General features: G+C 68.0%; 108 protein-coding genes, 1 tRNA gene and 1 pseudogene (2 of these 110 running past the window's edge). 46 read left to right on the plus strand and 64 right to left on the minus strand.

Annotated elements, in window-relative coordinates:
• The 5 genes from JC881_RS07190 to JC881_RS07210 form a co-directional block, all read right to left on the minus strand.
• A protein-coding gene (locus tag JC881_RS07190; RefSeq protein ID WP_198785011.1) for an ABC transporter permease crosses the window boundary here: on the minus strand, window positions 1-835 show its 5' portion. The gene continues 122 nt to the left of window position 1, outside the view; 835 of the gene's 957 nt are visible here — the first part of the coding sequence; its start codon is at window positions 833-835; the stop codon falls past the left edge of the window.
• A 34-nt stretch (window positions 836-869) separates the two neighbouring features.
• Window positions 870-2492 (minus strand): ABC transporter substrate-binding protein, encoded by a 1623-nt coding sequence (locus JC881_RS07195; RefSeq protein WP_198785012.1) that lies wholly within the window; start codon window positions 2490-2492, stop codon window positions 870-872.
• Between the two features lie 67 nt (window positions 2493-2559).
• Window positions 2560-3852 carry an NAD(P)/FAD-dependent oxidoreductase gene (locus tag JC881_RS07200; protein ID WP_198785013.1) on the minus strand — a complete coding sequence of 431 codons (1293 nt, stop codon included), beginning with the start codon at window positions 3850-3852 and terminating at the stop codon, window positions 2560-2562.
• A gap of 31 nt (window positions 3853-3883) precedes the next feature.
• Complete coding sequence (locus JC881_RS07205) at window positions 3884-4549, minus strand: haloacid dehalogenase type II (RefSeq protein WP_198785014.1); 666 nt, start codon at window positions 4547-4549, stop codon at window positions 3884-3886.
• A gap of 16 nt (window positions 4550-4565) precedes the next feature.
• Window positions 4566-4826, minus strand: a complete 261-nt coding sequence (locus JC881_RS07210; protein ID WP_198785015.1) for a hypothetical protein — start codon at window positions 4824-4826, stop codon at window positions 4566-4568.
• Window positions 4827-5071: 245 nt separating this feature from the next.
• Between JC881_RS07210 and JC881_RS07215 the strand changes: the two genes are divergently transcribed.
• The 4 genes from JC881_RS07215 (at window position 5072) to JC881_RS07230 (ending at window position 9065) form a co-directional block, all read left to right on the plus strand.
• Window positions 5072-5950 carry a GNAT family N-acetyltransferase gene (locus JC881_RS07215; RefSeq protein WP_198785016.1) on the plus strand — a complete coding sequence of 293 codons (879 nt, stop codon included), beginning with the start codon at window positions 5072-5074 and terminating at the stop codon, window positions 5948-5950.
• Between the two features lie 11 nt (window positions 5951-5961).
• Complete coding sequence (locus tag JC881_RS07220) at window positions 5962-6915, plus strand: 2-hydroxyacid dehydrogenase (RefSeq protein WP_198785017.1); 954 nt, start codon at window positions 5962-5964, stop codon at window positions 6913-6915.
• 173 nt (window positions 6916-7088) lie between these two features.
• Window positions 7089-8492, plus strand: a complete 1404-nt coding sequence (locus JC881_RS07225; protein WP_198785018.1) for an aspartate aminotransferase family protein — start codon at window positions 7089-7091, stop codon at window positions 8490-8492.
• 78 nt (window positions 8493-8570) lie between these two features.
• Window positions 8571-9065, plus strand: a complete 495-nt coding sequence (locus JC881_RS07230; protein ID WP_013539071.1) for an Lrp/AsnC family transcriptional regulator — start codon at window positions 8571-8573, stop codon at window positions 9063-9065.
• Between the two features lie 33 nt (window positions 9066-9098).
• Here JC881_RS07230 and JC881_RS07235 read toward each other — a convergent pair whose 3' ends face one another.
• Together JC881_RS07235 and JC881_RS07240 are read right to left on the minus strand one after the other, a co-directional pair.
• Window positions 9099-10652 (minus strand): amidase, encoded by a 1554-nt coding sequence (locus JC881_RS07235; RefSeq protein WP_198785019.1) that lies wholly within the window; start codon window positions 10650-10652, stop codon window positions 9099-9101.
• A complete protein-coding gene (locus tag JC881_RS07240) occupies window positions 10652-11626 on the minus strand; it encodes a Bug family tripartite tricarboxylate transporter substrate binding protein (RefSeq protein WP_198785300.1) in 975 nt (324 codons plus the stop codon). Before JC881_RS07240 ends, JC881_RS07235 begins: the two co-directional genes overlap by 1 nt.
• 193 nt (window positions 11627-11819) lie before the next feature.
• Between JC881_RS07240 and JC881_RS07245 the strand changes: the two genes are divergently transcribed.
• The gene (locus tag JC881_RS07245; protein ID WP_198785020.1) at window positions 11820-12731 is read left to right on the plus strand and encodes a LysR family transcriptional regulator; all 912 of its coding nucleotides are present in this window, start codon (window positions 11820-11822) and stop codon (window positions 12729-12731) included.
• A 189-nt stretch (window positions 12732-12920) separates the two neighbouring features.
• Here the strand turns inward: JC881_RS07245 and JC881_RS07250 are convergent, their stop codons facing one another.
• Window positions 12921-13943 (minus strand): AraC family transcriptional regulator, encoded by a 1023-nt coding sequence (locus tag JC881_RS07250; RefSeq protein ID WP_198785021.1) that lies wholly within the window; start codon window positions 13941-13943, stop codon window positions 12921-12923.
• Window positions 13944-14139: 196 nt separating this feature from the next.
• On the opposite strand from JC881_RS07250, the gene JC881_RS07255 reads away from it, so the two are divergent.
• From JC881_RS07255 to JC881_RS07270, 5 genes and pseudogenes are all read left to right on the plus strand, one after another.
• Window positions 14140-14931 carry an SDR family oxidoreductase gene (locus tag JC881_RS07255; protein ID WP_198785022.1) on the plus strand — a complete coding sequence of 264 codons (792 nt, stop codon included), beginning with the start codon at window positions 14140-14142 and terminating at the stop codon, window positions 14929-14931.
• A 35-nt stretch (window positions 14932-14966) separates the two neighbouring features.
• On the plus strand, window positions 14967-16205 hold the full coding sequence (locus tag JC881_RS07260; protein ID WP_198785023.1) for a styrene monooxygenase/indole monooxygenase family protein: 1239 nt from the start codon (window positions 14967-14969) through the stop codon (window positions 16203-16205).
• 14 nt (window positions 16206-16219) lie between these two features.
• Window positions 16220-17458 (plus strand): annotated as a pseudogene (locus tag JC881_RS07265) (styrene monooxygenase/indole monooxygenase family protein); the annotation flags it as partial.
• On the plus strand, window positions 17459-17956 hold the full coding sequence (locus tag JC881_RS32680; protein WP_332875207.1) for a flavin reductase family protein: 498 nt from the start codon (window positions 17459-17461) through the stop codon (window positions 17954-17956).
• 50 nt (window positions 17957-18006) lie between these two features.
• Entirely contained in the window at window positions 18007-19227 is a 1221-nt protein-coding gene (locus JC881_RS07270; RefSeq protein ID WP_198785025.1) for a dienelactone hydrolase family protein, read from the plus strand.
• 31 nt (window positions 19228-19258) lie between these two features.
• Here JC881_RS07270 and JC881_RS07275 read toward each other — a convergent pair whose 3' ends face one another.
• Complete coding sequence (locus JC881_RS07275; RefSeq protein WP_198785027.1) at window positions 19259-20113, minus strand: LysR family transcriptional regulator; 855 nt, start codon at window positions 20111-20113, stop codon at window positions 19259-19261.
• A 96-nt stretch (window positions 20114-20209) separates the two neighbouring features.
• Here JC881_RS07275 and JC881_RS07280 point away from each other — a divergent pair, with 96 nt between their 5' ends.
• A complete protein-coding gene (locus tag JC881_RS07280) occupies window positions 20210-21523 on the plus strand; it encodes an aspartate aminotransferase family protein (protein ID WP_198785028.1) in 1314 nt (437 codons plus the stop codon).
• Between the two features lie 61 nt (window positions 21524-21584).
• Here the strand turns inward: JC881_RS07280 and JC881_RS07285 are convergent, their stop codons facing one another.
• The 3 genes from JC881_RS07285 to JC881_RS07295 all read right to left on the minus strand — a co-directional run bounded on the left by JC881_RS07285 (window position 21585) and on the right by JC881_RS07295 (window position 25024).
• Window positions 21585-23042 carry a catalase gene (locus JC881_RS07285; protein WP_198785029.1) on the minus strand — a complete coding sequence of 486 codons (1458 nt, stop codon included), beginning with the start codon at window positions 23040-23042 and terminating at the stop codon, window positions 21585-21587.
• A 150-nt stretch (window positions 23043-23192) separates the two neighbouring features.
• Window positions 23193-23903, minus strand: a complete 711-nt coding sequence (locus tag JC881_RS07290) for a nitroreductase (RefSeq protein WP_198785030.1) — start codon at window positions 23901-23903, stop codon at window positions 23193-23195.
• An 89-nt stretch (window positions 23904-23992) separates the two neighbouring features.
• Window positions 23993-25024: a LysR substrate-binding domain-containing protein gene (locus JC881_RS07295; protein ID WP_233101636.1), complete on the minus strand. Its 1032-nt coding sequence runs from the start codon at window positions 25022-25024 to the stop codon at window positions 23993-23995.
• A gap of 119 nt (window positions 25025-25143) precedes the next feature.
• Between JC881_RS07295 and JC881_RS07300 the strand changes: the two genes are divergently transcribed.
• A complete protein-coding gene (locus JC881_RS07300) occupies window positions 25144-26139 on the plus strand; it encodes a tripartite tricarboxylate transporter substrate-binding protein (protein WP_198785031.1) in 996 nt (331 codons plus the stop codon).
• A 48-nt stretch (window positions 26140-26187) separates the two neighbouring features.
• Complete coding sequence (locus JC881_RS07305; RefSeq protein WP_198785032.1) at window positions 26188-26727, plus strand: 4-hydroxylaminobenzoate lyase; 540 nt, start codon at window positions 26188-26190, stop codon at window positions 26725-26727.
• 23 nt (window positions 26728-26750) lie between these two features.
• Here JC881_RS07305 and gcvA read toward each other — a convergent pair whose 3' ends face one another.
• Entirely contained in the window at window positions 26751-27650 is a 900-nt protein-coding gene (gene gcvA, locus JC881_RS07310) for a transcriptional regulator GcvA (protein WP_198785033.1), read from the minus strand.
• 100 nt (window positions 27651-27750) lie between these two features.
• Here gcvA and JC881_RS07315 point away from each other — a divergent pair, with 100 nt between their 5' ends.
• The 4 genes from JC881_RS07315 to leuB are packed head-to-tail and all read left to right on the plus strand — an operon-like array spanning window position 27751 to window position 31927.
• Window positions 27751-28749 (plus strand): Bug family tripartite tricarboxylate transporter substrate binding protein, encoded by a 999-nt coding sequence (locus JC881_RS07315; RefSeq protein ID WP_198785034.1) that lies wholly within the window; start codon window positions 27751-27753, stop codon window positions 28747-28749.
• Between the two features lie 26 nt (window positions 28750-28775).
• The gene (leuC, locus tag JC881_RS07320) at window positions 28776-30194 is read left to right on the plus strand and encodes a 3-isopropylmalate dehydratase large subunit (RefSeq protein WP_198785035.1); all 1419 of its coding nucleotides are present in this window, start codon (window positions 28776-28778) and stop codon (window positions 30192-30194) included.
• Between the two features lie 24 nt (window positions 30195-30218).
• The gene (gene leuD, locus JC881_RS07325; RefSeq protein WP_198785036.1) at window positions 30219-30824 is read left to right on the plus strand and encodes a 3-isopropylmalate dehydratase small subunit; all 606 of its coding nucleotides are present in this window, start codon (window positions 30219-30221) and stop codon (window positions 30822-30824) included.
• A gap of 23 nt (window positions 30825-30847) precedes the next feature.
• Entirely contained in the window at window positions 30848-31927 is a 1080-nt protein-coding gene (gene leuB, locus JC881_RS07330) for a 3-isopropylmalate dehydrogenase (protein WP_198785037.1), read from the plus strand.
• Between the two features lie 67 nt (window positions 31928-31994).
• On the opposite strand, the gene JC881_RS07335 is transcribed toward leuB, so the two are convergent.
• Window positions 31995-32540 (minus strand): MarR family winged helix-turn-helix transcriptional regulator, encoded by a 546-nt coding sequence (locus tag JC881_RS07335; protein WP_198785038.1) that lies wholly within the window; start codon window positions 32538-32540, stop codon window positions 31995-31997.
• Window positions 32541-32663: 123 nt separating this feature from the next.
• On the opposite strand from JC881_RS07335, the gene JC881_RS07340 reads away from it, so the two are divergent.
• Window positions 32664-33644, plus strand: coding sequence for a tripartite tricarboxylate transporter substrate-binding protein (locus tag JC881_RS07340; protein ID WP_198785039.1), 981 nt, complete (start codon window positions 32664-32666; stop codon window positions 33642-33644).
• Here JC881_RS07340 and JC881_RS07345 read toward each other — a convergent pair whose 3' ends face one another.
• Window positions 33645-34862, minus strand: coding sequence for an ABA4-like family protein (locus tag JC881_RS07345; RefSeq protein WP_198785040.1), 1218 nt, complete (start codon window positions 34860-34862; stop codon window positions 33645-33647).
• A gap of 137 nt (window positions 34863-34999) precedes the next feature.
• Between JC881_RS07345 and JC881_RS07350 the strand changes: the two genes are divergently transcribed.
• Complete coding sequence (locus JC881_RS07350; RefSeq protein WP_198785042.1) at window positions 35000-35608, plus strand: TetR/AcrR family transcriptional regulator; 609 nt, start codon at window positions 35000-35002, stop codon at window positions 35606-35608.
• Complete coding sequence (locus JC881_RS07355; RefSeq protein WP_233101638.1) at window positions 35562-36368, plus strand: DMT family transporter; 807 nt, start codon at window positions 35562-35564, stop codon at window positions 36366-36368. The genes JC881_RS07350 and JC881_RS07355 overlap by 47 nt, the downstream gene beginning before the upstream one ends.
• Window positions 36369-36372: 4 nt before the next feature.
• Here the strand turns inward: JC881_RS07355 and JC881_RS07360 are convergent, their stop codons facing one another.
• From JC881_RS07360 to JC881_RS07390, 7 genes are all read right to left on the minus strand, one after another.
• Window positions 36373-36723: a hypothetical protein gene (locus JC881_RS07360; RefSeq protein WP_198785044.1), complete on the minus strand. Its 351-nt coding sequence runs from the start codon at window positions 36721-36723 to the stop codon at window positions 36373-36375.
• Window positions 36724-36887: 164 nt separating this feature from the next.
• Window positions 36888-37433 carry an Rrf2 family transcriptional regulator gene (locus JC881_RS07365; protein WP_198785045.1) on the minus strand — a complete coding sequence of 182 codons (546 nt, stop codon included), beginning with the start codon at window positions 37431-37433 and terminating at the stop codon, window positions 36888-36890.
• Between the two features lie 29 nt (window positions 37434-37462).
• A complete protein-coding gene (locus JC881_RS07370) occupies window positions 37463-38161 on the minus strand; it encodes a Bax inhibitor-1/YccA family protein (RefSeq protein ID WP_198785046.1) in 699 nt (232 codons plus the stop codon).
• A 154-nt stretch (window positions 38162-38315) separates the two neighbouring features.
• Window positions 38316-38645: a hypothetical protein gene (locus tag JC881_RS07375; RefSeq protein ID WP_198785302.1), complete on the minus strand. Its 330-nt coding sequence runs from the start codon at window positions 38643-38645 to the stop codon at window positions 38316-38318.
• A 112-nt stretch (window positions 38646-38757) separates the two neighbouring features.
• A complete protein-coding gene (gene yccS, locus JC881_RS07380) occupies window positions 38758-40968 on the minus strand; it encodes a YccS family putative transporter (RefSeq protein ID WP_198785047.1) in 2211 nt (736 codons plus the stop codon).
• Window positions 40969-41022: 54 nt separating this feature from the next.
• Window positions 41023-41730 carry a response regulator gene (locus JC881_RS07385; protein WP_198785049.1) on the minus strand — a complete coding sequence of 236 codons (708 nt, stop codon included), beginning with the start codon at window positions 41728-41730 and terminating at the stop codon, window positions 41023-41025.
• On the minus strand, window positions 41727-43319 hold the full coding sequence (locus tag JC881_RS07390; RefSeq protein ID WP_198785050.1) for an ATP-binding protein: 1593 nt from the start codon (window positions 43317-43319) through the stop codon (window positions 41727-41729). Before JC881_RS07390 ends, JC881_RS07385 begins: the two co-directional genes overlap by 4 nt.
• 151 nt (window positions 43320-43470) lie before the next feature.
• Between JC881_RS07390 and JC881_RS07395 the strand changes: the two genes are divergently transcribed.
• A complete protein-coding gene (locus JC881_RS07395) occupies window positions 43471-43746 on the plus strand; it encodes a hypothetical protein (RefSeq protein WP_198785051.1) in 276 nt (91 codons plus the stop codon).
• A gap of 44 nt (window positions 43747-43790) precedes the next feature.
• Window positions 43791-44075, plus strand: a complete 285-nt coding sequence (locus JC881_RS07400; RefSeq protein WP_198785053.1) for a hypothetical protein — start codon at window positions 43791-43793, stop codon at window positions 44073-44075.
• On the opposite strand, the gene JC881_RS07405 is transcribed toward JC881_RS07400, so the two are convergent.
• From JC881_RS07405 to JC881_RS07415, 3 genes are all read right to left on the minus strand, one after another.
• A complete protein-coding gene (locus JC881_RS07405) occupies window positions 44036-44719 on the minus strand; it encodes a response regulator (protein WP_198785055.1) in 684 nt (227 codons plus the stop codon). The genes JC881_RS07400 and JC881_RS07405 overlap by 40 nt on opposite strands.
• A 25-nt stretch (window positions 44720-44744) precedes the next feature.
• Complete coding sequence (gene bamA / locus JC881_RS07410) at window positions 44745-47147, minus strand: outer membrane protein assembly factor BamA (RefSeq protein WP_198785057.1); 2403 nt, start codon at window positions 47145-47147, stop codon at window positions 44745-44747.
• 66 nt (window positions 47148-47213) lie between these two features.
• A complete protein-coding gene (locus JC881_RS07415; RefSeq protein ID WP_198785059.1) occupies window positions 47214-47870 on the minus strand; it encodes a nuclease-related domain-containing protein in 657 nt (218 codons plus the stop codon).
• Window positions 47871-48094: 224 nt separating this feature from the next.
• Here JC881_RS07415 and JC881_RS07420 point away from each other — a divergent pair, with 224 nt between their 5' ends.
• The 3 genes from JC881_RS07420 to JC881_RS07430 all read left to right on the plus strand — a co-directional run bounded on the left by JC881_RS07420 (window position 48095) and on the right by JC881_RS07430 (window position 50836).
• Window positions 48095-49252, plus strand: coding sequence for a porin (locus JC881_RS07420; RefSeq protein WP_198785061.1), 1158 nt, complete (start codon window positions 48095-48097; stop codon window positions 49250-49252).
• A 395-nt stretch (window positions 49253-49647) separates the two neighbouring features.
• The gene (locus JC881_RS07425; protein ID WP_198785063.1) at window positions 49648-50241 is read left to right on the plus strand and encodes an ATP-binding protein; all 594 of its coding nucleotides are present in this window, start codon (window positions 49648-49650) and stop codon (window positions 50239-50241) included.
• Between the two features lie 73 nt (window positions 50242-50314).
• Window positions 50315-50836, plus strand: a complete 522-nt coding sequence (locus JC881_RS07430; RefSeq protein WP_198785065.1) for a hypothetical protein — start codon at window positions 50315-50317, stop codon at window positions 50834-50836.
• A gap of 10 nt (window positions 50837-50846) precedes the next feature.
• Here the strand turns inward: JC881_RS07430 and ureG are convergent, their stop codons facing one another.
• Genes ureG through ureE form a run of 3 tightly spaced genes read right to left on the minus strand, consistent with a single transcriptional unit; the run spans window position 50847 to window position 52813 of the window.
• The gene (gene ureG / locus JC881_RS07435; RefSeq protein ID WP_198785066.1) at window positions 50847-51497 is read right to left on the minus strand and encodes an urease accessory protein UreG; all 651 of its coding nucleotides are present in this window, start codon (window positions 51495-51497) and stop codon (window positions 50847-50849) included.
• Between the two features lie 18 nt (window positions 51498-51515).
• Window positions 51516-52196, minus strand: a complete 681-nt coding sequence (locus JC881_RS07440) for an urease accessory protein UreF (RefSeq protein ID WP_198785068.1) — start codon at window positions 52194-52196, stop codon at window positions 51516-51518.
• Between the two features lie 26 nt (window positions 52197-52222).
• Entirely contained in the window at window positions 52223-52813 is a 591-nt protein-coding gene (gene ureE, locus JC881_RS07445; protein WP_198785070.1) for an urease accessory protein UreE, read from the minus strand.
• Window positions 52814-52876: 63 nt separating this feature from the next.
• Between ureE and JC881_RS07450 the strand changes: the two genes are divergently transcribed.
• Window positions 52877-53101 (plus strand): AbrB/MazE/SpoVT family DNA-binding domain-containing protein, encoded by a 225-nt coding sequence (locus tag JC881_RS07450; protein WP_198785072.1) that lies wholly within the window; start codon window positions 52877-52879, stop codon window positions 53099-53101.
• Window positions 53098-53490 carry a type II toxin-antitoxin system death-on-curing family toxin gene (locus JC881_RS07455; RefSeq protein WP_198785075.1) on the plus strand — a complete coding sequence of 131 codons (393 nt, stop codon included), beginning with the start codon at window positions 53098-53100 and terminating at the stop codon, window positions 53488-53490. The genes JC881_RS07450 and JC881_RS07455 overlap by 4 nt, the downstream gene beginning before the upstream one ends.
• Window positions 53491-53498: 8 nt before the next feature.
• Here JC881_RS07455 and ureC read toward each other — a convergent pair whose 3' ends face one another.
• The 4 genes from ureC to JC881_RS07475 are packed head-to-tail and all read right to left on the minus strand — an operon-like array spanning window position 53499 to window position 56483.
• Complete coding sequence (ureC, locus tag JC881_RS07460) at window positions 53499-55241, minus strand: urease subunit alpha (RefSeq protein WP_198785078.1); 1743 nt, start codon at window positions 55239-55241, stop codon at window positions 53499-53501.
• A 3-nt stretch (window positions 55242-55244) separates the two neighbouring features.
• Window positions 55245-55550, minus strand: coding sequence for an urease subunit beta (locus JC881_RS07465; RefSeq protein ID WP_198785080.1), 306 nt, complete (start codon window positions 55548-55550; stop codon window positions 55245-55247).
• A 5-nt stretch (window positions 55551-55555) separates the two neighbouring features.
• Window positions 55556-56155, minus strand: a complete 600-nt coding sequence (locus tag JC881_RS07470; protein ID WP_198785083.1) for a HupE/UreJ family protein — start codon at window positions 56153-56155, stop codon at window positions 55556-55558.
• 25 nt (window positions 56156-56180) lie between these two features.
• Window positions 56181-56483 (minus strand): urease subunit gamma, encoded by a 303-nt coding sequence (locus JC881_RS07475; protein ID WP_018906796.1) that lies wholly within the window; start codon window positions 56481-56483, stop codon window positions 56181-56183.
• Window positions 56484-56590: 107 nt separating this feature from the next.
• On the opposite strand from JC881_RS07475, the gene JC881_RS07480 reads away from it, so the two are divergent.
• The 3 genes from JC881_RS07480 (at window position 56591) to JC881_RS07490 (ending at window position 62065) form a co-directional block, all read left to right on the plus strand.
• The gene (locus JC881_RS07480; RefSeq protein ID WP_198785085.1) at window positions 56591-60205 is read left to right on the plus strand and encodes a hybrid sensor histidine kinase/response regulator; all 3615 of its coding nucleotides are present in this window, start codon (window positions 56591-56593) and stop codon (window positions 60203-60205) included.
• A gap of 38 nt (window positions 60206-60243) precedes the next feature.
• Window positions 60244-61248 carry a response regulator gene (locus JC881_RS07485; RefSeq protein WP_198785088.1) on the plus strand — a complete coding sequence of 335 codons (1005 nt, stop codon included), beginning with the start codon at window positions 60244-60246 and terminating at the stop codon, window positions 61246-61248.
• 94 nt (window positions 61249-61342) lie between these two features.
• Window positions 61343-62065 carry a hypothetical protein gene (locus JC881_RS07490; RefSeq protein ID WP_233101639.1) on the plus strand — a complete coding sequence of 241 codons (723 nt, stop codon included), beginning with the start codon at window positions 61343-61345 and terminating at the stop codon, window positions 62063-62065.
• 34 nt (window positions 62066-62099) lie between these two features.
• Here the strand turns inward: JC881_RS07490 and JC881_RS07495 are convergent, their stop codons facing one another.
• Window positions 62100-63020, minus strand: coding sequence for a LysR substrate-binding domain-containing protein (locus tag JC881_RS07495; RefSeq protein ID WP_198785090.1), 921 nt, complete (start codon window positions 63018-63020; stop codon window positions 62100-62102).
• A gap of 102 nt (window positions 63021-63122) precedes the next feature.
• Here JC881_RS07495 and JC881_RS07500 point away from each other — a divergent pair, with 102 nt between their 5' ends.
• Together JC881_RS07500 and JC881_RS07505 are read left to right on the plus strand one after the other, a co-directional pair.
• Window positions 63123-64361 (plus strand): threonine synthase, encoded by a 1239-nt coding sequence (locus JC881_RS07500; protein ID WP_332875203.1) that lies wholly within the window; start codon window positions 63123-63125, stop codon window positions 64359-64361.
• Between the two features lie 18 nt (window positions 64362-64379).
• Window positions 64380-65360, plus strand: coding sequence for a Bug family tripartite tricarboxylate transporter substrate binding protein (locus tag JC881_RS07505; RefSeq protein ID WP_198785095.1), 981 nt, complete (start codon window positions 64380-64382; stop codon window positions 65358-65360).
• 11 nt (window positions 65361-65371) lie between these two features.
• On the opposite strand, the gene JC881_RS07510 is transcribed toward JC881_RS07505, so the two are convergent.
• A complete protein-coding gene (locus JC881_RS07510) occupies window positions 65372-65998 on the minus strand; it encodes a helix-turn-helix transcriptional regulator (RefSeq protein WP_198785098.1) in 627 nt (208 codons plus the stop codon).
• A gap of 102 nt (window positions 65999-66100) precedes the next feature.
• Here JC881_RS07510 and JC881_RS07515 point away from each other — a divergent pair, with 102 nt between their 5' ends.
• Entirely contained in the window at window positions 66101-67249 is a 1149-nt protein-coding gene (locus tag JC881_RS07515; protein WP_198785100.1) for a threonine synthase, read from the plus strand.
• Between the two features lie 9 nt (window positions 67250-67258).
• On the opposite strand, the gene JC881_RS07520 is transcribed toward JC881_RS07515, so the two are convergent.
• Both JC881_RS07520 and JC881_RS07525 read right to left on the minus strand, forming a co-directional pair.
• The gene (locus JC881_RS07520) at window positions 67259-68245 is read right to left on the minus strand and encodes an ornithine cyclodeaminase family protein (protein ID WP_198785102.1); all 987 of its coding nucleotides are present in this window, start codon (window positions 68243-68245) and stop codon (window positions 67259-67261) included.
• Between the two features lie 56 nt (window positions 68246-68301).
• A complete protein-coding gene (locus JC881_RS07525) occupies window positions 68302-68610 on the minus strand; it encodes a DciA family protein (protein ID WP_198785103.1) in 309 nt (102 codons plus the stop codon).
• Window positions 68611-68792: 182 nt separating this feature from the next.
• Here JC881_RS07525 and secA point away from each other — a divergent pair, with 182 nt between their 5' ends.
• From secA to JC881_RS07550, 5 genes are read left to right on the plus strand one after another with little or no spacing between them, the layout of a single operon-like run.
• A complete protein-coding gene (gene secA, locus JC881_RS07530) occupies window positions 68793-71579 on the plus strand; it encodes a preprotein translocase subunit SecA (RefSeq protein WP_198785104.1) in 2787 nt (928 codons plus the stop codon).
• 29 nt (window positions 71580-71608) lie between these two features.
• Window positions 71609-72838 (plus strand): bifunctional glutamate N-acetyltransferase/amino-acid acetyltransferase ArgJ, encoded by a 1230-nt coding sequence (gene argJ / locus JC881_RS07535; protein ID WP_198785105.1) that lies wholly within the window; start codon window positions 71609-71611, stop codon window positions 72836-72838.
• Entirely contained in the window at window positions 72835-73710 is an 876-nt protein-coding gene (locus JC881_RS07540; RefSeq protein WP_093438874.1) for an ATP-binding protein, read from the plus strand. The genes argJ and JC881_RS07540 overlap by 4 nt, the downstream gene beginning before the upstream one ends.
• Window positions 73707-74165: a (deoxy)nucleoside triphosphate pyrophosphohydrolase gene (locus JC881_RS07545; protein WP_198785106.1), complete on the plus strand. Its 459-nt coding sequence runs from the start codon at window positions 73707-73709 to the stop codon at window positions 74163-74165. The genes JC881_RS07540 and JC881_RS07545 overlap by 4 nt, the downstream gene beginning before the upstream one ends.
• A gap of 55 nt (window positions 74166-74220) precedes the next feature.
• Window positions 74221-76167, plus strand: a complete 1947-nt coding sequence (locus JC881_RS07550) for an acyltransferase family protein (protein WP_198785304.1) — start codon at window positions 74221-74223, stop codon at window positions 76165-76167.
• A gap of 14 nt (window positions 76168-76181) precedes the next feature.
• On the opposite strand, the gene JC881_RS07555 is transcribed toward JC881_RS07550, so the two are convergent.
• The 10 genes from JC881_RS07555 to JC881_RS07600 form a co-directional block, all read right to left on the minus strand.
• Entirely contained in the window at window positions 76182-76394 is a 213-nt protein-coding gene (locus JC881_RS07555; protein WP_198785108.1) for a DNA gyrase inhibitor YacG, read from the minus strand.
• Window positions 76391-77146 carry a cell division protein ZapD gene (gene zapD / locus JC881_RS07560; RefSeq protein WP_198785111.1) on the minus strand — a complete coding sequence of 252 codons (756 nt, stop codon included), beginning with the start codon at window positions 77144-77146 and terminating at the stop codon, window positions 76391-76393. The genes JC881_RS07555 and zapD overlap by 4 nt, the downstream gene beginning before the upstream one ends.
• Before the next feature lie 36 nt (window positions 77147-77182).
• Window positions 77183-78196, minus strand: coding sequence for a hypothetical protein (locus JC881_RS07565; protein WP_233101640.1), 1014 nt, complete (start codon window positions 78194-78196; stop codon window positions 77183-77185).
• A 12-nt stretch (window positions 78197-78208) separates the two neighbouring features.
• Window positions 78209-79702 (minus strand): MBOAT family O-acyltransferase, encoded by a 1494-nt coding sequence (locus tag JC881_RS07570; RefSeq protein WP_198785116.1) that lies wholly within the window; start codon window positions 79700-79702, stop codon window positions 78209-78211.
• Between the two features lie 73 nt (window positions 79703-79775).
• Window positions 79776-80384, minus strand: coding sequence for a dephospho-CoA kinase (gene coaE, locus JC881_RS07575; RefSeq protein WP_198785118.1), 609 nt, complete (start codon window positions 80382-80384; stop codon window positions 79776-79778).
• Window positions 80385-80394: 10 nt separating this feature from the next.
• Window positions 80395-81360, minus strand: coding sequence for a prepilin peptidase (locus tag JC881_RS07580; protein WP_198785119.1), 966 nt, complete (start codon window positions 81358-81360; stop codon window positions 80395-80397).
• Window positions 81360-82592 carry a type II secretion system F family protein gene (locus tag JC881_RS07585; RefSeq protein WP_198785121.1) on the minus strand — a complete coding sequence of 411 codons (1233 nt, stop codon included), beginning with the start codon at window positions 82590-82592 and terminating at the stop codon, window positions 81360-81362. The genes JC881_RS07580 and JC881_RS07585 overlap by 1 nt, the downstream gene beginning before the upstream one ends.
• 24 nt (window positions 82593-82616) lie before the next feature.
• Complete coding sequence (gene pilB, locus JC881_RS07590; RefSeq protein ID WP_198785123.1) at window positions 82617-84350, minus strand: type IV-A pilus assembly ATPase PilB; 1734 nt, start codon at window positions 84348-84350, stop codon at window positions 82617-82619.
• 112 nt (window positions 84351-84462) lie between these two features.
• Window positions 84463-84539, minus strand: a tRNA-Pro gene (locus tag JC881_RS07595).
• A 53-nt stretch (window positions 84540-84592) separates the two neighbouring features.
• Entirely contained in the window at window positions 84593-85585 is a 993-nt protein-coding gene (locus JC881_RS07600) for a polyprenyl synthetase family protein (protein WP_198785125.1), read from the minus strand.
• A 183-nt stretch (window positions 85586-85768) separates the two neighbouring features.
• On the opposite strand from JC881_RS07600, the gene rplU reads away from it, so the two are divergent.
• The 4 genes from rplU to proB all read left to right on the plus strand — a co-directional run bounded on the left by rplU (window position 85769) and on the right by proB (window position 88726).
• The gene (gene rplU, locus JC881_RS07605) at window positions 85769-86080 is read left to right on the plus strand and encodes a 50S ribosomal protein L21 (RefSeq protein WP_013543199.1); all 312 of its coding nucleotides are present in this window, start codon (window positions 85769-85771) and stop codon (window positions 86078-86080) included.
• A 21-nt stretch (window positions 86081-86101) separates the two neighbouring features.
• Entirely contained in the window at window positions 86102-86362 is a 261-nt protein-coding gene (gene rpmA, locus JC881_RS07610) for a 50S ribosomal protein L27 (RefSeq protein WP_013543198.1), read from the plus strand.
• Window positions 86363-86433: 71 nt separating this feature from the next.
• A complete protein-coding gene (gene cgtA, locus JC881_RS07615) occupies window positions 86434-87510 on the plus strand; it encodes an Obg family GTPase CgtA (protein WP_198785126.1) in 1077 nt (358 codons plus the stop codon).
• A gap of 76 nt (window positions 87511-87586) precedes the next feature.
• Window positions 87587-88726, plus strand: coding sequence for a glutamate 5-kinase (proB, locus tag JC881_RS07620; RefSeq protein ID WP_198785127.1), 1140 nt, complete (start codon window positions 87587-87589; stop codon window positions 88724-88726).
• 64 nt (window positions 88727-88790) lie between these two features.
• On the opposite strand, the gene JC881_RS07625 is transcribed toward proB, so the two are convergent.
• Together JC881_RS07625 and JC881_RS07630 are read right to left on the minus strand one after the other, a co-directional pair.
• Window positions 88791-89327 (minus strand): CNP1-like family protein, encoded by a 537-nt coding sequence (locus JC881_RS07625; RefSeq protein ID WP_332875204.1) that lies wholly within the window; start codon window positions 89325-89327, stop codon window positions 88791-88793.
• A gap of 4 nt (window positions 89328-89331) precedes the next feature.
• Window positions 89332-90000, minus strand: a complete 669-nt coding sequence (locus JC881_RS07630; protein ID WP_198785305.1) for an RNA pyrophosphohydrolase — start codon at window positions 89998-90000, stop codon at window positions 89332-89334.
• Window positions 90001-90145: 145 nt separating this feature from the next.
• Here JC881_RS07630 and JC881_RS07635 point away from each other — a divergent pair, with 145 nt between their 5' ends.
• Window positions 90146-91891 (plus strand): proline--tRNA ligase, encoded by a 1746-nt coding sequence (locus JC881_RS07635; protein ID WP_198785129.1) that lies wholly within the window; start codon window positions 90146-90148, stop codon window positions 91889-91891.
• 53 nt (window positions 91892-91944) lie between these two features.
• The gene (locus JC881_RS07640; RefSeq protein ID WP_198785306.1) at window positions 91945-92625 is read left to right on the plus strand and encodes a lytic transglycosylase domain-containing protein; all 681 of its coding nucleotides are present in this window, start codon (window positions 91945-91947) and stop codon (window positions 92623-92625) included.
• Between the two features lie 61 nt (window positions 92626-92686).
• Here the strand turns inward: JC881_RS07640 and JC881_RS07645 are convergent, their stop codons facing one another.
• The 6 genes from JC881_RS07645 to hemA all read right to left on the minus strand — a co-directional run bounded on the left by JC881_RS07645 (window position 92687) and on the right by hemA (window position 98229).
• Complete coding sequence (locus tag JC881_RS07645; RefSeq protein WP_198785130.1) at window positions 92687-93970, minus strand: hemolysin family protein; 1284 nt, start codon at window positions 93968-93970, stop codon at window positions 92687-92689.
• Window positions 93971-94022: 52 nt separating this feature from the next.
• Window positions 94023-94547 (minus strand): cupin domain-containing protein, encoded by a 525-nt coding sequence (locus tag JC881_RS07650; RefSeq protein ID WP_198785131.1) that lies wholly within the window; start codon window positions 94545-94547, stop codon window positions 94023-94025.
• Window positions 94548-94563: 16 nt separating this feature from the next.
• Window positions 94564-94890 (minus strand): Grx4 family monothiol glutaredoxin, encoded by a 327-nt coding sequence (grxD, locus tag JC881_RS07655; RefSeq protein WP_093438925.1) that lies wholly within the window; start codon window positions 94888-94890, stop codon window positions 94564-94566.
• Between the two features lie 32 nt (window positions 94891-94922).
• Window positions 94923-95771, minus strand: coding sequence for a peptide chain release factor N(5)-glutamine methyltransferase (gene prmC, locus JC881_RS07660; protein WP_198785132.1), 849 nt, complete (start codon window positions 95769-95771; stop codon window positions 94923-94925).
• Window positions 95771-96859 carry a peptide chain release factor 1 gene (prfA, locus tag JC881_RS07665; protein ID WP_198785133.1) on the minus strand — a complete coding sequence of 363 codons (1089 nt, stop codon included), beginning with the start codon at window positions 96857-96859 and terminating at the stop codon, window positions 95771-95773. The genes prmC and prfA overlap by 1 nt, the downstream gene beginning before the upstream one ends.
• A 98-nt stretch (window positions 96860-96957) precedes the next feature.
• On the minus strand, window positions 96958-98229 hold the full coding sequence (gene hemA / locus JC881_RS07670; RefSeq protein ID WP_198785134.1) for a glutamyl-tRNA reductase: 1272 nt from the start codon (window positions 98227-98229) through the stop codon (window positions 96958-96960).
• Between the two features lie 124 nt (window positions 98230-98353).
• Between hemA and JC881_RS07675 the strand changes: the two genes are divergently transcribed.
• Entirely contained in the window at window positions 98354-98632 is a 279-nt protein-coding gene (locus tag JC881_RS07675; protein ID WP_198785135.1) for a hypothetical protein, read from the plus strand.
• A gap of 7 nt (window positions 98633-98639) precedes the next feature.
• On the opposite strand, the gene JC881_RS07680 is transcribed toward JC881_RS07675, so the two are convergent.
• From JC881_RS07680 to JC881_RS07695, 4 genes are read right to left on the minus strand one after another with little or no spacing between them, the layout of a single operon-like run.
• Window positions 98640-99161: a GNAT family N-acetyltransferase gene (locus tag JC881_RS07680; RefSeq protein WP_198785136.1), complete on the minus strand. Its 522-nt coding sequence runs from the start codon at window positions 99159-99161 to the stop codon at window positions 98640-98642.
• Window positions 99161-99955: an ABC transporter ATP-binding protein gene (locus tag JC881_RS07685; protein WP_198785137.1), complete on the minus strand. Its 795-nt coding sequence runs from the start codon at window positions 99953-99955 to the stop codon at window positions 99161-99163. Before JC881_RS07685 ends, JC881_RS07680 begins: the two co-directional genes overlap by 1 nt.
• Window positions 99955-100851, minus strand: a complete 897-nt coding sequence (locus tag JC881_RS07690) for an ABC transporter permease (RefSeq protein ID WP_198785138.1) — start codon at window positions 100849-100851, stop codon at window positions 99955-99957. The genes JC881_RS07685 and JC881_RS07690 overlap by 1 nt, the downstream gene beginning before the upstream one ends.
• 15 nt (window positions 100852-100866) lie before the next feature.
• Window positions 100867-101793, minus strand: coding sequence for an ABC transporter substrate-binding protein (locus tag JC881_RS07695; protein ID WP_233101655.1), 927 nt, complete (start codon window positions 101791-101793; stop codon window positions 100867-100869).
• A gap of 275 nt (window positions 101794-102068) precedes the next feature.
• Here JC881_RS07695 and JC881_RS07700 point away from each other — a divergent pair, with 275 nt between their 5' ends.
• Window positions 102069-102539: an Lrp/AsnC family transcriptional regulator gene (locus JC881_RS07700; RefSeq protein WP_144299149.1), complete on the plus strand. Its 471-nt coding sequence runs from the start codon at window positions 102069-102071 to the stop codon at window positions 102537-102539.
• Window positions 102540-102542: 3 nt separating this feature from the next.
• Here the strand turns inward: JC881_RS07700 and JC881_RS07705 are convergent, their stop codons facing one another.
• The 6 genes from JC881_RS07705 to ugpB form a co-directional block, all read right to left on the minus strand.
• Window positions 102543-105053 carry a DUF3772 domain-containing protein gene (locus JC881_RS07705; RefSeq protein WP_198785140.1) on the minus strand — a complete coding sequence of 837 codons (2511 nt, stop codon included), beginning with the start codon at window positions 105051-105053 and terminating at the stop codon, window positions 102543-102545.
• A 63-nt stretch (window positions 105054-105116) separates the two neighbouring features.
• The gene (gene ugpQ, locus JC881_RS07710; protein ID WP_198785141.1) at window positions 105117-105863 is read right to left on the minus strand and encodes a glycerophosphodiester phosphodiesterase; all 747 of its coding nucleotides are present in this window, start codon (window positions 105861-105863) and stop codon (window positions 105117-105119) included.
• 3 nt (window positions 105864-105866) lie between these two features.
• Complete coding sequence (ugpC, locus tag JC881_RS07715) at window positions 105867-106874, minus strand: sn-glycerol-3-phosphate ABC transporter ATP-binding protein UgpC (RefSeq protein WP_198785142.1); 1008 nt, start codon at window positions 106872-106874, stop codon at window positions 105867-105869.
• 141 nt (window positions 106875-107015) lie between these two features.
• Entirely contained in the window at window positions 107016-107867 is an 852-nt protein-coding gene (gene ugpE / locus JC881_RS07720; RefSeq protein WP_093438956.1) for a sn-glycerol-3-phosphate ABC transporter permease UgpE, read from the minus strand.
• A gap of 39 nt (window positions 107868-107906) precedes the next feature.
• On the minus strand, window positions 107907-108788 hold the full coding sequence (gene ugpA / locus JC881_RS07725) for a sn-glycerol-3-phosphate ABC transporter permease UgpA (protein ID WP_198785143.1): 882 nt from the start codon (window positions 108786-108788) through the stop codon (window positions 107907-107909).
• A gap of 98 nt (window positions 108789-108886) precedes the next feature.
• Window positions 108887-110140: the 3' portion of a sn-glycerol-3-phosphate ABC transporter substrate-binding protein UgpB gene (ugpB, locus tag JC881_RS07730; RefSeq protein WP_198785144.1), read on the minus strand. 57 nt of this gene lie beyond the right edge of the window; the window shows 1254 of its 1311 coding nt (coding positions 58-1311); the start codon falls outside the window, past its right edge; its stop codon occupies window positions 108887-108889.

Genomic DNA, 110140 nt, shown 5'->3' on the forward strand with positions numbered 1-110140 from the left:
AGACGCCGTCGACCATGAGCTTGGCGATGCCCGGATAGTTGAAGATCGTCTCCACGATGATCACGCCGCCCAGCAGGTACGACAGGCTCAGCGCCACCGCATTGGCGATCGGCCCCACCGCATTGGGCAACGCATGCGCGAGCACCATGCGCATCGGCGAGGCGCCCTTCAGGCGCACCATCTCGATGTAGGGCGCCTCCAGCTGGTCGATCACCGCGGCGCGCGTCATGCGCATCATCTGCGCGACGATCACGCAGCACAGCACCAGCACCGGCATCGCGAAGGCGCGCAGCAGCTGGCCCAGCGACTCGATGTCGTTGACGAACGAAAGCGCCGGCAGCCAGCGCAGCTTGACCGCGAACACCAGCACCGCCAGCGTCGCGACCAGGAACTCCGGCACCGACACCACCGCCACCGCGCTGGTGGAGGCGGCGCGGTCGAACCACGAGCCGCGCCACACCGCCGAGGCGATGCCCAGCGCCAGCGCGATCGGCACCGAGAACAGCGCCGTGACCGCCGCCAGCAGCAGCGAGTTGGGCAGGCGGCTCGCGATCAGCTCGGCCACCGGCATCTGCGTGGTGGCCGAGAGACCGGGGTCGCCCTTGAGCATGCCCAGGAGCCACTTCGCGTAGCGCCGGGGCGCCGGCACGTCCAGGCCCATCTGGGCCCGCAGCGCGGCCACCGCCTCGGGCGTGGCGTCCTGGCCCAGCTGCTCCTGCGCCGCATCGCCGGGCAGCACCGCGGTGATCGCGAACACGATCACCGACACCGCCAGCAGCGACACGAGCGCGAGCGCGATGCGCTGGCCCAGGAGCTTGAGGATCACGCGGTTCATGGCGAACATCCGATCGAGCGACGGCCCGCGCGGCTCATGCCTCGAGCCACACGTTCTCGGCGAAGTTGTAGCCCATGAGCCCGCCCAGCGGAATGGGCGCGAGGCCCTTGAGCTTGGCGCTGTGGCCGTCGATGCTCGCCAGGAACAGCGGGATGCCGATGCCCGCGTCCTGGTGGATCATGGTCTGCATGTCGGCATACATCTGCTTGCGCTTGGCCAGGTCGGTCTCGGCGCGCGAGGCCAGCAGCAGCTGGTCGAACTTCTCGCTCTTCCAGCGCGACTCGTTCCATGCCGCGCCCGACTGGAAGAACTGCGTGAGCAGCACGTCGGCGCTCGGGCGCGGGTTCACGTTGCCGAAGCCGACGTGGCTGTTGAGCCAGTGGTTGGACCAGTAGCCGTCGGCCGGCATGCGCTTGATGTCGAGCTCCAGGCCCGCGCGCTGCGCCGTCTGCTGCAGCAACAGGGACATCTCCACCGAGTACAGCGCCGCCGGCGATGCCACCATCGGCACCTTGCCGGTGATGCCGGCCTTCTGCAGGTGGAACTTGGCCTTGTCCAGGTCGAAGGGGCGCTGCGGCAGGCCGGCGAAGTGGAAGCGGTTGGTCGGGTCGATGGGCTGGTCGTTGCCGATCACCGCGTAGTCCAGCGCGATGGTCTTTTTCATCTGCTCGCGGTCGAACAGGTGCTTCATGCCGAGCACGAAATCAGGGTTGGCGCCCGGGCCCACGTCCTTGCGCATCACCAGGTCGGAGTACTGGCCCGACTGGGTGACGAAGATGCCGAAGCCGGGCGTTCCCTTCACGCGGTCCACCGAGCGCGGGTTGACCGAGCCCACCAGGTCCATGCCGCCGGAGAGCAAGGCGTTCACGCGCGCGCTCTCGTCGCCGATGCCCACGAATTCGATCTCGTCCAGGTAGGGCCTGCCCGGTTTCCAGTAGGCGTCGTTGCGCACCACCAGCGAGCGGATGCCGGGCTTGAATTCCTTGAGCTTGTAGGGGCCGGTGCCGATGCCCGCGTTGAAGTCGGTGGTGCCCTCCTTGACGATCTGGAAGTGCGAGGTGCCCAGGATCACCGGCAGGTCGGCGTTCGGTGCGCTGAGCACGAAGGTCACCTCGTTCGCGCCCGTGGCCTTGGCGCTCTCGATCTGGTCGGCCAGCACCTTGGCCTTGGACGCGGTGGCCGGGTCCTTGTGGCGCATCACCGAGAACACCACGTCGGCCGGCGAGAGCGCCTTGCCGTCGTGAAAGGTAACGCCCTTGCGCAGGGTGAAGACCCAGGTCTTGGCGTCCTTGGTGCTGAACGATTCGGCCAGCGCGGGCTGCGGCGTGAGGCTGCCGTCCAGCGAGGTCAGGCCGTTGTAGACCATGTTGCAGCGCGAGTAGTCGGTCTGGTTCGACTGCTTGGCCGGATCGAGCGTGTCGGTGGCCGCGGCCGTGGCGCCCGCCACCCGGATGCGCCCGCCGCGCCGCGGCGTCTGCGCATGGGCCGACACCGCCATGCCCGCCAGGCTGCCGGCCAGCGTGGCCTGCATGCCGCCGGCCACGAGCATCGCCAGGATGTCGCGCCGCGAGGCGCCGCGCTGCAGCGACCCCATCATGCGAAGGCTTTCGCCGGGGCCGACGAGTTGTTCGAGGCTCTTGTTCTTGCTGTCGCTCATGGTGGGTACTCCTGGGAGGCCGTGGGGTGGAAGAAATCGAGGGGGAACGCAGATCGGGCGGCGGCGCTCAGGCCAGCCTGTCCTTGAGCCGGTAGTACATGCCCACCGCCGGCAGGAACCAGGGCGGGCCGAAGTGACCGGGAATGGCGGGCCAGTCGCGGCCCTGCCAGGGGTTCGCGCGCGCATCGCCGCCCATCGCCGCGGCCATGCGCGCGCCCATGTGGACCGACATTTGCGTGCCGTGGCCGCTGTAGCCCATGGCGTAGTAGAGGCCGTCGCGCTCGCCGGCGTGGGGTAGGCGGTCCTGCGTCATGTCCACGAGGCCGCCCCAGCAGTAGTCCAGCCGCACGGCGCCCAGCTGCGGAAAGGTCTGGGCCAGCCCCGCGCGCAGGACCTCGCCGCTCGCCGCATCCGACTGCGGGCTGGAGACGGCGAAGCGCGCCCGCCCGCCGAACACCAGCCGGTGATCGGCCGTGAGGCGGAAGTAGTGATGGATGTTCGCCACCGTCGTGTAGGTGCGCCGCGCCGCCAGCAGCGCCTGCGCGCGCTCGGCGCCCAGCGGCTCGGTCACCACGATGAAGCTGCCGATCGGCACGATGCGCCGGCGCAGCCAGCCGAAGCTGCCGTAGCCGCCATGGCGCGTGGCGCCGGTGGCCAGCAGCACCTGCTGCGCGGTGACGGTGCCGCGCGCGGTGTGCAGCCGGTGCGCATGGCCCTGGCCGATGCGCTCGATGCGTTCCACGGCGGTGGCGGTGTGGATCTGCGCGCCGTGGCGCTGCGCGGCGGTGGCCAGGCCGTGGGCGAAGCGGCCCATGTGCATCTGGCCGCTGCGCTTGTAGAGCAGCCCGCCGTGGAAACGCTCGCTCTGCACCTCGGCGCGCACCTGTGCCGCGTCCAGCACTTCGACATCGGTGTCCACGCCGTCGTCGGCCAGGCGCTGCGCGCTGCGTTCGAGCGCGGCCATCTGGTTGGCCCGCGTGGCGAGCTTGAGCTTGCCGTGGCGCAGGAAGTCGCAGTCGATCTCCTCCTCGCGCACCAGCCGCGCCACGCTGTCCACCGCGGCGTCGTAGGCGTGGTACCAGGCGCGGGCTTTCTCGATGCCGACCTTGGCCGCCACATCGGCGTAGTCCATGGCCAGCCCGTTGTTCACGTGCCCGCCGTTGCGGCCCGATGCTTCGGCCGCCACCCGCGCGCCGGCCTCCAGCACCGCCACGCGGGCGCCGCGCCGTGCGAATGCCAGCGCCGCCGACAGGCCCGTGAAGCCGCCGCCCACGATCGCGACGTCGACCTGCCCCGGCAGCGCGTGCGCCGCGGGCGAGAAGGCCGGTGCCGAATCGGTCCAGTAGGAATCGAGCTTCATGGCATGAAGAGAAGAGCGGACCGCTGGCGGATCAGAGGCCCACGACGCCGGGAAGTCCGCCGATGTCCTTGATCTCCGTGTAGCGGTAGGCCGGGTTGCCCGGGCCGTGGCCGCGGTTCACGAACACCTTGTTGACGATGCCCATGTCGTCCGCCGACATGAGGTCGTAGCGCAGGCTGGACGACACGTGCAGCACGTCTTCCGGGTTGCAGCCGAGCGAATCGAGCATGTACTCGAAGGCCTGCAGCCGCGGCTTGTACGCCTGCGCCTGCTGCGCGGTGTAGACGCGGTGAAAGGGCGCGCCGAGCATGGCCACGTTCTTCTGGATCTGGTCGTCCGAGGCGTTCGAGAGAATCACCAGCGGGATCTCCTTGGCCACCTTGGCCAGGCCCGCTGCCACGTCGGCGTGCGGGCCCCAGGTGGGCACCGCGTCGTAGTACTTCTGCGCGTCGCTGTCCAGGTACTGGATCTTCCATTTCCTGCACAGGCGCCGCACCGCGTTCTTGAGCACCACCTCGTAGGGCTTCCAGGCGCCCAGCACCTCGTCGAAGCGATAGGCGGTGAAGTTGGCGACGAACTCGGCCATGCGCTCGGTCGGAATGCGGTCGGCGAAGAGGTCGGCGGTCATCTCGTCCATGCGGAACCGGGTGAGGGTGCCGTAGCAGTCGAAGGTGACGTATTTGGGACGGAAGGTCATGGTCTCGAATCCTTTTTCAACGGTGGCGGAAAGATGGTGATTGCGACAAGCTCATTACGAAGTGATTGCAGCACGCAGCCGCTTGGGGGATGTAGGGAAAAACGGCGTCCGCCGCAACGAAGCTGCGGTTTGCAGGGCCGATGACGGCATGCCGTGCGGTCTGCCCTTTGTGCGTGCGGCCATGCACCTCGGTGCGCCGCGCCAAAGCCGGCGAGCACGCTTTTGAAGCGCGGGCCGGCGCCGGCTGCTGGATGTGTCGTGGCGCGAAGCGTTGCATGGCGATGGAGCGATGGAGCGATGGAGCGAAGAGAAGCGGCATGTGGGGAATGGCGATCGATGCTAGGCAGGTTGGCGCAGCATTTGTGTGCGTATGCGGGCGCGCCACCGCAGCGAATTGCAAAACCGGGGCGCGCGGCGGGCGAAGCTTGCGAGTTGCGGCGCAGGCCCGATTCGCTCTGGTGCGGCGCGGCGATGTCGTCCAAGATGGACGCGCAATTTCCACCGCCACAGAGAGTTTTTCCGATGCCCGAACCCACTTCGAACGCACCCGCCATGGACGGCGTGGTGCTCAGGCCGATGACGCCCGCGGACCTGCCGCGCGCGCATGCGCTGTCCGCCGAACTGCGCTGGCCGCATCGCCCCGCGGACTGGGCGCAGACATTCGCGCATGCCGAGGGCATCGCCGCCGAGCGCGACGGCGAGATCGTCGCGACCGGCCAGCGCTGGCTCTGGGGCGAGGGCCACGCCACCATCGGGCTGGTGATCGTTTCGCCCGCGTGCCAGGGCCGCCGCATCGGGCACCGGCTGATGAGTGCGCTGCTCGAAGGCCTGGAAGAGCGCACCGTGCTGCTGCACGCGACCGCCGAGGGGCGCGGCCTTTATGAGCGGCTGGGTTTCGTGCGCACCGGCGAGATGCGCCAGCACCAGGGCATCGCGTTGCCGCCGCCGCTGGTCGCGCTGAAGCCGGGCTGGCGCCTGCGCCCGGCGGGCCTGAACGAATTGCCCGCGCTGCAGGCGCTCGATGCGGCGGCGCGCGGCATGCGGCGCGATGCGCTGATCGCCGATCTGCTGCAGAGCGCCGATGCCTGCGTGGTGCTCGATCGCGACAACGAACCGGTCGGCTTCGCGATGCTGCGGCGCTTCGGTCGCGGGCATTCGATCGGCCCGGTGGTCGCCCCCGATGCCGAAGGCGCGAAGGCGCTGATCGCGCACCTCGCGGGACTGAATGCCGGCCAGTTCACGCGCATCGACATCGACTTCGCAAGCGGCCTGGCCGAGTGGCTCGAGAGCATCGGCCTCTTGCGCGTGGACGCGCCCACGACAATGGTGCGCGGCACGCCGCTGGCCGTGCCGCCGGCGGGACCGACGCTGTTCGCGATCGTCACGCAGGCCGTGGGCTGAAGGGGCGATCCATGGGCACCACCACCACCATCACCACCACCACATTCCTCTACAAGTCGGACCCCGTGCGCGGGCGCCAGTGGGCCGAGGTGTTCGCCCGCCGCCGGCCCGACATCGACTTTCGCATCTGGCCCGACATCGGCGATCCGGCGCAGGTGCGTTTTCTTGCCGCCTGGGAGCCGCCGGCAGACATGGCGGCGCGCTTCCCGAACCTGCAGGTGCTGTTTTCCTCGGGCGCGGGCGTCGACCAGTTCGACTTCGCGGCACTGCCGCCCGCGCTGCCGGTGGTGCGCATGGTCGAGCCCGGCATCGTGCGCGGCATGGTGGAGTACGTGACGCATGCGGTGCTCGGCCTGCACCGCAACATGCCGCAGTACGAGCGCCAGCAGGCGGAGGGCCTGTGGAAGCCGCTGCCGGTGCTGCCCGCCGGCGAGCGGCGCATCGGCGTGCTGGGGCTGGGCTCGCTCGGGCAGGCCGCGCTGGCGCAGCTCGTCGCGCTGGGCTTCGACTGCGCCGGTTGGAGCCGCTCGCGGCACGCGGTCGAGGGCGTGCGGTGCCATGCCGGCGCCGATGAACTGCCGGGCTTCCTCGCGCGCACCGACATCCTCGTGTGCCTGTTGCCGCTGACCGATTCGACGCGCGGCTTCCTCGATGCGCGGCTCTTCTCGCTGCTGCCCGCGGGCGCGGGGCTGGTGCACGTGGGGCGCGGGCCGCAACTGGTGGACGCGCACCTGCTCGCGGCGCTGGCCAGCGGGCAGATCGGCGATGCGGTGCTCGATGTGACCGACCCCGAGCCGTTGCCGCCGGCGCACGCCTTCTGGGGCCATCCGCGCATCCGGCTCACGCCGCACATCGCGAGCATGACGCAGCCGCTGAGCGCCGCGCAGGCGCTGCTGGACAACCTCGCGCGCTTCGAATCCGGCGAGCCGATGGTCGGCCTGGTCGATCGTGCGCGCGGGTATTGAGGGGCGCGATCGGTCGGCTTGAAAAGACGACCGCACGATCTGCTGAGCGCGCCGCACACAACCGCAGCCTGCTGCGCGCAGCACCCCCAAAGCAGCACCACCTCGCGCGATGCGCCGCCTAAGCTGAGGGCACCGAAAGCCTTCTTCGCTCTCGCTTCCACACACACACCGTCATGACGCATCCCACCGCATTGCCCCACCATGCCGCGCTCGACGCGATCGACCGCGCGCACCTCATCCACCCCGTCTCGCCCTGGCGCGTGCACGAGCAGCGCGGCCCGACCGTGCTGGCCTCGGGCCGCGGCGCCTGGTTGACCGACGGCAGCGGCCACGAATTGCTCGATGCCTTCGCGGGCCTGTGGTGCGTGAACGTGGGCTACGGGCAGGAGAGCGTGGTGCAGGCCGCCGCCGAGCAGATGCGCCGGTTGCCGTACGCGACCGGCTACTTCCACTTCAGCAGCGAGCCGGCCATTCGCCTGGCGGAGAAGCTGGTGCAGATCACCCCCGCGTCGCTGACCCGCGTGTACCTGACGCTGGGCGGCTCCGATTCGGTCGATGCGGCGGTGCGCTTCATCGTGCAGTACTACAACGCGACCGGCCGGCCCGCCAAGAAGCAGTTCATTGCGCTGGAGCGCGGCTACCACGGCTCCTCGTCCACCGGCGCGGGCCTCACGGCGCTGCCGGCCTTTCACCGAGGCTTCGACCTGCCGCTGCCCACGCAGCACTACATCGCCTCGCCCTACGCCTACCGCCGCGCCGACGGCGGCGACCCGCAGGCGCTGATCGCGGCGTCGGTCGCGGCGCTGCGCGCCAAGGTGGCCGAGCTGGGCGCCGACAACGTGGCCGCCTTCTTCTGCGAACCCATCCAGGGCTCGGGCGGCGTCATCGTGCCGCCCGTGGGCTGGCTCAAGGCCATGCGCGAGGCCGCGCGCGAGCTGGACATCCTCTTCGTCGTGGACGAGGTCATCACCGGCTTCGGGCGCACCGGCCCCATGTTCGCGTGCGAGGCCGAAGGGGTGGAACCCGACCTCATGACCATGGCAAAGGGGCTGACCGCCGGCTATGTGCCGATGGGCGCCACGCTGATGTCCGAGAAGGTGTACGCCGGCATCGCCGACGGCGCACCCGCCGGCGCGTCGATCGGCCACGGCGCCACCTATTCGGCGCACCCCGTGGGCGCCGCGGTCGCGCTGGAAGTGCTGCGGCTCTACGAAGAAGGCGGCGTGCTGGCCAACGGACAGCGCGGCGCCGCGCATTTCGCGGCCGGGCTCGATGCGCTGCGCGGCCATCCGCTGGTGGGCGATGCGCGCCACCGCGGCCTGCTGGGCGCGCTGGAGCTGGTGAGCGACAAGGCGAGCAAGCGCGGTTTCGATCCGGCGCTCGGACTGTCCGAGCGCATCTTCGCCGCCGGCTATCGCAACGGGCTGGTGTTCCGCTCCTTCGGCGACCACATCCTGGGCTTTGCGCCCGCGCTCACCTTCACCGAGGACGAATTCGCGCAGCTGTTCACGCGGCTCGCGAAGACGCTGGACGACGTGCTCGACGCGCCCGACGTGCGCGCCGCACTGGCTGCCTGAACGGGCCGGCGCGCAAAAGCCCCCGGCATCACCGGGCGACGACGCAGAATCGGACCTTTCCCGTTATCAGGCACCGCCATGTCAGAAGCTTTCAAGATCGACCGCCTGGACCTGCGCATCCTGGCCCAGTTGCAGAAGAACGGGCGCATGACCAACGTGGACCTGGCGGACGCAGTCGGACTGTCGCCCAGCCCGTGCCTGATCCGCGTCAAGCGGCTGGAGCAGGCCGGCTACATCGCCGGCTACGGCGCGCACCTGCGCCTGGAGAAGCTCGGCGACACGCTGACGGTGTTCACCGAGGTCACGCTGCAGGACCACCACCGCGAGGACTTCGTGCGCTTCGAGGCCGCGATCCGCGAGGTGGACGAGGTGCTGGAGTGCCACCTGGTGAGCGGCGGCTACGACTACCTGCTGCGCTTTCTCACGCGGGGCGTGAACCATTACCAGGAAGTGATCGAGGGCCTGCTGGAGCGCAACATCGGCATCTCGAAGTACTTCAGCTACATCGTCATCAAGTCGCCGTTCATCAAGACGCACTGCCCGATCGAACGGCTCTTTCCTCACGAGCATTGACCGGGCTTTGGACGCGGCGAACGCCGCGCATCCTCAGACGGCGGAAATGGAAGCAGAGGCCGCGGTTCCGCCGCCGCCCCGCAACACCGGCGGTGTCCTGACGATCGAAGTCAGCGCGGGTTCGGCCGCGCGCAGCGACGCCAGGTCGGGCCGCGGGCGGCGCAGCTGCGCGTGGGCCGCGAAGGCTTTTTCCATCGCCGATGCCGCGCCCAGCACCTGGTGGTCGGCCCGAAAGCCGCCCACGACCTGCAGGCCGAACGGCATGCCGGCGTGGTCCAGCCCGCAGGGCAGCGAGATGGCCGGATGCGTGGTGAGCGTGACCACGTAGGTGAGCGCCAGCCAGCGGTAGTAGTTGGCCTGCGGCTCGCCGTTGATGTGGGCGGCATACAGCTGCGTCCATGGAAAGGGCGACACCGGCGTGGTGGGCGAGAGCACCAGGTCGTAGTCGGCGAAGGTCGCCTGGAAGCGCTGGATGAGCCGCGTCTGCTCGGCCTGCGCCCAGGCGCTGTCCAGCAGGCTCATGCGCGCGCCCATTTCGTAGTTCGCGCGCGGGTTGGGCCCCAGGCTCTCGGGGTCGCGCTCGTAGGCCGCCTGCATGCCCGCCACGAAGGCTTCCGCGCGCAGCACGTCGAAGCAGCGGTGCGCCTCGCCCATCTCGAAGTCGACGCGGTCGCAGCGGCGAAACAGGTGCCGCATCGCCTCGATCTTCTGGCGGAAGACGGCGCGGATGCGCTCGTCCACGGCGCAGGTGCCGAAGTCTTCGGTCCACGCCACGCGCAGGCCGGCCAGGTCGACCTGCTGGGGCGCGAGAAAGGACATCGGATCGAGCGGATAGCTCAGCGGGTCGCCCGCGTGCGGGCCGGCCGAGGCGGCCAGCTGCAGGCAGGCGTCTTCCACGGTGCGGCCCATGGGGCCGACGACTGAAATGGGCGTCCAGCCCAGGGGCTTGCGCACGCTGGGCACGATGCCCGGCGAGGGCCGGAAGCCCACCACGCCGCACTTGGCCGCCGGAATGCGCAGCGACCCGCCGGTGTCCGAGCCCGTGCACACCGGCAGCATGTCGCAGGCCAGCGCGGCCGCCGAACCGCCGGAGGAACCGCCGGCATTGAGGTTCGGATCGAAGGGGTTGCCCGTGGCGCCCCACACGTCGTTGCGCGAGTTGGCGCCCGCGCCCATCTCGGGCACGTTGGTCTTGCCCGCCACGATGGCGCCCGCGCGGCGCAGGCGCGCCACCAGCTCGATGTCCTGCGTGGGCACGTGGTCGCGGTAGATCGCCGAGCCCCAGGTCGTGAGCAGGCCTTCGGTGGGCTCCAGGTCCTTCACGCCCAGCGGCAGGCCGTGCAGCAGGCCGAGCGTGTCGCCGCGCATCACCGCGCTTTCGGCCGCCGCGGCCTCGGCGCGCGCGCGCTCGAAGCACGTCGCGGTCACCGCGTTGACGAAGGGGTTCACGCGCTCGATCCGCGCAATGCACGCCTGCAGCAGCTCGACGGGCGAGATGGCCTTGCTGCCGATCAGGCGGCGCAATTCGACGGCGGATTTCTCCACGAGCTCGCAGCCCGCGGTGTGAGAGGTGGTGTTCGGCTTCATCAGTCGGCGGTGATGTTCGCGCGCGCCGCAACGGCGCGCATCAGGGGCAGTTCCCGGTTGATGAGTTCGCTCGACGCGGCGGCGTTGCTGAAGGCCGGCTCGAGCCCCTGGCCCAGCAGCTTGGCGCGCGTGTCGGGGTCGGCGATGGTCGCGACCAGCGCTTTCTCCAGCCTGGCCTTCACATCGGCGGGCAGGCCCTTGGGCGCTGCCAGCAGCAGCCACGAATCCATGTCCACGCCGGCGTAGCCGCTCTCTGCGAACGTGGGCACGTCGGGCAGCAGCGCCGAGCGCCTGGCCGTGGTCAGCGCAATGGCCTTGATCTTTCCGCTCTTGAGCTGGGGCATCGCGGCGCTCACCGTGTCGATGCTGAACTGGATCTGGCCGCCCATGAGGTCGGTCATCGCGGGGGCGCTGCCCTTGTAGGGCACGTGCGTCATCTTCAGGCCGGTCGCATGCAGCACGCTTTCGCCGGCGAACTGCGCGGTGGTGCCAGTGCCGAAGGAGCCGTACGAATACTTGCCCGGCGCGGCCTTCACGTAGTCCACGAACTGCTGGACCGTCTGCACCGGCACCTCGCTGTTGGCCAGGAGGATCAGCGCGACGCGCCCCGCGATGCCGATCGGCTCGAAGCTCTTGACCGGGTCATAGGGCAGGTTGGGGCGGATCGCCGGGTTGACGGTGAAGGTGGAGCCCGAACTGAGCAGCAGCGTGTAGCCGTCGGGCGCGGCCTTGGACACATAGCTTGCGCCGACCACCGTGCCGGCGCCCGCGCGGTTCTCGATCACCACGGGCTGGCCGAGCTCCTTGCCCAGGCGCTGCGCGATCACCCGCCCGTTGACGTCGGTCGCGCCGCCCGGCGGGAACGGAATGACCAGCGTGACCGGATGCGAGGGAAAGTCGGCTGCGGCGGCCGGCGCGACGGCGCAGAGCCCGAGCCCCAAGCCGAGGCCGCACAGCAGCGCCGTGCGCGTCATGCGCTCGATGCGCGAGAAATGATTCATCGTGAACTCCTGGGATTTCGACGGGGAATTTCGGCGGGGACTTCAGGGGCCGGCGGATTCATCCTAGGAGCGCCAGGCCGGTGCCACAAGCGCAATGTTTAGAATTTTTCGTTGCCGAATCGGCAATCGATGCAGGCCGCATCGCCTCGCGTCACAGGAGAGATTCATGCCGCTTCGTGCCTTGCAGGAAACCGCCGTTCGCTACTTTCTCGAGGTCGTGAAAACCGGCTCGGTGAAAGAGGCCGCGCTCAAGCTCAACGTGGCGCCCTCGGCGGTGAGCCGGCAGGTGGCGCGGCTGGAGCGCGAGCTGGACACGCTGCTCTTCGAGCGCCATGCGCGCGGCATGCAGCCCAATGCCGCGGGCGAGCTGCTGGCGGCGCATGCCAAGCGGGCGCAGCAGGACATCGAGCGGGTCGCGAACGACATCGCCAGCCTGCGCGGGCTGCGCAGCGGGCATGTGCGCGTGGCGAGCACCGAGGGCTTCGCCTTCGATTTCGTGCCCACGCTGATCGCGCACTTTCGCCGCAAGCACGAGGGCATTCGCTTTCACCTGGAGGTCTGCTCGCTCGCCGATATTTCCAGGCGGGTTCGCGATGGCGAAGCGGACGTGGGCATCACCCTGAGCGCCGTGCCCGAGCCCGGCATCGAGATCGAGCTGCGGCACCCGAGCCCCATCCTGGCCGTGATGGCCAGGGCCCATCCGCTGGCCTCGCAGCGGCAGCTGTCGCTGCGCCAGGTGGTGGGCTACCCGCTCGGGCTTCCGCAGGAGGACAGCTCGATACGCCGCCTGCTGGACGCCAGCTGCACCCGGCAGGGCCTGCACTATGTGCAGGCCATGTCCAGCAATCACGCGAATGCGCTGCTGAGCTTTGCGGCGGCCGGCGGCGGCATCGCCTTCTACGGTGCGCTGTCGATACGCACGTTGCTGCAGAGCAAGGCGCTGGTGGCCATCCCGTTGAAGGACCGCGAAATGAACGCGCGGCACCTGGAGATCGAGACCATGGCCGGCCGGTCGCTCCCCGATGCGTCCAAGGCCTTCGTGCGGTATCTGGTGGACGCGATCAAGGCCAGCGGCTGACGATCGCGCGGCCTCGCACGGCTCGCGCGGCCTCGCGTTGCAAGCGCCGGCGCGCGGAATGCAGGGCCTCGGACGCCGTACCGGCCCCCGTCGAGGCGGCCTTTGATGTCCGAAGAGCATCGGCTTGCCAGGCCGGCAGTCTGGCTCCGCATTGCTTCGCCGCGCCTGCGCGAGTGCTCGCGCGCCGCTTCAAAGGCCTCGAGATACCCGCGTTTCGGACGGCCGCTCCCCGAAGCGCGCACGGTATTGCGCCGCGAAGTGCCCCATGTGAAGAAATCCGTATTTCTGGGCCGCCTCGCGCACGCCGCTCCCTGCGGCGCCGGCCGAGGCCTGCAATTCGGCGCGGACCCTCTCCAGCCGCATCTCGCGCAGGAACTCCATGGGCCCTTGCCCCGCATGCGCGCGAAACGCCATCTGCAACGCCCGCGCACTGCACCCGACTTCCCGGCACACATCGGCCAGCGACAGCGGCTCCTGCGCATGCGCCGCCATGTATTCCTGCGCCCTGCGCACCACCCGCGGCAACAGCCGCCGCTGCGCATCCCCCGCAAGTGCCCGCGAGTAGTTGTGCCCCGCCGACATCAACAGGCTGGACATCAGATAAGCCTCCGCATGCTCCCCCAGCGCGCTGCCAGTCTGCAGCGCATTCCCCGCATCGAGCGTCAGCCGCAGGTAGTCGATGAAGTGCACCAGCGGCGCCAGCGCGGGGTTGTCCAGCGGCACGCCGAGATCGAACACCAGCGCCTGCCCGACAGGCGCCTGCAGCAATGATTCGAGCCGCGTGAGCAGCGCCGAGCGCGCCAGCTGCACGATCAGGTGCGGGCTGTCGTCGGCCCAGCGCATCGAGAGCGGCTCGGTCGGCGAGGGGAGCGACGCGAGCCGCGGCGTCGCATCCACCTGCTGCGCGCCGCAACGGATCTCCGCACCGCCGCGCAGCGGAATCTGGAGCAGGAAAAAGTCCTGCAGATACCCCGGATCGATCTGCACGCCCGGCCCGTACTGCACGTAATTGAGGCTCACGTCCCGGTGCAGCCGCGCGCTGTGGTGGCAGGCGTCCAGTTCGGTGCGGGGCTTGAGCATCACCAGCCCGTGCGGGCAGAACACGCGCGCGACGCTTTCGCGCGCCTCGTCCATGTCGTGGCTCTCGAACAGCCGGTAGCGCTGCAGCGGCAGGGCCTGCAGAGGCAGCGTGGGGGTGGTGACGGTTTCCATGGGGGCGAGGGCACCGTAGCAAAAACCATCCCCGCCCACAATTCGGACCTCCCCTCGGCAAAAACCTGCGCACCAGGGACAGCGCCTGCGTTTGCGGGACGCTTCCAACGCCCGCCCCCTCGTAACGTTCGCCCCACAGGCCAGCCCGGCCTGCGTGATCAATCCATCGATCGACCTACCGAGGAGAGCCAACGTCATGTTCAAGGGACTCGCAGGCAAGAGCGCCATCGTCACCGGCGGCGCCACATTGATAGGCGTGGGGCTCGTGCGCGCGCTGCATGCGGCCGGCGTGAAGGTCGTGGTCGCCGACATCGACGCCGGCAACGGCCAGGCGCTGGCCGATTCGCTGGGCGCGGGCGTGCGCTTCGTGCGCACCGACATCACGGACGACGCGCAGGTGAAGGCGTGCGTCGCCGAGGCGGCGGCGCAGCACGGCGGGGTGCACTTTCTCGTCAACCTCGCGTGCTCGTACGTGGACGACGGCTTCAAGTCGCCGCGCGCCGACTGGCTCACCTCGTTCAACGTGAACGTGGCGAGCGCGGTGGCGATGCTGCAGGCCGCGCACCCGCACATGGTGGCGGCCGGGGGCGGGGCGGTGGTCAATTTCACGAGCATCTCGGCGCGCGTGGCGCAGACGGGGCGCTGGCTCTATCCGGTGAGCAAGGCCGCGATGGCGCAGCTCACCCGCAACATGGCGATGGACCTCGCGCAGGACAACATCCGGGTGAACAGCGTCTCGCCCGGCTGGACGTGGTCGGCCGTGACGGAGCGCCTGAGCGGCGGCGACCGCGCCAAGACCGATCGCGTGGCCGCGCCCTTTCACCTGCTCGGGCGCGTGGGCGATCCGGACGAGGTGGCGCAGGTGGTGCTCTTCCTGTGCTCGGACCACGCGAGCTTCGTGACCGGCGCCGACTACGCGGTGGACGGCGGCTACGCCGCCATGGGCCCCGAGCAGGCCGTGCCCGCCATTCCCCAGCTGATGGACTGAACAGCGCTCTGCGCAGAACACCAAGGAGAAATGAAATGAAGCGAATCGCCATCGTCGGCGCGGGCCAGTCGGGCCTGCAACTGGGGCTCGGCCTGCTCGCGGCAGGCTACGAGGTCACGATGTTCAGCAACCGCACGGGGGAAGACATCCGCCGCGGCAAGGTGATGTCGAGCCAGTGCATGTTCGACACCTCGCTGCAGATCGAGCGCGACCTGGGCCTGGACCACTGGGCGAGCGTTTGCCCCACGGTGGACGGCATCGGCCTGGCCGTGCCGCATCCCGAGCAGAAGGGCGCCAAGGCCATCGACTGGGCCGCGCGCCTGAACGCGAGCGCGCAGTCGGTCGACCAGCGCGTGAAGATCCCGGCGTGGATGGACGAATTCCAGAAGAAGGGCGGTGAGCTCGTCTTCAAGGACGTGGGCATCGACGAGCTCGAAGCCTGCACGCAGAGCCACGACCTCACGCTGGTGGCGAGCGGCAAGGGCGAGATCTCCAAGCTCTTCGAGCGCGACGCGCACAGGTCGCCCTACGACAAGCCGCAGCGCACGCTGGCGCTCACCTATGTGAAGGGCATGGCGCCGCGCGCGCCGTTCTCGGCAGTGTGCTTCAACCTGATTCCCGGCGTGGGCGAGTACTTCGTGTTCCCGGCGCTCACCACGACGGGGCCGTGCGAGATCATGGTGTTCGAAGGCGTGCCCGGCGGCCCGATGGACTGTTGGGCCGACGTGAAGACGCCCGAGGAACATCTCGCGCGCAGCAAGTGGATCCTGGACACCTTCACACCATGGGAGGCCGAGCGCTGCAAGGACATCGAGCTGACGGACGACAACGGCATCCTCGCGGGCCGCTTCGCGCCGACGGTGCGCAAGCCCGTGGCAACGCTGCCATCGGGCCGCAAGGTGCTGGGCCTGGCCGACGTGGTGGTGCTCAACGATCCGATCACGGGCCAGGGCTCGAACAACGCGGCCAAGTGCGCCGACACGTACCTGAAAAGCATCCTCGCGCGCGGCGAGGGCGCGGCCGATGCGGCGTGGATGCAGCAGACCTTCGACCGCTACTGGTTCGGCTACGCGCAATGGGTCACGCAGTGGACCAACATGCTGCTCGCGCCGCCGCCGCCCCATGTGCTCAACCTGCTCGGCAGCGCCGGCGGGGTGCCGCCGCTGGCGAGCGCCTTCGCCAACGGCTTCGACGATCCGCGCACCTTCTTCCCGTGGTTCGCGGACCCCGCGGAGTCGGAGCGCTACATCGCCACCTGCGCGGCCGTCGCGTAACCCGGAGCGGGTGCATGAAGCAGCGACGCGTGGCCATCGTTGGCGCCGGGCAGTCCGGCATGCAGCTCGCGCTCGGCCTGCAGCGCGCGGGGCGCGAGGTAACAGTGTTCTCCAACCGCTCGGCGCGCGAGATTCTCGAAGGGCCGGTGATGTCCAGCCAGTGCATGTTCGAGACCGCGCTGCAGACCGAGCGCGAACTGGAACTGGACTGGTGGGCCGGCGCATGCCCCGCCATCGAAGGCATCGGCATCGCGGTGCGCAACCCCGAGGGCGGCAAGGCCATCGAATGGCGCGCGCGGCTCGACGGGCCCGCGCAGTCGGTCGACCAGCGGCTCAAGATCCCCGCGTGGATGGCCGAGTTCGAAAAGCGCGGCGGGCAACTGGTGCTGAAAGACGTGGGCCTCGACGACCTGGAAACCTGCGCGCAGACGCACGATCTCGTGATCGTCGCGAGCGGCAAGGGCGAGATCTCGAAGCTCTTCGAGCGCGACGATGCGCGCTCCCCGTGCGACCAGTCGCAGCGCGTGCTGGCGCTGACCTACGTGAAGGGCATGAGGCCCGCCGAGCCGTATGCACGCGTGTGCTTCAACCTGATTCCGGGCGTGGGCGAGTACTTCGTGTTCCCGGCGCTGACCACGACGGGGCCGTGCGAGATCATGGTGTTCGAAGGCGTGCCCGGCGGCCCGATGGATTGCTGGGCCGATGTGAAGACGCCCGAGGAGCATCTCGCGCGCAGCAAGCAGATCCTCGAGACCTTCCTGCCGTGGGAGGCCGAGCGCTGCACGCACATCGAGCTGACCGACGACCACGGCATCCTCACGGGCCGCGTCACGCCGACGGTGCGCAAGCCCGTCGCGACATTGCCCTCGGGCCGCAAGGTGCTGGGTCTCGCCGATGCGGTGGTGCTCAACGATCCGATCACGGGGCAGGGCGCCAACAACGCGGCCAAGTGCGCCGACATCTACTTCAAGCGCATCCTCGAACACGGCGACGCGCCGTTCGATGCCGCATGGATGCAGGAGACCTTCGACCGCTACTGGGAGGGCTACGCGCGCTGGGCCACCGACTGGACGAACAGCCTGCTCGCGCCGCCAACCCCGCACCTGCAGAAGCTGCTGCAGAGTGCGACCCACATGCCCGCGGTGGCGAGCACCATCGTCAATGGCTTCGACGATCCGCGCGTCTTCGCGCCGTGGTGGTTCGACGCCGCGGAGGCCGACCGTTTTCTCGAAACCCGGGCGCGCGAGGCGGCCGTGGACCGCTTCGACCGGCGCGACTTCCGCAAGGCGCTCGGCCAGTTCAGCACCGGGGTGACGGTCATCACCACCCGCGCCATCGACGGCCGCCGCGTGGGCATGACCGCCAATTCGTTCTCCTCGGTCTCGCTCGATCCGCCGCTGGTGCTGTGGAGCCTCGCGCGGCAGGCGCCGAGCGTGGCCGACTTCACCGGCGCCAGCCACTTCGCGATCAATGTGCTCGCGGCGAACCAGCATCACCTGTCGCGGCAGTTCTCCACGCCGCAGGCGGACAAGTTCGCCAGCGTCGACTGCTGCGAGGGCACGGCCGGCGTGCCGCTGCTGGAGGGCGCCATCGCGCGCTTCGTCTGCCGCAACGTGAAGCAGTACGACGGCGGCGACCACCTCATTTTCATCGGCGAGGTGGAGCGCTACGATCGCCTGGACGGCGAGCCGCTGGTCTTTCATTCGGGCTACTACCAGGTGACGACCAGGCACCCCGAATGCATGCAGTGAGGCACGCGGCCCCGCACCACTCTCTCACCTCACCCCACGGAGCAGTTCACATGCAGCAAAAAATCCGCATCCAGGCCACCGACGGCAGCGGCAGTTTCAACGGCTATCTCGCACTGCCCAAGGCCGGCAGCGGCCCGGGCCTGGTGATCGCGCAGGAAATCTTCGGCATCAACCACACGATGCGCGAGGTGGCCGACTACTACGCGGAAGAAGGCTACGTCGTGCTGGTGCCAGACCTCTTCTGGCGCCAGGAGCCCGATGTCGAACTCGGCTACAGCGAGGCCGACTGGCAGCGCGCGTTCGCGCTCTACGGCGGCTTCGACGAGGCCAAGGGCATGGAAGACATGCAGGCCGCGATCACGGCGCTGCGCCAGCGGCCCGAAGTGCAGCACAAGAAGGTCGGCGTGCTGGGCTTTTGCCTCGGCGGCAAGCTCGCGTACCTGGCGGCCTGCCGCACCGATGCGGACGTGGCCGTGGGCTACTACGGCGTGGGCATCGACGCCGCGCTCGGCGAGGCCGATCAGATCAAGCGCCCGCTCACGCTGCACATCGCCGAGCTCGACAAGTTCTGCCCGCCCGAGGCGCGCGACCGCATCGTGCAGACGCTGCAAGGCCGGCCCGGCGTTTCGCTCTACGTGTACCCCGGCATGGACCATGCCTTCGCACGCAACGGCGGCGAGCACTTCCACAAGCCCTCGGCGCTGATGGCGCACGAGCGCAGCATCGCCGCGCTCAAGGGCGCGATCGGCCCGAACTACGACCTCTCGGCACTCTGGGACAAGCACTGCGAGTACGAGTTCGGGACGCGCAACGTCGACGACACGATGGGCACCATGGTGGCCGAGCCGTATGTGAACCACATCCCGACCATGACGGGCGGCGTGGGCTACAAGGCGCTGCACGCGTTCTATACGAACCATTTCGTCAACAGCAATCCGCCCGACACCTCGCTGGTGCCGATCTCGCGCACCGTGGGCGCCTCGCAGGTGGTCGACGAGATGCTGTTCTGTTTCACGCACACCACCGAAATCCCGTGGATGCTCCCGGGCGTGCCGCCGACCGGCAAGCGCGTGGAGATCCCGCTGCTCGCGGTCATCAAGTTCCGCGGCGACAAGCTCTACCACGAGCACATCTACTGGGACCAGGCCAGCGTGCTGGTGCAGGTGGGCCTGCTCGATGCGAAGCTGCTGCCGGTGGCGGGCATCGAGACGGCGCGCAAGCTGCTGGACGAGACGCTGCCGTCGAACACCTTGATGCGCGAGAGGGGCTAGGCCGCGGCTGGGGCTGGGCGGGCTAGGCCGCTCAAGCCGCCGGAAGAAACTTCCTGACATGCGCCGCGAATGCAGCCGTCAACGCTGTCGGCGCCTCGCGGTCGAACGCCAGCGTGACCCCGACGCTCGGCAGATCGGGAAACCCTTGCGCTGGGGTGAGGATCTGCAGGTCGTCGGGAACGGCCGTGCGCGTGAGCACGATGACGGCCTGGCCCGAGCGCGCCATGCCGACCAGGCCCGAGAGGCTGCTGCTGGCATAGGCGAGCCGGTAGGCGCGGCCCGCGGCTTCGAGCGCTTGCCTGGGCAGCCGGTGGTCCAGCGCATCGGGTGCGCCCAGCGCGAGCGGCAGCGGGTCCAGCGACGCGGCAACGCCGTCGCGGTGCGCCACCCACACGAGCGGCTCGTGGCGGATCACGTCGCCGGCCGCATCGCTTGCCACCGACACCAGCGCCAGGTCCACCGCGTGCCGCGCCAGCAGCTCGTGCAGCCGCGGCGTCGGCGCGCACATCACTTCCAGCTGCACGCGCGGATGCAGGCTCGCGAAGCTCTGCAAGAGGTACGGCAGGAAGACGACCGCATAGTCGTCAGGGCAACTGAAGCGCAGCACGCCCGACAGCTGCTCGCCGCGCAGCTCGGCCAGCGCCTCGTCGTGCCTGCGCAGCAGTTCGCCCGCGCGCACGAGGAGCCGCTCGCCGGTCGCGGTGAGCGTGACGCCTCGGCCGGTGCGGTGCAAGAGCGGCTGCTCGACGATGCCTTCGAGCCGCTGCATCTGCATGCTCAGCGCCGACTGCGTGCGCCCCACGCGCAGGGCCGCCTGGCCCAGCACGCCGGTCTCGGCGATGGCGACGAAGCTGCGCAGGAGGTCGATGTCCAGCGACTGGCTCACGGCATGAATTCTCCTGATAGCTGATGTCAAAACAATTCGCTTCCCGGCGGGGGCGCCCCTGCGTAATGTGCGTCATTTTGATCGGCACGCATCGACATGAGCAGCAATGAAGAACCCAAGTTCTGGCAGCAGGCCCGGCAGCACCTGGTGCGCTACGGCGGCACCTTCGAGCCGTTGATCATCGAGCGCGCGCAGGGCTGCTTCGTCTACGACGCCGATGGCCGCGGCATCCTGGACTTCACCTCGGGCCAGATGAGCGCGCTGCTGGGGCATTCGCACCCTGACATCGTCGCGGTGGTCACCGAGCAGATCCGCTCGCTCGACCACCTCTTCAGCGGCATGCTGTCGCGGCCGGTGGTGGCGCTCGCCGCGGAAATCGCGCGGCACGCGCCGCCGGGGCTGGAGCGCTGCCTCCTGCTGAGCACCGGCGCGGAGTCGAACGAGGCGGCGCTGCGCATGGCCAAGCTGGTGACGGGCCGGCACGAGGTGGTGGCCTTCACGCAGTCGTGGCACGGCATGACGGGCAGCGCGGCCGCGGCCACCTACAGCGCCGGCCGCAAGGGCTACGGGCCGGCCGCGGCAGGCTCGCTGGCCATACCGGCGCCCAACGCCTACCGGCCGCGCTTCACGACGCCGGACGGCGCGCTCGACTGGCGCCGCGAGCTCGACGACGGCTTCGAGCAGGTCGACCGGCAGTCCACCGGCGCGCTGGCCGCCTTCATCGCCGAGCCCATCCTCAGCAGCGGCGGCATCCTGGAACTGCCGCCGGGCTACATGGCGGCGCTCAAGCAGAAGTGCCAGGAGCGCGGCATGCTGCTGATCCTCGACGAGGCGCAGACCGGCGTCGGGCGCACCGGCCTCATGTTCGCGTGCGAGCGCGACGGCGTTGTGCCCGACATCCTCACGCTCTCCAAGACGCTGGGCGCGGGCCTGCCGCTCGCGGCGATGGTGACGACCGCCGCCATCGAGGAGGAGGCCCACGCGCGCGGCTTCCTGTTCTATACGACGCACGTCTCCGACCCGCTGCCGGCCGCGGTCGGGCTGAAGGTGCTGGAGGTGGTGGAGCGCGACGGGCTGGTCGAGCGCGCGCGTGTCGCGGGCGCGCGTCTTGAAAAGGGACTGCGGGAGCTTCAGTCGCGCCACGCATGCATCGGCGACGTGCGCGGCCGCGGCCTGCTGCTCGGGCTGGAAGTCGTCGCCAGCCGCGAGACGCGCGAGCCCGCCTTCGAACTGGGCGAAGCCGTCACACGCGAGTGCATGAAGCTCGGCCTGAGCATGAACATCGTGAAGCTGCCCTCGATGGGCGGCGTGTTCCGCATCGCGCCGCCGCTGACGATCAGCGACAGCGAGATCGATCTGGGCCTGGAGCTGCTCGACAAGGCGATCGCGACGGCGGTTCGCGGCGCGTAGCGAACGGGGAAAGCCCCGGCGTTCGTGCCGGGGCCCAATCTCAGCTCATCAGCTCATCAGCTCAAAGGCCCAGCGCCTTCGCCACGCCCGCGCCGTAGGCCGGATCGGCCTTGGTGCAGTTGTCGATGTGCCGGCGCTTGATGAATTCCGGCGCGTCGCCCATCGCGCGCGCGGTGTTGCCGAACAGCGCCTCCTGCTGCTCGGGCTTCATCAGGCGAAACAGGTCGCCCGGCTGCTTGTAGTAGTCGGCGTCGTCCTCGCGGAAGTTCCAGAAGTCCGCATCGCCGCGCAGCTTGAGCGGCGGCTCGCGGTAGTCCGGCTGCTCCTGCCACTGGCCGAAGCTGTTGGGCTCGTAGTGCGGTATGCCGCCGTAGTTGCCGTCCACGCGCATCGTGCCGTCGCGGTGGTTGCTGTGCACCGGGCAGCGCGCGGCGTTCACCGGGATCTGGTGGTGGTTCACGCCCAGCCGGTAGCGCTGCGCATCCGAGTAGGCGAAGAGGCGCGCCTGCAGCATCTTGTCGGGCGACACGCTGATGCCGGGCACCAGGTTGTTGGGCGCGAAGGCGCTCTGCTCCACGTCGGCGAAGAAGTTCTCGGGGTTGCGGTTCAGCTCCATCACGCCCACCTCGATCAGCGGGTAGTCCTTCTTGGGCCAGACCTTGGTGAGGTCGAAGGGGTGGTAGGGCACCTTCTCGGCATCGGCTTCGGCCATCACCTGCACGTACAGCGTCCACTTGGGGAAGTCGCCGCGGCCGATCGAGTCGAACAGGTCGCGCTGGTGGCTCTCGCGGTCGCCGCCCACCAGGGCCGAGGCCTCGGCGTCGGTGAGGTTCTCGATGCCCTGCTGCGTCTTGAAGTGGAACTTGACCCAGAAGCGCTCGTTGGCCGCGTTGACGAAGCTGTAGGTGTGCGAGCCGAAGCCATGCATGTGGCGGTAGCTCGCGGGAATGCCGCGGTCGCTCATCACGATGGTCACCTGGTGCAGCGCCTCGGGCAGCAGCGTCCAGAAGTCCCAGTTGTTGGTGGCGCTGCGCATGTTGGTCTTGGGGTCGCGCTTCACAGCCTTGTTGAGGTCCGGAAACTTGCGCGGGTCGCGCAGGAAGAACACCGGCGTGTTGTTGCCCACCAGGTCCCAGTTGCCTTCCTCCGTGTAGAACTTGAGCGCGAAGCCGCGGATGTCGCGCTCGGCATCGGCCGCGCCGCGCTCGCCGGCCACGGTGGTGAAGCGGGCGAACATCTCGGTCTTCTTGCCCACGGCACTGAAGAGCTTGGCGCGCGTGTACTTCGTGATGTCGTGCGTGACGGTGAAGGTGCCGAAGGCGCCCGAGCCCTTGGCGTGCATGCGGCGCTCGGGAATGATCTCGCGGTTCAGGTTGGCCAGCTTCTCGAGCAGCCACACGTCCTGCATCAGCACGGGGCCGCGCGGGCCGGCGGTGAGGCTGTTCTGGTTGTCGACCACGGGCGCGCCGAAGGCGGTGGTCAGCGGGGTCTTCCTGGAGTCATCGGTGGGATTGGTCATGGGTGTCCGTCTTTTGGGGATGAAAGCGGTGCCACTCTACGTTCATTCGATGGCGGTTCACAACCTCGCCCTATGGCCATGCGGGGCGCTTGCCCGAAAGGGAGAGCGCGGTGGCATACGAAAGGATGAGTGCGCCCTCACGCAGAGGCCTCACGCCGCGTCGTCGAAACCGTGGAACGTCGCGAACGCCTGCACCGGGTCCCTGGGCATCGCAAGGCGGTGCAGCGCCGCATCGGTCTGCGCGTAGCCCAGCGACATGCCGCACACCACCGTCTGGCCCGGGGGCAATTGCAGGCATTCGCGGATGACCGGTTCGTGCCGCACGAAAGACACCTGCGGGCAGGTGTCGAGCCCGCGCGCCTTGGCCGCGAGCATGAAGGTCTGCAGGAACATGCCGTAGTCGGCCCAGCTGTGCGGCATCAGCCGATCGTCGATCGTGAAGATGAGGCCGATGGGCGCATCGAAGAACAGGTAGTTGCGCCCCGTCTGCGTGTAGCGCGCGGCCGCATCCGCGCGGTCGATGCCCAGCGTCGTGTAGTAGCGCGCGCCGAAATCCGATTGCCGCGACCTGCACGGCGCGGGCAGGTCGCCCGGAAAGTGCCGCGAGGCCGGCAGGTCGTCGCGCTCGTGCGAGCGCAGCAGCGCCTGGCTGAACCGGCGCTTGGCGTCGCCTTCGAGCACATGCACCGACCAGGGCTGCGTGTTCGAGTTGCTCGGCGCGCAGCGCGCGACCTCGAGAATTTCAACGACCAGCGCCTTGGAAACCGGTGTGGACTGGAAGGCGCGAACCGCCGCGCGCGAGCGGATGACCTCGTCGACAACGCCTCGCGCCGCGTCGTCCTTGGGGGGAGTTTTCGTCATGGCGCGATGCTCGCACGCAGGTGCGCGGCTGCCCATTGAAACTTGCACAGCATGGGTATGCACGCCGTCGGATTTGGGTGGGTTACCCCTTAGCTCACGCTGCGCGAGGCGCCCTCGCCGCGCGTGGATTCCGCAAGCTCCGTGAGCTGCTCCCGGAGCCAGACGTGGGCCGGATCGTGCTCGTGGCGCCGGTGCCATATCGCGCGCAGGCTCACGTTCGCCACCTCGTAGGGCAGGGGCTTCGCATGCAGGTCGCCGCGGCGCACGAAGGCTTCGGCGAGCGGCGCGGGCACGATGGAAACCATGTCGGTGCCCAGCAGCAGATCGGGCACCGCGAGCGAGTGCGGCACCGTAATGCGGTAGCGCGGGCGCCGGCCGATGGCCGCGAGCGCGTCTTCCAGCGCCTGCCGGTCGAACATCTCCGACTGGCGCGCCAGCCCGCGCTCGACGATGTAGCCGCTCACCGCGCCTTCCTCCTGGCCGCCGAGCGACACGGTGACCAGCGGAAATTCCGCCAGGTCTTCCACGCGGAGGTGCCGACGGCGCAGCGGATGGCCCTTGCGCATGACCAGCACGTCCTCCTGCGTCCACACCGGGCCGCTCTGGAAGCGCGCCGGCACCTCCGCGAAGATGCCGATCGCCAGGTCGATGCGGCCCACGTCGATCTGCTCGGCCAGATCGAGCCGCGTGGACGGCCGCACGACCAGGTCCACCGCTGGCGCGAGGGCGTTCACGCGGTGGCTCAGGTCCACCAGCAGCACCGAGGTCACGTAATCGTTCGCAGCCAGCACGAAGGTGCGCGAGGCGGTGGCGGGATCGAAGGGCTGCACGCCCAGCGTGTCGTGGATGCTGCGCAGGGCCTCCCGCAGCGGCGCGGCCATGGCCAGTGCGCGCGCGGTGGGCTCCATGCCGCGGGCGGTGCGGATGAAGAGCTCGTCCTGCAGCGCTTCGCGCAGGCGCGACAGCGCATGGCTGATCGCGGACTGGCTCAGGTGCAGCCGCTTGCCCGCGCGCAGCAGGTTCTGGTCCTCGAAGACGGCATCGAAGACGCGCAGCAGGTTCAGGTCCATCCGGCTCGGGTTCACCGCCATCTCGTTCTCCTCATGTTGCACGCGCTGCATTGTCGTGTTGCAGATTCATCGCTTCCAGTGGCGGATGCCCGGTGGCACCGTTCGCCCATGCGTTGCCGTCGAACCGGAACAGCGCCGAGACAGGGCCGAGACAAACAACTGGAGCAATCATGGTGCATCACATTTCGAGGCGGACTTTCGCCAAACGCGCTGCGTGTTTCGTGCCGGGCGCGGCGCTGCTGCCGGCTTTCGCATTCGCGCAGGCCGATGCGGCGATGGGGCGGCTCATCGTGGGCTATCCGCCCGGCGGCACGCTCGACCAGACCGCGCGGCGCCTGACCGAAGCGTGGCGCACGCAGGGCCGGCCCTACCTGGTGGACAACCGGCCGGGCGCCGCCGGGCGCATCGCCAATGCGCAGCTCAAGCGCGAGAAGCCGGACGGCAGCGTGCTCCTGTGCACGCACACCTCGGCCATGACGATCTACCCGCACGTCTACACCCGCCTCGCGTACGACCCCGCGAAGGATTTCAGGCCCGTCGCCCTGCTGTCCTCCGCGGCCTGCGCCCTGGCCGTGAGCAGCGCCGTGCCGCCCGAAGTGAAGACGCTGGCCGACTACGTGCGCTGGCTGAAGCGCACCGAGACCGGGCGCACCTACGCATCGCCCGCGGCCGGCTCGCTCGCGCAGTTCCTGGGCTACCGCTTTTCGCAGGCGGCGGGCGTGCCGCTCACGCACGTGGCCTATCGCGGCTCCGCGCCCGCGGTGCAGGACCTGCTGGGCGGCCAGATTCCCGCCTACCTCGGCTTCGTGGGCGACTTCCTGCAGTACCTGGACAGCGGCAAGCTGCGCCTCCTGGCCGTGACCAGCGAACGCCGCTCGCGCTTTCTGAAGAACGTGCCGACCTTCGCGGAGCAGGGCTTCGAGACCGTGACCGGGCTGGAGAGCTACGGCGTCTACGCGCCGGCCGCCACGCCGGAGAAAACGGCGGCCGCGCTCGCCGAAGCCACGCAGGCCGCATCGCGCGACAGCACGCTCATCGCCGGCCTCTCGCAGATCGGCCTGGAAGTGGCCTACCTCGGGCCGGCCGACTGCGTGCGCCTCATCGCCGCCGAGCAGGAGCGATGGAAGCCGGTGGTCGCGGCCTCCGGCTTCAAGGCCGACGAGTAAGGCGGGCAAGCAAGAAAACCCCTCAAGCAAAAAAGGAAAAACCACCCCATGACCGAGCAGGAAAAACTGATCGAGACCAGCCTTCCGTTCCTCGCGGAAATCCAGAACATGACCACGGGCACCGAGGTGGAGCAGTGGCTCAACGCCACCTATCCGCCGGGCTCGCCGCTCTACGACGCGCTGGCCGCGCTGGTGCAGGCCGGCGTGCGCGACGGCTGGGCCGCCAACGTCGAGATCCAGGGACGCAGGTACCGGCGCGCGCGGCTGTGCGATCCGTCGGCGCGCACCTTCGGCTTCAGCATCACCGCGGTCTACATGGACAGCGCGGACAACACGCAGGGCAACCCCGAGGGGAGCTTTCGCGGCGACTACCACGCGCACCCCTACGGCGAATTCAACATGGTGGTGCCGCTGAACGACGGTGCCGCGCTGGCGGGGCCCAACGGGTGGTGCTACGGCGGGTGGACCGCGCCCGCGCCGGGGAGCCATCACTATCCGGAGGCCAAGGGCGGCGCGGTCATCGCGCTGTTCTATCTGCCGGCGGGGCGGATCTCGTACGACATGAAGGCGCCGGGCATCACGTCGTAGCGCACGCGTCGCACAAGTCTTGTTCAGGCCTCGCTGGACGCGGCTTCCGCTGCGATCCAGCTCTCGAAATCGCGCACGCGCTGGGGCACCGGCCGGTCCGCGCGCCAGGCCATGAAGTAGCCGCCCTCGGTGGGCACGCGCAGGTCGAAGGGCGCCGCCAGCCGACCGCTGGCCAGGTCGTCGCGCACGAACGCGAAGAGGCCCACCATCACGCCCAGCTCTTCGGCCGCCGCCTGGTAGGCCATGGCGGCGTTCTCGAACTGCAGGCCGCGCCGCGTGTCGATGCCGGGCGCGCCGGCTGCCGCGAGCCAGGTCTGCCAGTCGTGCGGCCGGTTGAGCGAACTGAGCAGCGCCTGGTGCGCAAGATCGGCCGGCGCCTTCAGCGGCGGCTCGCGCCGCAGCAGCGCGGGCGCGCACACCGGCAGCAGCGTCTCGCGGAACAGCAGCCGGTAGCCGGGGCCGACCGGCGGGCTCGGCTCCGAGTGGATGCTCACGTCGATGTCGTCGCGCTCGAAATCGGTCGGCTTGTGCGAGGTGGTGATCTGCACGTCGATGCGCGGATGCAGCGCATGAAAGCGCGCGAGCCGCGGAATCAGCCAGCGGATCGCAAACGTCGGCGGCAGCTTGATGCGCAGCAGCCATTCGTCGGGGCTTTGCTGCTGCAGTTGGCGGGTGCCGTGCTCGATCTGGTCGAGGGCCACCCGCATGCTCGCGAAATAGCTCTCGCCCGCGGGCGTGAGGCGGATGCCGTGCCGCCCGCGCTCGAAGAGCTGCACCCCGAGCCAGTCTTCCAGCGTGGCGATGTGCCGGCTGACGGCGCCCTGCGTCACGAACAGCTCCTGCGCGGCGCGCGTGAAGTTGCCGCAGCGCGCGGCCGCCTCGAAGGCGCGCAAGGCGTTGAGCGGGGGCAGTTTGCGTGTCATGGGGTATGAAGTTTACTCATGCCTGCATGCCTTTATTGTGATTGCGAAGCGTGAGGGTCGAGGCATAGCATGCGCTCATTACAAAGACAGGAGACACGCGATGACGATGAAGAAACTGCATGCCTGCTTGCATTCGTGCCTGATGACCGCGGTGCTGCTCGGCGCGCACGGCGCGGCATCGGCCGATGACTCGGCCGCCAAGGGCTATCCCGCCCAGCCGATCAAGCTGATGGTGCCGTGGCCCGCGGGCGGCGGCGTGGACACCACCGCGCGCATCGTGTCCGAGCTCTTGGGCCATCGCCTGGGCCAGCCCTTCGTGGTGGACAACCGCGCGGGCGCGGGCGGCAACATCGGCACCGAGCTCGCGGCGCGTCAGAAGGCCGATGGCTACAACCTGCTGATGTCCTCGATCAGCCCGAACGCGGTGAACATCAGCCTCTACACCAAGCTGGGCTTCGATCCGGTGAAGGACTTCGAGCCGATCGTCTACGTCTCGGCCGTGCCCAACATCCTGGTGGTGCCGGCCAACTCGCCGTTCAAGACGGTCAAGGACGTGATCGACGCGGCGCGCGCGAACCCGGGCAAGCTGAACTACGGCTCGGGCGGCATCGGCTCCTCGCAGCATCTGGCCGCGGTGCAGTTCGCCGCCGCCGCGAAGATCGACATCGTGCACGTGCCCTACAAGGGCACCGCGCCGGCCGAGGCCGACCTCGCGGCGGGCCACGTGTCGCTGATGCTCGACACCACCACCTGCCTGCCCTTCATCGCCGGCGGCCGCATGCGCGCGCTGGCCGTGGCCTCCAAGGTGCGCAACCCCGCGCTGCCCGATGTGCCGACCTTCGACGAGGTGGGCCTGAAGGGCGTCTACGCCTCGTCGTGGTACGGCCTCTCGGCGCCGGCCGGCACGCCGCGCCCGATCATCGACAAGCTCAACGCCGAGGCCAACGCGGTGCTCAAGTCGCCCGAGCTGCAAAAGCGCATGGCCGCCTTCGGCGCCGAGGTCGGCGGCGGCACGCCCGAGGACTTCGGGCGCTTCATGGCGAGCGAGACCAAGCGCTATGCGGAGATCGTGCGCATCTCCGGCGTGAAGCTCGACTGATCCCCTTTTCATTTCTCCTCTTCTCCATGTCCCTCGCTCCCCGCACCCTCTTCGACAAGATCTGGCAGCCGCACGTGGTGACGCAGCGCGACGACGGCCAGAGCCTGCTGTACGTCGACCGCCACCTGGTGCAGGACGGCTCCGCGCCGGCCTTCGAGATGCTGCGCCAGCGCGGCCTTCCCGTGCGCCGCCCGGAGCGCGCCTTCGCCACGCCCGACCACTACGTGCCCACCGGTTCGCGCGCGCTCGCCGACATCGCCGACCCCGAGAAGCGCGCGATGGCGCAGGCACTACAGGACGACAGCGCGGCCGCTGGCATCCGATTTTTCGGCCTGGACGATCTGCGCCAGGGCATCGTGCATGTGGTGGGCCCGGAGCAGGGCCTGAGCCTGCCGGGCAGCGTGATCGTCTGCGGCGACAGCCACACCGCCACGCACGGCGCGCTCGGCGCGCTGGCCTTCGGCATCGGCGCCTCGGAAGTGGCGCACGTGCTCGCCACGCAGACGCTGTGGCAGCGCAAGCCCCGCACGCTGCGCGTGACGATCGACGGGCGGCTGTCCGAGGGCGTCTCGGCCAAGGACATCATCCTGGCGGTCATCGCGCGGCTGGGCGCCGCGGGCGGCACGGGGCACGTCATCGAGTACGCGGGCGAGGCGATCCGCGCGCTCTCGATGGCGGGGCGCATGACGATTTGCAACATGTCCATCGAGGCCGGCGCGCGCGCGGGCATGGTGGCGCCCGACGACACCACCTTCGAATGGCTCGCCGGCCGGCCCGAGGCGCCGCAGGGTGCTGCGTGGGACGAAGCGGTCGCGCGTTGGCGCCAGTTGCCGAGCGACGAGGGCGCGGTGTTCGACGCCGAGCTGCGCCTATCCGCTGGCGACATCGCGCCGATGGTCACCTGGGGCAACAGCCCCGAGGACGCATTGCCGATCACCGGCCGCGTGCCCGACCCGGCCGACGCCAGCACCGCCGAGCGCCGCGCGTCGATGCAGCGCACGCTCGCCTACATGGGCCTGGAGGCGGGGCAGATGCTCGACGAGGTGGCGGTCGATCGCGTCTTTATCGGCTCCTGCACCAACGGCCGCATCGAGGACATGCGCAGCGCCGCCGAGGTGGTGCGCGGGCGGCGCGTGGCCGAGGGCGTAGAGGCCTGGGTCGTGCCCGGCTCCGGCCTCGTGAAGCAGCAGGCCGAGGCCGAGGGGCTGGACGCCGTGTTCCGCGCGGCGGGCCTGCAGTGGCGCCATGCCGGCTGCTCGATGTGCCTGGGCACCAACGGCGACCAGGTGGCCGCGGGCCAGCGCTGCGCCTCGACCTCCAACCGCAACTTCGTCGGCCGCCAGGGGCCGGGTTCGCGCACGCACCTCATGAGCCCGGCGATGGCCGCGGCCGCCGCCATCACAGGGCGGCTCACCGACGTGCGCAGCCTGCTCGCATCGCACTGACGACAACCTTCGAACAGCCATCCCATGGAAGCTTTCACACGACTCGAAGCGCTCGCGGCACCGCTGCCGCGCGCCAACATCGACACCGACCAGATCGTGCCCGCGCTGTACCTGCAGAAGCCGCGCTCCGACAACTTCGGCGACTATCTTTTTCATGACGTGCGGCACGACGTGCATGGCCGGCGGCGCGACGAATTCGTGCTCAACGCGCCGGTGTATGCCGATGCGCGCATCCTGGTGGCCGGGCCCAATTTCGGCTGCGGCTCGTCGCGCGAGCACGCGGTCTGGGCGCTGTACGACGGCGGCTTTCGCGCGGTGATCGCGCCGAGCTTCGGCGACATCTTCTTCAGCAATGCGCTGAAGAACGGCCTCTTGCCGGTGCGCCTGCCCGAAGCCGTGGTGCAGCGAATGCTGGACGACCTGCTCGCCGCACCCGGCACGCGCATGACGGTGGACCTTCGCACGCAGACCGTCACCGGCCCGCACGAGCGCGTCGAGCCCTTCCGCATCGATCCGTTCCCGCGCCAGTGCCTGCTCGAAGGCCTGGACGAAATCGACTACACGCTGGCGCAGCACGCGGCCATCGACGCATTCGAGCAAGGCCGCGCGCGCGGCGCGGCTCCTCTTTGAAGTGTGACCCTGAAAGGTTTGAAATGAAGATTGCAGTGATGCCGGGCGACGGCATTGGCGGCGAGGTCACGGCGCAGGCCGTGAAGGTGCTCAAGGCGGTGGTGGGCCACGGCCAATCCCTGGAGTTGGTGGAAGCGGCGATCGGGCAGGCCGGCATCGACGCCGCCGGCGATCCGCTGCCCGCGGCCACGAGCGAGATCGCGCGCAAGGCCGACGCCATCCTGTTCGGCTCGGCCGGCATGCCCGGCGATGAGGAGATCCCGTTCATGATGCGGCCGGGCGCAAGCCTGCTGCGCTTGCGCAAGGAGCTGGGGCTCTTCGCGAATTTCCGGCCGGCTTTTCTTTTCCCCGAGCTGATCGGCGCTTCGACGCTCAAGCCCGAGGTGGTCGACGGGCTCGACCTGATGATCCTGCGCGAGCTCACCGGCGACGTGTATTTCGGCGAGCCGCGCGGCAGCGGCCTCAACGCCAACGGCGAGCGCGAGGCCTTCAACACGATGCGCTATTCGGAGCCCGAAATCGAGCGCATCGCGCACGTCGCGTTCCGCACCGCACGCGCGCGCAGCCGCAAGCTCTGCTCGGTGGACAAGGCCAACGTGCTCGAGGTGATGCAGCTGTGGCGCGAGGTGGTCACGCGCGTGGGCAAGGACTATCCGGACGTAGAGCTCACGCACCTGTTCGTCGATGCGGCGGCGATGCAGCTGATGCGCGCGCCCAGGCAGTTCGACGTGATCGTGACCGGCAACATCTTCGGCGACATCCTCTCGGACGCCGCCGCGATGCTCACCGGCTCCATCGGCATGCTGCCCTCGGCGTCGATGGCGGCCGGCAGCTTCGGGCTGTACGAGCCGGTGCACGGCACCGCGCCCGATATCGCGGGCAAGAACCTCGCGAACCCGCTGGCCTCGATCCTGTCGATGGCGATGATGCTGCGCTTCTCGTTCGACCAGGCGGGGAATGCGCAGCGCGTGGAGGGCGCCGTGCGCCGCGTGCTGGCCGAGGGCCTGCGCACCGGCGACATCTTCCAGCCCGGCTGCACGCGCGTGGGCACCGCGGAGATGGGCGATGCGGTGGTGGCGGCGCTCGGCAAGGCCGCGGCCTAAGGTCCAACGCAGCACCCGCACCGGGATGTGCGGGTGCGCGAGCCCATGAGGTGCGCGCGCGATGCGCTCAGGGGCCGCGCTTGGGCCAGTGGTGGCGCGTGCCGCCCGCGCGGCGGTCGGCCTTTTCCGGCACCACGCCCTGCGCGCTCAATTCGGTGCCACGCGATTCGAGGCGGCGCAGGCACTGCAGAAAGATCTCGATGTGCGCGGCATCCATGCCGTCGAGCAGTTCGGTGTTCAGGCTCGCGATGCGCGGGAACAGCTCGCCGTAAAGCTGCCGGCCCGAAGGGCTCAGGCGCACATGCACTTCGCGGCGATCCTCGGCGTCCTGGCGGCGCTCCACCAGTTTCTTGTCGGTGAGGCTGCGCAGGCCCCGCGAGGTGCGCACGCGGTCCAGGTCGAGCCGCTCGGCGAGCGCCGAGGGCGTGAGCTCGCCGACCTCCGCGAGCGTGCCGATCATTCCCCATTCGCGGCGCGTGATGCCGAAGCCGCCTTCGACCATGCGCGTCGCCATGCCGCTGCCGGCACGCGCGGCGCGCGAGAGCCGGTACAGGAGCAGGTCGTCCAGGGAACGGGGAGCGCGCAGGGCGCCCGCATCGGGAAAAACTGACATGGAAATGGCAAGGGGTTGTGGCTGCGCCGCCTCGGCAGCCAATGATGGATTAGATCAACTATTTGTTACCTACGTATAAACAAAGTAACAAAAGCCGGCCTGTCGCCGGAAGCAGGAGATCTCGTGGCCATTGTCTTTTCCCGGCGAAAGCTCACCGCATGGTGCATCGCCGCCTTTGCCGGTTTCGCCGCCGTCGCGTCCGCTCAAGCGCAGAACCTGGACGGCCCGCTCACGCTCGTCGTCGGCTACGCGCCCGGCGGCAGCACCGACCGCATGGCGCGGCTCATCGCCGAACGGCTGAGCCCGAAGCTCGGCGTCGCCGTGACGGTCGAGAACCGCCCCGGCGAAGGCGGCCGGCTCGCGGCCAAGCAGATCAAGCGCGCGACCGCCGCAGAGAACATCCTGATGCTCGGCAATCCGGCCGTGATGCTGATCGCGCCGCTCGTCATCAAGGACGCGGGCTACGACCCCGACAAGGACTTCGTGCCCGTCTCCCAGGTCAGCAGCTACGACTTCGCGCTGGCCGTGGGCAACAAGCTGCAGCTGGACCGCGCGATGTTCCTGGTGGGCCGCCTCTGGGCGCATCCGGAAGAGGCCGTCTTCGGCGTGCCGGCCACCGGCAGCCTGCCGCACTTCTTCGGCCTCATGGTGGGCGATGCGCTGAGCGTGCAGCCGCAGATCAAGGGCTACGGCGGCTCGGCGCCGCTGTCGGCGGACCTGAGCGGCGGCTCACTGCCCATCGCGATCGACACGCTCGATTCGCTCTATGCGCAGCACGTGGCCGGCAAGATCCGCATCCTGGCGGTGTCGGGCAAGAAGCGCGCGAGCTTCGCGCCCTCGGTGCCGACCTTCCGCGAGGCCGGCATGAAGATCGATGCCGACGGCTGGAACACCTTCTTCGCCCCGAGCAGCATGCCGCAGCCGAAGGTGCAGCTGCTGGCCACGAAGATCCGCGAAGTCATGCAGGACCCGGGGCTGCAGAAGGCAGCCGATGCGCTCTACATCACGCCGGTCGTGAGCACCGCCGCGGAAACCGCGCAGATGCTCAAGGCCTACCGCCAGCAATGGGAGCCGGTGGTGCGCCGCTCGGGCTTCGCGCCCTGATCAGTTCGCGAGCGCAAGCAGCGGCACGCCTGCATACGCGAGCCTGAACGCGTAGAAGATGGCTGCCGCATAGCCGGCGGTCACCAACCAGATTGCTGCGCGCCCGAACGGCACGCGCCACATCGCGATCAGCGCGCCGGCCAGCGGCAGCACCTGCTGCGCATGCACGCCGAGAAAATGCGGCACGCGCAGATCGCCGCCGGTGGCCGACCAGCCGAGCACGGGCAGCACCGCGCCGCCCGCGAGCGCGCCGAAGGTCGGGCCTTCGTGCTGGCTGATCGCGATGCCCGCGCCCGCGCCGGCCACGAAGGTCAGCACGAGGCCGATCACTGTCGCGAGCCGGTAGGCCGGCGGCAGCGCGTCGCCGTGGCGCGCGAACTGCCAGGCGAGCGGCAAGGCCGTGACATTGAGCGCCAGCGCGCCCACGCCCATCAGCGCGTACATCACGGTGTGGAAGACCGAGCTGTTGTTGAAGTGCGAGGCCTGTCCGAGCGCGCCCTGCAGCGTGATGTAGCCGACCTCGAACGTGCCCGCCGCGATGACGACGGCGACGATGGCGCGCACCACGGGCGAGTTGCGGCGCTCGCGCGGCAGGTCACCGACGAGCCAGGCCATGGTGAGTGCATAGAGGCTCACCGAGGCCATGAACTTCAGCGGCTTGACCCACACGCTGACGCCGTCCAGCGTGCGCGGATCGAAGTAGCTCGCCACCAGCGCGGGCACCGTGATCGCGAGCAGCAGGCCGCCGAACTCCGCGAGTTGCGGCTGGCGTGCATGGAGCGCACGCGCAAGCTGCATGGAGGCCGGTGCCACGCGCAGCGCAAGAAAGGCCAGCAACCCGACCGGTCCGAACAGGAAAGTGAGCGCAAAGCAGGGGATCAGCAGCACCGGCGCGATGCCGGCGCGCTCGCCTTCGCGCGCGATCCAGGTGCCCACGAAGAGATCGAAGGCCAGGTAGTGGAACCACCCCGCGGTGAGCAGGCCCGGGTGCTGGAACAGCGCATGCACCGCCGACAGCGAGCTGTAGCCGCCGCCCTCGGCCGACGACCAGTACGTGGCCATCAGCCACCAGTAGACCAGCCCGAGCCCGACCGGAATGACGATGCCGGTCAGTGCCCAGATGGCGGGCTTGGCGCGGCCGAGCCAGGGCGCTGCGCCCAGGGCCGCCCAGGCGGGAAGGGCGATGGTGCCGCCTGCGCTGAAGAGTGAATCGAACATGAGGGGGTCAGGATCAGAAAGGATGGGCGCTATCTTGACGGTGTTTAGATAAAAATGCCAGCACAATTTGAACGGTGTAAAGTTCACGCTTCGACGACTCCGGACATCGAGCAGCCATGGCGGCAAGAAAAAAACCAGTGCAAGTCCCCGCGCCCTACCACCATGGGGATCTGCGCGCGGCGTTGATCCAGGCCACCGAAGGCCTGCTGGCCGAGAGCGGCATCGAGGGGTTCTCGCTGCGCGAGGTGGCACGCCGCGCGGGCGTGTCGCCCGCCGCGCCGCTGCATCACTTCGGCAGTGCGGCGGGGTTGCTGACCGAGGTGTCCATCCTCGGCTTCGAGGAGCTCACGCGCTGCCTGCGCGAAGGCACGGCGACCGGCGGCGACGACCCCGCGCGCAGGCTGCGCGGCCAGGGCGTGGGGTATGTGCAGTTCGCGCTGGCGCATCCGGGGCGCTTCCAGCTCATGTTCCGCAAGGACCGCCTCGTGTGGGACGAGCGGCTCAAGCACGCGGCCGACGCGGCCTTTCTCGAACTCGAGCAGGTGGTGCGCGACTACACGCGCTGGGGCCGCGACAGGCCGCTGGACCACGCGACCCAGGCCGCCGTGATCGCGGCCTGGTCCACCGTGCACGGCTTCGCGCACCTGGCGCTCGACGAGAAGTTCGGCGGCCCCGCGGATGCGCAAGGCACCCGGAGTTTTGTCGACGGCATGCTGCCGGAAATCATGCGGCAGCTCTGGCCCTGAGCACGCTCGGGAAACCTGCGCGGGCCGCCGCGGCCTCACGCCGCGCACCTTCGCGCTGGCCGCGTTCGGCGGCGTGGCGCTGGTGGCCAACTGGCTGCTGATCTTCGCGTCGTTCTCGCGCGCATCGATCTCCATTGCCACCGCGGTCTACAACACGCAGCCCTTCATGCTCGTCGCGCTCGGTGCGCTGTTGTTCTCCGAACGGCTCACCGCGATGAAGGTGGGGTGGCTGTGCATCGCATTCGCGGGCGTCGTGCTGGTGGCGCAGGCAAAAGGTGGTGGTGCCGGCGGTGGTGGCGGGGACTACTTCACGGGTGTGCTGATGGCACTGGGCGCGGCCTTCTTCTATGCCGTGGCCGCCATCGTCGCGAAGAAGCTCGGCGACATGGCGCCGCACCTTATCGCGCTGATCCAGGTCTGCGTCGGCATCGCGATGCTCGCGCCGTTCGCGCACCTGCGCGCGCTGCCCACCGACGCGGCCACCTGGGGCATTCACGTCACGATGGGCGTGATCTACACGGGGCTCGTGTTCATCCTGCTGTACGGCGCGATCCAGAAGCTGCCGACGACGGTGGCCGGCGCGCTGTCGTTCATCTATCCGCTGGTGGCGATCGGCGTCGATTTCGTCGCGTTCGGCCAGCGGCTCACGCCGGCGCAGCTCATCGGCGCAGCGGCCATCCTTGTCGCGGCGGCGGGCATGACCTTCGGGTGGACCTTGCCCGGCCTGCGGGGACGATCGCCCGCGGCGCGCAAGGGCTGACGGCTCACGAAGCGCGCGAACGAGTCAGCTGCAGATGCCGCTGCAGCCAGGCCCGCATGATCGTGCGTCGTTCGATGCCGGGAGCTGCCGCGAGAAAGGCTTCCGCATCCGCCCTGGACAGCGGCTCGGACCGCGCCACCGTCGTGGCCACGGACTGCACCTGCAGCCAGAGCGCGCCGCAATGGACGCACCCCTGGATCGCGAGTTCGTACGCATCGACCCGGCCGAGGTACGCCTCGGTGGGGTCGCGCCCGGGCGTGCCGCAGCAGGTCCATTCGAGGCTCATGTCTTGCGGCTGCCGCGCCGCGTTCGCCCATCCCGCGAAGCGGGACCAGAGGCTTGTTGTTGCTTGCATGTCGATGCTCCGACGGCCACGCCGCGATGGATTCGAGCGGCGGGCCGGAGCAGCAAGGCTATCGAAGCGCGCGTAAAAAAGGCGCAAAAAAAGCCAACGATCGGCGCGGCTTGGGACCGCTCCGAATCGTTGGCTGCCCACTCGCGTGGGTGCCGGGTCGCGCCTTAGCCGGCGCGCTGCTGGCGCCGGCCCAGTGCGAACACCGAGTTCGGCGCGTCCACGACGAAGGGCTTGCGCGCGGGCGTGCCGACCACGGTCGTGCGCCTGCTGCCGGCCACGCTGGTGGCGGCCTGCACGCCCTTGGCCTTCTGCTCGTCGACCAGGCTCTGCAGCGAGATCGATTTCAAAAACTCGACCGCCCGCAGGTTGACCGAGGCCCAGAGCTCGTCGACCTCGCAGCGGCCGGTGTCGTCCACGTCGTCGCCGGCGCGGCGGCGCGTGGTCTCGTTGCCGTGGTCCTCGATGGAGAGCACGATGTCGGCCACGCTGATGAGCGCGGCCTTGCGGCTGAGCGAATAGCCGCCGCCCGGCCCGCGCGTGGATTCGACCAGGTCGTTGCGGCGCAGCTTGGCGAACAGCAGCTCCAGGTACGACAGCGAGACCCGTTGGCGCAGGCTGATGGAGGCCAGCGTGACCGGGCCCGAGCGGCCGTGCAGGGCGATGTCGATCATCGCGGTGACCGCGAAGCGGCCCTTGGTGGTGAGGCGCATGGAAAGCTCCCTTCGTGACTTGGTGAGCGTTACTCGTCCCGGCCGCCGCCCATGCCCAGAAGGGCGAGCAGTGCCTGGAACACGTTGTAGATGCTGAGATAGACGCCCAGCGTGGCGGAGATGTAGTTGGTCTCCAGGCCGTCCTTCACGCGCTTGAGGTCATGCAGGATGAAGGCCGAGAAGATGCCGATGGCCGCGACCGCCAGCGTCATCATCAGCGCGCTCGACTGGATGAAGAAGTTGGCGATGCCGGCCACCAAGAGCAGGATGGCGCCGATGAAGAGCCACTTGCCCATGGACGACAGGTCGCGCTTGATGACCGAGGACAGCGTGGCCATGCCCAGGAAGATCGCGCCGGTGCCGGCAAAGGCCGTCATCACCAGGTTCGCGCCGTTCGCGAGACCCAGCACCGAGCCTACGAGGCGCGAGAGCATCAGCCCCATGAAGAAGGTGAAGGCCAGCAGCACCGGCACGCCGGCGGCCGAGTTCTTGGTCTTCTCGATGGCGTACATGAAGCCGAAGGCGCCGCCCAGGAACACCATGAGGCCGATGCCCGGCGACATGGCGCGCGCCAGGCCCGTGGACACGCCGATCCAGGCGCCCAGCACGGTGGGCACCATCGACAGCGCGAGCAGCCAGTAGGTGTTGCGAAGAACGCGGTTGCGTTCCTGGGCCGACGCAACGGGTGCGTCGAAGCCGGGGTGGTAGATGGGTTGACCGTTGTTCATTCTGATTCCTTGATCGGGCGCCCCGGCGGTGCGGGAACGCGGTGTGGCACGGGAAAAAAGCGGGGTTTTCGCGATGCGAGCGGTTGCCGGAATGCGGCGGCGCGGTCGGATCGACAAAGAGGGAGCCGCAAAGGCTCCAGGTCGCGGCGGAGCCTTAGGCGACCAGGGCGGTGCCGCGGGGTGGCCGCTTGGGCCGATCGAGGAGCGGTGAGAGCGCGGGCGTCAGGGCGAGTCCGCGCGGTTGTTCCGAGAGAAAGAGCACGACCGGCACGGGGTGCCGGGCATCGACCAGTTCGACGTGCTCGGAGCCCGCCTCGTCATGGGAGGGGAGCTCGTCCGCCAGGTCCATGGCGTCGCTCACGAAGGCATCGGAGAGCGACATGCCGGTCGTCACACAGGTCTGCATGTCGGCGCCCGCATGCGCGGGATGCCCGGCGCCCATCAGGCCCTGCGCGAACACGGCAAGGCCGTAGCAGGACAACATGAGGGTGAGGACAGTAGCGGCGAACCAGCGTGACATGAAGCCGCGATTTTACCCGGCGCGCCCCGACCGGCCTTTTTACGGGTTGTTTCGCCCATCCGGACGGCCGGACGTTTCAGGTTTCCAGGGTGGCGGGCGCCGCCTCGTCGCCGGGCTGCAGCCACTCGCGCGCATGGGTGCGCAGCGCGTCGATCTGCAGCCAGACCAGGGCCAGTTCGGTGTGGATGGTGCGTTCGGCAGCGCCGGCATCGCCGGCCGGTGCCACGGCCGCCGCGAGGGCCGCGCGCACGGCCGGCTCGGTGGCGGGCTCGTCCGCGATCGCGCCGCCCTGCAGCCCGCCGGCCAGCGCATCGAGCGCCGCCGCAGCGCCCTCGGCAGCATCGCGCAGCACCGCCATGTGCGGCGAATCGGGCAGCGCGGCGCGGTGCGCGCCGAGCGCCGACAGGTAGCTCAGCAGCGTGTGCGAGCGGATCAGGAAGCGCAGCGCGATGCCCGCGCGCGGCCGCACATAGCCCGGCTCGCGGAACATGTCCGACACGGCGGTGGAGAGCGCCGCATCGGCGTTGTGGTCGTTGCGCCGCGCGAGGCGGTAGTCCAGGTGGTCTCGCGGGCCGGTGCCGTACTGCTCGAGGATCCGGCGCAGGTACCCCGCGTGGCTGCGCATGGCGGTGGCGGCCAGCTCGTTGATGCGCCGCGCCTGCCAGTGCGGCAGCACCAGGAGCACCGCGAGCCCGGCGATGGCGCTGCCGATGGCGGTGTCGACCAGCCGCGGCACGAGCAGGAGGCCGCTGTCGCCCACCTGGTTGAAGCACATCAGCACCAGCAGCGTCATCGCGGCCGTGGCGAGCAGATAGCGCGTGGCGCGCGTCGCGAAGAACAGCACGCCGGCCGCGACCGCGATCACCGACTGCACCAGCGGCTGCGGAAAGAGCTGCAGCAGCGCCCAGCCCGCGACCACGCCCAGCGCCGTGCCGGCGATGCGCTGGCCCATGCGGGAGACGGTGTCGCCGAAGGTCTGCTGGCAGACGAACAGCGTGGTCAGCAGGATCCAGTAGCCCTGCGCGGGGTGGATGGCCTGCATCACGCCGTAGCCCGCGGCCAGCGCGATCGCCAGCCGCAGCGCATGGCGAAAGAGCGGCGAGCGCGGCGTGAGCTGCCGCCGCACGCGTTCGGCCGCATCGCGCCACGAACGCGGCGAGCGGTTGAAAAGGCCCATCTCGGTCCGTCCGGCGCGCGCCGACGGCTGGCTCGCACCGGCGAGTTGGCCGTCCAGCTGCGCGAGGTTGCGCGCGAGCGCTTCCACCGATGCGAGCAATGCCAGGCGATCGGGCGTGGTGGCGCGTGCCCGTTCGTGCTCGATGGCGCCGCGCAGGTCGGCCAGCGCCTGCACGGTTTCCTCGCCCACCTCGAAGGGCTCGCGCCGCGCGATCGAGCCGGCCAGCCGCTGGCACGCCAGCCCCTGCAGGCCGAGCACGCGCTGGCAGCGGTACAGCAGGTCGCTGTGGAAGAACGCATCGGCCAGCGCGTTGTAGTCGTCGTGCGAGGAGCTCGCGCGCTCGTGCACGTCCTGCGCGATCAGGTAGAGCCCGCGGTAGCGCGAGAGGCGCCCGGTCGGCGCCCGCGCGCCGATGCGGCGGAAGATGCTTTCCTTGGCGGCATTCAGCTCGCTCACCACCTCGGCGCTGAGCTGCGCGAGCGAGAGCCGCTTCTGCGCGATGTCGATGCCCCGCAGCGGCTCGAACAGCGACGCCTTGAAGCGCACGAAGTTGCCCAGCACCGTGAACAGCGTGACCAGCCGCGCCTGCACCGGCTGCGCCGGAAAGGCCGCGCACCACAGCACCGAGAACACGCCGTACCACGCGGCACCGGCCAGCAGCAACAGCGGCTCGCGCCCTCCATCATGGCCGTGCGTGGCCTGGTTCTCGATGCCCAGCGTCGCGTACATCGCCAGGATCAGCGTCGCATACGCGATGGCCTTGTAGCGCGCCTCCACCGCGCCCAGCATCGTGAGCCAGAAGGCCGCGAACGCCAGCCCCGCGATGAAGAGCACCGGCCGGCCGAACAGCGCCTCCACCGAGAAGGACACCACCGCGAAGCACGCGAGCGTCACGAGCTGCGCGCGAAAGCGGCCGCGCCAGCTGTCGTCGGTCTCGGCGAGCGCGCTCGCGATGGCGCCGAGGAAAAGGGGAATCACCGCATCGGGGTGGCCGGTGTAGCCGCACACCGCCATCAGGCTGCCGAGCGTGAGAAGAATGCGCAGCGGTTGCGCGCGGGAGGCAAAGGAACGCAGGCGCTGGCGCAGCGAATCGGGGGACAGGGGGAGCATGGCTGCAATCTTGCACGATGCATGCCACGGCGCCGCCACGCTCCGGCCATCGCGTCAGCCCTGCGGCGGCGCCTCCCACGCGAAGCCCACGCCATAGACAGAACGAATCCAGTCGTGCGAAGGCGACACCGCGCCCAGCTTGCGGCGCAGGTTCTTCACGTGGCTGTCGATGGCGCGCTCGGTCACGTCCACCGTGTCGTCGTAGGCGAGCTCCAGCAGCCGCGCGCGCGAGAAGATGCGCCCCGGGTGCCGCGACAGCACCTGCAGCAGCCCGAACTCGCGGCGCGTGAGGTTCAGCGGCGTGCCTTCGAGCGAGGCGCGCCAGTGCACATCGTCCAGCACGAGGCCCGGGGCATCGCCTTGCGGAGCCTGCCCGGGCACTTTCCCGGCCACGTTCCCGGGCGCCGTGCGCCGCAGCACCGCGCGCACCCGCGCCACCAGCTCGCGCGGCGAGAAGGGCTTGCACACGTAGTCGTCCGCGCCGAGCTCCAGCCCGAGCAGGCGATCGACCTCCTCGATGCGCGCGGTGAGCATGATGATCGGATGCGCCGTGTGCTCGCGCGCGCGGCGCAGCACCTCGATGCCGTCCAGCCGCGGCAGCATGATGTCCAGCAGCGTCAGGTCGGGCGGCGAAGCGACGATGCGCTCGAGCGCGCTCTGTCCGTCGGTGAAGTGCTCGGTCTCGTAGCCGACGTGGCGCAGGTAGTCCTGCACCACCGAGGCGATGTCGATCTCGTCCTCGACGATGACGATGCGTGTCATGCGGATGCCGCCAGCGGAAGGGTCAGCGTCATGCGCAGGCCGCCCAGCGGCGAGGCGGCCGCCTCGATGCTGCCGCCATGCGCCTCGATGGTCGCGCGGCAGATCGACAGGCCCAGGCCCGAGCCGCCGAGCGCGCGGTTGCGCGAGGTCTCGCCGCGGAACAGGCGGTCGAAGAGGCGCGGAATTTCTTCCTCGGACACGCCCGGCGCGCTGTCGTCGAACAGCAGCGTGAGGCAGTTGCCGGTCCACGCGCCCTCGACGGTCACCTCGATGCGAAGGCGCCCGCCGGCATCGGTGTAGGCCAGCGTGTTCTCCAGCAGGTTCATGAACACCTGGTGCAGCCGGTGCGCGTCGCCGTCGATCACCGGCTGGGCCGACGCGGCGATGCGGTCGATCGCCTCCCGGTCGACCGCGATGCCGCGCTGGGCGAAGCGGTCGCGCGTGTGGTCCAGCGCCTCCTTCAGCAGCGTGAGCGGAAACACCGCGGTGGTGAGCAAATCGTTCTGCGGCTCGCGCATGCTGCTGCGCAGGTCGTCGACCAGCTGGCCGAGGCGGATCACCTGGCGGTGCATGCGCAGCGCGGTGCGTTCGTCGAAGGTGCGCACGCCGTCCTGCAGCGCCTCGATTTCCGCGCGCATCGCCGCGAGCGGCGTGCGCAGTTCGTGCGCCGCATCGGCGAGCCACGCGCGGCGCGAGGCCTCGACCTTGTCCAGGCGCTGCGCCATGTCGTTGAAGGTCTTGCCCAAGAGCGCGAGTTCGTCCGAGCCATGCACGGCCACGCGTGTGGACAGGCGCCCGCGCGCCACGTCCTGCGCCGCCTGCGTCAGCGCGTCGATGGGCTTGAACCAGCGGCGCGCCAGCAGCCACGACAGCACCAGCGCGAAGGCCAGGCCGCACATGCCGGTGAGCGCGATCACGCCGGACTGGCGCGCGAGGAAGGCGCGGTCGGCCTCGCTTTCGAAGCCCTGCGCGGGCGCGAGCGCCAGGTAGCCGACGACCGAGCGCCCACGCCGGATCGGCATGCGCGCGGCGTTCTCGAAGTCGATGGTGGCGCCGACCACGAGGGCGCCCTGCGCGTCGAGCACGGCCAGGCGCTGGTAGATCGAATCGGCGGCCGAACGCGGGTCGGGAAAGAACCAGGGCGGCGGCGGCATCGAGAAGCGCCGGGGCAAGAGGTCCAGCTGCGGCGAAGCAGAAGAAGAAGAAGAAGAAGAGGCGGGCGGCAGCGGCGGCGGCGAACCGTTGTCCGGGTCGCCGTCGGGGCGTGCGGTGCGGCGCTCGTACCAGGGCGGCAGCCGCCGGTCGTCGGGGCTGGCTGCGCCGTCGAGCACGATCGCCAGCTGGCCCATGCGCAGGCGGTGCCAGGCCTCGTCGTTGTCGCGCAGCTTCTTCCAGTCGCCGTTGGCGACGTAGTGCTTCAGGAGGAGTTGCGAGAGCCAGTCCATGCGCCGGATCTCGATCTCGGCGACGTAGGCGCCCAGCCCCCGCTGCAGCGCAATGATGGAAAAGCCCACGAAGCTGAGCAGCAGCACGATCAGCAAGGCGGCCAGCGCCAGGAAGATCTTGCGGGAGAGGGTCAGACGCGGCATGGGCTCAGGGCAGGCATGGCGGCATTCTGCGACATGCGTTTCGGGCAGGGGGCGTCATAGGCAAGCGGCGGATCATGGCGGCCAAATGGGGAGGAATCTGGGAGAACTCGCTCCCACATTTCTCCCGATTCGAAACGCACGATGCGTGCCCATGAACCCGGCCACGCTTCGCTCACCGAAAAAGTTCCTCCCGGCCTTCGCGGCCGCCGCGCTGGCCTGGGCCAGTCCCGGGCATTGCGCGCCGGCGCGCTCGGCCTGGTCGTGGGCCGATGTCTGGTCCGACCCGGGCATGGACCTCGTCCTGCTGTGGCTGACGGCGATCTTCTGGGTGGTCACGCATGTGTGGACGCTGCTGGTGGTCTGGGCGGAGGCGCGCGCCACGCGTGCCCAGGCGCCGGTCGACGAAGCCGAGGAGGAAAGCGCATGAGCCGCAACGCACCATCCACCGAAGGCTGAGCGTTGCGGACCGCGATGCCGTCTCACAGCGAAACCGCCTGGGTGCATCCCGCGGCGACACCGTCAGCCGACGTGCCGCCGCTGGTGCAGCGCCTCGTGGGTCTGCTGGCATTCAGCGGCCTCGCGCTCGGTGTTCTCATCGCCGCGCGCGGTGGGTGCAGCGAGCGCCATCCGGCCGAGGGGCGCAACGCGAGTCTTTCGACCCTCGCGCCGATCATGCACACCGGCCCCGCCACGCCGATCGACGCCGCGTGCCGCGCTCAGGCCGGCCGTTCCGCGAAGCTGAAGCCCACGCCGTAGATCGAGCGGATCCAGCCGTGCGACGGCGCTGCGGCCGTGAGCTTCTTGCGCAGGTTCTTGATGTGCCCGTCGACCGCGCGCTCGTTCACGTCCAGCGCTTCCGGAAACGCAGCCTCCAGCAACTTCGAGCGCGTGAACACCCGCCCCGGATCGCGCGACAGCGTGCGCAGCAGCAGCAGTTCGCGGCGCGTGAGGTCGAGCGCGCGCCCCTCCAGCTGCGCGCCCCCGTGCGCGTCCCGGAACGACACCGACTTCGACGGCGCCGCGCAAGCCCCGTCCCGCTGCGCATGGCGGCGCAGCACCGTGTGCACGCGCGCCACCACTTCGCGCGGCGAGAACGGCTTGCAGACGTAGTCGTCGGCGCCCAGGTCGAGCCCGCGCAGGCGATCGACCTCGCGCGTGCGCGCCGTCAGCATGATGATCGGATGGTCGCTGTGCGAGCGCACCTTCTGCAGCACCTGGAGGCCGTCGATCTGCGGCAGCACCACGTCGAGCAATGTGAGCGCGGGCGGTGAACTCAGGATGCGGTCCAGCGCCGCCGCGCCGTCCCCGATGTGCTCGACCTCGTGGCCGGCGTTGCAGAGGTGGTCCAGCAGCGCCGAGGCGCTGTCGCGCCCGTCTTCCACCATCAGGATGCGGCTCATGGCGTGGCTCCTTCCTTGCTTCTTTTCAAAAGGACGTGCCGATCTGGAACTGGAAGCGCTGCGTGCGGTCCGCCGCGATGCCGTTGGCGGCGTCCTCCTTCTGGTAGGCGAGCGGCACCGCGTACGCCAGGCGCAGCGGGCCGAGCGGCGAGATCCAGCTGATGCCCAGGCCCGCCGATGCGCGCAGGCGGTTCTGCGCTTTCCATTGCGCATCGGTCATGCTGGCCGTGCGATCGGCGAACACGTTGCCCGCGTCGAGGAAGGTGTAGAGCCTGAGCGAGCGGTCATTGCCCGCGCCGGGAAAGGGCGTGCTGAACTCCATGTTGAAGATCGCCTTGCGTGTGCCGCCCAGCGAGCCGCCCGTGACGGCATCGACCGGCCCGAGCGAGTTCTGCTCGAAGCCGCGGATCGAGCCGAGCCCGCCCGCGTAGAAGTTCTTGAAGATCGGGAAGGTGCTGCCGCTCAATGCCTTCGCATAGCCGAGCTGGCCGTTGATGGCGAGCGTGTATTGCTTGGAGAGCGCGAAGTACTGCTGGTACTGGTAGTCGGTCTTGAGATAACGCAGCGCGCTGCCCACGCCCACTTCGAGGTTCGCGCGCTGCAGGCGGCCGGTGGTCGGCACCAGCGCGCTGTCGCGGTCGTCGCGCGACCACCCCACCGTCGCGGGAATGCCCACCACGTCGCTGCCGGTGCACACCACGCTCGGCGCGGTGCCGGTGCACTTGAAGTAGTCCAGGTAGGCCTGCGGCGTGCCGGTGTAGACGTAGGAGCCGTCGACCAGCGTGTACGAACCGTTGGTGCCCGGCGTGAACGAATAGCGCTCCACGCCGATACCCAGGAACACCGTGTCCAGCTCGCCCACCGGCAGCCCGAAGCGCACCGAGCCGCCGTCGCTCGCGAGCTTGTAGTTGCCGTCGGCTTCGTAGTAGGGCCGCGTGGTGGTGTGGAAGACATTGACCGTGCGCGAGATGCCGTCCTTCGTGAAGTACGGATCGGTCGCGGTGAGCGAGATCGAGCGGTTGTACGAACTGGTGTTGACCTGCAGCCCGAGGTAGTTGCCCGAGCCGAACACGTTCTCCTGCGTGATGCCGAAGCTCAGCGAAATCTTGTCGGTCGACGAGTAGCCCGCGCCCAGCTGCAGCGAGCCGGTGGGCTTCTCGGCCACGTTGACCGTGAGGTCGATCTGGTCGTTGCTGCCCGGCACCTCGGCGGTCTCGACGTTCACCTCGGTGAAGTAGCCCAGGCGATCGACGCGGTCGCGCGAGAGCTTGATCTTGTTGCCGTCGTACCAGGCGCCTTCGAACTGGCGGAACTCGCGGCGGATCACCTCGTCGCGCGTGCGCGCGTTGCCGCCGATGTTCAGGCGCCGCACGTACACACGGCGCGCGGGCTCTGCCTTCAGCACCATGGTGACGCGGTGGCTCGCCCGGTCGATCTCGGGCTCGGCCTTCACGCGCGCGAATGCGTAGCCGAAGGTGCCGAAGTAGTCGGTGAAGGCCTTGGTGGTAGCGGCCACGTCCTCGCCGTTGTACGGGGCGCCGGGGCGCACCGTCACGAGGGTCTTGAACTCGTCTTCGCGGCCGAGGTAGTTGCCCTCGAGCCGCACGCCGGCGACCGCGAACTTCTCGCCCTCGGTGATGTTGAGCGTGAGGTCCAGCGACTGCCGGTCCGGCGAGATGGCGACCTGCGTGGAGTCGATGCGAAATTCGAGGTAGCCGCGCGTGAGGTAGTAGCTGCGCAGCGTTTCCTGGTCGGCCGCGAGCTTGCTGCGCGAATACTGGTTCGACTTGGTGTACCAGGCGAGCCAGCCGCCGCTGTCCTGGTCGAACAGATCGAGCAGCGTGCCCTCGCTGAAGGCCTGGTTGCCGACGACGCGCACGCTCTTGATGCGCGCCGATTCGCCCTCGACGACGGTGAACGTGAGGTTCACGCGGTTGCGCTCCAGCGGCGTGACGGTGGTCACCACCTCGGCGTTGTAGAGGCTGCGGCTCACGTACTGGCGCTTGAGCTCCTGCTCGGCGCGATCGGCGAGCGCCTTGTCGAAGGGGCGGCCTTCGGCAAGGCCGATTTCACGCAGCGCCTTCTGCAGCGCGGCCTTCTCGAATTCCTTGGTGCCCACGAAATCGACGTCGGCGACAGTAGGGCGTTCTTCCACGATGACGACGAGCACATTGCCGTCGACATCGATGCGCACGTCCTTGAAGAGGCCCAGCTCGAACAGTGCGCGGATGGCGGCGCTGCCGCGTTCGTCGCTGTAGTTGTCGCCGGCCTTGATGCCGAGCGTGGAGAAGACGGTGCCCGGCTCTACGCGCTGCAGGCCTTCGAGCCGGATGTCGCGCACGGTGAACGGATCGGTGGCCCATGCGGGCGCAGCGGCCATCGAGAGGAACAGTGCAGCGATGGCCGCGAGGAACTTGGGGAGTTGCATCGCCGCATGGTCTTCGCCAATGTCGGAGAAATATGGGACGCCCTCCGGTGCGTTCGGTAAAGAGCGTTACTGCAACCCCATGGCGCTCACGGCGGGCCATTGCATCGAGAGAGGCTGCTCGCTTCTTTCGCGGCAGTTCTGCAGGTGCGTCTCCATGGACAGGTCGCCCTGGATGTCGAGCAGGCGCTGCACGGTGCGCTCGACCGCATGCGCATCGAGCAGCGGATAGGTGCGCGCGGTGCGCCCGTTGTTGCGCACGAGCCGCGCGATGTAGGGCAGGTCCTGCTGCGTGATGACGGCGGCGGGCATCACGCCTTCGAGCTCGACGCCTTCGCATGGCAGCAGCACGAAGTATTGAAGGCGCAGGTCGTCGGGCAGCAGGCTTCGCAGTTGCGTCGTCTTGCGACCGCCTTGCCATGCGGGGTCTTTCACTTCGCGTGCGCGCGTGCATCCGTTGATCCGCAGGAACCAGCGCGGCGGGGCTTCGCCGGACTTCTTCCGGTAGACGAAGGCGTTGCGCCAGGCCTTGATCTCGAACAGGTAGACGCCGGTCTCGCACACGATGACCGCGTCGATGCGCGCCGTGGGAACCGCGCACCCCGAGGGCATCGGGATGATGAGGTTGCGAAGAATGCGCAGGTGCGAAAAGGCCGGCGTGAATGCGTTGGACAGCTGCTGTATGCCCAGCGATGCGGCGACGGTGCTTTGCAAAACAATGGTCATGTGGACTCCTTCGGAAGGCCGAAGCATTGCCGGGCTTTTGGGAGACTTTTAGTACGTGCCGTTCAAAGGTGCGTCGATGCCGCCGGCCGCTCGAACCCCGACGCGTGCGCTCAAAACAACACCGCATGCAAAGCACGCGGCATCCACCAGATTCCTCCAAATTTGAACGAGACCATGCGTTCAGCCGCTCGATGAAGAGCAGCTGAAAACCCGGAGAAACCTGAATGAAGAAATCCCTCACGGCACTCGCCGCGCTGGCCGTCACCGGCCTGGCTTCTGCCCAATCGTCCGTCACGTTGTTCGGCGTCATCGATGCCGGCGTGACCTACCAGAGCGCCACGTCGCGCGACCCGGTCACGGGTGCGAGCAGCAAGCAGAGCCAATGGAGCCTGGCCAACTCCGGCTACAACTCCAGCCGCATCGGCTTTCGCGGCACCGAAGACCTGGGCGGCGGCCTCGCGGCGAGCTTCTGGCTCGAAGCGCCGATCGGCAACGACGACGGTGCCACCGGCATCGCCAACTTCAACCGCCGCTCCACCGTCAGCCTCTCCGGCGGCTTCGGTGAAGTGCGGCTGGGCCGCGACTACACGGCCACCTTCTGGAACGACACGGTGTTCGATCCGTTCGGCACGAACGGCTCGGGCTCCAGCGCGATCTACTCGGTGAGTGGCGGCGCGGGTCTTGCCAACTCGAACTACGCGCGCGCAAGCAACATGGTCGGCTACTTCCTGCCGCCCAACCTCGGTGGCTTCTATGGCCAGGTGCAGTACAGCCTGAACGAGAACACCAAGACCAGCGCGACCGACACGACCGCCGAGATCAGCAGCAGCGCCGGCCGTTATGTCGGGGGCCGTTTCGGCTATGCGAACGGGCCGCTCGACATCGCGCTGGCGGTGGGGCAGAGCGTTGCGGTGGACACCACCACGCTCACGCGCAAGGTGCAGACCGTCAACCTCGGTGCGTCGTACGACTTCGGCCCGGTCAAGCTCTTCGGCGAACTCTCGAACGTGCAGAACAAGTTCGCGCTCGCCGTGGGCAACAGCCACGACAGCTACAACGGCTACCTCATCGGCGCGAGCATGCCGGTGGGCGCGGGCCTGATCCGCGCGTCGTACTCGACGGTGCGCTACAACGAAGGCGCCGTCGGCATCACCGGCGAAGACCCGCGCGTGAACAAGTTCGCGATCGGCTATGTGCACAACCTCTCCAAGCGCACCGCGCTGTATGCCACTGTCGCCCGCGTGAACAACCGCAACGACGCGGCCTACACCGGCAGCCTGGCGGCCGCGGCCACCACCGGCTACGGCAGCAGCGGCGTGGGCTTCACGGGCCTGCCGCGTTCGTCGACGGGCTACGACTTCGGCATCCGTCACGCGTTCTGACGACGCACCCGGCCCGGTGCGGCAGGGCGCTTGCCTTGTCGCACGCGGGCGGCTTTTTTTCAACGTCGTGAGTTGCTTTCAAAGATGACGCGAAGAATCCATCACCTCGCAGGCGTGCTGGCGGCGGCCGGCCTGTCGGGTTGCATCATGCTGCCGCCACCCATGCCCCCGAGGCCGCCACCGGCGTTGCGCGGCGGGCCACCATTTCCGATGTCCTTCGAGCATCGCAGTCCACCGATGGCGCGGTGGGATGTGTGCGAGGGCCAGCCCGAAGGGGCGCGACCTGCGCTGCCCGGTCCGCGCGCGGACGCACTGTCGGGCACCTGCGAGCGCGGTGCTTCGGGTGCACTGGAATACCGTGGGCCCGGGCCGCGCTGAAGAGAAGGATTGCACGCATGTACTCCGGCAATCTCGGGCTCGGCATCGCTGCGGTCATCGGGCTCGGGCTCGCCGGCGTGGTCGTGATGATGGGCGCTTTGCTGATCGCGAACATGCGCGCCGTCGCACAGGCGCGCGGCATGGCGGAACAGGCACGCGACGATGCGCGGCAGAAGATGCGCGCGAGCAGCGTGCAGGACCTGCGGCCGCTGCTCGGCGTGACGCCGGATGCTGCGAGCATTCGTTTCGATGTCCAGCTTCCGCCTGATGCCGTGCCCGTCTTCGCCATCGAAGCGGAGCTGCGCGACCTGCTCGCCAAGGTCGTGGCGCACGCGGCACGTGTGATGTCCGCGGGCGCAACGCTGCAGGTCTCCGCGCGCGTGGAACGCGGGCATGCGGTCGTTCACTGGCGCGATCTCGATGCGGAAGACGTGCGGCCGCCGCTCGCGCGATTCTTCGATGCGCTCGACGCCGCCTCGCAAGCCAGTGCGCGCGTTTGCGAGCGCATTGCCAGCCGCCACGGCGGGCGCATCTATTCGGCGCCGCACGCCGACGGTGCGCTGGGCCTCACGCTGCGGCTGCCATTGCACGAGTCCACCGCCGGATCTTGAAGGGCGTAGGCTGCCGCGCCGTGGAACTCCGCGTCATACTCGCGGTCCCACGGTGCCGCCGCTTTTCCTTCCGATGCCGAACGTGCGATTCACAGTTTCTTTTCTCCGTGCGCTCGCCGCGAGCGCGGTCTTCTTCGCCACCGGCGCACTGCATGCCCAGGCCTTGCCGCCGGGCGTGCGCCTGGGCATGACGGCCGACGAACTGCACGCTGCATTGCCCGCCGTCGAGCGCGTGCAGCGCCCGCAGCGGCTGACCGGCGGTTTGCTCGGAAGCTGGCGCGCAACGCCTGTCGAGATCGCGGGGTTGATGTTCGAGCCGACCTTCTTCTTCGCGGCTTCGGAATTGCGGCGCGTCGAATACGTGGCCACGGCGCAGGCCGCGCCCGACAGCGGCGCATCGGCGTTCGGCCAACTCGTGCAGTGGGGGCGCGGCGTGTTCGGCAACGAACTCGCGTCGCGCGATCCGGGCAGCGCCTATGCGGCGTGGACGAGCGGCGACACCGATGTCTACGTGCAGCAGGTGAGCGACCCGCGCCGCGCGAGCGTGCGCCTGGTCTACAAGGCGCGGCAGCTGCGGGACGGCAGCGAGCTCTGAGCGTGCCTGCTCAGGCCGCGATGAGCATGCCGCGTTCCTCGATGAACGCCACCACCTCGGCCACGCCCGTGTGGGTCTTCAGGTTCGTCATCACGTAGGGCCGCTGGCGGCGCATGCGCTGCGTGTCCTGCTCCATCACTTCCAGGCTCGCGCCCACGTAGGGCGCCAGGTCGATCTTGTTGATCACGAACAGGTCGCTCTTGGTGATGCCGGGGCCGCCCTTGCGCGGAATCTTCTCGCCGGCCGCCACGTCGATCACGTAGATCGTGAGGTCCGACAGCTCCGGGCTGAAGGTGGCCGCGAGGTTGTCGCCGCCCGACTCGACGAACACCACGTCGGCGTCCGGAAAGTCCTCGAGCATGCGGTCGATGGCTTCCAGGTTGATCGACGCGTCTTCGCGGATCGCGGTGTGCGGGCAGCCGCCGGTCTCCACGCCCATGATGCGTTCGGCGGGCAGCGCGCCGGCCACGGTCAGGAGGCGCTGGTCTTCCTTGGTGTAGATGTCGTTGGTGATCGCCACGAGGTCGTACTTGTCGCGCATCGCCTTGCAGAGCATCTCCAGCAGCGTGGTCTTGCCCGAACCGACCGGGCCGCCGATGCCCACGCGCAGCGGCGGCAGTCTCTTGGTGCGGTGGGGAATGTGGTGCAGGGCGGAGGTCATGGGCGTTGTCCGGTTCGGTCAGCTTCGAAAGAGGCGGGAATATTGTGTTTCATGGCGGGCCGACAGCACGGCCAGCAAAGGGGCGAAGGCCTGGCGTTCGTCGTCGCCCAGGCGCATCGCGCGTTCGACGGCCGCGGGGATTTCGTTCGCGAGCCGCGCGAGGATGCGCTGGCCCGCGCTCTGCCCGAGCGGCACGGCCTTGACGGCCGCGGCCACCATGTTCTCGGCCCAGCCGAAGGCGAAGGCCAGGCACCCGTCGTGCACCGTGGCACCGGTGCGGCCGAGCGCGAAGGCGAAGGCCACGGGGTAGCTGGCGGGCAGGTCCTTGAAGACCTCGGCCGTGTCCGCATGGTGCAGCTTGAGCCACTCGACGAAGGAGCGGCCCATCTGCTCGGTCTGCAGGAAGAACTCGGCCGACTCGCGGGTGGCGAGGACCCATGCGTTGAGCTTGCGGATGCGCGCCGCGTCGTTCGCGCGCCAGGCGGGGATGGCCTGCGCGACCAGCGCGAGGTCGCCGCGCGCGAAGCTCAGGTGCAACTGGTCGGCGAGCCATTCGGCGGCCTTGGCTTCGGAGTCGAGGCCGGCCCATTCGACTGCCGCCTCGACGCCTTCGGAGTACGAGAAGCCGCCCACGGGCAAGGCCGGGGAGGCGAGCCAGATGAGCTGCAGCAGGCTGTGGGCGCTGGCCGGGTCGGGCATGTCAGCTTTGCGCCGCGCGCGCTGGATCAGGCATGGTCATGGTCGTGGTCATCGAGCAGCTCGGGCGCGAGCACGAGCGGCTTGGGGCCCTTCGCGTGCGAATGATCGTGTTCGTGGCTGTGGTCATGGCCGTGGTGGTCATGGCTGCCGTGGCCGTGCTCGTGCGACCCATAGGCGCCGCCCTCGGGCTCGAAGGCTTCTTCCACCGCGACGACGATCAGGTGCATCGAGCGCAGCATGTCGGCCAGCACGTGGTCGGGTTCGATCTTCAGGTGATCGGGCTTCAGCTCGATCGGCACATGCCGGTTGCCCAGGTGATAGGCCGCGCGCGTCAGGTCGAAGGGCGTGCCGTGGGCCGTGCAGTGCGTGATGCGCAGAACCGGCTGCGGCGCCGCGATGACGCGGACCAGCGAGCCGTCTTCGGCCACCAGCACATCGCCGCCGCGCACCGCGGTGCCGCGCGGCAGGAAGATGCCGATCTGCCGGCCCTGCGAATCGGTGGCGTCGAAGCGGCTTTTCTGGCGGACGTCCCAGTCCAGCTCGACGGTGGCGGCGCGCTTGAGCAGCACGGGCGCAAGGCCGCGGCCCTGCGGCATGAGTTTGTTGGCGGTGAGCATGGTGACTTGATTTCAGCGGCAAGTTGCCGATAATATAACAATCGTTATAACTTTGGAGTTCCAATGTCGGCACTCAAACTGACCCAGATCGGCAACTCCGTGGGGGTGATCCTGCCCAAGGAAGTCCTGGCCCGGCTGAAGCTGGAAAAGGGCGACACCGTGTTCATGACCGAGGCGGCCAACGGCGTCACCCTGACGCCATACGACCCTGAAGTGGACGAGCAACTCAAGCTGGGCCGCGAGTTCATGCGCGAGTACCGCGATACCTTCCACCAGCTTGCCAAATGAGCGAGTGGCGTTGGATCGACCGACGCGCGCTCGTTCTGCTGCATGACGAAAGCCTGGCCGAGCATGGCGGTGCACCGGGCCTGCGCGACGAAAGTCTGCTCCAGTCGGCCCTGGCGCGGCCGCTGAATCTCGTGGCCTATGGGTCGCCCGACATCGCGGATCTTGCCGCCGCCTATGGCATCGGCCTTGCCAAGAACCATCCCTTCGTCGATGGCAACAAGCGCGCAGCCTTTCTCGCCGTCGGCTTGTTCCTGGCCTTGAACGGCCAACGACTGGTTGTCACGCAAACCGAGGCTACGCTCGTGATGCTCGACGTCGCGGCCAGTGCCATCGACGAAAACAGCTTTGCCGCCTGGATTCGCGATCACCTGAAGGCTCGTTCCGGCTGACCTGGCGTCTAGAACAGAAAATACCGCTGCGCCATCGGCAGCAGCTTCGCCGGCTCGCAGGTCAGCAGATGCCCATCGGCGCGCACCGCGTAGGTCTGCGCATCGATCTCCATCTTCGGCGCGTAGCCGTTGTGGATCAGGTCTTTCTTGCGCACATTGCGGATGTTCTTCACCGCGCTCAGGTTCTTGGCCAGACCGTAGCGCTCCTTGATGCCCGAAGCCAGACCGGCTTGCGAGACGAAGGTCAACGAGCTCTTCGCGAGCGAGCCGCCATATGCGCCGAACATCGGCCGGAAATGCACCGGCTGCGGCGTGGGAATCGATGCGCTCGGGTCGCCCATCGCCGCCATCGCGATCGTGCCGCCCTTGAGGATGGTGAAGGGCTTCACGCCGAAGAAGGCCGGTTTCCAGATCACGATGTCGGCCCACTTGCCGACTTCGAGCGAGCCGACCTCGTGCGCGATGCCGTGCGCGATGGCCGGGTTGATCGTGTACTTGGCGACGTAGCGCCTGGCGCGGAAGTTGTCGTTGCGCTCGCTGTCTTCGGGCAGCGTGCCGCGCTGCACCTTCATCTTGTGCGCGGTCTGCCAGGTGCGGATGACGACCTCGCCCACGCGCCCCATGGCCTGGCTGTCGGAGCTGAACATGCTGATCGCGCCCAGGTCGTGCAGCACGTCTTCGGCAGCGATGGTTTCCTTGCGGATGCGCGACTCGGCGAAGGCCAGGTCCTCGGCGATGCCGGCGTCCAGGTGGTGGCACACCATGAGCATGTCGACGTGCTCGTCCAGCGTGTTCACCGTGTAGGGCATCGTGGGGTTGGTCGACGACGGCAGGAAGTTCGCCTCGCCCACCACGCGCAGGATGTCCGGCGCATGGCCGCCGCCCGCGCCCTCGGTGTGGAAGGCGCAGATCGCGCGGCCGCCGACGGCCGCGATGGTGTTCTCGACAAAGCCCGATTCGTTGAGCGTGTCGCTGTGGATCGCCACCTGCGTGTCGGTGGCGTCGGCCACATCCAGGCAGTTGCTGATCGCCGCGGGCGTGGTGCCCCAGTCTTCGTGCAGCTTCAGGCCAATGACGCCCGCCTCGATCTGCTCGTGCAGCGCATCGGGCAGGCTCGCGTTGCCCTTGCCGAGAAAGCCCAGGTTCATCGGAAACGCATCGGCCGCCTGCAGCATGCGCTCGATGTGCCAGGGGCCGGGCGTGGCGGTGGTCGCGAAGGTGCCTGTCGCGGGGCCGGTGCCGCCGCCGAGCATGGTGGTGACGCCCGAGGACAGCGCCTCCTCGATCTGCTGCGGGCAGATGAAGTGGATGTGGCTGTCGATGCCGCCCGCGGTGACGATGTTGCCTTCGCAGCTGATGATCTCGGTGCCCGGGCCGATGACGATATCGACACCCGGTTGCACGTCGGGATTGCCGGCCTTGCCGATGGCGGCGATGCGGCCGTCCTTCAGGCCGATGTCGGCTTTCACGATGCCCCAGTGATCCAGGATGAGCGCGTTGGTCAGAACCGTATCGACGGCGCCACCGGCCGTAGGGCCGCTGCCTTTGCCATCGCGGGTGCGCTGCGATTGCGCCATGCCGTCGCGGATGGTCTTGCCGCCGCCGAACTTCACCTCTTCGCCGTAGCCGCCGGCACGCAGCGTGTAGTCGGCCTCCACTTCGATCAGGAGTTCTGTGTCTGCAAGGCGGACCCGGTCACCGACGGTGGGGCCGAAGATTTCCGCATAGGCGCGTCGCCCGATGGTGGCCATGTTTTAGAGCTTTCCTTGAACCAGGCCGCGAAAGCCATAAACGATGCGATCGCCCGAGTAATCGACCAGCTCGACCGTGCGCTGCTGCCCCGGCTCGAAACGCACCGCGGCGCCCGAGGCGATGTTCAGCCGCATGCCGCGCGCGGCCTCGCGGTCGAAGCCGAGGGCGCCGTTGGTCTCGGCGAAGTGGTAGTGCGAGCCGACCTGGATCGGCCGGTCGGCGGTGTTCTGCACCACCAGCGTGAGCGTGCGGCGGCCGGGGTTGAGCGTGTGCTCGCCGTCGTCGGTGAAGAGTTCGCCGGGGGTCATGGCGATCAGACGGCCTGGGCCAGCAGCGTTGCACCGAGCACCACCACGGCGGCACCGGCCACGCGCGGCAGCCAGGCGTTGGCATGGCGCAGCGCCCAACCGAGCGCGATGCCCGCCAGGTGCAGCGCGACGGTCGCGCTCACCATGCCGGCCAGCGTGAGCGCGGCGCCTTCTTCGCTCGCGAGTTCGTAACCGTGGGCCACGCCGTGGAAGACGGCGAACACGCCGACCACGGCCATCGCGACGGCGGCCGGCAGGTGAATGCGCGTGACCACCAGCAGGCCCAGCACCAGCAGCGAGGCCGCGATCATCGGTTCGACCGCCGGCAGCTGCATGCCGGCGAGGCCCATCAACGCGCCCACCAGCAGCATGCCGGCGAACGCCAGCGGCGCCCACAGCAGGTCGGGCCAGGCGCGTCGCGCGGCCAGCGCGCTCCAGAGGCCGACCGCGACCATGGCGGCCAGGTGATCGGCGCCGGTCAGCGGATGCAGGAAACCGGTGGTGAAGCCGTGGTGCAGGCCGCCGTCGACGCCGGTGTGGGCGCTGGCTGCCAGCGGCAGCAGGAGGGCGAGCAGGGCGAGGGTCTTGGAAGTGGTGTGACGCATGGCAGTTCTTCTTTTCGAGGGCGGGTCAGACGATCGGCTGGTGGACGGTGACCAGCTTGGTGCCGTCCGGAAAGGTGGCTTCGACCTGGATGTCCGGAATCATCTCGGCGATGCCGTCCATCACGTCGGCGCGGGTGAGCACCGAGCGGCCCTCGCTCATGAGCGCGGCGACGCTCTTGCCGTCGCGGGCGCCCTCCATCACGGCGGCGGAGATCAGCGCGACGGCTTCGGGGTAGTTGAGCTTCAGGCCGCGGGCCTTGCGCCGTTCGGCCAGGAGCGCCGCAGTGAAGATCAGCAGCTTGTCTTTTTCGCGCGGGGTCAGTTCCATGGGGGCGGCATCGGGTGGCTGGGGGAAGAGTCGGCCATTATGGGCAAGCCTTCTTCTTTGCAACAGTCGTGCCCTGTTCGCCAAAAGTCGTACGGATGGCACGAAAGATGCACCGAAACGGTGTGAACCCAGACGCCACGACCACGACCCCCGACGACGCCCCCCAGCGCATCGTCAAGGTCCGGCGCGACTACAACAGCTGGGTCGCGAGCGAAACGCTGGAGGACTACGCGCTGCGCTACACGCCGCAGCGCTTTCGCAAATGGTCCGAATGGCGGGTGGCCAACACGGCCTTCGGGGCGGCGTCGTTCCTCATCCTGGAGGCGGTGGGCGCCACGCTGCTGGTGCAGTACGGCTTTGCCAACGCCTTCTGGGCGATCCTGGTCACGGGGCTCATCATCTTCCTGGCGGGCCTTCCGATCAGCGTGTACGCGGCGCGCTACGGCGTGGACATGGACCTGCTCACCCGCGGCGCGGGCTTCGGCTACATCGGCTCGACGCTCACCTCGCTGATCTACGCGAGCTTCACCTTCATCTTCTTCGCGCTCGAGGCGGCTGTGATGGCCTATGCGCTGGAGCTGGCGCTGGGCATTCCGCCGGTCTGGGGCTATCTCGTGTGCGCGCTGGTGGTCATTCCGCTGGTCACGCACGGCGTCTCGGCCATCAGCCGGCTGCAGTTGTGGACCCAGCCGCTCTGGCTGGTGATGCTGGTGGTGCCGTTTGTGTTCGTGCTCGTGCGCGATCCTGGTGCGTTCGCGGGCATCGTGCACTACAACGGGGTCAAGGCGGCCACCAAGGGTTTCGATCTGCACCTGTTTGGCGCCGCCCTGACGGTCGGCATCGCGCTGATCACCCAGATGGGGGAGCAGGCAGATTACCTGCGCTTCATGCCCGCGCGCACCGCCACCACCGGCGGGCGCTGGTGGTCCGGTGTGCTGGCCGGGGGCCCGGGCTGGGTGGTGCTGGGTGTGTTCAAGATGCTGGGCGGGGCGCTCCTGGCGTACCTGGCCATCACGCACATGGTGCCGGTGGAGCGCGCGGTCGATCCGAACCAGATGTACCTGGCGGCCTACGAGTACGTGTTTCCGAACTACGGCTGGGCGGTGGCGGCGACGGCGCTGTTCGTGGTGATCTCGCAGCTCAAGATCAACGTGACCAATGCCTACGCGGGGTCGCTGGCCTGGAGCAATTTCTTCTCGCGCGTGGCGCACAGCCACCCGGGGCGGGTGGTGTGGGTGGTGTTCAACGCGCTCATCGCCTTCATGCTGATGGAGATGAACGTGTTCGAGGCGCTGGGCGATGTGCTCGGGCTCTTCGCCAACATCGCCATCGCCTGGATGATGTCGGTGGTGGCCGACCTGGTCATCAACAAGCCGCTGGGGCTCTCGCCGCCGGGCATCGAGTTCAAGCGCGCGCACCTGTGGGACATCAACCCGGTGGGCGTGGGCGCGATGGCGCTCGCCTCGGTGCTGTCGATCACCGCACACCTGGGCGTGTTCGGGCCGCTGGCGCAGGCGTTCTCGGCGCTGATCGCGCTGGGCACCGCGCTGGTCGCCTCGCCGCTGCTGGCGTGGGCCACCGGCGGCAAGTACTACCTGGCGCGGGCATCGGACGCGACCGGGGCCGTGCCCTTCGCGCCGGCGGCGGGCGGGCGCGCGGTGCGCTGGGCGCGCGTCGAATCGGACGATACCGGCAGCTACCAGCGCCTGAAGGTGCAGCACTGCGTGATCTGCGAGCGCGAGTACGAAGGGCCGGACATGGCGCATTGCCCGGCGTACCAGGGCGCGATCTGTTCTCTCTGCTGCACGCTCGATGCGCGCTGCGGCGACCTCTGCAAGCCGCATGCGAGCCTGTCGTCGCAATGGTCGGCCGTGCTGCGCTGGCTGCTGCCGCGCCGCAGCTGGCGCTACCTGGACACGGGCCTGGGGCACTTCCTGCTGCTGATGCTGGTCATCGTGCCGCTGCTGGCCGTGGTGTTCGGCGTGCTTTATCAACAGGAACTGCGGGCGCTGGCCGAAAGCGCGCTCGAACTCGCGTCGCAGGCCCGCGCGTCGGAGGTCTGGTCGGGCGTGCAGCAGTCGGCGCTGCGCTCGGGTTTCCTCAAGGCCTACATGGCGCTGCTGGTCATCGCTGGCATCGTGGCGTGGTGGCTGGTGCTCGCGCACCAGAGCCGCAAGGTCGCGCAGGAAGAGTCGAACCGCCAGACGCACCTGCTGGTGCGCGAGATCGAACTGCACCGCGAAACCGATCGCGCCCTGCAGGCCGCGAAACAGACCGCCGAGGAGGCAAGGGAGGTCGCCGAGCAAGCCAAGCTCGCGGCCGAGCAGGCCCAGCGCGCCGCCGACCAGGCCAACCAGGCCAAGAGCCGCTACATCAGCGCCATCAGCCACGAGTTGCGCACGCCGCTCAACAGCATCCTGGGTTACGCGCAGCTGATGGGCGAAGACCACTCCGTGCCGCCGCACCGCCAGCAGGCGGTGGCGGTCATCAAGCGCGGCGGCGAGCACCTGCTCTCGCTCATCGAGGGCACGCTGGCCATCGCGCACATCGAGGCCGGCAAGCTCACGCTGCATGCGCGGCCGATGCGCTTTGCCGACACCGTGCGGGAGCTGGCCGACATGTTCGAGCTGCAGGCGGCCGAGAAGGGGCTGCAGTTCCGCTTCGAGGCGGCGGGCGCCTTGCCCGAGGTGGTGCGCGCCGACGAGAAGCGCGTGGGCCAGATCCTCATCAACCTTCTGGGCAATGCGATCAAGTTCACCGCGGCGGGGCAAGTCACGCTGCGGCTGGCCTATGCGCGCGAGTTCGCGGCCATCGAGATCGAGGACACCGGCCCGGGCATGACGGCTGCGGACATCGAGCGCATCTTCGAGCCCTTCACCCGCGGCAACGCGGCCGCCTCGTCGGCGCCGGGCGCGGGCCTGGGCCTGACCATCGCCAAGATGCTCACCGACCTGATGGGCGGCGAGATGAAGGTGCAGAGCACGCCGGGCGTGGGCTCGCTGTTCTGCGTGCGGCTCTTCCTGCCGCGCGTGCACGACACGGCGGCGGGCGCGACGAGGCCGGTGCCGGTCGCGCGGGCGCGCCGCGGCTACGAAGGTGTGCGCCGGCGCCTGTTGGTGGTCGACAACGAGGAGGCCGACCGCGACCTGCTCGACCACGTGCTCGCGCCGCTGGGCTTCGAGCTGCGCACGGCGGCCAGCGGCCACGATGCGCTCGACCTGATCGCCGCGGGCTACCGGCCCGACGCAATGTTCGTGGACCTTGCGATGCCGGGCATCGACGGCTGGGAGACGATCCGCCGCGCGCGCAAGCTCGGCCTGGCCGATGCATCCGTCGCCATCGTCTCGGCCAACGCCTTCGACAAGGGGCTGGACAACGACGTGGGCATCGCGCCTGAAGATTTCTTCGTGAAGCCCGTGCGCCACACCGAGCTGCTCGACTGGCTGGAGCGCCGGCTCGGCCTCAAGTGGACCGACACTGCCGCCGCGTTGCCGCCGGCGGCCGCGCCCCGGACGATGCAGCCGCCCTCGCGCGAGCGCCTGCGCGCACTCGACGAAGCGGTGAGCCTGGGCTACTTTCGCGGCATCATGAACCAGCTGGACGACATCGACACCGAACAGCCCGAGTGCATGGCCTGGACCGAGGCGCAGCGCGTGCTGGCGCGCCAGTTCCAGTTCGAGGCCATGAGCCGGGCGCTGGCCGAAGCAGTGAGTGCGCCATGACCTCGACCCCCTCGACCCCCTCGACCCCACCCTTTCCCATGGAACCGTCCCCGCTTGCCCGTGCGCTGCGCGACGAGGGCGTCAACAGCGACCTCGTGCTGATCGTGGACGACGTGCCCGACAACCTCGCGGTGCTGCACGACGCGCTGGACGAATCGGGCTACACCGTGCTCATCGCCACCAGCGGCGAGCAGGCGCTGCAGCGCGCCGCGCAGGCGCGGCCCGACATCGTGCTGCTCGACGCGATGATGCCGGGCATCGACGGCTTCGAGGTGGCGCGGCGGCTCAAGGCCGACGCGGCCACCGCGCACATTCCCATCGTGTTCATGACGGGCCTGACCGAAACCGAGCACCTCGTGGCCGCGCTGGAGGCGGGCGGCGTCGACTACGTGACCAAGCCCATCAAGCCCAAGGAAGTGCTCGCGCGCATGAACGTGCACCTGCAGGGCGCGCGACGCGCGCGGCAGGACGCGCGGCAGGCCGGCCAGGCGCGCAATGCGCTGGATGCCTTCGGCTACGCGAGCATCACCGTGCGGCTGCCCGAAGGGCGGCTGATCTGGCAGACCGCATTGGCGCGCGACCTGCTGCACCGCTACTGCGAAACGCGCGCGCCAGAGACGCCGCCCGCGGTGCTCGAATGGCTGCTGCGCCACACGCCCGATGCGCGCCAGCGCGGCATCGAGCCGCCCGCGCTCTCGATCGCGCAGGGCGCCAGCAGCCTCACGCTGCGCCTGCACCAGCAGACCGGGCAGGACGACGACGGCGACGAGTGGATGATCATCATGCGCGAGGTGTCCGACACCGGCGTGATCGAGGCGATGAGCCTGAGCCTGAAGCTCACCGCGCGCGAGGCCGAGGTGCTGTACTGGGTGGTCAAGGGCAAGACCAACAAGGACATCGGCGAGATCCTGGGCAGCAGCCCGGCCACCGCCAAGAAGCACCTGGAGCGGGTGTACGTGAAGCTGGGCGTGGAGACGCGCACGGCCGCGGCCGGCGTGGCCATCAAGCGCATCCGCGAGCTGCAGCCCCAGTTCGAGATCTGAACGGGCCCCGTCGCGCCTTGCATCCTGTTGCGGCGCGTCACCGCGCCGACTTTCCGTCTCCCTAGAATGGTCCGAGGGCCTCGGGATGCGCGCGATGAAGAACAGGCAGAAAACAACGATCCGGCGACTGCGTTGCGGCTGGCTGCTGGCCGCGTCCTGCGCGCTGGCGGGCACGGGCGCGCGGGCCGCCGGCCATTTCGACGTGGACGATGCCGGCACGCTCGACCCCGGCCAATGCCAGTACGAGACCTGGTGGGGCCGCACCGGCGTCGAGCCGGTCACGGGCTTTCACATCGGGCCGTCGTGCCGGGTGGGGCCTGTCGAGCTGGGGCTGAACGTCGACCGGCTCTCGGTGCAGGGCGCACAGCGCGTTCACTCGGTCACCGCCGGTCCGCAGCTCAAGTGGACCTTCCTCGGGCAAGCCGCGGACGCGCCGCTCAGCGCGGCCCTCTCGATGGGCACCATCTCCGACCTGAAGCGCGGCGGCCGCATGGGCGGGCAGTTCGTGGTGCCGGTGACATGGCGACCGACCGGCAGCCTGCAGGTCCACGCGAACCTCGGCGCCGACTGGTCGCTCGGCACGGGTCTGCGCACGCCGCGCGGTGGCCTGGCCGCCGAATGGGCGCTCAACGATGCGGTGTCGGTGATCGCGGAGCGCAATCGCGCGTCGAGCGTCTGGACGTCGCGCATCGGCGGCCGTTTCAGCCTCACGCCGCTGATCAGCGTGGACATCAGCGCTTCGCGCACCCGGCCGCCCGGCGGGCGCGGCGTGAACGGCTTCGTGGTCGGCCTGAACCACGAATTCAGCTGGAAGTGAACCGGCCTGACGCCTGATGCCTGACGCCTGATGCCTAGCGCAGATGGCGCTGCATGCGCTTCTCGTCCTCGGCCAGCTGCAGGCGCATGAGCGAGAGAAAGTCCCGCGCCGTGGCCGAGAGCACCTTGCCCGCCGGCAGCGCCAGGATGCAGGTGAAGTGCACGTCGATCGAGAGCCGCCGCACCACCAGCCCGCGTTCGGCGTAGTCGAGCGCGGTGATCGGGTTGACCAGCCCCACGCCCAGGCCGCGCAGCGCCATCTCGCACACGCTGGCCGCGTAGGGCGTCTGCACCAGCACGCGCGGCGCCACGCCGTAGGGCGCGAGCGCGGCCTCCAGCCGCTGGTGCGAGGGGTCTTCGGGGTTGAGCGCGAGAAAGGGCGCTTCCGCCAGCTGCTCCGGCTTGATGGTCTTGAAGCGCGCGAGCGCGTGGCCCTCGGGCATCACGACCACGCCGGGCATGCGCGAGAAGGTCGAATGGTCGATGCCTTCGAGCGAGAGCTCGTCGGCCATGAGTCCGAAGTCGGAGATGCCCATGGCCACCCGGTCGCGCACGTCCTTGGAGCTGAGCACCTGCAACGACACCTGCGGCCAGGGGCTCGCGCCGCGGTGCGCCTTCAGGCGGGCCAAGGCGCGCGGCATGAAGCCCAGGCCGTAGGCCGGAAAGCAGCTGAGCTCCAGCTGGGTGACGCCGAAGTCGCGCAGGCTCCGCACGCGGTGCTCGATGGCGTCCATGCCGATGAAGACGCGCTCCACCTCGATCCACAGCGCGCGCGCCTCGGGCGTGGGCACCAGCCGCCCGCCCGTGCGCTGGAACAGCAGCATGCCGGCCTGCGCCTCCAGCCGCTTGAGCGACTGGCTGATGGCGGGCTGCGTCACGTGCAGCAAGGCGGCGGCCTTGCGGGTGGAGCTGCCGCGCATCAGGGCCCGGAAGGTCTCGATTTCGGCGAATCGCATCGATGGCCACCGATAAGTTTATTTATCGATTGAGTATCTGGAGGTGCGTAATTTTATTTCCGAATGCATAAGATTTGCGCACAACTTCCAAACCTCCTCCCCGTGACGCCCTCGCCAGTTCTGGACTTCAAGTTCGCCGCCCTGCCCGCGGACCCCTCGGCCCACCACCCGGGGAACGCCACGGGCAGCGCCCTGGCCCGGACGTTCAAGCCGGTGCGCAATCCGCGCCTGCGGGGCCTGCAGTGCCTGCGCTGCGATGCGCTCTATCCGGTCACGCTGACGCACGACGGCTGCCCCGCCTGCAAGCGCGCGGGCTTTCATGTCGCGCTGCGCGCGAGCTACCTGCCCGAGGTGACGGAAAGGCCCGACGCGATCCCCATGCCCTACGAGCCGGGCTTCACCCTCGGCGAGGGCCACACGCCGATGCAGGAGATGCCCGAGCTGGCGCGGCACTTCGACGTCGCGCGGCTCGGCCTCAAGGACGAATCGAGCAACCCCACCGGCTCGCACAAGGACCGCATGACCGCGGTGGGCGTGGCCCAGGCGCTGGACTTCGGCGCGCACACGCTGGTGCTTGCGTCGTCGGGCAACGCGGCGGTGTCGGCGGCGCACTACGCGTGGGCCGCGGGCCTGCGCTGCGAGGTGGCCACTTATGAAGGCATGCCGGCCACCTATTCGCGGCAGCTCGATGCGCTGGGCGCGCGGCGCTATGTGTTCGCCGACAACGCCGGCCGCTGGGCGTTCGTGCGCGAGCGCTCGCAGTACCCCGGCTACTTCGCGCTCACCAACTACCGCCTGCCCGCGCTGGGCAGCGCGCCGCTGGCCATCGAGGGCTACAAGACCATCGCCCCCGAGTGCGTGGCCGATGCGGGCGTGCCGGACCACATCGTGATTCCCACCGCGCGCGGCGATCTCGCCTGGGGCATCTACGCGGGCTTTCGCGACCTGCTGGCCGCGGGGCGCATCGCGCGGCTGCCGCGGCTGTGGCTGGTGGAGCCGTTCCCGCGCCTGGCGCGCGTGTTCGCGGGCGGCGCGATCAACGGCAGCTACCCGGGCCATACCGCGCAGTTCTCGACCGCCGGCGCCACCGTGACCTACCTGCAGTGGCAGGCCGCTTCGGCCACCGGTGGCGGCGCTGTGGTGGTGAGCGACGACGAGGCGCGTGCGGCGCGTCGGCTTCTCACCGCCGCAGGCGTGAGCGCCGAGTTGTGCGCGGCCGGCGGCCTGGCTGCGCTGCGGCAGCTGCGCGAGACGAATGCCATCGCCGCCGATGCGCACGTCGTGCTGATGCTCACCGCCAACGCGTCGAGCGATCCGAGCTGGCCCGATCCGCCCGTCTAACCCCCCAAAGGAATCACCATGCCGACGATGCATCGCCGGGCCTTTCTGGCCGCCGGCTCTACAGCCCTGCTCGCTGCAACGCAGCCTGCGTGGGCCGTCTACCCCGAGCGGCCCATCAAGCTCGTCGTGCCCTGGGCCGCGGGCGGCAGCACCGACGCCATCGCGCGCGCCATGGCGCAGCGCATGAGCCAGACCATCGGCAGCCCGGTGATCGTGGACAACCGCCCCGGCGCGGCCGGGATGATCGGCACCGACGCCGCCGCCAAGGCCGCGCCCGACGGCTACACCATCGCCATCGTCGAGCTGCCGCACGCGATTGCGCCGGCGGTGACGGCGAAGCTGCCGTACGACCTGCTGCGCGACTTCACGCCCGTGACCATGATCGGCACCTCGCCGCTGGTGTTCTTCGCGGGCATGGACGAAGACAGCAAGGACTTCAGGACCTTCCTGAAGACGGCCGCTGCCAAATCGTCGCCGCCGGCCATCGCGCACAGCGGCGCGGGCACCGTGAGCCATCTGGCGGCCGAGATGCTCGCGAGCCGCACGAAGATCCAGTTCAACATGGTGCCGTACAAGGGCTCCGCGCCGGCGCTGACCGACGTGGCCGCCGGCACGGTGGCCGGCCACTTCGCGACGCTGGCCAGCGGCTCCAGCCTCGCGGGCGGCAACAGGATCCGTCCGCTGCTGGTCACGAGCACGCAGCGCGTGGGCATCACCGGCCTGCAGAACGTGCCCGCACTCACGGAGAACAACCTGAAGGGCATGGAGATCGACCAGTGGTGGGCGATGGTCGCGCCGGCCACCACGCCGCTGGAGGTGATCGAGAAGCTGCGGCGCGAGGCCATCGCGGCGCTGGAGCACCCCTCGGTGAAGGAGCGGATGGCGGTGCTGGGCGTGCAGATGAAGGGCTCGACGCCTGGCGAACTGCGCGCGTTCCTCCGCTCGGAGGCCGAGCGCTGGCAGAAGGTCGCGCGCGAGGTCGGCCTGCAGCCGCAGTAAGCCCCGGCTCGCTACTTCGCGTCGCTGTACACGGTGGCGCGCGAGACGCCCATGTGCGCCGCCGCGATCTCGGCGCCGCGGCGGATTTCCAGGAAGCCGGCCTTCTTCAACTCCTGCACGAGTTGCTTGCGGTCCGCGGGCTTCAACGACCGCGAGCTGGTCGCGCGCGCGGCGGCGAATTCGTCGATGCGCGAATGGATGCGGTCGGAATGGTTGGCGCCGGTGTCGAGGTGCTCGTGCACTTGGCGGTCGTCGATGCGCGTGAACTGCGAGATCGCGCCCTGGAAGCTCTGGAACAGCGTGAGGTCCACGTTCAGGCACAGCGCGGCCACGTACTCGCCGCTCTCGTCCTTCACGCCGATGGAGGTGCTCTTGACCTTGCGGCCGTCGGCGAAGGTGTTGGCGTAGTTCGCGATCACCGCCGGGTACTCGGGGTCGCGGATGCGCGCGAGGCCCAGCTCGGTGACCGACTGCCCCACCTGCCGCCCGCTCAGGTTGTTCTGGATCGCGTAGATCGCGTTCTTCGGATTGCTCAGGTCGTGCACCACGACTTCGCAGAAGGGCGCGAACGTCTCGCCGAGGCCCTCGGCCATGTTGCGCAGCATCTCCAGGACCTGCTTGTCGGACTTCTTCTTCATGGCGGGGAATGTATCCAGTTCTGGACGAAGAATCCAGACTGTACGGAAAGTCTATACTTGGATGTATTATCCAGATTCATAAAGATCCTCCAGGAGCCGCGCATGACACGCAAGGAACCCGCACGCTATATCGATCCACGCACCGGCCGGTACCACAACCTCTCGGAGCGCCGCTGGCGCTCGGACGACGGCAATCCGATGATGGTGACGCCGCTGCCCGGCATCACCCGCGACGACATCGATGCGCGCGAGCGCTCGGTGTGGCGCTACCGCGCGGCGCTGCCCGTGGCGATCGACCAGCCCGCGAGCATGGGCGAGGGCTGCACGCCGCTCGTGCAGAAGCGCTGGGGCAGCCTCGAGCCGCACTTCAAGCTCGAATGGTTCAACCCGACCTGCAGCTTCAAGGACCGCGGCGCGTCCGTGATGATTTCGTTCCTGCGCCAGCTGGGCGTCGACGCGGTGCTGGAAGACAGCTCGGGCAACGGCGGCGCGGCCATCGCCGCCGCGGGCGCGGCGGCGGGCATCAAGGTGAAGGTGCTCGCGCCCAGCTACACGCCGGCGCCCAAGGTGGCGCAGATCCGCGCCTTCGGTGCCGAGGTGCAACTGGTGCCGGGGCCGCGCGAGGAGTCCGAGTACGAGGCGGTGCGCCAGTCCGAATCGATCTTCTATGCTAGCCACAACTGGCATCCGTTCTTCCTGCAGGGCACGAAGACGCTGGCCTATGAATTGTGGGAAGACCTGGGCTTCTCCGCGCCCGACAACGTGGTGATTCCGGCGGGCGCGGGCAGCACTGTGCTCGGATGCTGGATCGGCTTCAAGGAGCTCCTGGCCGCGGGGCAGATCGCGAAGCTGCCGCGGATCTTCGTGGCGCAGCCGCTGAATTGCTCGCCGGTCGATGCGAGCTTCGTCGCGGGCGTGGACACGCTGGTCGACCGCATCGTGAAGCCGACGATCGCCGAAGGCACGGCCATCAAGCGGCCCGTGCGCTTGCAGGAAATTCTTCAGGCGCTGCGCGAGACGAACGGCAAGACGGTGGCGCTGACCGAAGAGCAGATCGCGGCGGCGGTGCGCCGGCTGGCTTCGACGGGGCTCTATGCCGAACCGACGTCCGCCACGGCGGCTGCGGCCATCGATGTGCTGGCGCAGCGGGGCGACATCCGGGCGAGCGAAACCACGGTCGTGCTGCTGACCGGCACGGGCCTGAAGTCGACGCAGTTCATGACCGAGCTCTTCGGCGGCGCTGCCGCCTGATCTGCTGATCTACCAGGGCCAGGCGAGGCGCGTGCCGGTGCCCGTGGCGGCCGCGCGTTCGTGAAGCAGGCGCGCGACGGTCAGGTCCTGCAGCGCGAGGCCTGTCATGTCGAAGACGGTGATGTCGTCCAGAGCGCGCTCGAATGAAGTCTTGCCGCTCAGCAGGTCGCCCAGTTCGGTGGTCACGGTATCGGGCGCCCATTGGGTTTCGCCGATCTGCTGCGCCTGCGTGCGGTCGTCGACGACCAGGCGCACGCGCGGCAGCAGGCCTTCGGGGAGTTCGCGCTTGCCTCGCGTGTCGGCGCCGACGCAGTTCAGGTGCGTGCCGGGTTGCACGGCGTCCAGATCGAACAGCGCGCCGCCGCCGGGCGTGGCGGTGATCACGATGTCGCTTTGCGCGACGGCGGCGTTGCGGTCGGCGGCGGGTGCGATGCTGCAGCGGGCCGCGAAGTTGTCTTCGAACGCGGCGTTGCGCTGCCCATCGGCGCTCACGTAGCGCACCTCGCGCAGCGAGGGCATGAGGCGCAACGCGAAGTCGAGCTGGATGCGCGCCTGCACGCCGGTGCCGAAGATGCACACGCGCGTGCTGTCGGGCCGCGCGAGCTGCTGCAGGCCGAGGCCGCCAGCCGCGCCGGTGCGTACGGTCGTGATCGCGTTGCCGTCGATCACGCACAGCGGCCGGCCGGTGGCGGGGTCGATCAGCAGGATCGTCGCCTGGTGCGGCTCGCCGCCGCGCTGCCGGTTCGCGGGCCAGAAGCCGGCGGCCTTGAAGCCGAGCAGGCCCTGCGCCTGCACGTCGCCCGACTTGATGCCGAACACGCCGCCCGTCGCGAGCGGCTCGCGCACGACCGGGAAGACGCGGCCTTCGCGGTCGCTGTGGAGCACGAAGGCCTCGCGCACGGCCTCAAGCACATCGTCGGGGGAGAGGAGGGCGTTGACCTGGTGCTTGTCGAGCAAGAGGAGCAACGCGTCGGCGGGCGACGCGGGGAGTGTCATCTGGAAATATTATCTATTTCCAGACAAAAAATCAATCGAAGGCGGCGACGACCGGCTCAGCGCCCGGTGTGCACCTTGATGCGGATCGTCGCCACGTCCCAGCCCCGGTTCTTGAGTCGCGTGACCAGCATCGGCGCCAGCTGGCGCAGCTTGGCGGCCGCGGCGCTGCCCTTGACCAGCAGGCACCACACATCGCCCTCGGCGGGCCCTGGCTGCACGGCGCTGCGCATGGCTGGCGGGATGAGCCCTTCCACGGCTTTCAGGCGCTCGGCGCTGTCGCGCGCGCGCGCCATCAGGCCGCCCAGCGTGGGCGAGCCTTCTGCAGCCTGGTGCAGGCTGATGGCGGGGGCGAGGCGGCGATACATGGGTAATCCGGTAGGTCGTAACAAGACAGCTAAAATGCCCGGTTTGCCGGCGTTCGCGCCGGAAAAAAGGCTGCTCAACCTCGAACTTGATTTCGAAACGAGCGCGCCCAACTGCTTTCACCATATCTTAGGGAATCCGGTCGCAGTGCCTGTCGTGTCAGGCGCCCGCCCATCTCCACCCAATGGCAACCAACTTCCTGACCCAGATCTTCGGCAGTCGCAACGACCGGCTCCTCAAGCAGTATCGCAAGACGGTGGAACGCATCAATGCGCTCGAACCCGAGTTCGAGAAGCTCAGCGACGACGCGCTGCGCGCCAAGACGCAGGAGTTCAAGGACCGGGTGACCAAGGGCGAATCGCTCGACGCCCTGCTGCCGGAGGCCTTCGCCACGGTGCGCGAAGGCTCCAAGCGCATCATGAAGATGCGCCACTTCGACGTGCAGCTGCTGGGCGGCATGGCGCTGCACAACGGCAAGATCTCCGAAATGCGCACCGGCGAAGGCAAGACGCTGACCGCGACGCTGCCGGTGTACCTGAATGCGCTGTCCGGCAAGGGCGTGCACGTGGTCACGGTGAACGACTACCTGGCCAGCCGTGACGCCAAGTGGATGGGCCGGCTCTACAACTTCCTGGGCCTCACGGTGGGCATCAACCTGCCGCAGATGCCGCGCGAGGAAAAGCAGGAAGCCTACGGCAGCGACATCACCTACGGCACCAACAACGAATACGGCTTCGACTACCTGCGCGACAACATGGTGTACGAGCCGGGCGACCGGGTCCAGCGCGTGCTGAACTACGCGATCGTCGACGAGGTCGATTCGATCCTGATCGACGAGGCCCGCACGCCGCTGATCATCAGCGGCCAGGCCGAAGACCACACCGATCTCTACCTGGCCATCAACAAGGTGGTGCCCCTGCTGACCAAGCAGGAAGGCGAAGCCGACCCGCGCACGGGCGAGGGCGTCACGGTGCCGGGCGACTTCACGGTCGACGAGAAGACGCACCAGGTGTTCCTGACCGAAGACGGCCACGAGAACGCCGAGCGCATCCTGGGCGAGCTCAAGCTGATTCCCGAGGGCGCGTCGCTCTACGACCCGGCCAACATCACGCTGATGCACCACCTGACGGCGGCGCTGCGCGCGCGCCACCTGTACCACCGCGACCAGCACTACGTGGTGCAGCAGGGCGAAGTGACCATCGTGGACGAATTCACCGGCCGCCTCATGACGGGCCGCCGCTGGAGCGACGGCCTGCACCAGGCCGTGGAAGCCAAGGAAGGCGTCGAGATCCAGGCCGAGAACCAGACGATGGCCTCGATCACCTTCCAGAACTACTTCCGCCTGTACGGCAAGCTGGCCGGCATGACCGGCACGGCCGACACCGAGGCCTACGAGTTCCAGGAAATCTACGGCCTCGAGACGGTCATCATTCCGCCCAACCGCATCAGCAAGCGCGAAGACCAGCTGGACCGCGTCTACAAGACGACGCGCGAGAAGTACGAGGCGGCGATCCAGGACATCCGCGAGTGCTACGAGCGCGGCCAGCCGGTGCTGGTGGGCACCTCGTCCATCGAGAACTCCGAAATCATCGACGGCCTGCTCACGCAGGCGGGGCTGCCGCACCAGGTGCTCAACGCCAAGCAGCATGCGCGCGAAGCCGACATCGTGGCGCAGGCCGGCCGCACGAAGATGATCACCATCGCGACCAACATGGCCGGCCGCGGCACCGACATCGTGCTGGGCGGCAACATCGAGAAGATGATCGAGGCGATCGAGACCGACGAAGGCCGCGACGAAGCCACCAAGGAAGCCGACATCGCCCACGTGCGCACCGAGTGGACCAAGGACCATGAATTCGTCAAGTCGCTCGGCGGCCTGCGCATCATCGCCACCGAACGCCACGAATCGCGCCGCATCGACAACCAACTGCGCGGCCGCTCGGGCCGCCAGGGCGACCCGGGCTCCTCGCGCTTCTACCTGAGCCTGGACGATCCGCTGATGCGCATCTTCGCGGGCGACCGCGTGAAGGCGATCATGGACCGCCTGAAGATGCCCGACGGCGAAGCCATCGAGGCGGGCATCGTCACCCGCAGCATCGAGAGCGCGCAGCGCAAGGTCGAGGCGCGCAACTTCGATATTCGCAAGCAGTTGCTCGAGTACGACGACGTGTCGAACGACCAGCGCAAGGTGATCTACCAGCAGCGCAACGACATCCTGGACGCGGCCGACCTCACCGCGCAGATCGCCGCGCTGCGCGAAGGCTGCTTCATGGACCTGGTGCGCCAGTACGTGCCGGCCGAATCGGTCGAGGAGCAGTGGGACCTGGAAGGCCTGGAGAAAACGCTCTTCACCGAGTGGGGCCTAGACATGCCGCTCAAGAAGGAGGTCGAGGCGTCCGACGCCATCTCCGACGAAGACGTGCTCGAGAAGGTGGTCAAGGCCGCCAACGAGACCTTCGACGCCAAGCTGGCGCTGATCGGCCAGGAGAACTTCACCCAGTTCGAGCGCATGGTGCTGCTGCAGAGCATCGACACCCACTGGCGCGAACACCTGGCCTCGCTCGACTACCTGCGCCAGGGCATCCACCTGCGCGGCTACGCGCAAAAGCAGCCCAAGCAGGAATACAAGCGCGAGGCCTTCGAGCTCTTCGGCCAGTTGCTCGACTCGGTGAAGAACGAAGTCACGCGCCAGCTCATGACGGTGCGCGTGCAATCGGGCGAGCAGCTCGAGGAAGCCGCCGAAGCCATGGAGAGCCGCGGCGAGAACGTGGCCAACATCACCTACAGCGCGCCGACCGAGACCGGCGAGGTCGAGGTGCGCGTCGACGAGGAAAACCAGCGCCGCCTTGCGGCCGTCGGCACCGGCGCCCTGAGCGCCGAAGCCGCCGCCTTCGCCCGCGTCGGCCGCAACGATCCGTGCCCCTGCGGCAGTGGCAAAAAATACAAGCAGTGCCACGGCAAGCTGAGCTGACGCCCCGAACCTTTCATTGAGAGAACCCCATGCCCGTGAACCTGTCCGCCCCTGATCCCGCCGCCTTGTTCGCGGTGCCCGGCGTCCGCATCGGCGTGGCCGAAGCGGGCGTGCGAAAGGCCAACCGCAAGGACCTGACCGTCGTGCTGATCGACGAAGGCTCGGCGGTCGGCGGGGTGTTCACGCAGAACCGTTTCTGCGCGGCGCCGGTGCAGGTCTGCCGCGACCACCTGGCGGCCAACTACGGCATCCGCGCGATGGTGATCAACACCGGCAACGCCAACGCCGGCACGGGCGAAGACGGCCTGATGCGCACGCGCTCCACCTGCATCGCGCTCGCGCGCAAGCTGGAAATCGCGCCCGAGCAGATCCTGCCGTTCTCCACCGGCGTGATCATGGAGCCGCTGCCGGTGGACCGCATCGAAGCGGGCCTGCCGGCCGCGCTGGCCGATGCGTCGGACAACCATTGGGCACGTGCCGCCGAAGGCATCATGACCACCGACACGATCCCCAAGGCGTTCAGCCAGAAGGTGCAGATCGGCGGTGCCACTGTCACCATCACCGGCATCAGCAAGGGCGCCGGCATGATCCGCCCGAACATGGCGACCATGCTGGGCTTCATGGCCACCGACGCGAAGATCGATCCGTCGCTGATCCAGCCGCTCGCGAAACTCCTGGCCGATGGCTCGTTCAACCGCGTGACCATCGACGGCGACACCTCGACCAACGACTCGTTCGTCGTCATCGCCACGCAGAAGGCGGCGCACGCGACCATCACCTCGCTCGAATCTGCCGAAGGCCAGGCCCTCGTGGCGGCCATGCAGGACGTGGCGCGCCTCCTGGCGCAGGCCATCGTGCGCGACGGCGAAGGCGCGACCAAGTTCATCACCATCCAGGTCGAAGGCGGCCGCGACGCTGCCGAGTGCAAGCAGGTGGCCTATGCGATCGCCCATTCGCCGCTGGTGAAGACCGCGTTCTACGCCAGCGACCCGAACCTGGGCCGCATCCTGGCGGCCGTCGGCTATGCGGGCATCGCCGACCTCGACCAGACCGGTATCGACCTGTTCCTGGACGACGTGCATGTGGCCGTGAAGGGCGGGCGCAACCCGTCGTACCGCGAGGAAGACGGCCAGCGCGTGATGAAGCAGAGCGAGATCACGGTGCGCGTCGGCTTGGGTCGCGGCACTGCCAGCGAGACCGTCTGGACCTGCGATTTCAGCCATGAATACGTGACCATCAACGCCGACTACCGGTCATGAACGAGCAGTTCCAGAAGCTGATCGAGCGCGCCGAACAGCTCATTACCCGCATCGAATCGATCCTGCCGCAGCCGCTGTCGGCGCCGGCGGACTGGAACGCCTCCATCGCCTGGCGCTACCGCCGCCGCAACTCTGGCCATGGCGTGCTGGAGCCGGTGAAGCACGTGGCCACGATGGCGCTCGATTCGCTGAAAGAAATCGACGTCCAGAAGGAAAAGATCGAGCGCAACACCCGCCAGTTCGTCGAAGGCAAGCCGGCCAACAACGTGCTCTTGACCGGCGCGCGCGGCACGGGCAAGTCGTCGCTCATCCGCGCCTGCCTGCAGGCCTATGCGCCGCAGGGGCTGCGCCTCATCGAGGTGGACAAGGCCGAACTGGTCGACCTGCCCGACATCGTCGAGGTGGTCTCGCAGCGGCCCGAGAAGTTCATCGTCTTCAGCGACGACCTGAGCTTCGACGAGGGCGAGCCGGGCTACAAGGCGCTCAAGTCGATCCTGGACGGGTCGATCGCCGCATCGACGCCCAATGTGCTGATCTACGCGACCAGCAACCGGCGCCACCTCTTGCCCGAGTACATGAAGGAAAACCTCACGTACACCCACACCGACGATGGCGAGGTGCATCCGGGCGAGGTGATCGAGGAGAAGATTTCGCTGTCCGAGCGCTTCGGCCTCTGGGTGAGCTTCTACCCCTTCAGCCAGAACGAGTACCTCACGATCGTGGGGCAGTGGCTCTCGTCATTCGGCGTCGATGCGGCCGCCATCGCGGCGGCGCGGCCCGAGGCGCTGGTCTGGGCGCTGGAGCGCGGTTCCCGCAGCGGCCGCGTGGCCTACCAGTTCGCCCGCGACTATGCGGGGCGGAGCAACGCGTGAGCGCGCAAGAGAACGGCGCGCGCAAGCACACCGAGGTCGCGGTCGGCGTGCTGATCCGCCTGGCCGACGACGCCTTGCTGCTCTCGACGCGCCCCGAAGGCAAGGCCTACGCCGGCTACTGGGAGTTTCCGGGCGGCAAGATCGAAGCCGGCGAAACCGTCGAAGAGGCGCTGCGCCGCGAGCTGCAGGAAGAACTCGGCATCACCATCGAAGGCGCCTCGGTCTGGAAGGTCACCGAGCACGACTACCCGCACGCGCTGGTGCGCCTGCACTGGTGCAAGGTGACCGCGTGGACCGGCGAATTCGAGATGCGCGAAGGCCAGGCCATGGCGTGGCAGCAATTGCCGCTCGACGTGGCGCCGGTGCTGCCGGGCGCGCTGCCGGTGCTCGAGTGGCTGGTGCAGGAGCGCGGCCTGCCCGCTTCGGCGGCGCTGGCCGTCTCGACGCTGGCCTGATGCGGGCGACCGGCCGGCACGACGGCCGCACATGGCCCGAGGCCTGACCCCGAAGATGCATCCCAAGTACCGCCCCGACATCGACGGCCTGCGCGCCGTCGCCGTCGCGTCGGTGCTGGCCTTCCATGCGTTTCCCGATGCGCTGCCGGGCGGCTTCATCGGCGTCGACATCTTCTTCGTGATCTCCGGCTTCCTGATCACGACGATCATCATGCAGAGCCACGCGGCGAGCGATTTCAGCTACCGCGACTTCTATGCGCGGCGCATCCGGCGGATCTTTCCGGCGCTGATGCTGGTGCTGGCGGCCACGCTGGCTTTCGGCTGGTATGCGCTGCTGCCGCGGGAGTTCGCCGAGCTCGGCAAGCAGGCGGCGGGCGGCGCGGCCTTCGTGGCCAACTTCATCTTCTGGGGCGAGTCGGGCTACTTCGACACCGCGGCCGAGACCAAGCCGCTGCTGCACCTGTGGTCGCTGGGCATCGAGGAGCAGTTCTATATTTTCTGGCCGCTGCTGCTGGGCGTGGCGTGGCGGCGGCGCTGGCCGGTCGTGCGGCTCTTGTGGGTGATCGCGGTGGCGTCGTTCCTGGTCAACGTGATGACGGTGCATCCGTTTCGCGAGGCGGCGTTCTATTCGCCGCTGTCGCGCTTCTGGGAGCTGATGGTGGGCGGCATACTGGCGTGCATGCGGCTCAAGCCTGCGGCGCCGAGCGTGTGGCGCAGCCATCTCCAGTCGGTGCTGGGCGTGGGGCTGATCGTGCTGGGGCTCGTGATGACGCGCAGCGACAAGGCCTTCCCGGGCTGGTGGGCGCTGCTGCCGACGCTGGGGGCGGTGAGCTGCATCGCGGCCGGGCCGGGCGGGGTGCTCAACAAGTACCTGCTCTCGAACCGGGTGATGGTGTGGATCGGCCTCATCAGCTATCCGCTCTACCTGTGGCACTGGCCGCTGCTGGTGTACGCGCGGATCGTGGAGGAGGGCCACCCGTCGGCCTGGGTGCGCGCAGGGGCGGTGGTCGCGAGCGTGTTGCTGGCGTGGGCCACGTACCGTTTTCTCGAGCGCTTCACGCGGGCGCGCACCGGCGTCGGCATGCTGCGCACGCTGGCCGGTTCCGGGGTGGCGGTCGCGCTCGTCGGCGTGCTGGCGCTGGGCGGCATGCCGCCGCGCAACGGCAGCGACCTCTTGCGCAAGGTGACCGACGCCACGGTGGACGACAACTACTACGACGGCTTCAAGCAGGAAAAGCTCGGAGCGCACAAGGTCGAGCGCACCGGCAGCGGCGCGCGCAAGGTGCTGCTGATCGGCGACAGCCACGTGCAGCAGTACGCGCCGCGCGCGCTGGAACTGGCGCGCAACGCACCGGGGCAGATGGCCACGGCGTATTTCGCGACCTATGGCGCCTGCCCGCCCGTGCCGGGCGTGCTGTCCGATGGCAACGAAGGCTGCGACAAGGCGCGCACCGGCATGCTCGAACTGGCGCTCGACCCGCGGATCGACACGGTGGTCGTCGGGGCCTGCTGGAACTGCTACTTCACCGGTAATTTCCCGCTGGCCTTCTACTTCCAGGACGGCGCCTCGGCCTATCCGATCAACAACGGCGGCCCGGGGCTCGCCCGTTCGCTCGATGCGCTCGAAAAGCTGCTGACCACGCTGGTCCAGAGCAAGAAGAAGGTGTACCTGCTGCTGGACAACGCGCGCAGCGTGGAGTTCGAGCCGCGCCGCCTGATCGAGGGCAGCCGCATGGGCCGGATGACGGCGCTGACCAGCACCACCACCGGCCCGCTGCCGCCCGAGCAGGCGCAACTGGACGAGCGATTGAAGCGCATTGCCGCATCGAGCGGCGCGCAGGCCATCGACGTGCTGGCGCAGCTGTGCAAGTCGGGCGAGTGCGTGCGGTCCATGCCGGACGGCACGCCCGTCTACAAGGACCGCGAGCACCTGCGGCCCTTCTACGTGCGGGCGCACGCGGGCTATCTGGACAAGGTGTTTCTCGGGGACGGCGGCCGCTAGGCGGCGCCGAAGCTCTACTGGAGCTTGGGATCGCCGAACGGATCGTCGTCGGGCGGTGCCTCGGCGGGCATCCGGAATTCTTCGCTGGCCCAGGCGCCCAGATCGACGCCCTTGCAGCGCGCGCTGCAGAAAGGCCGGTAGGGGTTGGAAGGCGCGTAGATGCTGTCGCCGCCGCATGCGGGGCAACGGACGATCCGCTCGCCTTTGTCGTTCACCCGGGTCGTCATGCGCAGAGCGTCAGTTCGAAGGGCGCGTCTTCCGTGCTCTGGTGCAAACGGTCGTCGGCCTCGTGCCGCATGAGCCGGACCGAAACCATGAGGCGGTTGCCGCTGATTTCGGGGACCAGCCCGAGCCGGGGATCGATGCGCAGCCGCAGCAGCTGGAAGCTGCGCCCCTGCGGCAGGTTCTGCTGGAACTGCCCGTTCGTGGCGATGACCTTGTAGGGCACATCGGCGTCGCGCAGCAGCTTGAGCAAGAGGTAGATGGAGGAGGCCAGCGGCGAGAGCGTGTTCGACCAGCGCTCCAGGTCCACGCGGCGGCTGGCCGGCGCGCGGTGCTGCCAGGCGTAGTAGGCGGGCAGGTCGAATTCGCAGGTGCCGCCCGGAATGCCGGCGCGGCTGCGGATGCTCATGAGCCACTCGTTTTCCGTCAGCGACTGGCCGGCCTTGCCCGCGACGCCGTTCAGGGCTGCGAAGTTGCCTTCGAGCTGGCCGACCACCTGGTCGAGCACGGTTTCGGCGATGGCCGGATTGCCCCGGTAGCTGTTGAAGACGTTCTTGTGCTTGTCCAGGTCGCGCAGCACATCGGCCTTGAGGTCGGCGCGTGCGGCCACGTCCATGATCTCGAAGATCGTGATCAGGGCGAAGTGATGGGACAGCGGCGATTCCGAGGGCACCAGTTCTCCGAGGCGACGGAACAGGTGTTCCAGCCTCAGGTAGGTGCGGATGCGCTCGTTGAAGGGGTACTCGTAAAGGATCACGCGTTTTTATCGGTTTCCTGTCGCGGGATCATAACTTCAGGGTGATTTGGAAGGGGGCGTCGGAAGCACCTCGCGCACGGCGGCCAGCATGCGGTCGCCGAGCAGGAGCTGTCCGTGCATCGACATGTGAGTGTCGTTCGAGAAATAGAAATCGCGAACCTGAGTGTGTTTCTCGCGTGTAAAAGCGAAGAGGTCGGGCCCCGTCAGCTTCGATTCGCGGAAGCCCGTTTCGAAATCCTTCGAGTAGTCGGGCTTCAGGTACACCGTGGTCTTGTTGGGGATCACCATCCACATGATCGGGATGGCGGTGTGCGCCGCCGTGAAATTCTTCATCCACTCCAGGTGCGCGAGGGTCAGCGGGCCGTTGTCCTCGTCTTCGGCGAAGAACGGCATCTTGTCGCACGCGTGGTGCGAGAAATACTTGCAGCCGTTGGGCACCGGGCGCACCCAGGTGTTCCAGTCGAAGTAGGTGTCGGTTGCAGAATTTTTCGCTTTCCACGTGTTGTAGTACGTGGTGATGCCGGTCATGAACTGGACGTTCCAGTTGGGCGAAGGGTCGGGCACCGTTTCGTCGGGCTTGACGAGCGAATGCGTCATGGCGTCGTAGGGCATGCGCATCTTCTGGCACTTCGCGCTGTCCTTGGTGCGGTCGCCCAGGAGGCGTTCGACGCTCTCGATGATGATCAGCTTGCCCTTGAAGCCCGAGCGCTGGACCCACTGGTCGAAGTCGCCGCACAGCGCGTTTTCGTATTGGCCCCAGTAGCTGGTCGAGACGCGGTAGCCGGCCGCCACGAGCTTGGACTGCCAGCGGAAGGTCATGGAGAAACTGTCGCCGATGACCATGATGTCGGCCTGATCGACCGGCGTGCCTTTCAGCACTGCGGGGTCGACCTTGGGCGGGGGCGCGGTCCAGCCGAACTCGCGCTCGGACAGGCGCCCGATCCGCGTGAGGTCGCCGTAGGGAATGGGGCTGGTCAGCGAAACGATCCACAGCCCCATCAGCACGATGTAGCCGATGAAGAAGAACCGCAGCCAGACTTTCGCGGGCATCGTCATGTCGAATCAGAATTGGAAGTAGAGGAACGGGCTGTAGTTGCCCAGCTTCGAGACGCACCAGGCGAACAGCGCGAAGGTGCCGATGGCCAGCACCGCGGTCGAGAGCCATGCCATGACCGGGCGGCCTGCGACGGCCTTCGGATGCGGAATCCAGCGCTCCAGCGTGATGGTGGGCGGCAGCGCCAGGCAGATGACGATGCCCACCAGCAGGGTCTGGAAGAACTCGGGCTTGCGGAACGGCACCGGGCCCAGCTCGCTGAACGCCGACGGCGGCGCGCCGTGCAGGCCGAGCATGCCCTTGTAGATCGCCATGGCCGTGTGCATGCCATCGGCGCGGAAGACGATCCAGGCCACCACCACGCAAAGGAACGTGAGGAACCAGCCCAGCAGGCGCGCGATGCGCCCGGGCGTGGCGTTGCGCCGCACCTTGGCGTTCCAGAGGTGGTTGATCATCAGGAAGATGCCGTGCAGGGCGCCCCAGATCACGAAGGTCCAGGCGGCACCGTGCCAGAGGCCGCCCAGCAGCATCGTGAGGAACAGGTTCAGGTAGCGCCGCGCCGGGCCCTTGCGGTTGCCGCCCAGCGGCACGTAGAGGTAGTCGCGCAAAAAGTTCGACAGCGAGATGTGCCAGCGGCGCCAGAACTCGATGATGTTGGTCGACTTGTAGGGCGAGCGGAAGTTGAGCGGCAGCTGCACGCCCAGGCAGAGCGACAGGCCCACCGCCATGTCCGAGTAGCCCGAGAAGTCGAAATAGATCTGCAGCGTGTAAGCCAGCGCGCCGAACCACGCGGTGTAGAGCGTGGGCTCGATGCCCTTGTGCACGCCGTTGAACATCATGTCGGCGTACTGCCCCAGGGGGTCGGCGATCAGGAGTTTCTTGGCCAGGCCGAAGACGAAGATCGCGATGCCGATCGCCACCTTGTTCGGGTCGAGCCGGTAGGTGGAGGGGTTCGCGAACTGCGGCATCATCTGCGCGTGATGCAGCACGGGGCCCGCGATCAGGTGCGGGAAGTAGGTCACGAACAGCAGGTAATGGATGAAGCTGCGCTCGTGCACCTTGCCCTGCCAGCAGTCGACCAGGAAGGCGATCTGCGTGAAGGTATAGAACGAGATGCCGATCGGCAGCACGATGTGCACCAAGTCGACTGGCGTGAGGCCCGCCGCGACCAGCCCGGCATCGACGTTTTCCAGGAAGAAGTTGGCGTACTTGAAGACGGCCAGCACACCCAGGTTGACCACCAGCGCGGTGATCAGCAGCGTCTTGCGCTTGCGGTCGTCGCGGCCCGGCGCGGGCGACAGGCGCAGGCCGAACCAGTAGTTGACGCAGATCGAACCCAGGAGCAGCGGCAGGGCCTGCACGCTCCACCAGCCGTAGAAGAAGAGCGAAGCCAGTGCGAGAAAACCGGCGGCGGCGCGGGCGTTGCGTTTGCCGATCAGGAAGAACCCGATCAGGACCAACGGGAAAAAGACAAAAATGAAGGGATACGAGTTGAAAAGCATCTCGGGGAGGGCACTGCGGCGAGCGCCTTTTTGTCGTAATCGTTATGCAGCCGCGGCAGCGGCAGGTCTCGGATTATCGCGTGGTGGCCGCAGCCCACTGCTTCCAGAGACCCTGCACTTCGGTTTCGAGTTCCGCGAGCGTCAATGACTCGTTGAAAATGACCGCATCCGCAGCCGCCCTGCGCAGCCGGCGCGGGGCCTGCTGGGCGATCACTGCGTCTACGGCTTCGGGCGTCCAGCCCGAGCGCGCGACGACGCGTCGGCGCTGTGTGGCTTCGGTGGCGTCGACCACCAGCACGCGGTCCACGATGGCGCGCCAGCGCCCGGATTCGACGAGAAGCGGCACGTCGAACACGACGACGGCGTCGTCACCTGCGACTGCGGCCTGGCGCTGGGTTTCGGTGCCGATCAGCGGATGCAGGATGGATTCGAGGCGGAGCTTGGCGCCCGCGTCGGCGAACACGATCTGGCGCATGGCGGCCCTGTCGAGGCTGCCGTCCGGGGCGATGACGCTGCGGCCGAAGGCGGCTTCGAGCGCCGGCATCGCGATGCCGCCGGCTTGCGCGATGCGGCGGGCGATCGCATCGGTGTCGACCAGCACGGCGCCCTGGGCAACCAGCAGGCCAGCGACGGTGCTCTTGCCGCTGCCGATGCCGCCTGTCAGGCCGATGCGCCGAACCATGCCCGGTGTCTCAGTGGATCAGCGCGCCGAGCGGGAAAGCGAAGGGCACCCATTGCCGCACGACTTCAGGACCGATCACGAGGCACACGAGCCCCGCGCCAGCCAGGAAGGGACCGAACGCTATGGGGATGTCCTTGTGCGCCAGCTTGCCGACGACACGCAGGGTGATACCGATCACGGCGCCCACCAGCGAAGAGACGAGGATGATGGCGATGAGGTAGTCGGCCCCGAGCCAGACGCCCAGCGCCGCGAGCAGTTTGAAGTCTCCATAGCCCATGCCTTCCTTGCCCGTGACCAGGCGATAGGCATGGTACACAAGCCAGAGGCTCAGGTAGCCGAAGACCGCGCCCCACACGGCCGAGCTCAGGGGCACGCCGGTCCAGCCCATGGCCGCGCCGACGAGGCCGAGCCAGAGGAGGGTGTAGTTCAGCGAATCGGGCAGGAACTGGGTATCGAAATCGATCAGGAACTGGCAGATCAGCAGCGCGGCGAACGCTGCCCACAACGCGCCCGTGGGGGTGAGGCCGAAACGCCAGCCGCAGAGGGCGAAGAGGGCGCCGGTGACGAGTTCGACCAAGGGGTAGCGCGGGCTGATCGAGGTCTTGCACGACGCGCAGCGGCCGCGCAGGAACAGGTAGCTCAGGACGGGGATGTTCTGGTACCAGCGGATCTTGTGGCCGCAGGCGCCGCAACGGGAGGCGGGGCGGGTGAGGTCGAAAGGCGGGAGATTTTCGATCGCAACGGCGGCTTTGTCTGCTGCGGCCTCGAGCCCTGCGGGTGGCGCGGCCTTGGGACCGAAGACCAGCGACCACAGCGAGGGCGCGTCCTTCGAGGTCATCAGGTTGGCGACGGCGTCGGAGAGCCAGTCGCGGTACATCATGACCGGGGTCCGGTAGATCACGACATTCAGGAAGCTGCCGATCAATAGCCCCAGCACGCCGGCCAAGACGGCGTCGAACCCTTGCGAAACCGACATCAAACGACTTGGCCGAGCTTGAAGATGGGCAGGTACATGGCCACCACGATGCCGCCGATGATCGTGCCGAGGAACACGATGATGATGGGCTCCATCAGGCTGGAGAGGCCTGCAACCATGTCGTCGACTTCGGATTCGTAGAAGTCGGCCGCCTTGCCCAGCATGTGGTCGATGGAGCCGGACTCTTCGCCGATGGCGGTCATCTGGATCACCATCGAGGGGAAAAGGTTGACGTTGGTCATGGCCGCGGTGAGGCTGGTGCCGGTGGAGACTTCCTGCTGGATCTTGGCCGTCGCATCGCCGTACACGGTGTTGCCCGAGGCGCCGCCCACCGAGTCGAGGGCTTCGACCAATGGCACGCCAGCAGCAAACATCGTGGCAAGCGTTCGCGTCCAACGTGCGATGCAGGATTTTTCGATCAGCGAGCCGAACACCGGAATGCGCAAGAGCACGCGGTCCATGAATTTCTGAACGCGCTCATTGCGCTTCCAGGCTTGCATGAAGAAGTAGAGCCCCCCGCCAAGTCCACCAAAGATCAGCCACCAGTACGAGACGAAAAATTCGCTGATGCCGATCACGATCACCGTAGGCGCAGGCAGGTCGGCACCGAACGAGGTGAACACCTCCTTGAAAGCCGGAATGACGAAGATCATGATGATTGCGACCACAATGAACGCGACCACGACCACCGAGATCGGATACATCAACGCCGACTTGATCTTCGACTTGATCGCCTCGGTCTTTTCCATGTAGGTGGCCAGACGATCGAGCAACTCTTCGAGAATACCGGCCGCTTCGCCGGCTTCCACCAGGTTGCAGTACAGGTTGTCGAAGTACTTCGGAAACTTGCGAAAGGCGGCCGACAGCGAAGTGCCGGTTTCCACGTCGCTGCGGATGTCGTTGAGCAGCTTCGCAACGCTCGCATTCGCATTGCCGCGGCCGACGATGTCGAAGGACTGCATCAAGGGCACGCCGGCCTTCATCATGGTGGCCAGCTGGCGCGTGAAGATCGCGATGTCCTTCGGCTTGATGGCCTTGCCCGAGCGCATGCGGCGCTTCTTGATCTTGCTGGCGAGCACGCCCTGGCGACGCAGCGCGGCCTGGACCTGGTTTTCACCGGCGGCCCGAAGCTCGCCGCGCACCAGCTTGCCGTTGCGGTCCTTGCCTTCCCACTCGAAGACAAATTCCTTGTGCATGATCTTGGAGGAGCGGGGGGATGCCACTGTTGCCATTCGATCTCCGGTATTCAGTGTTCGTTATTCATTGGTGCAGGCCACCACTTCTTCTAGCGAAGTGAGACCCTGCCTGACTTTTCCGAGGCCCGATTGGCGCAGCGAACGCACGCCCTCGGCTTCGGATTGCTGCGCGATGTCGAGTGCGCTGCCATCGCGCAGGATGATTTCCTGGATGGCTTCGGTGATCGGCATCACCTGGTAGATGCCGACCCGTCCCTTGTAACCGCCGCTGCATGCGGAGCAGCCGACCGGGCGGTAAGGCTTCCACGTGCCGTCCAGGTCCGTTTCCTTGAAGCCCGCGTCGAGCAACGCTTCTCGGGGGATGTCGACCGGCACGCGGCATACCGTGCAAAGCCGCCGCGCGAGACGCTGCGCGGTGATCAGGATCACGCTCGAGGCGATGTTGAACGGCGCGATGCCCATGTTGCGCATCCGCGTGAGCGTGGTGGGCGCATCGTTGGTGTGCAGCGTCGAGAGCACCAGGTGGCCCGTTTGCGCGGCCTTGATCGAGATGTCGGCGGTTTCGAGGTCGCGGATTTCGCCGACCATGATGATGTCCGGATCCTGGCGCAGGAACGCGCGCAATGCGGTGGCGAAGGTGAGGCCCGCCCGTTCATTGACGTTGACCTGGTTGACGCCCGGCAGGTTGATTTCGGACGGATCTTCCGCCGTCGCGATGTTCACACCCGGCTGATTCAAGAGATTCAGGCAGGTATAAAGCGAGACCGTCTTGCCCGAGCCAGTCGGTCCGGTGACGAGCACCATGCCGTAGGGGCGGCCGATGGCATGAAGGAGGCGCTCTTTTTCGACCGCGTCGTAGCCGAGCGCATCGATGCCCAAGCGAGCGCTGCTCGGGTCGAGAATACGCACCACGATCTTTTCGCCGAACAGCGTGGGCAGCGTGCTCACGCGAAAGTCGATCACGCGGTCCGGCCCGATCTTGAGCTTCATGCGGCCGTCCTGCGGCACGCGTTTTTCGGAGATATCCAGCCGGGAAATGACCTTGATGCGGGACGCCAGCTTGTCCTTGATGACAGTGGGTGGGCTGGCAATTTCGCGCAGCTCGCCGTCGACCCGGAAGCGCACGCGGTAGTGGTGCTCGTAGGGCTCGAAGTGGATGTCGGAGGCGCGCATGCTGACTGCGTCGAGCAGCATCTTGTGAAGAAAGCGCACGACGGGCGCATCTTCGACTTCGGCGATGGCCTGTTCGCTGACGTCCCCTGCGGTTTCGGCGCTCACATCGTCGAACTCGAACTCGGAGCCGACGATGCTGTTGATGGTCTCTGCCGCGCTCGCTGCGGCAGCGTCAATCATTCGCGAGAGCTTGTCGTACTCCGCGATGACCCAGTCGACGCCCATCTGGGATGCGAACTTGATCTTCTCCGCCGCTTGCTGGTCCGAAGGGTCGGCTGTTGCGACGATGAGACGGTTATTGCGTTTGCTCAGGACAACGATGCGGTACGCATGGCACAGCTTCGGGTCGAGCAAATCCTTGGGCAGGCGCTGGTGATCGATGGCATCGAGATCGAGCAGCGGGGCGCCGAAGGCTGTGGAAAGGGTGTGGGCGAGGTCCGCTGCGGACACAGCACCCGTGCCAGTCAACTCTGCAATGAAACTGGTACGGCCGCTCAGGGACTTCTGGTAGATGTCCTCGGCGATCTTTGCAGGCAGTTTGCCGGCCGAAACGAGAGCGCGCGCCAAGCCCGGGAGGGCGATTTGCGAGAGTTCTTTAACTGGAAGTTCGGCAGCGGCCATTCAGCGAATGCAAAAGATGTGAGAAAGTGCTTCACGATCATCGCTCATCGCCCCTGTGCTGTAAATCGCTACACAGCAACAGGCATGGCCATTATTTATGCCAGCCAAAGGCTGGTCGGGGTGAGAGGATTCGAACCTCCGGCCTCTACGTCCCGAACGTAGCGCTCTACCAGGCTAAGCTACACCCCGATTGGTTGCAAGAAAAAAGTAGTCGTCCTAGATGCCAACTCTGATGAGGTGTTTCAGGCACGTCGCTCAAGCAACTGAGCCGCCAATTGTAGCAAACCGGCGGCATGCGAATTGGACGGAAAGTCGCGCAATGCGTCGATTGCGCGTTTTGCTTCGGCGGCGGCGGCGGCGCGCGACGCATCCAGTGCGCCGGTTTCACGCACGATCTCCACGACCTTGCCCAGTTGAGCTGTGTCGCCGGCTTCGATGGCCGCGCGCACCAGGGCGCTTTGAGCCGGCGTGCCGCGTTGCATGGCAAAAATCAGAGGGAGCGTGGTCTTGCCTTCGCGCAGGTCGTCGCCGACGTTCTTTCCTGTTTCCTGGGCGTCGCCCGCGTAATCAAGGACGTCGTCGATCACCTGGAATGCGGTGCCGAGTGCCTGTCCATAAGTGGCGCAGGCTTCTTCGACTTCTGGGGCGACGCCGGCCAGCACGGCAGCAAGGCGGGTGCTGGCCTCGAACAGCTTGGCGGTCTTCGAACGGATAACACGCAGGTACGCAGCCTCGTCCAGCGAAGCGTCATGCATGTTCATCAGCTGAAGCACTTCGCCCTCCGCGATCACGTTGGTTGCTTCCGCCAGGATTTCCATCACGCGAATGTTGTTTGCATCCAACATCATCTGGAATGCGCGCGAGTACAGGAAGTCGCCGACCAGCACGCTGGCCGGATTGCCGAACGATTCGTTGGCGGTCGCGCGGCCGCGCCGCAGGGTCGATTCGTCGACCACGTCGTCGTGCAGCAAGGTGGCGGTGTGAATGAACTCCACCACGGCCGCCAGGTTGAAGCGCTGTTCGCCCGTGTAACCCAATGCGCCCGACATCAGCAGCAGCAGCGCGGGCCGCAAGCGCTTGCCGCCGGCGGAGATGATGTATTGGGAGACCTGGCTGACCAGCGGCACGCCCGTATTAAGGCGGCGTGCGATCACGCGGTCGACTTCGACCATGTCGCCGGCAATCAGGTCCAGCACGGTGGCGGTGGGGGAGGTGTCGGCGGCGGGGACTGGCAAAGCGGAGGCGCGGGGCGCTGCTGAAGATGAAGGCGGCCCGGGGGCCGGAAGGCGCAAATTATAGGGAGGGCGGCCTGCTTGCCGGGGCTTGGTCGAGGCGATGGGTGTTAGCGAACACAAACCGCGCTATAATCTTGGGCTCTGCGGAATTCGCTGCGGAGACTCATTTCTAAGAGGTCTTACATGTACGCGGTCATAAAAACCGGCGGCAAGCAGTATCGCGTTGCTTCCGGCGAAAAAATTAAAGTAGAACAGATTGCTGCGGACGTAGGCCAGGAAATCGTGATCGACCAGGTTCTGGCCGTCGGAAACGGCGCTGAAATCAAGGTTGGCACGCCCCTGGTGTCCGGCGCAACGGTGACAGTCACGGTACTGTCGCACGGCAAGCACGACAAGGTCGGCATCTTCAAGATGCGCCGTCGCAAGCATTATCAGAAACGTCAAGGCCATCGCCAGCAGTTCACCGAGCTGCAAATCGGCGCGATCGCCGCTTAATCCGGCACAGGAGCACATTCCATGGCACAGAAAAAAGGCGGCGGCTCAACGCGAAACGGGCGCGATTCCAAGCCCAAGATGCTCGGCGTGAAGGCGTTCGGCGGCGAACTGATCAGCGCAGGCTCGATCATCGTGCGCCAGCGCGGCACCCAGTTCCACCCCGGCGTCAACGTCGGCGTGGGCAAGGACCACACGCTCTTCGCCCTGGTCGACGGCCACGTGTCGTTCGGTCACAAGGGTGCGCTGAACAAGCACATGGTCAACGTGACCCCCGCGGCGTAAGCCTCGCGTCACTTCGATCAGCCCGAGGCCCCGCTTTGCCGGGGCTTCTTCATTTGTAGACTGGACATCCCATGAAGTTCGTAGACGAAGCCTTCATCGACATCGCCGCCGGCGATGGCGGCAACGGCTGCGTGTCGTTCCGTCATGAGAAGTACAAGGAATTCGGTGGCCCCAACGGCGGCGACGGCGGCCGCGGCGGCCACGTGTTCGCGGTGGCCGACTCGAACCTCAACACCCTGGTCGATTTTCGCTATTCGCGCCGGCACGAAGCCCGACGCGGCGAGCACGGCATGGGCTCCGACATGTTCGGCGCCGCGGGCGACGACATCACGCTCAAGGTGCCGGTCGGCACGATCATCAGCGACGCCGAAACGGGCGAAGTGCTGTACGAGCTGCTGACCGAAGGCGAAGTCATCACCATCGCCAAGGGCGGCGACGGCGGCTTCGGCAACATGCGCTTCAAGAGCGCCATCAACCGCGCGCCGCGCCAGAAAACGCCCGGCTGGCCCGGCGAAAAGAAGAGCCTGAAGCTCGAGTTGAAGGTGCTCGCCGATGTCGGCCTTCTCGGCATGCCGAATGCGGGCAAGTCGACACTGATCAGCGCCATCTCGAACGCGCGGCCCCGCATCGCTGACTACCCCTTCACCACCCTGCATCCGAATCTGGGCGTCGTGCGCGTCGGCCCGGAGCAGAGCTTCGTGGTGGCCGACCTGCCTGGCCTGATCGAAGGCGCGTCCGAAGGCGCCGGCCTCGGCCACCTCTTCCTGCGCCACCTGCAACGCACGCGGCTGCTGCTGCATGTGATCGACATGGCGCCGTTCGACGACGCCGTCGACCCGGTCGCCCAGGCCAAGGCCATCGTGGGCGAACTGAAAAAATACGACGCCGCGCTGTACGACAAGCCGCGCTGGCTGGTGCTGAACAAGCTCGACATGGTGCCCGGCGACGAGCGCGCGGCGCTGGTCAAGGACTTCGTCAAGCGGCTGCGCTTCAAGGGCCCGGTGTTCGAGATTTCGGCGCTCACGCGCGAGGGCTGCGAGCATTTGGTGCAGGCCGTCTACCAGCAGGTCAAGGCCCAGCAGGTGGCGGAACAGGAGCCGGTCGAGGTCGATCCGCGCTTTGTCCAGCTGCCGCCCGACCCGGCCTGAGTGCGGCATGGCATCGGCATCGATGCGACTCCATAGATAGCAAAATCAGCAGCCTTCACGACCGCGACACGCCTCCATGACCTCGAATTCCGGATCCACTGCCTTGCGGGATGCCCGCCGTATCGTCGTCAAGGTGGGCTCCAGCCTCGTGACCAACGAGGGGCGCGGTCTGGACGAGGCGGCCATCGGCGAGTGGTGCCGGCAGCTCGCGGCGCTGGTGCGTGAAGGGCGCGAGGTCGTGATGGTGTCCAGCGGCGCCATCGCCGAAGGCATGAAGCGCCTGGGCTGGCGCACCCGGCCGCACGAAATTCACGAACTCCAGGCCGCCGCGGCCGTCGGGCAGATGGGCCTGGCCCAGATGTACGAGACTAAGCTGCGCGAGAACGAAATCGGCAGCGCCCAGGTGCTCCTGACCCACGCCGACCTGGCCGACCGCGAGCGCTATCTCAATGCGCGCTCGACCCTGGTCACGCTGCTGCGCCTGGGCGTGGTGCCGGTCATCAACGAGAACGACACCGTCGTCAACGACGAGATCAAGTTCGGCGACAACGACACGCTCGGCGCGCTCGTGGCCAACCTGGTCGAAGCCGATGCGCTGATCATCCTCACGGACCAGAAGGGCCTCTTCACGGCCGATCCGCGCAAGGACCCGGGCGCGAAGTTCGTGCACGAAGCGGCAGCCGGCGATCCGGCGCTCGAGGCCATGGCCGGCGGCGCGGGCTCCAGCCTCGGCCGCGGCGGAATGATCACCAAGATCCTAGCCGCCAAGCGCGCGGCCGGCTCGGGCGCATCGACCGTGATCGCCTGGGGCCGCGAGGCCGACGCACTGCTGCGCCTGACGCGCGGCGAATCCATCGGCACGCTGCTGGTGGCGCAGACCGCCAAGCACCAGGCGCGCAAGCGCTGGATGGCCGACCACCTGCAGCTGCGCGGTGCCGTCATCGTCGATGCCGGTGCCGCGGCCAAGGTGCGCGCCGAAGGCAAGAGTCTGCTGCCGATCGGCATGACGGGCGTGTCGGGCGAGTTCTCGCGCGGCGACGTGATCGCGGTGCGCGATGCCGAAGGCATCGAACTGGCCCGGGGCCTGGCCAACTATTCGAGCGTGGAAGCGCGCCTGCTGTGCCGCAAGCCCTCCAGCGAGTTCGAACGCCTGCTGGGTTATGTCGCGGAGCCGGAGATGGTCCACCGCGACAACATGGTGCTGATGCCCAGCTGACCGGCAGATCGGCAAAGAAAAACGGGGCCCAGGGCCCCGTTTCTTCATCCCGGCGTCGCTTGGCCTACTGCACTTCGCGAACCGGATTGCGGATGTTCTGCACCATCTCCCCGACCGAACTGCGCGGCGCGTTGCCGCGGCAGATGCCCTGTGCCGACAGCGCCAGCGTGTAGCGCGAATTCAGGTCGTTGATGCGCTTCCATTCCTGCTTCGTCACTTCCTGCCACGTGCCGTTGTTGTAGCGGGCATAGCTCTTCACCTCGGCGGTCGAGCAGCGCACGCCTTCGTAGAAGGCATTGGTGGCGCCGCCGCTGCGATTGCTGGCCACCACCACGTAGCGCACGATGCCGTCGGGCGTGATCGTGATCGTGCCCGGGTCGATGCCGAACTTCAGGCTCATGTACGGAGGCATCTCGATCGGCAGCAGGCGGTTTTCGCTGAAGGCGGGCGGCGGCGGCGCTGCCGTTTCTTCCCACTCCTTGTCCGTCTCGGAGCGCTTGGGCGGAGGCGGCGAGCCGGCCTGCGCCCAGTCGGGATTGTCGGTGTCGTGCTTGCCCGATGCGCACCCGGCGAGGATGGCGAAGCAGGCCAGAAGAAGCACGCGCTCAGCGTTGCGTCGGAAAGAAGGGCGCGTTGTTGTTGAGAGGAGGAGGTTCATCGCTCGCAGAAGGAATGTCGGGATGCGGATCGAAACTGCCGCCGGGCGGCAGGTCCAGACCCGCGGGCGCTCCGGCGTCCAGCGGATGGCGCTCGAATTCTCGGGCACGCACGTTGCTGCGCAGGAAGCGGTTGCGGAAATCCTGCCGTGGCAGGTAGCGAGCAAGCTCGGTGAGCGCCATCTCGTAGACGCCGCGCTTGAACTCGACGACAACGTCGAGCGGCACCCAGTAGTCATGCCAGCGCCAGGCGTCGAATTCGGGATGGTCGGTGGCACGCAGGTTCAGATCCCAGTCGTGGCCGACGAGTTGCAGCAAATACCAGATTTGTTTCTGGCCCTTGTAGTGGCCCCGTGCGTCACGGCGGATGAACCGATCCGGCACCTCGTAGCGCAACCAGTCGCGGGTACGGGCCACGATGCGCACATGCTCCGGATGAAGCCCCACTTCCTCGTGCAGTTCCCGGAACATGGCTTGCTCGGGACTTTCGCCGCGGTCTATGCCGCCTTGCGGAAACTGCCAGGAATGCGTGCGTATGCGCTTGCCCCAGAAAACCTGGTTTCTCTGGTTGAGCAGGATGATGCCGACGTTGGGCCTGAAGCCGTCCCGGTCGAGCATAATCAAACCCCAATTTTTGAACTGAGTCGATTATGCATGCCGGGTTGCCCTCGGCAAGCGCGATGCCAGTCTCTCAGGGTCTCTCCGGGGGAGCAGTCCCCCACTTCCGAACGTCGAATCCAGCGAATCCAGCACACCGATCCCGATGAAAGCTTCCCGATTTTTTGTCTCCACGCTCAAGGAAGCGCCCGCCGATGCCGAGGTCGCGAGCCACCGGCTCATGATGCGGGCCGGCATGATCAAGAAGCTCGGCACGGGCATCTACACCTACATGCCGATGGGGCTGCGCGTCATCCGCAAGGTCGAGGCGATCGTGCGGGAAGAAATGAACCGCGCCGGCGCCGTCGAACTCGCAATGCCCGTGGTCCAGCCGGCCGAGTTCTGGCAGGAGACCGGCCGCTTCGAGAAGATGGGCCCCGAACTCCTGCGCATCAAGGACCGGCATGACCGCGACTTCGTGATCCAGCCGACCAGCGAAGAGGTGGTGACCGACATCGCGCGCCAGGAAATCCGCAGCTACAAGCAGCTGCCGAAGAATTTCTACCAGATCCAGACCAAGTTCCGCGACGAGCGGCGTCCCCGCTTCGGCCTGATGCGCGGGCGCGAATTCATCATGAAGGACGCCTACAGCTTCGACCGCGACCTGGACGCGGCCAAGGCCAGCTACCAGGTGATGGCACAGGCGTACCGCAACATCTTCGACCGCTTCGGCCTGCGCTACCGCGCCGTCGCGGCCGACAGCGGCGCCATCGGCGGCGACCTGAGCGAAGAGTTCCAGGTGATCGCCGCCACGGGCGAGGACGCCATCGTCTACTGCCCCGACAGCAATTACGCCGCCAACATGGAAAAGGCCGAGGCCCTTGCCCCGGCCGGCCCGCGCCCCGAGGCCGCCAAGGCGCTCGAAAAGACGCCGACCCCCGGCAAGAGCACCTGCGCCGACGTGGCCGAACTGCTCGGCGTGCCGCTCGCAACCACCGTCAAGTCGCTGGTGCTGGCCACCGACATCCTGGACGCGGCCGGCAACCCGAAGGGTTCGCAGGTCTGGCTGCTGCTGCTGCGCGGCGACCACGACATGAACGAGATCAAGGTCAGCAAGGTGCCGGGCCTGGACCAGGGCTTCCGCTTCGCGACGCTCGCCGAGATCGACGAGCACTTCGGCTGCAAGCCCGGCTACCTCGGCCCGCTGAACCTGAAGAAGCCCGTCAAGCTGGTGGCCGACCGCGAGGCCGCCGTGCTGGCCGACTGGATCACCGGCGCCAACGAGGTCGACTTCCACATGACCGGCGTCAACTGGGGCCGCGACCTGCCCGAGCCGGAAGTCGTGGCCGACCTGCGCAACGTGGTGGCGGGCGACGCCTCGCCCGATGGCAAGGGCGTGCTGGCCATCGAGCGCGGCATCGAGGTGGGCCATGTCTTCGTGCTCGGCACGAAGTACAGCAAGGACATGAACGCCACCTATCTGGACGAAGGCGGCAAGCCGCAGTTCCTCGAGATGGGCTGCTACGGCATCGGCATCACCCGCCTGCCGGCCGCCGCCATCGAGCAGAACCACGACGAGCGCGGGATCATCTGGCCCGACGCGCTCGCGCCGTTCACCGTGGTGGTCTGCCCGATCGGCATGGACCGCAGCCCCGAGGTCAAGGTGGCCGCCGAGGCGCTCTACGAAGAACTGCTCGCCCAGGGCGTCGACGTGCTGCTGGACGACCGCGGCGAGCGCCCCGGCGCGATGTTCGCCGACTGGGAACTGATCGGCGTGCCGCACCGCGTGGTCATCTCCGACCGTGGCCTGAAAGAAGGCCAGCTCGAATACCAGCACCGCCGCGACACGGCGGCCACGAAGGTGCCGTCGGCCGGCATCGCCGACTTCATCGCCGGCAAGCTCGCTGCATGAGCGTCACCGGCCGTTGCAACGACGACCCTGGGGCAACCGCCGAGGCGGATGGCATGGCCATCTCGCGGCGCAGGTGCATCGGGTTCGCCGCGGCTTCGGGCGTGCTGTCTCTGGCCGCGTTGCCGGAGGCCGCGTTTGCCGGTGCGCAGATCGAAGAGCCGCTGATCGACTCGGTGCGCACCGCGCTGAGCTCGGCCATCCACAACAAGGCGCCGCCGGTGCCGGAGTTCACCACCACCGAGGCGCGCCTGGCCTACCTGCGCTGGCTCGGCGAAATGAGCGAGCGGCTCAAGAAGAAGATCGCCGACTGGCCCACGCGCAAGGAATTCCTGCAGACCGTCTGGTACGAGGCCAAGCGCTCGGGGCTCGACGTGAGCCTGGTGCTCGGGCTGGTGCAGGTCGAGAGCAACTTCCGCAAGTTCGCCGTGTCCAGCGCCGGCGCGCGCGGCTACATGCAGGTCATGCCGTTCTGGACCCGCGTGATCGGCGACAGCGATTCGGCCAAGCTCTTTCACATGCAGACCAACCTGCGCTTCGGCTGCGTGATCCTGCGCCACTACCTCGACCGCGAGAACGGCGACCTGTACATGACCCTCGGCCGCTACAACGGCAGCCGCGGCAAGTCGCCGTACCCGAACGCCGTGTTCGCGAACCAGCGGCTCTGGGCCTATGACGACAAGGCGCGCGAACGCGACAGGGATCGCGAACGCGAAAAGGACCGTTCGGCAGCTTGAATCTCACTTTCGCGAATATGCGAAAGCGGCTTGGCCAGCGGGGACGAGCCAAGCCTTTGAGCTAGGTTCTTGTCACCATCACCTGATCGATGCGGTAACTGTCGACGTCCATGACTTCGAAGGTATAGCCAGCCCAGGTCACGCTGTCGGTCCGCTTGGGCACGCGGCGCAGCATCACCATCAAAAAGCCCGCGAGCGTCTCGTACTCGTCCGCATGCGGCAACTCGTCGATCTGCAGCGCGCGCTGCACATCCTGGATCGGCGTCACGCCATCGATCAGCCACGAGTTCTCGTCGCGCTTCACGATCTGCTCCTCGTCGGGCATCGTGACCAGGTCGCCCATCACCGTGCTCATCACGTCGTTCAGCGTGATCACGCCCACCACGAGGCTGTACTCGTTGACGATGATCGCGAAGTCTTCATGCGCCTGCTGGAACTGCTCGAGCACTTCGGTCAGCGAGAGCCGATCGGGAATCACCAGCGCCTTGTGCAGCGTGAGGCCCTGGTCGAAGGCGAGCGGCTGGCCGCTGAGTACGCGCTGGAACATCTCCTTGGCGTCGACATAACCGAGCACGTGGTCGATGTCGCCATCGCACACCGGATAGGCCGAGAAAGGCTCGGCCACGATGCGCGCGCGCAGCACCGATTCGGGGTCGTCGTGCAGGAACCAGGCGATGCTGTCGCGCGCCGTCATCACGCTGCTCACGAGGCGCGTGTCGAGCTCGAACACGTTGGCGATCACCTGCTGCTCGCGCACCGCGAGCACGCCGGCCCGCGCGCCGGCCTCGGTCATCGCGAGGATGTCGGCCGAGGTGATCTTGTCGTCGCGCGCCATCGGCATGCCGAGCACCTTGAACAGCAGGTCGGTGCAGCGCGTGAAGAACCACACCAGCGGCTTGAAGGTGGTGATGAGCACCAGCATCGGCCCGACCATGCGCACCGCGATGCGCTCCGGATCGCTCATGCCCAGGCGCTTGGGGAAGAGGTCCGCGAACACCAGGAACACCGCGATCACGATCACGAACGAGCAGAGAAAGGCCACGTTCGCGGACGCTTCCACGCTCAGCCAGCTCTCGAAGAAACGCGCGAAATACGGGCTGAGCGAGCCCTCGCCGACGACGCCGCCGAGGATCGCCACTGCGTTGAGGCCGATCTGCACCACGGTGAAGTAGTGGCCCGGCTGCTCCTGCACGCGCAGCACGCGCTCGGCGCGCGGATCGCCTTCGTCGGCCATCTGGCGCAAGCGCAGGCGCCGCGAGGCGGCGAGCGTGATTTCGGCAAGGGAGAAGAACGCGCTCATCGCGATCAGCAAGACGATGATGAGCAGGCTTTGGGTGAGGTTCATGGTGGCACGGCGAAGAGTGCCATGGTGCCATGACTCGGCCGGCGAAAACCCCTCAGACGCCGCCGTGCGGATGGGTCGGGTCGACCCACAGGACCGATTCGGGTTTCTCTACAGGCTCGATGTCGAGATTGACGGCCACCGCCTCGCCGTCGCTGCGGCACAGCACGCATTCGAGCGTCTCGGTTGCGCTGGCGTTGATTTCCTGGTGCGGCACATAGGGCGGCACATAGATGAAATCGCCCGGGCCGGCTTCGGCGGTGAACTCGAGCTTCTCGCCCCATCGCATGCGGGCCCGGCCGCGCACGACGTAGATCACCGATTCGAGGTGCCCGTGATGATGCGCGCCGGTCTTGGCATCGGCATGGATGGTCACCGTGCCGGCCCAGAGCTTCTGCGCGCCCACGCGGGCGAAGTTGATGGCGGCGGCCCGGTTCATGCCGGGCGTCTGCGCCGTGTTGACGTCGAGCTGGTTGGCGCCGATCACGCGCACGCCGTCGTGCTTCCAGGCCGGGGCGGCGTCGCCGCCATCACCTGGATGGTCGTGCGAATGGCCGTGGTCCGCGTGATCGTGGCTCATGGCAAGCCTTGCGGAATCAGGCGGGGCTGCCGTTCACCACCTGCTGCAGTTCGCCCGACTCGTACATCTCCATCATGATGTCCGAGCCGCCGACGAATTCGCCCTTCACGTAGAGCTGGGGGATCGTGGGCCAGTTGCTGTATTCCTTGATGCCCTGGCGGATGCCGTCGTCTTCGAGCACGTTGACGGTCTTGAGCGTCTTGGTGTCGACGCCCACGGCCTTGAGGATCTGGATCGCGCGGCCGGAGAAACCGCACATCGGGAAGCTGGCATTGCCCTTCATGAAGAGCACGAGTTCGTTGGTCTTGACGAGATCGTCGATGCGTTGCTGGGCGTCGGACATGGGGACTCCTGAAAAGTGGGGGCTGAGGGGGATTATTTCACTGCGCGCCAGATTCCGCCCGAGCAGCGCTGGATGCCTGCCAGGTCGTCCCGGCTTTGGACTTCGGCGAAACCGCGGCTTTCGAGCAGTTGGCGCACGGCCGCCGCCTGGTCATGGCCGTGTTCGAGCAGCAGCCAGCCGCTGTCGGCGAGGTGATCGGGGGCGTTCTGGACGATCTGGCGGATGTCGTCGAGCCCGTCCGCGCCCGCGACCAGCGCGGAGGAGGGCTCATGCTTCAGCGCCGGTAGATGCAGGTCGTTGACGGCGATGTACGGTGGATTGCTGGCGATGACCGTGTAGCCGCCGGCAGCGCCATCAAGCCAATGGGCCTGGGCAAAGCGCACCGGGAGGCCGAGGCGCCGGGCATTGGCCTCTGCGACGGCCAGCGCGTCGGCGCTGGCATCGACCGCATCGACCTGCGCATCGGGGCGTGCATGCTGCAGCGCCAGCGCGATCGCGCCGCTGCCCGTGCCGAGGTCGAGCACGCGGGGCGCGTTGCGGCCTTCGAGGCATTGCAGGGCCCAGTCGACCAGCGTCTCGGTGTCCGGGCGCGGCACCAGCACGCGCGCATCGACCTGCAGATCGAGGCCGTGGAATTCTTTTTGGCCGAGCAGATAGGCCACCGGCTCCCCCGCGAGGCGCCGCGACAGCTGCGGCGCGAGCGCGGCCCATGCGGCATCGGGCATGGCATCGGTGTCGTGCGCGAGCAGCCAGGCGCGGTCGTGCGGCGCGCGGCCCAGCGCGTGCAGCAGCAGCAACTGGGCATCGAGCCGATCGACGCCCAGGGCCAAGGCCGCAGCCAGCGCCTCGGCCACGGTGGACGGTGCGGCGGCTTCGGTCATCACGCGGGCAGGCTCGATTCCAGTTCGGCCAGTTGCTCGGCCTCGCGCGCGGCGCGCAGCGCCTCCAGCACGTCGCCGAGATCACCCTCCATGATCGCCAGCAGCTTGTAGAGCGTGAGGTTGATGCGGTGGTCGGTGAGCCGCCCCTGCGGGAAGTTGTAGGTGCGGATGCGGTCCGAGCGGTCGCCGCTGCCGATCAGGCCCTTGCGCATCGCCGCGTCCTTGGCGGCGCGTTCGCTGCGGTCCTTTTCCTGGATGCGCGCCGACAGCACCTGCAACGCCTTGGCCTTGTTGCGGTGCTGGCTGCGGTCGTCCTGGCACTCGGCGACGATGCCGGTCGGGATGTGCGTGATGCGCACCGCCGAATCGGTCTTGTTGATGTGCTGGCCACCGGCGCCGCTCGCGCGGTAGGTGTCGATGCGAAGGTCCGCGGGGTTGATCTGCACGGCCACCGTCTCGTCGGGCTCGGCCAGCACGGCCACCGTGCAGGCGCTGGTGTGGATGCGGCCCTGCGTCTCGGTCGCAGGCACGCGCTGCACTCGGTGGCCGCCCGACTCGAAGCGCAGCTTGCCGAAAACTTCGTCGCCCACGATGCGGATCACCACTTCCTTGTAGCCACCGAGTTCGCTCGCGCTCTCGCTCACGATCTCGCAGCGCAGGCCGGCGCGCTCGCAGTAGCGCGTGTACATGCGCAGCAGATCGCCCGCGAAGAGGGCCGATTCGTCGCCGCCCGTGCCGGCGCGGATTTCCATGAAGGCGTTGCGCGCGTCGTCGGGGTCCTTGGGCAGCAAGAGGCGCTGCAGCTCTTCCTCGAGCTGCACCAGTTCGGCCTCGGCGACCGCGATTTCCTCGTTGGCCATCTCGGCCATGTCGGGGTCGTCGAGCATTTCCTTTGCCCCGGCGATGTCGGCTTCGCGCTGCTTGTAGCGCTCGTAGCGGCCGGCGATCTGCGTGACCTCGGCGTGTTCGCGCGAGATGGTGCGGTACTGCGCCATGTCGCTCATGATGTCTTCGCGCGAAAGCAGGAAGTCGAGTTCGCCCAGCCGCTGGACGTAGCGTTCGAGTTGGTGGCGCAGAAAGGATTTCACGGAAGAAAAGGCTCGAAAAAATGGGGGACGAATGCCGCAAGCAGCGGCAGGGCGCAGGCAGACCTCGGCACGCGGGGCCGGGCCGCTGACGAGCGTCGCTAACGCTCTTTGCGCAGGAAGAGGCGCGAGATCGTCTGCGCGGTCTGCTCGCGCGATGCGGCATCGCCCGAATGCAGCTCGGCCATGGCGCCGTGCATCATCTTCTGCGTGAGCCCGCGCGACATCGCCTCGAGCACCGCATCGACCGATTCGCCCTTGGCCAGGAGCTTGCGCGCGCGCGCCATCTCGGCGGCGCGCCATTCGTCGGCCTGCACATTGAGCTGCTGGATCAGCGGCACCGTGCTGCGCTGGCCCAGCCAGTGCATGAAGCTCTGAACGCCCGCATCGATGATCACCTCGGCCTGCGCCACCGCGGCCTGGCGGTTGGCCTGGCCTTGCTGCACCACGTGCGCGAGGTCATCGACGGTGTAGAGGTAGATGTCCTCCAGCGCCTTCACTTCGGGCTCGATGTCGCGCGGCACGGCCAGGTCGACCATGAACATCGGGCGGTGCTTGCGTGCCTTGAGCGCGCGCTCCACGGCACCCAGGCCGATGATCGGCAGCGTGCTGGCGGTGCAGCTGATCACGATGTCGAATTCGGCCAGCCGCGCCGGCAGGTCGGCCAGCCGCATCGCCTCGCCGCCGAAGCGCGTGGCGAGCTTTTCGCCGCGCTCCAGCGTGCGGTTGGCAATGGCGATGGACTTGGGTTCCTTGGCCGCGAAGTGCGTGGCCGCGAGGTCGATCATTTCGCCCGCGCCGACGAACAGCACGCGCGTCTTGCGCAGGTCTTCGAAGAGTTGTCCCGCCAGCCGCACGGCCGCGGCCGCCATGCTGATGGAATGCGCGCCGATCTCGGTGGCCGTGCGCACTTCTTTCGCGACGGCGAACGAGCGCTGGAACAGCTGGTTGAGCGTGGTGCCCAGGGCGCCGACGTTTTCGGCCGCGCGCACCGCGTCTTTCATCTGGCCGAGGATCTGCGCCTCGCCGAGCACCATCGAATCGAGCCCGCTGGCCACGCGAAAGACGTGGCGCGCAGCCTCGTCGTCGTGCAGCGTGTAGGCATGCGAGCGCAGCAGGGTGGGGGCCACGCCGCCGCTTTGGGCGAGCCACCCGACCGTGTGGTCCAGCGCGATGTGTTCGGAGGCGCAGTAGATCTCGGTGCGGTTGCAGGTCGAGATGATCGCGGCCTCCACCTGGGGATGGCGGCCGCTGGGGAACGAATTACGCAGGCTCTGCAGGGTCGGGGCGATCTGGTCGAGCGCGAACGCAAAACGACCGCGCAGATCGAGCGGCGCGGTCGTGTGGTTCAAGCCTAGAGCCCAGACAGACATGGGCGTGATTATAAAATCAGCAGCGACCCGGGGCTTGCCGAGGGACAAATGGCTTTCCCTATAACAGCCATAACCACAGCCATAACCTTCGCCACATGCTGGCGCCCCTCTCCCACGCTCCCCGATGGACCTGCTGGCCCTCTTCGATCACCTGCTTAATTTTGTGGCACCCGCCGCGTTCATCGCGCTGGTGCTGGCCCTCGTGGGCCGGTTCCTGGGCGGGCGCCGCACGGGCGTTCCGCGCTGGTGGGTGCAATGGGCGATCACCTTCGGCGCCGGCGTCGCGGTGCTCGTCGTCGGCCTTGTGGTGTTCGGGCGCGACGGGGTGATGACGACCTACGCCGCGCTCGTGGCCGTCTGCGGCACCGTGCAATGGCTCGCGATGCGCGGCTGGCGCCGCTGATCCAGCGTCAGCCCAGCCGGCGGACCATGTAGACCGACCTGCCGGGATAGGTCGCGAGCCGGGCCTGCTGCGCCGGGTCTGCCGGCTGCGTCGCGGCATAGCCCTGCCGCTCCCAGAAACCCACCGAAGACTGCACCGACACCAGCGTCGATTGCCGCCATCCGGCCTGCGCCGCGTGCGCCCACGCATGCCGCACCAGCCGCGGTCCGAGGCCCAGCCCTGAAGCGGCTGGATGCACCGCCAGGTCATGCAGGTACAGCGCGTCGGCTTCCGGCGCGACCTCGAACTCGCCATGCAGCGCCGTGAGCTTGCCGGCGATCGAGGGATAGGCCGCCAGATAGGCCCTGACCTCTCCTGCGTGCCCGGCCACCCACCCCGTCTCCGGCGCCGCGGCCAGCCGCCGCGCGATCAGCGCGCCGTCCTCCACGAAGCCCGCGCCGTAGCAGGCGAGCTGGATCGCGAGCACTGCGTCCAGGTCGTCCGCGCGCATCGCCCGCACGAAGACGGCGCCCTCCGCCAAGGCCACCATCAGGCCAGCAGCAGCTTGTCGTCGTCCAGCTTCTCGCCGCGCGTCTGCTCGAACATGCGCAGCAGGTCGGGCACATCGAGGCCCGAGCGCTCCGGCCCGGCCACGTCCAGGATCACCTGCCCCTCGTGCAGCATGACGGTGCGCGAACCGTAGTCCAGCGCCTGGCGCATGCTGTGCGTCACCATCATCGCGGTGAGCTGGCTGCCTTCGACGATCCTGGCGGTCAGCTCCAGCACGAAGGCGGCGGTCTTCGGGTCCAGCGCGGCGGTGTGCTCGTCCAGCAGCAGGATGCGCGAGGGCTTGAGCGACGCTATCAGGAGGCTCACCGCCTGCCGCTGCCCGCCCGAGAGCAGCCCGATGCGGTCGGCCAGCCGGTTTTCCAGCCCCAGCTTCAGGATCGACAGCTTCTCGCGGAACAGCTCGCGAAGGCCCCGGTTGAGCGCGAAGCCGAAGCCGCGCCGCTCGCCGCGCTTGTACGCCAGCGCCATGTTTTCCTCGATCGTCAGCGCCTCGCAGGTGCCGGCCATCGGGTCCTGGAACACGCGGGCCACCATGCCCGATCGCTGCCAGGCGTTCATGCGCGTGACGTCCTTGCCGTCGATCTCGATGTTGCCCTTGTCCACGATCAGGTCGCCGCTCACCGCATTGAGGAACGTGGACTTGCCCGCGCCGTTCGAGCCGATCACGGTGACGAACTGGCCGGTCGGAATCTCCAGGCTGAGCCCGCGCAGCACGCGGTTCTCGATCGGCGTGCCCGGGTTGAAAGTCATCTCCAGTTGTTGTGCGCGCAGCATCAGTTCTTCCCCTTGAAGAGTCCGCGCAGCTTGCGCTTGTATGCGGGGATCAACAGCGCTACTGCCACCAGCACGGCGGTCACCAGGTTCAGGTCCTGCGCCTGCAGGCCCATGAAGTCGGTGTTCAGCGCCATCGCGATGAAAAAGCGGTAGAGCAGCGCACCCAGCACGCAGGCCAGCGTGGTGATCACCATGCTGCGCGCGGGCAGGAGCGTCTCGCCGATGATCACCGCGGCCAGGCCGATCACGATCGTGCCCACGCCCATCGAGATGTCGGCCGTGCCCTGGCTCTGCGCGAAGAGCGCGCCGGCCAGCGCGACCAGCGCGTTGGAGAGCGCAAGACCCGCCATCGTGTGGAAGTCCGTCGAAATGCCCTGCGCCCGCGCCATGCGCGCATTGCCGCCGGTGGCACGCATCGCCAGGCCCGCTTCGGAGGCGAAGAACATGTCCACCACGATCTTCGCGACGATCACGATCAGCAGCAGCAACAGCGGCTTGGCCCATTGCTCGGGCATGCCGCCGAAGTCGACCATGGTGAAGACGGTCGGCTCGGTGATCAGCGCCACGTTGGGCTTGCCCATCACGCGCAGGTTGACCGAGTACAGCGCGATCATCACCAGGATGCTCGCCAGCAGCTGCATGATCTTCAATTTGACGTTCAGCCAGGCCGTGACCCAGCCCGCGGCGGCGCCCGCCACGCAGGCGACCGCGGTGGCGGCCACCGGATTCCAGCCGAGAACGATCAGCGTCGCGGCCACGGCGGCGCCCAGCGGAAAGCTGCCGTCCACCGTGAGGTCGGGAAAATTGATGATGCGAAACGACATGAAGACGCCCAACGCGACCAGTCCGAATATCAGACCGATCTCGATGGCGCCCAGCGAAGCGATGAGCGACATAAAGAAGCTGGCTTCTTACTTGGTGGCCACGATCTTGGCGCTCTTCAGGAGCGATTCGGACAGCGTCACGCCCTGCGCCTTGGCGGCGGTGGGGTTCACCACCAGCTCGAAGTTGGTGCTGGTCTGCGAGGCGATGGTGCCGGGCTTCTCGCCCTTGAGGATGCGCACCACGATCTTGCCGGTCTGGCGGCCGATGTCGCTGTAGTTCAGGCCCAGCGCCGCCACGGCGCCGCGCTCGACGGTGGCCGTGTCGGCGGCCACCACCGGCAGCTTGGCCTGCTGGGCGACCTTGACGATGCCCTCGAAGGCCGAGACCACGTTGTTGTCGGTCGGCGTGTAGATCACGTCGGCCTTGCCCACCAGGCTCTGCGCGGCGGTCGGCACGTCCACGGTGCGGGCGGCGGCGGCTTCAACGACGGTCATGCCGGCATCGGCGGCCGCCTTCTTGAGCGAAGCGACGATCGCCACCGAGTTGGCTTCGCCGGGGCTGTAGATCACGCCGATGCGCTTGGCGTTGGGCACCACCTGCTTGATGAGGCCGATGTGCTTTTCCAGCGGCGAGAGGTCCGACACGCCGGTCACGTTGGTGCCGGTGGCATCCCAGTTCTTCACCAGCTTGGCGGCCACCGGGTCGGTGATGGCCGAGTACACGACCGGAATCGTCTTGGTGGAGGCCACCACGGCCTGCGCCGACGGCGTGGCGATGGCGACGATCACGTCGGGCGCATCGCCCACGTACTTGCGGGCGATCTGGGCGGCGGTGCCCACGTTGCCTTGCGCGCTCTGGTAGGTGAACTTGAGGTTCTTGCCCTCTTCGTAGCCCGCCGCCTTGAGCTCGGCCTTCACGCCGTCGCGCACCGCGTCCAGCGCCGGGTGCTCGACGATGGCCGTGACGGCCACCGACTTGGTGTCGGCCGCGAACGAGGGCGCGGCGGCCAGCATGCCGAGGGCCAGGGCGACGGCGCTGAAGGGGGTGCGAAGCAGGGCTTTTTTCACGTGAGGGTCTCCGGATGGGGGGATGGGTGCGTCTGGGGTCTGAGGTGTGGCCGCCGGCGTGCGCCGGGGCGGGGAATTCAGCGGGGCCGGGCGTTGCGCGTGCAATCCCGGCAGCTTCGAAGTCTAGATCGTACTTTGCACAATTAAGGTGCATGGACGGATCGGGCTTACCCCGCTTTAGGAAACATAATTGCATCCATTGGAGGATGCAAGAGATGAAATTGCACGAGATCGAACTCGACCGGATCGACCGGCGGATTCTGGACCATTTGCAGGTGCACGGCCGCGCCACCAACCTGGAGCTGTCGGAGGTGGCCAACCTGTCGCCCGCGCAGTGCATGCGGCGCCATCGGCGCCTGGAGGAACTGGGCCTCATCAACGGCTACGCGGCGCACCTGAATGCGCGCCACGTCGGCCTGGGCGTGATCGCTTTCATCCACGTGACCATGGCGCGCGGCCACGTCGATGAACTGCCCAAGTTCCAGGACCTGATCGCCGACCTGAAGCAGATCCTGGAGTGCTATTCGGTGACCGGCGACTTCGACTATGTGCTCAAGGTGGTCGCGCGCGACCTGGAGTCGCTCTCGCAGTTCCTGATGCACACGCTGATGCACATGCCGGGAGTCTCGGCCGTGCGCTCGAGCGTGTGTCTCAACGAGATCAAGTGCACCACGGCGCTGCCGCTGGAATGAACCTCAGGTCGGCATGCCCGGGATGGGCGAGTTCTGCGTCGCGGGCGCCGGCGCGGCCGCGGCGGGCTCGGTGGGCGCCATCATGAACGTGGTGGGCGTCGCCATCGGCAGCGCGGCCTTGCGGAGTTCGTCGAGGATCACGAACAGCAAATCGCTGCGCACGCCGCCCGCCAGCCGCGGGCTCGCCACATAGGCGATGGCCTGGAAGATCAAGAGCCCGTTCTCGATGCCTTCCAGCGTGAGCGAGGGTGCCGGCGTTTCCAGCACGCCCTCGTGCGCGCGGCAGGCCTCCAGGATCAGCTCGCGCACGCGCTGCGCGTCGGTGGTCAGCGGCATCGGCAGGCGGATCAGCACGCGGCCCTCGGCATTGGCCAGGGTCATGTTGCGGACCGTCTTGGTGATGAATTCGGAGTTCGGCACGATCAGCGTGGAGCGGTCGCCCAGCTGGATCTCGGTGGCGCGCACGTTGATGCGCCGCACGTCGCCCTCGGCCGTGCCCAGCACCACCCAGTCGCCCACTTTCACCGGCTGCTCGGCCAGCAGGATCAGCCCCGAGATGAAGTTCTGCACGATCGCCTGCAGCCCGAAGCCGATACCCACCGACAGGGCGCTGGCCACCCACGCGATTCGCTCGATGCCGATGCCCATGGCCGAGAGCGCGAACGCGATCACCAGGATGCCGCCCACGTAGCCCAGGAGCGTGGTGAGCGAGCTCTGCATGCCCGGCTCCAGCTTGGTGTTGGGCAGATAGCTGCGCTCCAGCCAGCGCTTGAACACCCGCAGCACGATGAAGCCGACCACCGCCACCGCGATGGCGCTCAGGATCGCGCCGGGCACCAGCTGGAACTCGCCCACCTTCACGCCGGTGCCGAACTTGCCGCTGCGCTGGAACACCTCGCCCGGCCCCGTGCCCAGCGGCGCGGCCAGCGCGATCAGCATGTAGAAGAAGAGCGCCACGCGGCTCAGCCCCGAGAGCACCGTGGCCGTCTGGTCCAGCGTCTGCGGCGCGAGGTTGAAGCTCTTCTGCAGCTTCTGGCCGAAGGTGCTGCGCGAGGACACCAGCGCCATGAACACGTCGTCGGCGAACTTGAACAGCACGTAGAACGCCGCCGCCACGATGCCGCTCCAGGTGAGCTGCGAGGCCAGGAAGCTCGCGAGCGCCACATAGCCCACGGCCACCAGCACCCAGATCGCGATGACCAGCACGCCGATCAGCGCGACCAGCAGGCCCACCCACATCGGCCGCTCGGGCAGGCCGGCCTCGGGCGCATCGGCGCGCAGCGCCTTCAGGCGATAGATGACGGTGCCGACCAGCGCGGTGAGCAGCAGCGCCGTGAGCACGTGCGTGGTCACCACGGCGGCGAAGCTGGCGTCGATGAGGGCGTTGATCTCCGCGGGTGTCCAGGCGAGCGCGGCCACCAGCGCCACCAGCCATGGCAGCACCGACAGGCGGCTGGCCGTGGCGTCGGGAATGGGCGGCAGGCGCCACGATGGGCGGGCCGCGGCCAGCAGCGCGCGACCCAGGCCGATGACGAACGCCATGAAGGTCAGCGCCTGCGCCGCCGATTGCAGTGCCTTGCGCGCCTGCGGATCCCAGGTGGCATGGGCCTTGAGCACCTCCACGAAGCCGTGCGCGGCCACCGCGACCAGGAGCACGTGGCTCGCGACGATGGCGATCACCAGCAGCGAGCGGCGCAGCCGCCCGGCGGGGAGCACGCGCATTGCCAGGCGCGTCAGCCCGCGCTCGGCCGCCCAGACGCCGAGCCACGCGAGCAGCAGCGCGCCGACGAGCGCGGCGATCACCGCCGTGCGGCTCTCCGGCTGCCACGCCTCCTCGAACCCATCGTCGAGCGCCGCCCCGATGGCCTGCAGCCGGGCGAGGTCGTCGGGCCAGGCCTCGCGCAGGTCGTTCCAGAACGTGCCGGTGAGCGGCGAGGCGGCGCGGCTGGTGAGCTCGGCCTCGAACTGCTGGCGCCGTTGCAGCACGAGGTCGGTGCCGCGCTGGCGCACGTCGATCGACAGCAGCTTTGCGAGGCGGATGTCGGCATCGAGCGCGTTGCGCTCCTTGGTCAGCTGCGCGCGCTGGCGCGTGATGTTGGGGTCTTCGGTGGCGCCGGCGGCGGGCGGGTTGCCCAGTTCGCCCAGGCGCGCGTTCAGGTCGGCCAGGTCGCCGGTGCGGGCCGCGACGAACTTGTCGGCCTGCACGCCGATGTCGTTGATCTGCGCGAGCTGCTTGCGCGCATCGTCCTCGCCGCCGGGGGTGGCGCCGGCGGCAGCAGCGGCAGCGGCTGCGGTACCGGGCACGGGCGCCGCCTTGGCGAACTGCGCGCGCAGCTCGGCGATGGTGGGTGCCGGCACTGCGGCGGCGGCGGTGTTGGCGCTGTTGTTGGGGTTGCCGTTGCCGGCGTTCATGCTGGCGTCCGGCTGCGCAAGGGCGCCGCCGCAGGTCAACAGGGTCAGCAGGGCCAGGATGGCGGGAAGGCACAAGCCCGCCAGGCGAGAGGTCCGATTCATGGCCGCATCATAGAAGCCGCCATTTTCGTAAGAACGGGTAAGAAGTGCTGCGTCGCAGCAGCGTCACCCCGCGGGGCTGAAGAGGTCGACCCGGTCCGTGATGATGCCGTCGGTGCCCAGCGCGATGAGCCGCTGCGCGGCCCAGTCGTCGTTGACGGTGTAGCTCAGCGAGCGCAGGCCCGCGCCGTGCACCTGCGCGACGGTGTCGACGTTCCACAGCGCGTGGTTGCAGACGATCGCCTGGCAGCCGAGTTCCAGCGCGGTGTCGAGCCAGCCCTTTCGCAGCGAATCGAGCAGCAGGCCACGCGGCAGCTCGGGCTGCACCGCGGCCGCGCCCTTGAGCGATTCGACCTGGAACGAGGTGAGGAACGGCGCGATCGCCGCGCCCTTCCACAGACGGGCCGCCTCGCGCGCCACGACTTCGCCGGTCTCGCGCTCGGTGCCGGGCGTCGGCTTGATCTCGATGTTGAGCAGGTAATCGTTCGCCAGACAGAAGCGCGCCAGGTTCTCCAGCGTGGGCAGCGGCTCGCCCGCGAAGGCGCGCGAATGCCAGCCGCCTGCGTCGAGCTGCGAGAGCGCGCTCCACGTTTGCTGGCCGCCGATGCCGCGGCCGTTGGTGGTGCGATCGAGCGTGGCGTCGTGCATCAGGAAAGGCACGCCGTCGGCGCTCAGCTTGGCGTCGCACTCGAACATGCGGTAGCCGTGCGCCGCGCCGAAGCGGAAGGCGGCGAGCGTGTTCTCAGGGGCCAGCTTGCCGGCGCCGCGGTGCGCGACCCAGCGGGGGTACGGCCAGGGGCTGCGTTCGGCCATTGTTCAGTCCGCGCGTTTGCCCGATCCGGCGTCGAACCAATGCAGCTTGTCTTCGCGCGCCGCGATCTTCACCGTGTCGCCTGCGACCGGCGGGTGATCGCCTTCGTCGGTGCGCATGATGATCTGCTCGTCGCCGATGCGGCCGTACACCAGGCGCTCGGCGCCCAGCAGTTCGACCTGCTCGACCTGCACCGTCCAGCCGCTTTCGTCCAGCTTCATGTGCTCGGGGCGGATGCCCAGGATCTGGCCCGCGCGCACGCCCGGGGCGTGCTTGAGCAGGTTCATCGGCGGCGAGCCGATGAAGCTCGCGACGAACGTGGTGGCCGGGCGCGAGTACACCTCCTCGGGCGTCGCGAACTGGTCCATCACACCGCCGTTCATCACGATGATGCGCTGCGCGAGCGTCATCGCCTCGACCTGGTCGTGCGTGACGAAGAGCGAGGTGATGCCCAGCTCGCGGTGCAGCTTCTGGATTTCCAGGCGCGTCTGCGCGCGCAGCTTGGCGTCCAGGTTCGAGAGCGGTTCGTCGAACAGGAACACCCGCGGCTGCCGCACGATCGCGCGGCCCATGGCCACGCGCTGGCGCTGGCCGCCGGAGAGCTCGCGGGGCTTGCGCTCGAGCAGGTGGCCCAACTCCAGGATCTTGGCGGCCTTGTCCACGCGCACCTTGATCTCGGGCACCGGCACCTTGGCGATCTTCAGGCCGTAGGCCATGTTCGCGAACACGCTCATGTGCGGGTAGAGCGCGTAGTTCTGGAACACCATGGCGATGTCGCGCTCGGAAGGTTCCAGCTGGTTCACGACCTTGCCGCCGATGGCGATTTCGCCGGCCGAGATTTCCTCCAGGCCCGCGACCATGCGCAAGAGCGTGGACTTGCCGCAGCCCGAGGGCCCGACGATCACGATGAACTCATGGTCGGCGATCTCGGCGCTCACGCCGTGGATGACCTGGTTGGCTTTCGGCCCGTGGCCGTAGCGCTTGATGACGTTGCGTAGGGAAAGTGCAGCCATGTTCTTCTCGATTGCGGCCTCTATCGCGAGGCACTGTTATTTTCCAGAACCACCGCGGAACCGGCTTTGCCGGGCCGCTGGTGGTGCCCCCGGTAGGGGGGTGGCGAAGCGACACGAAGTGCGCGCAGCCTGGGGGCGAGCCTATTTCTCGGTATCAACAAGGCCCTTGACGAACCACTTTTGCATCAGCACCACCACCAGCGCGGGCGGCAGCATCGCCAGGATGGCGGTGGCCATCACGACGTTCCATTCGTTCTGCCCGTCGCCGCCGGCAATCATCCGCTTGATGCCGACCACCACCGGGTACATGTCTTCGCTCGTGGTCGCCAGGAGCGGCCAGAGGTACTGGTTCCAGCCGTAGATGAACTGGATCACGAAGAGCGCCGCGATCGAGGTCTTGGAGAGCGGCAGCAGCACGTCGAAGAAAAAGCGCATGGGGCTTGCGCCATCCATGCGCGAGGCCTCGGTGAGCTCGTCGGGCACCGTGAGGAAGAACTGGCGGAACAGGAAGGTCGCCGTGGCAGACGCGATCAGCGGTACCGTCAGGCCCGCGTACGTGTTCAGCATGTTCAGGTCCGACAGCACCTTGTAGGTGGGCAGGATGCGCACCTCCACCGGCAGCATCAGCGTCACGAAGATGGCCCAGAAGCAGATCTTCTTGAACGGAAAGCGGAAGTAGACGATGGCGAAGGCCGACAGCAGCGAGATGGAAATCTTGCCGATGGCGATGACCATGGCCGTGACGAAGCTCACCCACATCATGTGCGCCACCGGGGCGTTGGAGCCCGCGCTGTTCTCGCGCCCGAAGAGCGCGCCCTTGTAGCTGTCCACGATGTTCGAGCCCGGAAGGAGCGGCATCGGCGCCTGCACGATCTCCTGCGCGGTGTGGGTGGAGGCCACGAACGCCAGGTAGAGCGGGAAGGCGACGATGAGCACGCCCAGGATCATGATGACGTGGGCCAGGATGCCGTGGGTGCCGCGCTTCTCAACCATGCCGTGCTCCGCCGAGTTTGATTTTTTCTTGTTGCTTCATCAGTACTGCACTTTCTTCTCGACGTAGCGGAACTGGATCACCGTCAGCGCCACCACGATCACCATCAGCACCACCGACTGCGCGGCCGAGCCGCCCAGGTCCAGGCCCTTGAAGCCGTCGTGGTAGACCTTGTAGACCAGGATGGTCGTGTCCTTGCCCGGGCCGCCCTGCGTGGCCGCATCGACGATCGCGAAGGTGTCGAAGAACGCGTAGACCACGTTGATCACCAAAAGGAAGAAGGTGGTGGGCGACAGCAGCGGGAACTGCACCGTCCAGAAGCGGCGCCACGGGCGCGCGCCGTCGATGGCGGCCGCCTCGATCAGCGACTTCGGAATGGACTGAAGGCCCGCCAGGAAGAACAGGAAGTTGTAGGAGATCTGCTTCCACACCGAGGCCATCACGATCAGCGTCATGGCGTGGCCGGAATCAAGCAGGTGGTTCCAGTTGATGCCGATCTTGCCCAGGGCATAGGCCACCACGCCCAGCGAGGGCGAGAACATGAAGACCCACAGCACGGCCGCCACCGCGGGCGCCACGGCGTAGGGCAGGATCAGCATGGTCTTGTAGAACATCCCACCGCGCACGATGCGGTCGGCGAACACCGCCAGCATCAGCGACAGGCTGATGCCGATGCCGGCCACCAGCACCGAGAAGAGCGCGGTGGTCTTGAACGACTCGGCATACGCCGGGTCGTGAAACAGTTCTTTGAAGTTCTGCAGCCCGACGTATTCGACCGAGGTGCCGAACGCGTCCTGCTGCTGCAGCGACTGCAGGATGGCCTGCCCCGCCGGCCAGAAGAAAAACACGAGGATCACCGCCATCTGCGGCGTCAGCAACAGCCAGGGCAGCCAGCCCGAGCGAAAGAAAACGCGTTTTTCCATGATCCCTCTGAATAAAAAATCCCGCCCGGCCCGCCCTTGTGCAAGAGCGAACGGGGGCGGGCGATATTAGCCGGACCCGAGGGCCCGGCCGTCAATCGTTAGCTCTTGTTCGCCTTCTGGAAGCGTTCGAGCTGCTCGTTGCCGCGCGTGACGATGGCGTCCAGGGCTTCCTTGGCGGTCTTCTTGCCGTTCCAGACCTGTTCGAGCTCTTCGTCCTCGATGGCGCGGATCTGCACGTAGTTGCCCAGGCGGATGCCGCGGCTCTTGTCGGTGACCTTGCGGATCATCTGCGTGACGGCCACGTCGGTGCCGGGGTTCTGCTTGTAGAAGCCCGATTCCTCGGTGAGCTTGTACGAGGCGGTGGTCACCGGCAGGTAGCCGGTGCGCTTGTGGCTGGCGGACTGCACTTCAGGCGTCGAGATGAAGCTGAAGAACTTGGCCACGCCCTTGTACTCGGCCGGCTTCTTGCCCGACATGACCCACAGGCTCGCGCCGCCGATCACCGTGTTCTGCGGTGCGCCGGGCACGTCCGGGTAGTAGGGCAGGGGCGCCAGGCCGTAGGCGAACTTGGCGTTCTTGGCCACGTTGCCGTAGAAGCCCGAAGACGTGTTGATCATGGCGCACTCGCCCGAGACGAACGAGGCCTCGGGCACGTTGCCGCGGCCCTTGTAGATGAAGAGGCCCTGCTTGGCCATGCTGGCCAGGTTCTCGATGTGGCGCTGGTGCAGCGGCGAGTTCACCTTCAGGCGGGCGTCCAGGCCTTGCAGGCCGTTGGCCTTGCTCGCGAACTCCACGTTGTGCCAGGCCGAGAAGCTCTCCACCTGCGTCCAGTTCTGCCAGGCGGTGGTGAACGGGCACTTGTGGCCGCTCGCCTTGAGCTTGGCCGCTGCCGCGACCACTTCGGGCCAGGTCGAGGGTGCCTTGTCGGTCGGAAGGCCGGCCGCCTTGAAGGCGTCCTTGTTGAAATAGAAGATGGTGGTGGAGCTGTTGAACGGGAAGCTCAGCATCTGGCCGTTGGGGGCGGTGTAGTAACCGGCCACGGCGGGGATGTAGGCGGCCGGGTCGAACTTCTCGCCCGCGTCCTTCATGACCTGGCCGACCGGGATGATCGCGCCCTTGCTGGCCATCATGGTGGCGGTGCCCACCTCGAACACCTGCAGGATGTGCGGTGCGTTGCCCGAGCGGAAGGCCGCGATGGAGGCCGTCATCGATTCGTCGTACGTGCCCTTGAAGGTCGGCACGATCTTGTATTCCTTCTGGCTCTCGTTGAACTGCTTGGCCAGGTCGTTGACCCACTCGTTGTTGACGGCGGTCATGGAATGCCACCACTGGATCTCGGTCTGTGCCTGTGC

This window comes from Variovorax sp. IB41, from assembly GCF_016405905.1.
Classification (GTDB): Bacteria; Pseudomonadota; Gammaproteobacteria; order Burkholderiales; family Burkholderiaceae_C; genus Variovorax.

Excerpts from the sequence above, each read along its gene's own strand:
- JC881_RS07195 (WP_198785012.1), bottom strand. The coding sequence starts at position 2,492 with ATGAGCGACAGCAAGAACAAGAGCCTCGAACAACTCGTCGGCCCCGGC.
- JC881_RS07200 (WP_198785013.1), bottom strand. The coding sequence starts at position 3,852 with ATGAAGCTCGATTCCTACTGGACCGATTCGGCACCGGCCTTCTCGCCC.
- JC881_RS07205 (WP_198785014.1), bottom strand. The coding sequence starts at position 4,549 with ATGACCTTCCGTCCCAAATACGTCACCTTCGACTGCTACGGCACCCTC.
- JC881_RS07210 (WP_198785015.1), bottom strand. The coding sequence starts at position 4,826 with ATGCAACGCTTCGCGCCACGACACATCCAGCAGCCGGCGCCGGCCCGC.
- JC881_RS07215 (WP_198785016.1), top strand. The coding sequence starts at position 5,072 with ATGCCCGAACCCACTTCGAACGCACCCGCCATGGACGGCGTGGTGCTC.
- JC881_RS07220 (WP_198785017.1), top strand. The coding sequence starts at position 5,962 with ATGGGCACCACCACCACCATCACCACCACCACATTCCTCTACAAGTCG.
- JC881_RS07225 (WP_198785018.1), top strand. The coding sequence starts at position 7,089 with ATGACGCATCCCACCGCATTGCCCCACCATGCCGCGCTCGACGCGATC.
- JC881_RS07230 (WP_013539071.1), top strand. The coding sequence starts at position 8,571 with ATGTCAGAAGCTTTCAAGATCGACCGCCTGGACCTGCGCATCCTGGCC.
- JC881_RS07235 (WP_198785019.1), bottom strand. The coding sequence starts at position 10,652 with ATGAAGCCGAACACCACCTCTCACACCGCGGGCTGCGAGCTCGTGGAG.
- JC881_RS07240 (WP_198785300.1), bottom strand. The coding sequence starts at position 11,626 with ATGACGCGCACGGCGCTGCTGTGCGGCCTCGGCTTGGGGCTCGGGCTC.
- JC881_RS07245 (WP_198785020.1), top strand. The coding sequence starts at position 11,820 with ATGCCGCTTCGTGCCTTGCAGGAAACCGCCGTTCGCTACTTTCTCGAG.
- JC881_RS07250 (WP_198785021.1), bottom strand. The coding sequence starts at position 13,943 with ATGGAAACCGTCACCACCCCCACGCTGCCTCTGCAGGCCCTGCCGCTG.
- JC881_RS07255 (WP_198785022.1), top strand. The coding sequence starts at position 14,140 with ATGTTCAAGGGACTCGCAGGCAAGAGCGCCATCGTCACCGGCGGCGCC.
- JC881_RS07260 (WP_198785023.1), top strand. The coding sequence starts at position 14,967 with ATGAAGCGAATCGCCATCGTCGGCGCGGGCCAGTCGGGCCTGCAACTG.
- JC881_RS07270 (WP_198785025.1), top strand. The coding sequence starts at position 18,007 with ATGCAGCAAAAAATCCGCATCCAGGCCACCGACGGCAGCGGCAGTTTC.
- JC881_RS07280 (WP_198785028.1), top strand. The coding sequence starts at position 20,210 with ATGAGCAGCAATGAAGAACCCAAGTTCTGGCAGCAGGCCCGGCAGCAC.
- JC881_RS07285 (WP_198785029.1), bottom strand. The coding sequence starts at position 23,042 with ATGACCAATCCCACCGATGACTCCAGGAAGACCCCGCTGACCACCGCC.
- JC881_RS07290 (WP_198785030.1), bottom strand. The coding sequence starts at position 23,903 with ATGACGAAAACTCCCCCCAAGGACGACGCGGCGCGAGGCGTTGTCGAC.
- JC881_RS07295 (WP_233101636.1), bottom strand. The coding sequence starts at position 25,024 with ATGCAGCGCGTGCAACATGAGGAGAACGAGATGGCGGTGAACCCGAGC.
- JC881_RS07300 (WP_198785031.1), top strand. The coding sequence starts at position 25,144 with ATGGTGCATCACATTTCGAGGCGGACTTTCGCCAAACGCGCTGCGTGT.
- JC881_RS07305 (WP_198785032.1), top strand. The coding sequence starts at position 26,188 with ATGACCGAGCAGGAAAAACTGATCGAGACCAGCCTTCCGTTCCTCGCG.
- gcvA (WP_198785033.1), bottom strand. The coding sequence starts at position 27,650 with ATGACACGCAAACTGCCCCCGCTCAACGCCTTGCGCGCCTTCGAGGCG.
- JC881_RS07315 (WP_198785034.1), top strand. The coding sequence starts at position 27,751 with ATGACGATGAAGAAACTGCATGCCTGCTTGCATTCGTGCCTGATGACC.
- leuC (WP_198785035.1), top strand. The coding sequence starts at position 28,776 with ATGTCCCTCGCTCCCCGCACCCTCTTCGACAAGATCTGGCAGCCGCAC.
- leuD (WP_198785036.1), top strand. The coding sequence starts at position 30,219 with ATGGAAGCTTTCACACGACTCGAAGCGCTCGCGGCACCGCTGCCGCGC.
- leuB (WP_198785037.1), top strand. The coding sequence starts at position 30,848 with ATGAAGATTGCAGTGATGCCGGGCGACGGCATTGGCGGCGAGGTCACG.
- JC881_RS07335 (WP_198785038.1), bottom strand. The coding sequence starts at position 32,540 with ATGTCAGTTTTTCCCGATGCGGGCGCCCTGCGCGCTCCCCGTTCCCTG.
- JC881_RS07345 (WP_198785040.1), bottom strand. The coding sequence starts at position 34,862 with ATGTTCGATTCACTCTTCAGCGCAGGCGGCACCATCGCCCTTCCCGCC.
- JC881_RS07360 (WP_198785044.1), bottom strand. The coding sequence starts at position 36,723 with ATGCAAGCAACAACAAGCCTCTGGTCCCGCTTCGCGGGATGGGCGAAC.
- JC881_RS07365 (WP_198785045.1), bottom strand. The coding sequence starts at position 37,433 with ATGCGCCTCACCACCAAGGGCCGCTTCGCGGTCACCGCGATGATCGAC.
- JC881_RS07370 (WP_198785046.1), bottom strand. The coding sequence starts at position 38,161 with ATGAACAACGGTCAACCCATCTACCACCCCGGCTTCGACGCACCCGTT.
- JC881_RS07375 (WP_198785302.1), bottom strand. The coding sequence starts at position 38,645 with ATGTTGTCCTGCTACGGCCTTGCCGTGTTCGCGCAGGGCCTGATGGGC.
- yccS (WP_198785047.1), bottom strand. The coding sequence starts at position 40,968 with ATGCTCCCCCTGTCCCCCGATTCGCTGCGCCAGCGCCTGCGTTCCTTT.
- JC881_RS07385 (WP_198785049.1), bottom strand. The coding sequence starts at position 41,730 with ATGACACGCATCGTCATCGTCGAGGACGAGATCGACATCGCCTCGGTG.
- JC881_RS07390 (WP_198785050.1), bottom strand. The coding sequence starts at position 43,319 with ATGCCGCGTCTGACCCTCTCCCGCAAGATCTTCCTGGCGCTGGCCGCC.
- JC881_RS07395 (WP_198785051.1), top strand. The coding sequence starts at position 43,471 with ATGAACCCGGCCACGCTTCGCTCACCGAAAAAGTTCCTCCCGGCCTTC.
- JC881_RS07400 (WP_198785053.1), top strand. The coding sequence starts at position 43,791 with ATGCCGTCTCACAGCGAAACCGCCTGGGTGCATCCCGCGGCGACACCG.
- JC881_RS07405 (WP_198785055.1), bottom strand. The coding sequence starts at position 44,719 with ATGAGCCGCATCCTGATGGTGGAAGACGGGCGCGACAGCGCCTCGGCG.
- bamA (WP_198785057.1), bottom strand. The coding sequence starts at position 47,147 with ATGCAACTCCCCAAGTTCCTCGCGGCCATCGCTGCACTGTTCCTCTCG.
- JC881_RS07415 (WP_198785059.1), bottom strand. The coding sequence starts at position 47,870 with ATGACCATTGTTTTGCAAAGCACCGTCGCCGCATCGCTGGGCATACAG.
- JC881_RS07420 (WP_198785061.1), top strand. The coding sequence starts at position 48,095 with ATGAAGAAATCCCTCACGGCACTCGCCGCGCTGGCCGTCACCGGCCTG.
- JC881_RS07425 (WP_198785063.1), top strand. The coding sequence starts at position 49,648 with ATGTACTCCGGCAATCTCGGGCTCGGCATCGCTGCGGTCATCGGGCTC.
- JC881_RS07430 (WP_198785065.1), top strand. The coding sequence starts at position 50,315 with ATGCCGAACGTGCGATTCACAGTTTCTTTTCTCCGTGCGCTCGCCGCG.
- ureG (WP_198785066.1), bottom strand. The coding sequence starts at position 51,497 with ATGACCTCCGCCCTGCACCACATTCCCCACCGCACCAAGAGACTGCCG.
- JC881_RS07440 (WP_198785068.1), bottom strand. The coding sequence starts at position 52,196 with ATGCCCGACCCGGCCAGCGCCCACAGCCTGCTGCAGCTCATCTGGCTC.
- ureE (WP_198785070.1), bottom strand. The coding sequence starts at position 52,813 with ATGCTCACCGCCAACAAACTCATGCCGCAGGGCCGCGGCCTTGCGCCC.
- JC881_RS07450 (WP_198785072.1), top strand. The coding sequence starts at position 52,877 with ATGTCGGCACTCAAACTGACCCAGATCGGCAACTCCGTGGGGGTGATC.
- JC881_RS07455 (WP_198785075.1), top strand. The coding sequence starts at position 53,098 with ATGAGCGAGTGGCGTTGGATCGACCGACGCGCGCTCGTTCTGCTGCAT.
- ureC (WP_198785078.1), bottom strand. The coding sequence starts at position 55,241 with ATGGCCACCATCGGGCGACGCGCCTATGCGGAAATCTTCGGCCCCACC.
- JC881_RS07465 (WP_198785080.1), bottom strand. The coding sequence starts at position 55,550 with ATGACCCCCGGCGAACTCTTCACCGACGACGGCGAGCACACGCTCAAC.
- JC881_RS07470 (WP_198785083.1), bottom strand. The coding sequence starts at position 56,155 with ATGCGTCACACCACTTCCAAGACCCTCGCCCTGCTCGCCCTCCTGCTG.
- JC881_RS07475 (WP_018906796.1), bottom strand. The coding sequence starts at position 56,483 with ATGGAACTGACCCCGCGCGAAAAAGACAAGCTGCTGATCTTCACTGCG.
- JC881_RS07480 (WP_198785085.1), top strand. The coding sequence starts at position 56,591 with ATGCACCGAAACGGTGTGAACCCAGACGCCACGACCACGACCCCCGAC.
- JC881_RS07485 (WP_198785088.1), top strand. The coding sequence starts at position 60,244 with ATGGAACCGTCCCCGCTTGCCCGTGCGCTGCGCGACGAGGGCGTCAAC.
- JC881_RS07490 (WP_233101639.1), top strand. The coding sequence starts at position 61,343 with ATGAAGAACAGGCAGAAAACAACGATCCGGCGACTGCGTTGCGGCTGG.
- JC881_RS07495 (WP_198785090.1), bottom strand. The coding sequence starts at position 63,020 with ATGCGATTCGCCGAAATCGAGACCTTCCGGGCCCTGATGCGCGGCAGC.
- JC881_RS07505 (WP_198785095.1), top strand. The coding sequence starts at position 64,380 with ATGCCGACGATGCATCGCCGGGCCTTTCTGGCCGCCGGCTCTACAGCC.
- JC881_RS07510 (WP_198785098.1), bottom strand. The coding sequence starts at position 65,998 with ATGAAGAAGAAGTCCGACAAGCAGGTCCTGGAGATGCTGCGCAACATG.
- JC881_RS07515 (WP_198785100.1), top strand. The coding sequence starts at position 66,101 with ATGACACGCAAGGAACCCGCACGCTATATCGATCCACGCACCGGCCGG.
- JC881_RS07520 (WP_198785102.1), bottom strand. The coding sequence starts at position 68,245 with ATGACACTCCCCGCGTCGCCCGCCGACGCGTTGCTCCTCTTGCTCGAC.
- JC881_RS07525 (WP_198785103.1), bottom strand. The coding sequence starts at position 68,610 with ATGTATCGCCGCCTCGCCCCCGCCATCAGCCTGCACCAGGCTGCAGAA.
- secA (WP_198785104.1), top strand. The coding sequence starts at position 68,793 with ATGGCAACCAACTTCCTGACCCAGATCTTCGGCAGTCGCAACGACCGG.
- argJ (WP_198785105.1), top strand. The coding sequence starts at position 71,609 with ATGCCCGTGAACCTGTCCGCCCCTGATCCCGCCGCCTTGTTCGCGGTG.
- JC881_RS07540 (WP_093438874.1), top strand. The coding sequence starts at position 72,835 with ATGAACGAGCAGTTCCAGAAGCTGATCGAGCGCGCCGAACAGCTCATT.
- JC881_RS07550 (WP_198785304.1), top strand. The coding sequence starts at position 74,221 with ATGCATCCCAAGTACCGCCCCGACATCGACGGCCTGCGCGCCGTCGCC.
- JC881_RS07555 (WP_198785108.1), bottom strand. The coding sequence starts at position 76,394 with ATGACGACCCGGGTGAACGACAAAGGCGAGCGGATCGTCCGTTGCCCC.
- JC881_RS07565 (WP_233101640.1), bottom strand. The coding sequence starts at position 78,196 with ATGCCCGCGAAAGTCTGGCTGCGGTTCTTCTTCATCGGCTACATCGTG.
- JC881_RS07570 (WP_198785116.1), bottom strand. The coding sequence starts at position 79,702 with ATGCTTTTCAACTCGTATCCCTTCATTTTTGTCTTTTTCCCGTTGGTC.
- coaE (WP_198785118.1), bottom strand. The coding sequence starts at position 80,384 with ATGGTTCGGCGCATCGGCCTGACAGGCGGCATCGGCAGCGGCAAGAGC.
- JC881_RS07580 (WP_198785119.1), bottom strand. The coding sequence starts at position 81,360 with ATGTCGGTTTCGCAAGGGTTCGACGCCGTCTTGGCCGGCGTGCTGGGG.
- JC881_RS07585 (WP_198785121.1), bottom strand. The coding sequence starts at position 82,592 with ATGGCAACAGTGGCATCCCCCCGCTCCTCCAAGATCATGCACAAGGAA.
- pilB (WP_198785123.1), bottom strand. The coding sequence starts at position 84,350 with ATGGCCGCTGCCGAACTTCCAGTTAAAGAACTCTCGCAAATCGCCCTC.
- rplU (WP_013543199.1), top strand. The coding sequence starts at position 85,769 with ATGTACGCGGTCATAAAAACCGGCGGCAAGCAGTATCGCGTTGCTTCC.
- rpmA (WP_013543198.1), top strand. The coding sequence starts at position 86,102 with ATGGCACAGAAAAAAGGCGGCGGCTCAACGCGAAACGGGCGCGATTCC.
- cgtA (WP_198785126.1), top strand. The coding sequence starts at position 86,434 with ATGAAGTTCGTAGACGAAGCCTTCATCGACATCGCCGCCGGCGATGGC.
- proB (WP_198785127.1), top strand. The coding sequence starts at position 87,587 with ATGACCTCGAATTCCGGATCCACTGCCTTGCGGGATGCCCGCCGTATC.
- JC881_RS07630 (WP_198785305.1), bottom strand. The coding sequence starts at position 90,000 with ATGCTCGACCGGGACGGCTTCAGGCCCAACGTCGGCATCATCCTGCTC.
- JC881_RS07635 (WP_198785129.1), top strand. The coding sequence starts at position 90,146 with ATGAAAGCTTCCCGATTTTTTGTCTCCACGCTCAAGGAAGCGCCCGCC.
- JC881_RS07640 (WP_198785306.1), top strand. The coding sequence starts at position 91,945 with ATGGCCATCTCGCGGCGCAGGTGCATCGGGTTCGCCGCGGCTTCGGGC.
- JC881_RS07645 (WP_198785130.1), bottom strand. The coding sequence starts at position 93,970 with ATGAACCTCACCCAAAGCCTGCTCATCATCGTCTTGCTGATCGCGATG.
- JC881_RS07650 (WP_198785131.1), bottom strand. The coding sequence starts at position 94,547 with ATGAGCCACGATCACGCGGACCACGGCCATTCGCACGACCATCCAGGT.
- grxD (WP_093438925.1), bottom strand. The coding sequence starts at position 94,890 with ATGTCCGACGCCCAGCAACGCATCGACGATCTCGTCAAGACCAACGAA.
- prmC (WP_198785132.1), bottom strand. The coding sequence starts at position 95,771 with ATGACCGAAGCCGCCGCACCGTCCACCGTGGCCGAGGCGCTGGCTGCG.
- hemA (WP_198785134.1), bottom strand. The coding sequence starts at position 98,229 with ATGTCTGTCTGGGCTCTAGGCTTGAACCACACGACCGCGCCGCTCGAT.
- JC881_RS07675 (WP_198785135.1), top strand. The coding sequence starts at position 98,354 with ATGGACCTGCTGGCCCTCTTCGATCACCTGCTTAATTTTGTGGCACCC.
- JC881_RS07680 (WP_198785136.1), bottom strand. The coding sequence starts at position 99,161 with ATGGTGGCCTTGGCGGAGGGCGCCGTCTTCGTGCGGGCGATGCGCGCG.
- JC881_RS07685 (WP_198785137.1), bottom strand. The coding sequence starts at position 99,955 with ATGCTGCGCGCACAACAACTGGAGATGACTTTCAACCCGGGCACGCCG.
- JC881_RS07690 (WP_198785138.1), bottom strand. The coding sequence starts at position 100,851 with ATGTCGCTCATCGCTTCGCTGGGCGCCATCGAGATCGGTCTGATATTC.
- JC881_RS07695 (WP_233101655.1), bottom strand. The coding sequence starts at position 101,793 with ATGCTGGCCGCCGCGCCCTCGTTCGCGGCCGACACCAAGTCGGTGGCC.
- JC881_RS07705 (WP_198785140.1), bottom strand. The coding sequence starts at position 105,053 with ATGAATCGGACCTCTCGCCTGGCGGGCTTGTGCCTTCCCGCCATCCTG.
- ugpQ (WP_198785141.1), bottom strand. The coding sequence starts at position 105,863 with ATGGCCGAACGCAGCCCCTGGCCGTACCCCCGCTGGGTCGCGCACCGC.
- ugpC (WP_198785142.1), bottom strand. The coding sequence starts at position 106,874 with ATGGCTGCACTTTCCCTACGCAACGTCATCAAGCGCTACGGCCACGGG.
- ugpE (WP_093438956.1), bottom strand. The coding sequence starts at position 107,867 with ATGGTTGAGAAGCGCGGCACCCACGGCATCCTGGCCCACGTCATCATG.
- ugpA (WP_198785143.1), bottom strand. The coding sequence starts at position 108,788 with ATGGAAAAACGCGTTTTCTTTCGCTCGGGCTGGCTGCCCTGGCTGTTG.